Source organism: Vibrio sp. 10N.239.311.G01 (assembly GCF_041465805.1).
In the GTDB taxonomy this organism is placed as follows: Bacteria; Pseudomonadota; Gammaproteobacteria; order Enterobacterales; family Vibrionaceae; genus Vibrio; species Vibrio crassostreae_C.
Genome location: NZ_JBFSRM010000002.1, coordinates 1 through 115,343, shown reverse-complemented (window position 1 = coordinate 115,343; position 115,343 = coordinate 1). Strand labels below are relative to the sequence as shown.

The following is a 115,343-nucleotide window of genomic DNA, read 5'->3' as shown; positions in this document are numbered from 1 at the left end:
GTCTGCCCGGTGGCGACATCAGCTTGGCAGAGAAGCAACAAATCAATAAGGCGTTGCTTAAATCAGGCGCCGCCATTGATGAGATGAATTGTGTTCGCAAACATCTATCTTCGATAAAAGGCGGTCGACTCGCCAAAGCGGCGTATCCTGCAAGGGTAGTGTCACTGGCGATTTCTGATGTGCCGGGTGATGACATTAGTGTGATTGCATCGGGCCCGACCGTACCCGACACCACCACGCGTTTTGATGCGATGGCCATTTTAGAACGTTATCAAATAGAAACACCACGCTCGGCATTTGAATGGCTAAATAATCCAGAGTCAGAGACCATTAAGCCAGATGATGCCTGTTGGAAGAACGCGGAGCACCATATTATCGCCACACCAATGTCGGCATTGGAATCCGCTGCTGCAGAAGCTGAAGGTTTGGGCATTCCTGCTTATGTGTTGAGTGATTGTATAGAGGGAGAAGCGCGAGATGTCGCGAAAGTGCATGCTGCGCTGGCCAAACAAGTGGCTAATAACAAGCACCCATTTGAGACGCCTTGCGTGATACTTTCCGGCGGGGAAACCACGGTAACCGTTAAAGGGAATGGTCGCGGTGGGCGTAACTGTGAGTTCTTGTTGAGCTTGTATAACGAGCTTAAAGGCCAAGACAACATATTTGCATTGGCTGCTGATACCGACGGGATTGATGGTGTTGAAGACAATGCGGGAGCATGGATCGCGCCTCAAACATGGCAACTAGGTTCGAGCCTGTCGCTTAAAGCGCAAGACTATCTCGATGCGAACAACAGCTACGATTTTTTCAAGCAAGTCGATGTGCTTCTAACCACGGGGCCAACGCTGACCAATGTGAATGACTTCCGCGCGATATTGATTCTTTAACTTGAACAGTTCAAAAACACGGTATGGAATGGTCGCTTCTTAACAAATAGAGCGGCCATTTTATTGTTATCAATGCGGTGACCTTGAGTTCTGAGATTATCTTCTGGACTAATGAAGCACGTTGATTACTATGATTTTAGTAACGAGCTGTAAAGGATGCAATATGTCTAGGATCAGACAAAAGAATCAAGATTTAATCATCGGAGTCGCGTGTGAACAATTCGCTACTCATGGTTATGCCGCAACAAAAATGGCTGACATCGCAAAAGCGGCCGACATTCCCAAACCCAACGTCTTCTACTATTTCAGCTCTAAAGATAAGCTCTACAATGCCGTGCTTGAAACCGTCACTCAGCCTTTACTTGAAGCATCTCGTCCAATTGAAGAGCTCAGCGATCCTGTTGAAGCCTTGTCCCAATATATTCAAACCAAACTGATCATTTCTCGCGACCATCCACATGCCTCTAAAGTGTTTGCCAATGAAGTGATGTCTGACGCGAAAGTGCTACCAAAAGAGATTGGTGACGAGCTGTATAAGCAATCCCAGATGATTCTTGATAAGTTCTCAACATGGTCGGCACAAGGTCTAATGGACGATGTTCCTGCACACCACCTGATGTTTACCATATGGGCGGCGACTCAAACCTACGCCGATTTTGGCTGGCAGATTTGCAGCGTGATGCAGAAAGATAAGCTCGATGATAAAGACTATGAAGATGCCGCTGAATTCATCACGCAGCTAGTGATTAAAGGGTGTGGTGTGAAAGGAAAAGCTTAGTTATTTGACCTCAAATTAATACAAAAAAGGACATCATTCGATGTCCTTTTTTGTCTGTGTTGCTTTATGGAAGGGTGACCTTTATGTGTCGCTTCGAGAAAAAATGGCGGTACAACCACAAGTGTCTGGTATTGAGTCTGAATGCGCGTTATCTATCAGTGTTGATGTCCAGCCATAACTGTCTCCGATACGATTGACGATGATTAAACCAAGGCCGTGTTCTGTTTTTTTATCATCACTCAGCCCTGCACCAGTATCAGAAACTGAAATGGTATTAGAGTGGATGATTACCGTGATTTTACCTTGCGTGGTAAATCGAATCGCGTTTTCAATGTAGTTCTTAAGTACCATATTGACGATTGGCAAAGGCATGTTAAGCGTAGTATCTGGCTCAATGTTTAACAGCAGCTCAACACCTGGAGCTAACATCGTGCGGTACTTCGATAAATCGATAGCGGCTTCATCGATAGCCGTTAGTGTCTTTTCGGTGGAAGAGTTCTCTTGTTTAACAATGTTCAGCAGTATTTCAACGGTGGCGCTCATGCCGTTGGCTGCGCCGAGAATACGATTACGTTGTTTGGTTTGAAATGCTAGGTCGCTAGGCTTCATTGCTTGCAGTTCGGCAGCGCCAGTCACAATCGCGATCGGTGTTTTCAATTCATGGCTCGCGTACTTTGCGAACATCATCTCTTGTTTTGCGAGGCGGTCTTTCATCTTTGAGTAGCTATTGAGGTGCGAAGTGAGCATCTGCAGCTCATCAACGGTGTTGGTCGGGACGTGGAAATTATCGGACTCATGTTTGCTGAGTTGGGTGCTGAGGTTTTCAATTGGTGCCATCAGTTGGTCAAACACCCGCTTGAGGGTAATGCGTAACACAATGATCAACCCAAGCATCAGCAAGGTTGAGGTTGCCATCAATACGCCCCAACTGTCGTCCCACAAGTCCATGTCAAAGGAGCTGATGGCGATGTAAGTCGGAATGTTTTTGCCTTGGTCTTCGAAGGAAAAGTGATAGACGACCACGCCGGGAATAAGAAAGTCATTTTCAGAGAGTCTTATTTCAAAACGTTGGCGATCCACTGTATCCAGTGCCATGGGCGGTAGTTTTTTTAGTTGGTCGGTAAAGTCGCCTTCACCATAATAAGCCGTCACGTTGTCTGAGAGCTTTAGGCTACCTTCGGGTGAAAGGCGTTTGTAGAATTGTTCTGCCACACCTTTAAATGATTTCAGGTGGCTCTCGATTTGAGCTTCTTCCTGCCAAACTAAACGAAGCGAGAACACAAAAAATACCACGCATGAAGAAACCAGTGCGATGACAGCAAAGGTACGCATGGTGCGGATCCTGACATCCTCGATGGAGTTGCCTAGCTTGGTTCGAATTTTCATGTTTATTGCGGCTCGCTTGCAGATAAAATCAATTGAAAACCGTGCTTAGGAATCGTCTTCAACATAGGAAACTTGAATGGCTTATCGAGGACGTTTCTTAACAAATAGATATGGCTACGGAGTACATCTTTGTCTGGAATGTCATCGCCCCAAAGCATGTATATCAAGCTTTCACGAGATACGACGCCGCCTTGAGCTTTCACTAACTCTCTTAGAACTTGGAACAAGATTGGTGTTAGGGTGAGGGGTTGTTTGTCTCTGGAGGCGGTGTGGGTTTTCTCATCAATCGTTACCTCGCCATAGCTTAAGATCTTTTGAGCAACCAAGCCTTTATTGCGTTTGATCAGCGCGCAAAGACGAGCTTCCAGTTCTGGAAATTTAAACGGCTTAGTGACAAAGTCATCGGCGCCGGAATCGAAGCTGCTTAATAGGTCTTCTTGGCCATTTAACGCGGTTAGCATCAAAATCGGTGTCGTTATGCCATTTTGGCGCAATTTAGCTGCCACTTGCATGCTGTTAAGCTTGGGCAACATGACATCGAGAACAATCGCGTCGAAGTCATTGTGCATGGCTAGATTAAGACCTTGTTCGCCATCAGAAGCAAAATCTGCGATTGCCTCTTTAACCTCTAAGAAGTCGGCAATAATGCCTTGTAGTTCGATATTGTCTTCAATGACTAGAATACGGCTGCGTTCAAGCATCGACTTGCTCCACTAAAATATCTGCTCTCATTAAAACGTCTGTTCCCATCAAAACAGCGACTCCCAGAAAAAATGTAGCCTACCTAAAATTATGTCGAATTTATGTCTAATTGATAGCGTTGATTAAAAAATGGAGCTTCATCAGATTCTTTTTCAATGTCGAATCGACTTCGACTTTAATTCGACAAAGCCAGTTCAACAATAGTTCACATCAATAGGTGAAGGTTGAATTATGAAAACTAAAATTATCGCGCTGGCAGCACTTCTCGGTGTCTCAACGACTCAAGTACCACTAGCTCAAGCAACAGAGCTGATCGGTCACGTTCAAGGGTTAAACAGACACAGTGTTGTGGCTGAGGTGCCCGGTGTCGTGGAGATGAATAACCTTGAAGTGGGTGACGCCGTAAACCAAGAACAAATACTGGCTCAGATTAAAGCCGATGATTTTAAGTTTAGCGTGGATAAGGCCAAGGCCAAGGCCAATCTTACCCTTGCGCAGGCTGATCTAGCATTACGAAAGGCTACATATAACCGCTATCAAGCTCTCATCAAAAAGAACAGCCTTTCAATGGGGGAGTTAGATACAGCACGTGCCGAGTTTCTCAGTGCTAAAGCTTCAGTTTCCGTCGCTCAAATCGATTACCAACAATCTCTAGTGGATCTCGAAAACACTCAAATTGAATCTCTTATCTCGGGCTACATCTCTAACAAACCCGCGCAATCTGGAGCTTGGGTGAGTGAAGGCGATTTGCTTTATGAAGTGGTCAATATCGATAAAGTCACTCTGTCATTTATGGCGAGTGAGTATGACTTAAAGCACTTCATCGTTGGTCAGGAAGTCGTGGTGTGGTCTGAAACTAACCTAGAGATCAAAATGGAAGCGAATGTGCAGCGTATTGGTGTTGAGATGCAAAATTTAACCTACCCAGTATTGGTCGAGATCACCAACCAAGGGCATCAATTTAAGCCGGGGATGTCGGTTTACGCCTCAACAGATCTTTCGGTGACAAATATAACAACTGCTCAAACTGAATCGAACTCGAACCAAGGTAAAGGGCAGTAGAGATGAACTTTTTATCATACTTCGCGAATCGTCAGTTTTTAGCTCGCATCATTACAGTAATGGTGTTGCTGACGGGGGCTATGTCGTTAATGCAACTCAAGTTGCAAGAGTACCCTGATGTCGCGATGGACACGGCGGAGATCGAAACCATCTATCCCGGCGCGACGGCTCAAGATATTGAACTGAATATCACGAATCCGATAGAGAAAGAACTTCGCTCTGTGGATGGCATTGCCTACTTTTCGTCTGAATCCTCAGAAGGGCGTTCTTTTATTGAGGTCGAATATTTGCCCGGTGAAGACGCGGCGGTGATCTTGCGAGATATTCAACAAGCCATCGATCGAGTCGGAAACTTACCAAAAGATATTGATTCGCCACCGGTTGTGACTCAACAGAAAACCTCCTCTTTGGATGTGTACCATTTTGGTGTGAGTTTATCAGACAGCAACACCGATCTTGAGTCATTACAGCACTACGCGTATCAGCTAGAAAAGAGAATCAACAACCTTGGTGGCGTAGGTTCTATCAAGCTTTCTGGATTTAACGAACGAGAGTTTTGGGTCGAAGTTGACCCTGAGAAAGCACGCCGTTACCAAGTTGCTTTTGATGATGTGAGCACCGCGATAGAGCAGCATAACCTGTCTCAATCGGGTGGCTTTGTAGAGTCATGGAGCCAAGAGCAGAAGATCGTCACGATGACCAAAGTGGCGTCGACCAGTGATGTTTCTGATATCGTAATTAAGGCGTTAGATTCAGGTCAGGTCGTGCGTGTGTCTGATGTAGCAACGGTGATTGATACCTTTGCGCGAGCAACCGAAGATCCCGTTCTGAGTGGGAAACCCGCGGTGATTTTCTCAATCACAAACAGTGGCAGTGCGGATGTCATTACCACCATCGACAGCATTAAGGCCTTGTTGGGCAAAGAAAGCGAACGCATTGGCGATCAATTTATTTTCCAGACCAGCCTCGACCTTGGCAAAGACATGGGTGAGAAATTCGCTATCGTGGCCACCAATGGTGCGATAGGTCTGGTGTTGGTTCTGTTGATTTTGAGTATGATTCTGCAACGACGCGTCGCCTTTTGGGTATCGGTTTCTATCCCGTTTTGTGTGTTCGGTGTGATGATCGTTTTGCCGATTATTGGGCTTAATTTAGACAGCATCACATTGGCTGCATTGTTGTTGGTGATCGGTATTATCGTTGATGATTCAGTGATCATTGCTGAGAGTATTTTCCAAGAGAAGGAAGCGGGTAAAAAAGGTGTTGATGCTGCGGTGTCGGGTACGTTAAAGGTGATTAAGCCGTTGATGGCAAGCCTTGTGACAACGGCTTTGGTATTTATCCCAATGATGTTTATTCCGGGCACCATGGGCAAGGCGGTTGCGGTGATTCCAATTACCGTTATTGCTGCGCTCGTGTTCTCATTCATTGAATGTACCTTAACGCTGCCAGCGCATTTATCGTTGGCGAAAGAGAGCAACTCAAAGACACAAGAAAAGGATCGATTTGAATGGATAGCGAACCACTACCGTTCGCTGCTCAATCTCGCTCTGAACTACAAGAAGTCAGTGATTGTATTGGCGTTGGTTGGCTTCTCTGTTTTTGGCTTTTTGGTGTCTTCGTTGAAAGTGGATATCTTCCCGACAGAAGCGGGTTAATACATTGAGATCTACACCGAAGTGAAGGCAGGCACGCCGCTAAGCAAGGTGCGAGAAGCCCATCAGTCGATAGAGAAAGCGATTGAATCCCTGCCGGAAACGGAACTGGTTAGCTACGAATTGGTTTACTCATCACCGGTATCGCAGGGCATCATCAACCTAACGAACTTTGACCAGCGCAGCCGTTCTGCAGAGCAGATTATCACGGGGCTTAATGAAGAGTTGAAAGTGGTGTCTGATGGCATGTTCATCAAGTTCTCGATTGATGCTGGTGGTCCTCCTCCCGGCGCCCCTGTTGAGGTACGTGTACTTGGCGGAACCGAGAGTGAACGTAATCAAACCGTGGATTTGGTGATGACTTGGCTAGAAGATTACAAAGGCGTGACCAGCATTAATCACAGTGAGGCACTGAAAGATCCTCAGCTGAATATTGTTCCTCAGTATCACTGGTTGGCGAAATACAACTTAACGGTGAGTGACTTATCGAATGCGCTGCGAGTCGGCTTTGACGGTAATAGCGTGACCTCCACTTGGCTTGGTGATCAAGAAGTCGATATCCGTGTTGTTCTGGACGAGCAATTTCGCGACATCGAGAAATTGAAAACGACTAAAATCTACACGGCAGAAGGGCAACAACTACCGCTCAGCCGACTAGCAACGGTTGAACAGATAGAAATCCCTCGTCTGATTAAGCACTATAACGGAGAGCGTGAAGTGACGGTATCAGCGGCTTTATCTGACGAGAGTATTAGTTCAATAGCATTAGCCGATGAGCTAATCACAGAGCTTACAGGTCAATATCCATCGAGCGTGACCATTAGCGTTGGTGGCGAAGCGGAAAGTACCAATGAGACCATGAGTGGCTTTATGGTGGTGTTCCCCGCGGCAATGGTGGCGATCTACTTTGTATTGGCGGTGATGTTCAACTCATTGTTGCAACCGCTGCTGATAATGGCGGTTATCCCATTTGCGATTATGGCCTCATTAATGGCACTCGTGGTTCACATGCAGCCGATGTCTTTGTTTGGTTTGATTGGTGTTCTAGGCATGACAGGCGTGGTGGTCAACAACTCACTAGTGTTGATTAATCGAATCAACGAGCTAAGAATCGAAGGTTTAGATGCGATAGACGCAGTGATGCAAGCTGCGGTCAGTCGCCTTCGCCCGATTGTGATGACATCACTGACCACGGTTGCTGGCTTGCTTCCTCTGGCTTATGGATTAGGTGGAACAGACGTGTTTATGGGGCCAATGTCGCTAACTTTGGGCTATGGTTTGTTGTTCTCTTTGCCCGTTGTGCTCTTGGTGATTCCTGCAATGTATGCGTTGTTCTTTTCTCGAGCTAACAACAGTGAGTCATGACGCGCGGTTTTGTGACCCGTTGTGCAATAACTCATTTATCTTGAATTCTGTTCGATTAGGTATGCCATTTTATTTAAATGACAGGTTATAGTATCGCGAAAATTGGCGGCACTTACTCTTCTGAAAAGCGAAAAGCGAAAAGCGAAAAGCGAAAAGCTGGAAACTTATAGATGAAGCCGCTAACAATATTACACGCACAACATTAAGGTTTAGCAATGACGCTTAAAAGCTTGGCATGCACCATCAGCGCAGTTCTTCTTGCAGGTTGCGGTTCAACGGTCGCGACGCAAACATACAACGCCGATCTGATCATCACTAATGGACAAGTCCTGACTATCAACTCTGAAATGGATGTGATTGAAGACGGTGTGGTAGTGGTGAAAAACGACCAGATCATCGCAGTCGGTAACGAGGATTTAATGACTCAATACCGCGCCGAAAAGGTGATTGATGCTCAAGATGGGATCGTTATGCCAGGCATGGTGAACGCGCACAATCATTTACCTATGATTGCGTTTCGTGGCTTAGGAGAAGAGGGCATCTCGAACCGCTTGTTCGCTTACTTCTTTCCTCTAGAAGCCGAAAAGCTAAGCCGTGAACTGATTTACAACGCAACCAAGCTTGGCTCTATTGAATTGGCACAAAGCGGTGTAACCACTTACGCCGATATGTATTACCACATGGACGAAATGGCAAAAGCGACCAAAGAAGTCGGCTTACGCGCCGTGCTCGGCGAAACCGTGATTAAGTTTCCAGTGGTCGATGCTAAAGAACCTTACGGTGGGATTGAGTATGCCAAAGGCTTTATTGAGCAGTACAAAAACGACGAGTTAATCACACCTGCTTATGCACCACACGCGGTGTACACCGTGAGTAAAGATAAGCTGCAAGAAATCAACAAGCTGTCTACTCAATACGATGTGCCGGTGCTGATTCACGTTGCTGAATTCCCGAATGAAGAAAAGCGCATCAAAGACGAAACCAAAGCGACATCGCCAGTTGAATACATGGATGAAATCGGTGTGCTTGATGAGCGTGTAGTGATTGCTCACGGCATCCACCTTTCAGAAAATGACCAAAAGCTTCTCAAGCAAGCTGACGCGGGTATCTCATACAACCCAATGGCGAACGCCAAAGGGGCGACAGGCATTGCGCCTGCTTGGGAGATGTATCGTGCCGATATGCGCATTGGCTTAGGAACCGACGGGCCAATGAGCTCCAATCAAGTCGATATCATGCGTACTCTAAGTTACGCAGCTAACATGCAGCGCTTAAAGCATTCAGACCGCACCATTATGATCCCTGAGCAAGTGATTGAAATGGCAACATTAGGTGGTGCAAAAGCCCTACACATGGAAGACCAAATTGGTTCTCTGGAAGTGGGTAAAAAAGCGGACATCGTGATTGTAGAAACACAATCAGCGAACATGATGCCAAGTTACGACCCATACGCGACATTGGTTTACCAAGCGAACCCAAGCAACATCGACACCACTATCGTTAACGGCCAAATCGTGATGGAAAACCGCGTAATGCAAACCGTTCAACTGGATGATATCCGCCAAAGCGTCGATGAGTTTGAAGCTGACATTACTGAGTTTGCCAAAGAACTTTCTAAGAAGGCGATTAAATCGAAGAGTTTGATGGATTAGGACGTAAACCTAGTTCTTAAAATCGAAAAGAATGAACAAGGCCGACGTAATGTCGGCCTTTTTGTTGCTGGCTTATCCCCTTAACCTAGGTCCTTTGGATTAAAGCAACGCTTCGGTTAACTAAATAGCACTTAGCTAATTAGAGCAACTGTTGCCGTTAGGAATACCGCTACCTAAGAATTCGACGCGAATCTGTTCGATATCTTTTAGATACTGGTTGTTCGCTTGCTCGGTTTTATCAAAGTTGTTAAGCGTGACATTCCATGAAGTGAATGGGGTGGGCTGGAAGTACGCGTATTCGAACTTATTCGCTACGGCGCCATCTGTAATGATGCTGATGTCGTTGGTGGTTGGATCATCAATGCGATAGTAGAACGCGCGTGACACGGGGTTAGAGCTGAACTGGTAATCTTGATTTTCGTATCGATCGGCATAGTTGCCTGAACTGGAGACACGCAGGTTGAGTTGCTTGCCATAAGGTAAGTTTTCACCCTCTAAGAACACTCGTACCGTGGATAGCCTAACGCGGTCAAACGAACAGAGTTGGACTTGCTCTAATGGAATAGAGAAGTTGATCTGTCCGGTTGTTGCAAAGCTTTCGAGTTGTTCTGGGCTGGAAATGGTGTAGTTATCGATGGTGAAATCTTGTGGCGCGGGTTGGAAAGAAGACAGAGCATTCACATACTCACTTTCGATGGACGCCAAATCAAATTGGTAGTCCAAGTAGCTTTTGTTGAGAGAAGGCGTGATCTCGCTTGGCTTCAATGCCCAATATTCGTATGCCTGAACATAGTTAGATAAAGCAACGTACATCGGACGTTTGAAGTGCATCAATACTCTCGACAGTTCACGTTCAATCGAATCGAAGCTGTCGGTGTCTACCTGGTAACCCCCAATTGCATCATTCAGTCTTTGCTGTTGATTGATGGTTACGTTATTGGTTAACAGTAAGTCGACCAGCTTTGCTTGTTCCTGAGCAAAGTTAAGCTGGGTGATGTTAATTGCCTTACCCAGAAGCACCTGTTTCTCTAGCTCTAGTAAGTACTGTCTTGTCCCTTTAATTCCTAAGCTATCGGCATATCTTAAGTTGCTGCGGATCTCGGTGATCATCAGATCCCACGCTAGATTGCTTTCATTGATGGTTGGGATATTGAAGTTAAAGCCATCCATCGCTTCGGATATCTTCTGGAACTTGATGGTTGATTTAATATCCGCGGTGAGCTGAGAGATACCAGAAATCGTTTTGGTGACGCTATCAATAATGCCCGTGACAGACTTGATATTGGTGACGAGGTTTTTCGCTTTTTCTAATGCTTCTGGGGTTTTAGCCAATTGCTCGGTTAGGTCATTCACCCCAGAAAGGTTGCCTGTGAACACGCCACTTACCGCACTGCCAATCTCGGCGATTGCTTTGAAAATCGCCAAAGCTGCGTTGAGCTGCTGCTGGGTTTTCCAATTCTCTACGCCAACTAGATAAGTCGTTCTCGCATCAAGGGTCACTAACTCCTGAGCTTTGTATTGGCTATCTACTTCGGTCAGGCTATCGCCTATCTTGTCTATGTTGGACTGGGTTTGTGTGATGATTGAAGTTTGTGCTCTAAGAACGTCTTCAATGTTAGCGAGTGCTAACTTAGCGGCTTCTATTTTGTCTTCAATGACGGTGCTTCTGTCTTGAATAATGTCCCACTGAGCTTGATACGCGACCATCGCCTTCAGATACGCTTCGTATTTATCTTGGTACAACACCTTATCGAGATAAGGTACATAGTGGCTCTCTTTGGTACTGAAGCTAATGAATTGTTTGAACGCGACGGTTTGCAAGTAAAGGTCTGAAAGGATTGGATCCTCTTCTACCACTGAACCTGAGTAACGTAAGCTCTGTTCAACCCAGTTGATGAGGTCGAGGCTAAGCTCTGGGTTGGTATCGAACAAGCTAGCAGCCATATCAAAAGAGCGGTTAATAATGTCTGTAAAAGGTTCGGTAGCCAGTTTCATTTGTCCGGTAATGTTTGAGTCGATGGTGGTTCTTCGGTAGTGCTCTCCTGCTAAGACAACGGATTCGCCATCACCGATTTTCCCTGTTAGAGCGTCTCGTGTAATGCTGCCATCGCTTTGGAAAGCGAGCACATTAATCGGTGTCTCTATCTCGCCCGCAATCACAGAAATTGAGGCAGCAGAGCCTTGTTGTCCGAGCACAAATGTCGGCGTGCCTTGACCAACGATTTTGCGTGCAAAAATCAGGATATTTTGATTATTTACGAGCAAGTTGAAGTTCTCTGGAACCTCAATCGTATCTGCAAAAATGACAACTTTTGAAGGCTTAGTGACATAGAGGTTTTGCTCAGCAATCCAGTCACTTAGGTTGATGTGTAAATCGGATGTTGAACGCGATAGGACGCCAACATCGGAATAGGCAGATTGAACCCAGGTTGGGTATTCGGTTGAATTGGGTAAATTGTTCAGTTCAAGCCAGTCGCTAGAAAAAGCCTGTGGAGAAAATGAAAGAGAAATAATAATAGGTAGAAGTCTCATATTTATGTCCTGTCGAAATTAGTAGTCACCAAATTTTGGGTAGCAGAAGCCGCCACCTTAATTTGCTTAAGGTGCGGCTTCTTATTCGGAAGGTAATTTGGCTATCTTGTTATATTTTTAGCAGTTTCGTTGCTGTGTATAGCGTTTCTGTATATAGCGTCGATTTTATCTGTCGCGCTACTTTTCGATAGGTATAGGGACTAATCCATTTTTTGGATATATGCATTGTTTGCGAACGCTTTTGCTTTCTCACTAATATTACTCCAGTTACTTTCTGCAACTGTTGTATTCGCAAGAGCGCCTATCGCACCAAGCATGGTATCGTCTCTCATGATATCGGCATTATCTTGAGCTTGTTCTAGTGCAACGAGCAGTGAAGTGAAGTCGGCATTCATTTTCTGCCAATTCAGTTTCAGCTTATTAATATGTGGAATCGCATTTTCAATTTGCTGAGAAATTATCTCGATACTCTCCGAAGAGCGATGATAAGAGTTATATATTTTTTGCGTGTAAGTTAACTGCTCTTGAAGCTCTTTTACTTCGTTTTGTAATTCGTTACGAAGTTTGCGTGCTTTTTCTGCTTTATCGCCGTAGACGCCCATAATTGGCCCTGCAACCAGAGGGAACCAAGCATAAGTCACTGCGGTAGAGGCGACCGTAACGTAGTGAGTGTAATCTTTGTTGAGCTGAGTGATACGTGCATTGATGTCATTCACTCGTTGCTGAAGCGCACTGCCATCATCGCTTAGATAACCGTTATGGGTACCTTCCAACACATCTAGCTGCAATTTTTGCGTGTCCAGTGTGGCTGAAAATTCCAATAGACTTCCGCCAACGTCAGACACTTCTTGTTGGTATTTCATGGAAAAGTTCTGCAGGCTTTTTAGGTAAGCAATCGCCATTTTTCTGTTGCGTTCTACTGCTTCAATATCTTCCGGCAGGGGCGAGAATGCTTTGGTCAACATTTCATTCAAAGCATCGCTCAAAGGGGTGAGCATGTAGTCTTTAATTTGTGCGTAATTGGCCAAGCTTAATGAAAGGCCAACGATGCTTGGGTAAAGGTCTTTTTTCCAATAAAAGGCAGTATCGTGAATGTTTGAGTATTGCTCGACCAGTGCTTGAAAATTAGAGAAAGGAATGTCGTTAGGAATACTTAAAGTCGACTTCATACTGGCTTCTGTCACAGGCAGTGCTAAAGCACCTTCGACATAGGCTTGGATCTGATACCACTCTTGCTGTTTGAGAATAAAGTTGTCGGTATCTAAATCAATAAAGACGCCATTCTCACCGATTATCGTATCGTAGGTGACTTGAGGTATGTTTTGTTCAGCTGACGCTTGGTTAATTTGAACTGGCGCTGCTTGAGAAGTGAAAGCAAAAGAAGAAAGTAGCCCAATTGAAATCGAAGATAGTACGAGTGTTTTAGTGATTTTTTTCATCGTTTAGCCCTGTTAGATTTGTTATTAGCTTTTTACAAAGACAATAATCCCCCTACCATCCGATGGCATTATTTAAATATTTATGAAGGGTTATTGAATAGTTTTATATTGTTATTTTTGTAATTATTTTTTTGTTTTTAAAATTGACTCCTTTAATGTGTTTTTTGTTTTTATAATATTTGGTCAATCTATAGTAGATTTATAATGAAAAGTTCTATTTAGATCACACATTTGAATTCATATTGATTGATTGTTGATCTATTGAATTTAATGATATTTAAGTCACTACTCTTGTGTCTTTTGTCAGGCTAGGTATGGAAAGGCCTCGAGAGGTTTTTATTCTATTCATAAATGCGATAAGTGATAAAAGTATAATTATCCTCATAATTTCCATTATTACTAAATCTGTTGATTAATTTGATGAATATATAAATAGAACGAGCGTTTTAAATTTGATCTGTGCCAGATAATGTTCAAGTTTTATATTAAGGGAAGTTTCTGTTAGTGGCTTTTTATTAGCGAGTGTTTTATTAGTGGAATTTATATTAGATGAAGTTAAATTAGATTCTCTTTAATTAATAACATTGTTTTGGATTTATTAAGGCTGGAATTATTTAAGGAAATAGATGGATACGTAGGTTGAGAGGACATTATGTTCATGGGGTTTTAGAATGTTTGCGATATTTTCGAATCTTTAGGATGTTCTGGGTGTTTGCCCATCAAAACCACTCACTTCTGCTTGCAGTGTTTGATGGGCAAGTGTCTTAGTTAGTTGTTATTCATCGCCAGCTTACCGAGCTTCATCGCTGCGGCATGGTGGCGGTGCATCAATTGTTCCATGTCTACGCCAATTACAGCCCCATCATTAACTCGCCATTTTCCGGCTACCATCACCTTATCCGCTTGTTGAGCGCCACAAAGTAGTAGTGCAGCCAGTGGATCGTGGCTGCCAGAGAAACGAATATCATCGAGTTTGAACATCGCGATGTCGGCTTGTTTTCCGACTTCTAGTGTACCGATATCCGTTCTACCCATTGCGCGTGCTGAGCCTGACGTTGCCCAGCGCAGTGCGTCAAAGTGTGAAACATTGGCAGAACCATACTGCAGGCGTTGTAGATACATCGCCATACGTACTTCGGCAATCATGTTCGAACCGTCATTGGAGGCCGAACCATCAACACCTAGCCCGACTTTAACGCCAGCGGCTTCAAGGTCGTTGTTCTTACAAATACCAGAAGCCAGCATCATGTTGGAAGTAGGGCAGTGGCTGATGCCAATGCCTGCTTTACCCAATCGTTTGATCTCTTCTGGGTTGAAGTGAATGCCGTGTGCAAGCCAAGTGCGTTCATTCAGCCAGCCCACATCTTCTAGGTAATCGACAGGGCGTAGACCGAACTTCTCGATACAGAAGTCCTCTTCATCGAGCGTTTCGCATAGGTGAGTGTGCATCATCACGTTCTCACGCTCACTGATCTTGGCGGTCTCTTTCATTAGATCGGTGGTGACCGAGAACGGCGAACAAGGCGCGAGTGCGATTTGAATCATCGCCCCTTCATCGCGCTGGTGGTAATCGCGAATCAAGCGTTGGCTGTCATCAATAATGGTCTGTTCGGTTTGAATGGTGTGTCGTGGAGGTAGCCCACCGTCATCTTCCCCTAGGCTCATAGAACCGCGAGTGAATATCGCTCTTACACCTAGTTTCTCTGCGGCCTCAACTTGTAAATCGATGGCGTGTTCTAGTCCGTTTGGCAGCAAGTAATGATGATCTGACGCTGTGGTACAGCCTGACATCATTAATTCAACCAGAGCTAACTCTGTGGCAAGGCTCATCATCTCAGAGTCGAGGTTGGCCCACACAGGGTAGAGGCTTTGTAGCCAATGGAAGAGCTCTTTATTCAGTGCGCCGGGGTAGGCACGCGTTAGGGTTTGATAGAAGTGGTGGTGCGCATTGATAAGCCCTGGTGTTACAACATGACGAGAGGCGTCGACGCTGTAATCTACGGGCAAGGTTGGCTCTTTGTGTTTGCCAACCAGCTCAATGATTGTATTACCTTTAATGACAATTCCGCCTTCTGCATCAGCTAGTGAGCCAGTGTAGATTGCGAGAGGATTCTTAATCCAGATGGTTTCCATTCATAGTAGTCCTTAGCCATCTCAGCCTTTTCAGGGAAGAGGGTCTTTATTGGTATTTGTAGTGAAAGATAAATTAGAATCAGGGCGTTAAAACGTTCAATGTTCTAATCATTCCCTGATTCTGTGAAAATCGGTTTACGTTAGTCAGTGAACCAGTTAGTTCTAGACTCAGTTAATTTGAGACTTAGTTAGTTTCAGACTTAATTAGTTCGAGAGTTAGCTAGTTAGTTCGCTTTGGGCTCAGGGTTTTCTGAAGCCGCTTGAACGTCTGCTTCTGTACTTGCTTGTTGAATCTCTAATTGCTCGTCTGAGTGTCGTTCTTCTTCAGCCTGTTCTTTCATTTCTAGCTCAACTTGCGCTTGGCTTTCGGCCAGTGCTTCTTGCTCTTCTGCTCGTGAAGACTTTGGTAAAACAAGGTTCAATAGCACCGTCATGATAGTACCGGTAGTGATGCCAGAGTGAAGAAAGTTCGCCAAATCGTGCGGCAAGTGTTGCAGTAATCTTGGTTCGAAAGTGACGGCCAAACCAGACGCCAAACCTACACAGATTACCAAGGCATTTCGCTTGGTGTCTGCGGCCTTGATCAACATGCGGATACCCGCGTAGGCAATCATACCGAACATCACAAAACCCACACCACCTAGAACAGGTTTCGGGATCGTGACGGCAATAGCGGCTAATTTCGGGAATAAACCACCTAAAATCAACAAACCACCGGTTGCAGCCACTACATAACGACTCGCTACACCTGTGATACCCACAATACCGACGTTTTGACTGAATGATGCCAGTGGCATTGCCGTTAAAATTGAAGATAAGGTACTGCCAAGGCCATCGCCTAGAAGACCACGTTTTAAGTCTTTACCGCTGACTTGGGTTTGGCAGTTGTTGCCTAATGCCATGAAGTCCCCCGTTGCTTCGGCGATAACCACGATGTACACCAAGCTCATACTGATGATGGCACTCGCAGAAAAGGTAAAGCCATATTTGAAGGGCTCAGGACCACCAACCCAAGCGGCAGAGCTGATTTGCTCAAGGTCGACCATGCCGAGTGATAGCGCCACAATGTAACCGCCCGCTAAACCAATCACGATGGCCGAAGCGGCAACCGCGCCTTTACAGTAAACCGATACGCCAACCACAATCCCCAAAGAGATCAGTGCTAGAAACAGCTTTGGCAGCGTGGCGAATTGTTCTGTGTTGGCAGGAGAGTCTCCGACCCAGTTCATGGCAACCGGTAAAATGGTTAAGCCGATTAAGGTAACCACTACACCACTTACCACGGTTGGGAACAGTTTCCGAACCTTGTCCATATAGAAGCTGGCACCAATCACCACGAACGAGCCGATAAGCGCTGAGCCCATGATCGCGGCGACACCGCCTTCGTTGCCGATTGAAATGGCGACGCCCAAAAAGGCAAAGCTCGAACCCATCACAACGGGCAGCCGAATACCAATAGGACCAAAGCCAAGACATTGAGCGACAGTCACAATACCTGACGCCAGCAGCGCAGCATTGATCAATGAAACTATCTCGGTGTTAGGCAAGCCAATTGACGCGCCGACAATAAGGGGAACAGCGACGATGCCACCAATCGAGGCGAGCATGTGCTGTAATGCGAGTAGGAAGGTTAAGCCGTGAGGCGGTCTTTCATTTAGGGTGTACAGAAGTTTCATTTGATATTCCTCTGCCTGTGTTTCCGTTTACAGGCGATTGGCGGTCAAATAATGACTTCTACAAACTGCGTAGGGTCATAAAAAAGGTGCACTAACCGAGCGGATATTTGTGTGTTCCGCTGATTAGCACAATTAGCTTTTTCTTAAAAATGTTGTTTTAGCATGTGTCTTGATAGCTCGGCCTGCGAACAAGCCAAGCGATAGTTACGTTGGGTGATTAACCGATGAACACGAGCTTCGCGACAAAAATAGCCGCTAAGAAGTACATCGAAATCGAGACGTCTTTTGTTTTACCTGTCGCCAGTTTCAGCACTGTGTAGGTAATGAAACCCAGTGCGATACCATTCGCGATAGAGAAGGTCAGAGGCATCATTAACGCTGTAATGGCTGCGGGAGCACCGTTGGTGAAGTCTTTCCAATCAACGTGCTGCATGCTGCTCATCATCACGAACGCTACGTAAATCAACGCGCCAGAGGTTGCGTAAGCGGGGATCATGCCAGCAAGTGGAGATAGGAAAATTGCCGCTAAGAACAACACACCAACCACAATCGCAGATAGGCCTGTTCGTGCGCCTGCTGCAACGCCCGCTGCACTTTCTACGTAACTGGTTACTGGCGGACAACCCACACACGCACCTGCCACACTTGAGATACTGTCGGCTTTCAGCGCTTTGCTTAGGCCTTCGATCTTGCCTGTTTCAGGATTAGTTAGGTTTGCACGCTCAGCCACGCCCATCAAAGTACCCGCGGTATCGAACATGTTTACAAAAAGGAAAGCCAAGATAACGCTGATCATTGAAACATCGAGAGCGCCCATAATGTCCATTTTTAGGAACGTAGGTGCTAAGCTTGGTGGCGCCGCGAAGAAGCCGTTGTAATGCACTAAGCCAAGCATCATGCCGACGAGCGTTACACTCAAAATACCGATTAACACCGCACCAAATACTTTACGCTCACTAAGAACAGCGATGATAAGGAAAGCGATAGCGGCCAGTAGCGCTTCAGGTTTAGTGAAGTCACCTAGTGATACCAGTGTTGCTGGGTTTTCGACGACGATACCTGCTGTTTTAAGACCAATTAGACCTAAGAACAAACCAACGCCCGCAGTCATGGAGTAACGTAAACTCACAGGGATACTTTCAATGATCCATTGGCGGACTTTGTAGAAACTCATCCCGACAAACAAGATACCTGAGATAAACACCGCACCCAGTGCCACTTCCCAGCTGTAGCCCATTTCGCTTACTACCGTGAACGAGAAGAAGGCATTCAAGCCCATGCCCGGCGCAAGTCCGACAGGCCAGTTCGCAAATAACCCCATTAACAAACAACCGATAGCTGCACCAATACAGGTTGCGACGAATACCGCTCCTGCATCCATACCCGATGCGGCCATGATTTGTGGGTTAACGAAGATGATGTAAGCCATGGTTGCGAAGGTGGTGACACCGCCGACCAACTCATTTTTCACACTGCTTCCGTGTGCCTTAATTTTAAAGAGTTTCTCTAAAATTCCGTTATTCGCATCTTGGTTGAGTATTTCTGTTTTACTCTCACTCATGTCAGCAAGTCCTTTTATGTTGTGATCCATTTATTGAATACAGCGAGATTTCAATATTAAGTTTTAAGGTTTTTTCCTAGCCGCTATTTCTTTAGCTATCAGTTGATTAGTCATCAACTTCTAACTAATAACGTTGTTAGTATTTTTATATGAGCGTGTTTAATGAGCGCGCATCATTTTAGATGCACGCACTAATCTGCTTAATATTTTTCGGTGAGCCTAGTTAGAAGTTCTAGGTCACGAGACTAACTGCCCCGATAGGTTGAGAAACTGTAAGGCGAGACGAGAAGAGGAACGTGATAATGCGCTTCTGGATCATCTAGACCAAAGCGAATAACAACATCGTCTAGGAAAGGCACGCCATCCAATTCCACGCCTTTACTTCTGTAGTAATCGGCTACGTAAAACACCAATTGATATTTCCCCGGTCGGAAATCATTCCCTGCCAGAATCGGCGCATCGGTTCGGCCATCGGAGTTAGTGATTACCGTCGCCAGCTTTTCTGTTGAGTCTTCATTGACCTTATAAAGCTCTACCTTGATCTCTGCACCCGGTAAGCCGTGAGTTGTGTCTAATACGTGTGTTGTTAATCTTCCCATAGTCCTTTAATAGCGCTTTTGGCGCTCCTCTGTTCCGTGGTTTATCTGTCTGTTTCGACCTTGCAAAGAATGCAACTGGTCACTTTGTTATCACTAACTATGTACGAACTGTACACAATTAGTAAAGCTAATTGTTGGAAAAATGTTAACTATTGTGTCGTTTTTTCTGACTTTATAGATCTTGATTATCGTTTTTTGGTGAACTTTGACTTTATTAAGCTGTTGTTTTTAAATGGTAATGGTGCGTAAATTTAACTTGAATAACAAAATCTTTACATTGAGATAAATAATTGTATACAATAAATGTACAGGGGTAAGGTTGCTCTGTTTATCGAGAATCCACTTGGTTGAATCATTTGGTGACTTACTTAAAGAGCGACTAAGCCAACCACTTATGTTAGGAGTACTTGGATGAATAAGGATTATTCAAGAAATTTGATCGGTTACGGAGCTAACCCTCCAAACCCTCAATGGCCAGGTAATGCGCGCGTCGCGGTTTCTTTTGTATTGAACTATGAAGAGGGCGGTGAGCGTTGTTTGTTACATGGAGACGACGAGTCTGAAGCTTTTCTTTCAGAGATCCCGTCAGCACAGCCGATTAAAGGCGAACGTCACATGAGCATGGAATCCATCTATGAATATGGTAGCCGTGCGGGTGTGTGGCGTGTTCTTCGCTTGTTCGATGAATATGAAATCCCACTGACCGTCTTTGCGGTTGCAATGGCGATTGAGCGTCACCCAGACGTTGCCAAAGCCATGGTCGAAGCGGGTCACGAAATCTGTAGCCACGGTTATCGCTGGATAGACTATCAATACATTGATGAGTCTGAAGAGCGCGACCACATGACCAAAGCGATTGAGATCATCCAACAAGTGACGGGTCAACGCCCACAAGGTTGGTACACAGGTCGAACAGGTCCAAATACGCGTCGCTTAGTCGCAGAAGAAGGCGGCTTTCTTTACGACTCAGATGCCTATGATGATGACCTGCCGTATTGGCACACCGAGACTGGTCATCCGCAATTGGTGATCCCTTACACACTTGATGTGAACGACATGCGTTTTTCAACGGCGCAAGGCTTTAACTCTGGTGAGCAGTTCTTCCAATATCTGAAAGACACGTTTGACACCCTTTATATGGAAGGCGAAACCGCACCGAAAATGATGTCGGTTGGGCTGCATTGTCGTCTGATTGGTCGCCCCGGTCGTATTGCTGCATTGAGACGTTTCTTAGATTACGTAAAACAGCACGACAGCGTGTGGTTATGTCGTCGAATCGATATCGCCAACCACTGGCACCAACATCATCCATATCAACCAAATAACGCTAATCATCAACAGCAAAAGTAGCAGTGAAGCAAGGAGGCTTACGTGACTGAATTTCGATCATGCCAACCAACAACCATGGACCGCGATACCTTTGTCGCTCACTTTGCTGATGTCTACGAACACAGCCCATGGGTTGCAGAAGTGGTGTATGACCAAGGTTTGAATGCCGAAGACGATCATATCGAGAATCTTCATCTGAAAATGGCATCGACCTTGTTAAGTGCAGACCAAGGCAAGCAGTTGGCTTTGATCAACGCTCACCCGGATTTAGCCGGTCGAGCAGCAGTAAACGGCGAACTCACCGAGTCGTCGACCAAAGAACAAGCGGGGGCGGGCATCGACCAGTGCAACGCCGAAGAATTTGAAAAATTCACTTCTTACAACAACAGCTACAAAAGTCGCTTCAATTTCCCTTTTATCATGGCGGTGAAGGGAGCCAATCGTTACCAAATTCTTGAGTCGTTCGAGATGCGATTAGGAAATGATAGTGAAACTGAGTTTGCTACGGCGATTCAAGAGATCAACAAGATCGCGATGTTTCGTCTCTGGGATATGTAAGTTAACGGAGTTAACAGCTATCTCAGCCCAGTCTTAGTGCGCTAAGAGCACGCTTTATAAGCGAATAAGCCACTAAGTTCTCATTTTATTATTACTTGATTAATTGGATAGGATTACACGGACATGACCCAAACATTTGAACAATACATAAACCTTGCAGACGAAAAACTCGGCGCAGAAGCTATCTTCGCAACAGACGATTTTTTCGCGGATAAAAGCCGTCTACTCAGCCACGTAGCACCAGAGTGGAAAGACGACTTATACGACGATAACGGCAAGTGGATGGACGGTTGGGAAAGCAGACGTAAACGTGGTGAAGGTTACGACTACTGTGTCGTTCGCCTTGGCCTAGCTGGCACCATTGCTGGCGTTGATATTGATACCTCATTCTTCACAGGTAACTTCCCACCTTCGGCATCAATTGACGCGTGTTATTCACCACAAGGTGAGCCAACTGACTCAACAGAGTGGCAAGAAATTCTGCCTTCAATGGCACTACAAGGTGATCATCATCATCTTGAAGCGATTGAAAGCGACCAAGTATTTACGCACCTACGTTTGAACATCTATCCAGACGGCGGTGTCGCTCGCCTACGTGTTTATGGCCGACCAAGTGTGGATTGGGAAGCAATAGATTCTCAGCAACAAGTTGACCTAGCATCGGTTGAACACGGTGGCCGAGCATTGGCATGTAGCGATGAGCACTACGGCAACAAAGCCAACATCTTAGGCCCTGGCCGCGGTGAAAACATGGGTGACGGTTGGGAAACAGCGCGTCGTCGTACACCGGGTAACGACTGGGTAATTGTGGCATTAGGCCACCCAGGTAACATCGAACGTATCGTTGTTGATACGGCCCACTTCAAAGGTAACTATCCTGACAGCTGCTCAATTCAAGCTGCTTACGTGAAAGGTGGTACCGACGACCAAGTAGAAACACAAAGCCTATTCTGGCGTGAACTGTTGCCTGCACAAAAGCTGCAAGCGCACGAAATTCACGAATTCATTTCTGAGGTAAACGACCTTGGTGCGATTACCCACGTACGTGCAAACATATTCCCAGATGGTGGTATCAGCCGTTTGCGTCTGTTTGGTACGAAAGCGAAATAGGTAAGGAAATCAGATATGAGTAATGGAATACGTCGTTTATCCATCGAACCGTTAACCAAGCAGGCTTTTGCAGAGTTTGGCGATGTTATCGAGTCCGATAATAGTGATTTCTTCATGATCAACAGTGGATCAACACGTCGCTACCACAAGCTAGCGACAACGGATGTGCAAGACCAAGACGGAGAAGCCATCATCAGCATCTTCCAAGCCACACCGTTGAGCTACCCACTGACCATCAAAATGTTAGAGCGTCATCCACTTGGCTCTCAGGCATTCATTCCATTACTTGGTCAACCCTATTTAATTGTTGTTGCGCCAAAAGGCGACGATCCAACATTAGCCAATAGCCGAGCTTTCTTGAGCAACGGCCGTCAAGGAGTGAACTATCACAAAGGGGTGTGGCATCACCCAGTTCTCGCGCTTACTGAGCAAGACCAGTTCTTGATCGTCGATAGAGGCGGCGAAGGGCACAACTGTGATGAAGTTTATTTCGACAACGATCGAGTGGCATTACATTTGGACGATCTGCCAACGGACGACAATAAGGAAGAGCAACGCTTAGCTAAAGCGTTGTGATACAGGAGTTTATTATGGATCCGCATATTACAGAGTGGTTGAACTTAGCAATACGCTGGGCTCACATGATTGTTGGTGTTGCGTGGATAGGCGCATCATTTTACTTTGTTTGGTTAGAGAATAACCTTAACCGAGTTAACCCTAAAACGGGCCTTTCAGGCGACTTATGGGCAATTCACGGCGGTGGTATTTATCACCTAGAGAAGTACAAACTTGCGCCACCAGAGATGCCAGAGCACCTGCACTGGTTCAAATGGGAAGCTTACTTCACGTGGATCACCGGTGTGTGTCTACTGGGTGTGGTTTACTACCTCAACGCTGAGATTTACCTGATTGCACCGGGCTCTGGCCTTGATTCAACAACCGCAATCGCGATTGGTATTGGTTCATTCGTTGCCGGTTGGTTTATTTACGACTTACTGTGTGACTCACCATTAGGTAAAACACCCGTGTTGCTTGGCGTTGTGCTGTTTGTGCTGCTCGTCGCTGCGACGTACGCCCTAACTCAAGTGTTCAGTGGCCGTGGTGCTTATATTCACGTTGGCGCAATCATTGGTACCATCATGGTGGGTAACGTATTCCGCGTTATCATGCCAGCACAGCGTAACTTAGTGAAAGCGATAGAAGAGAAGCGCGAACCGGATCCGGCACTGCCAGCGAAAGGCTTACTGCGTTCTCGTCACAACAACTACATGACACTGCCAGTGCTGTTCATCATGATCAGTAACCACTTCCCAAGTACTTATGGCTCGGAATACAACTGGCTGATTCTTGCTGGGCTAGCGATCTTCAGTATCTTGGTGCGTCACTACTTCAACACACGTCATGGTAGCCAAAAGTTTGCATGGACTGTACCTGTAGCGGCATTAGGTATGATCACGCTTGCGTTTGTTACCTCGCCTTACGCGAAAAAGCAGATGACTCCGGTTGTGCAAGCGCCAGTGGTTCAAGAAGTGCAAGTAAGCGCGACTGAATCGGAGACAAAAGAGCTTGCTGAAAACGGTACTGCTTCAACTACGACTAGTTCTCAGGCAGCACCTGCAGACCACGCAATGCAAACTGCTAGCGCAGGCGTCAGCTTTGAAACCATCAACAAAGTCATTCAAGAGCGCTGTTCTGTGTGTCACTCATCAACCCCAAGCCACGCCGCTTTTGCTGCTGCGCCAGCCGGTGTGATGTTTGATACCCCAGAAGAGATTAAAGCCAATGTACCAAGGATTGTTGCTCAAACCGTAACAACCAAGGTGATGCCACTCGGTAACATGACTCAAATGACCGACGAAGAACGCGCACTCATCGGCACTTGGGTTGAGCAAGGCGCGACGCTTCAATAATGATGTGAATCCTTTACCTGAGAGCATGAGTCTTAGGTGAGGCTTGGGGAGAGTTTGGTTTACGGGCACGCGCCAAACTCATCCCACCCTGTTTCCCCGGTTCTTATAACCGGGGCTTTTTGTTTTTGGACAAAGGTAATGCTGAATTATCATTTAGTTAGTGACTCTAGGTGCATATGTGAATTAAAGTGTGCTGTTGGTTGTTCCTGTCTAGTCGGGCAGAGTGTTGATGTTCAAGATCAGTTGAGAGAGTTATGAAAAATATCGTTGTATTTAATACTGAAACAGCAGAGCACCGAGTTTTTGACGTATCAGATTCTGATGCGGAGAATTATCAAGAGATACGTTCTTTGCTAGTCAAAGCTTTAGATCTAGAAATTATTTATGACCAAATAATTGAAGCATATTGGGACTTCAAAAATAAAGTTAATTATTGGAATTTAAGGTCTATTTCAACCCCGTTTGCTGACTATGTACTAAACCATGAAATTCGTAGCTCTTTGAATAGTTTGGCTTTTAACTTATTCAACTTAAGTAAGTTATATCTTGATTGGCATTTTAATGAACGGAAGAAGCGATGTTTTGCATTTGAGATTACGAATGACGAAGCTGCTAGAGTTGCTGTCGAATCACAACGTCAGGATATTTACGACTCAAATATTCATTACGTAGTTGGCTGCGACTTGAGAGGACATAGCCAACATAGCGCTTTACCTGTAAGAACTTTTACTACTGGTGTTCGCTACGATCACGAAACATCAAGTCGCACTGCTCATTTCAGTATTTTTTACGATTACGATGACCTAGTTAAAGCTGGTGTCCCAAAGAAAAAATTATCACATGATATTAAGCTAGAACTCTCAGAAATTATCGACGGTTTCGTATACGCGATTTCTCAAAAGCACATGTTGAATCGTGAGTTATCCGATTCAATTGTTCGTGATGGCCGTGAAAGATATTTGACTAAGTGGCAAAGTTTGGTCAATGACACGAGTTTTGAACGGTATCGTTGCGAACTACATTTGGAAGGTGGTGAAAAGCATGTGTTATCTCTTGAGTGGTTTGAGGTGTACGGTCATCTCCAATTAAAGCATCGTAGGTCAATAGATTACTCAGCGATTCGGTTCGAAAAGTGAGTTAGATATAATCAAAAATGAGTTGTATGTAGTTTTAATCACAGTGTCTGAGCTATTAAATAGGGTTTAAGGAAAAGACAAATATGGATATTGCCGTACTAACATTTGATGGATTTAACGAGCTAGATTCTTTCATCGCATCGGGTATTTTGAATCGAATGAAAGAGTTTGGTTGGAATGTGCAGATTACTAGCCCTACAGAATCAGTGACTTCAATGAATGGAGTCACAATTAAATCTCAACAGCCTTTAGAGTTCGCGAATACTGCTGATGCGGTGTTGTTTGGTAGTGGCATGTTGACCCGCGATATTGCCCAAGATGATAAATTACTCTCAAGATTAAACCTTAATCCACAAACACAATTGATTGGCGGTCAATGCTCAGGGACTCTGTTAATGTCGGTATTGGGGGTGTTGAATCAAGTTCCAGCCTGTACTGATTTAACAACGAAGCCATGGGTAATTGAATCCGGTGTGACCGTGTTGGACCAGCCGTTTTATGCGGAAGGTAACATTGCTACAGCGGGTGGCTGCTTGTCGTCCAAATACTTAGCTGCATGGGTTATCTGTAAGCTCGCAGACCAAGAACATGCCGAAGCTGCAATTCACTATGTTGCGCCTGTTGGTGAGAAAGAAGACTCTGTGAATCATTGTATGTCGATAGTAAGTACTTACGTTTAAATTGATTCATTGCGTACGCAGTCCTGTATAAGGTTCTTGATATGAACATCTACCCATGGCATTTTTAGTCCAAATTGACTTTAGTTAGGACAAAAAATGGAAGACTTAATTGTCGCGTATTTTAGGGCATTGAGCTCATTCTTTAGGTATCTGTTTCAGTCGATCTTGATTGAGTTCATTGGTTACGGAGCTGGCTGGATAGTCTGTAAAGTATTCACATTAGGGCGCTTCCCCCCATTGATTCCAACTGAAAAAGAGCGAACCAGAATCTCTTATATCGGAGCTATTAGTCTCGCACTCCTTCTTTTGGCAATTGGTGTATTTAATAGTTTTTAGGCAGCGGAATAGAGTGTGACCATGGATAGTATTCAAAATAATACGGACAAAAAAGACATGCTTGAGAAAGTTCAGGATATTGCTTCGATTAACGGGCTGGAATATGAAGTGAGCGGGAATGTTCTTAATCTTAAACTAGGCAGAGCCGCTGGAAAGGTTAAGATTAAATACGATTACGTTACGCGTTCATACGTCTACAACTGCAATGAATATGCTGCTGGTTTTTCCAGCCTCATTTTCTTCGCTCTTTCGTTCAATACTCTGTATCAGGCAGACCAACAAGTATGGTCTGGCTACGTCGCAGGTTTGATGTTTGCGGTGGCAGTATTTAATTTGATCCAATTAGTGTTGTCTCACGTGCAAATGCTAGATATTAAAGCGCAGCTAAGAGAAGTCGGTATCTATCTAAAGTCTGCCGCATAAGAGCCTTTAGCTCCTTGTGTATCGTGAACAACTCAGCAATCGCTGAGTAACGATTGGTTAAGTCCTGCCATCGGTAGCTATGTGCTCAAATAAACAGCGCCAACGCCAATTGTTGGTGCTGTTTTTACTTTCCTCTTACACTCTTTTCAAATATCGAACCTAGTATCAAATTTCTCTTTGTTACACAGGCAAGTCTCTCATTATGAAGAACTTCTTTGATAGCGAACTCATGCTCTCTAGCTCCTTGAATTTCGTTTTGCTATCGCTTGGGCTAACGCTCCTTTTTCATCTTCCGATTTGGTGTGGGTTCAACTTGAGCCGACGAAAATGGAAGCTTATGGATTATTTATGGCCGTTCTTGGCGGGTATCGGGATGCTGGGTGCAGTGTCTGAGATTCGTGCGAAAGTAGCGGGTGACTGGGTTGAAACCGAACAAACCAGAGCGGTGGCGATTTTAGAATCGGTTCAGCAGTTTTCTTTGGATAAGCTGCGAAGTGATACCTGCACCGGTCAACCATCTTTAGATAATCACGCTCAGCACCACGAAGCGTGTTTGTGGTATTTGAATACGGCGATCACGTTCAAAGATGTCGATTTCACCTTGTTACCCAACGCATCGGATTTTACGGTTCCTGCGCCTAGCGTGTCGCTGGTTGAAAGCGATGCAGTGTGGGTGGATGGTATGCTGAGTCAGTATGAGAAGCAGAAAAACCAATACATAAAAACCAGAGAAGCGCAGGTGAAACAGCCACTAGAAAGTATCTTTTGGTACGTGAGTCCTTACTTAGTGTGTTTCGCGATTGCGTTGCGTTTGACGAAAGTCACCGCAGAGCTCAAATTAGATAAGTGCGCATAGTTTGAGTTCCTATACCCAGATAGAAAAGGTGAAGTAATGAATGTGAGTGAGTTTTCTCAGTTGGTGGGTTTGTCGGCTCACACGCTTCGCTACTATGAAAAAATCGGCTTGTTGAAAAATGTTCAGCGGAACAGTAGCGGTCATCGAGTCTATACATCGAAGGACGTTACCTGGATTGAGTTCGTGAAGCGCTTAAAAGACACCGCAATGCCACTGGATGAGATTCTAGAATACGCAAAGCTAAGGGAGTTAGGGCCAGAATCGACTTCGCAGCGCCAAGTGTTGCTCGAACAACATCAACAGAATTTGCGTTCCCATATCGAAGAACAACAAAAGCACATGGCAGCATTGGAAGAAAAAATTAGTTTGTATCGAGATGGAAAAGTCCGTTGACTTAGAGTCGACTCTAACTTGTAAGGTGTTCCTGTAAATCATAAAAAGGAACAAACCTATGAATCAATCACGTTTCGACATCGGCTTAGAAAGACTTAATCATATCGACGGAGAAGCAGGGCAACAGGTTATTGAAAGCCTGCAAGACATCTGCCCTGATCTTGCCAAATATACTATCGAGTATCCCTTTGGTGACATCTATTCACGCCCCGGTTTGGATTTGAAATCGCGAGAGATCGCGACCGTCGCTGCCCTTACCGCACTCGGCAATTGTGCCCCTCAGCTTAAGGTGCATTTGAATGCGGCACTCAATGTTGGATGTAGCGAGGAAGAGATCAAAGAAGTGATATTGCAGATGTCGGTGTATGCGGGATTCCCAGCGGCGTTAAATGGCATGTTCGCATTTAAAGAGGTGCTTGCGGAGAGAGGCACAGCTTGAGATAAATAGAAAATATAGTCTGAAAAGGGAGCGTCAACTTTGCTAAGTTGCGCTCCCTTTTTATTGATTGGCTAAGTTTTAAAGGTCGTAAACCTGAAGGTTCGCGGTTCTTTAAGATGACATAGACAGCGCGAATGACAACAAGATCGGCAAGGTGACCACGCTCAGGAAGTTGCCGAACAACACCATAGACGCGACCTTGGGTGGCTCGACATTGAAACGTTCTGCAAACAGGTAGTTCATCACGGCAGGTGGCAGCATGGTGAACAGCACCATCATTTGTAGGTGCAGCGTTGGCAGCGGGATAAAGAAGTAGATGATGGCGAAGGCGATGGCACCAGTAAACAGAGATTGAGCCGTACACAGCAAGCCAACTTTGAGTCCGCTGAGCTTCAAGTTGACCATTTGCGAACCCAACGACAACAGCATGATGGGCACGGCTGCTTGGCCGAGTAGCGATGTGGCTTCGTAGATTGGATTCCATACTGCAATGCCAGACAGGTTGAGCGTCATCGCTAATGCTGCGGCTAAGAATATCGGCATCTTGAGGATCTGCTTGATCGGATTACCTTCACTCAACAGCGCCAAGCCAACACTAATGTGCACGCAAGCCGATACCACAAACAGCAGTACCGCAGGGGCTAACGCGCTTTCGCCAAAGGTATACGTGAATAGAGGAATCGCAAGGTTGCCACTGTTGCGGAACATGTGTGGCGGAGCCCAAGCTTTGAAGTTGAGCTTAAAGATCTTACAGATTGGTATCATCAATAAAGCAGGCACCAACACCGCGACCAAAGAGGCGGTGATGAGTGGCAATTGCTCGGTGTCGAGGGGCATGGTGGTCAGCGAGGCAAACACTAGCGCAGGAATACACACATCCATGTTGATCCGATTGATCGGTTTGAAATCGGGCTTGAGCCAACGACCAACCGCAAAGCCAGCACTGGCTAAAGCAAAAACGGGAAACAGAATGCTGACGACCTGTTCGAACATAGAATTCCTTTCTAGATTGGGTGCTTCCATTTAGCTGAGAAACGAATGTTTTAGAGAGACGCCAAACGAAGCATAAAGTCGAGATGTATAAACATTAACCTATCAATATAATGACTTGGCGTCACCGAAGATCGTTGTCTGTGAGCGGTTAATTTATATTTCTTTGAATGAAGCACAAAAAAGACCAGTGGCATCAGCAACTGGTCTTTAAAGGCTAGATAAATCTGGACGGATTTTTAATTAACGACGGCTTGTCGCTGTCTAGCGATTGTTACTCGGTTTTAAGCCTAACTAACGAGCTTTTTGTAATCTTTGAAATTCACGTCATAAGCTTTTTCGCCGTAGATGTAAGTCTCGCTAACGGTTCTGTCGTCACCTAAGCTCATCAATACAAAAAGTTTTTCTTCAAGCTTGGTGGTTTGTTCCATTCTAAAGCGCATCAGCTGAGTTGCGTGTAGATCCAACACCACGAAATCCGCTTCTTTGCCTACTTCTAAGTTACCGATTTTATCTTCTAAATGCAGAGAACGTGCGCCACCTAAAGTTGCCAAGAACAGCGATTTAGCAGGGTGAAGTTTCTCTTGTTGAAGTTGCATGATTTTGTACGCTTCGCTCATGGTTTGCAGAATCGAGAAGCTGGTGCCTGCGCCGACATCAGTCCCCATACCAACACGAATGCCGTGTTCTTCCATCTCTGGTAATCGGAATAGGCCAGAGCCTAAGAATAAGTTCGAAGTTGGGCAAAAGGCGATGGCAGATTCAGTATCAGCAAGGCGTTTACATTCGCAATCAGACAAGTGAATGCCATGGGCGAAAACCGAACGTTTGTGCAGTAGGCCATAGTGGTCATACACATCCAAATAGCTGTCGCGCTCTGGGAACAGTTCTTTTACCCATTCAATCTCTTTCTCGTTTTCAGAAAGGTGCGTGTGCATATACACATCTGGGTACTCTTCTAGCAATTTACCAACGGTAGCCAATTGTTCTGGTGTACTGGTTGGCGCGAAACGAGGTGTCACGGCATAAAGCAAACGGCTGCGGTTGTGCCATTTCTCAATCAGTTCTTTGGAGTCGGCGTAGCCAGATTCTGGCGTGTCGGTGAGGTAATCAGGCGCATTGCGATCCATCAAAACCTTACCCGCAATCATACGTAGGTTGCGCTTCTCAGCTTCTTCAAAGAAAACGTTAACCGACTCTTTGTGTACCGTGCCGAACACGAGTGCCGTGGTTGTGCCGTTGCTTGCTAGTTCGTCTAGGAATAGCTTCGCCACTTTGTGTGCGTAGACTGGGTTTTTGAAGCGCTTTTCTTCTGGGAAGGTGTAGTTCTCTAACCAATCAAGAAGTTGCTCACCGTAAGACGCGATCATCCCTGTTTGAGGGTAGTGGATGTGCGTATCAATAAAGCCAGAGGTGATCAGCTTGTCTTTGTATTCTTTGACTTCGAGTGTTTTAGGTTGGCGAGCCAATACCTCGTCGACATGGCCCAAGTCGACGACATGGCCGTTCTCAACCACTAAAACACCGTCTTCAAAATAGTCGTAAGACTCATCGATGCCGACGTCTTTTGGGTCGGCGACGCTGTGTAAAATACTGGCGCGATAAGCTTTGCGTTGCGTTGTCATGTTTACTTCCTTTTAATGACTTCAGCGACGTTATGGCCACTGAAGCTTTGCGACTTGTGTTAGGCGATCTTCTCTTCCAATGGTGGTTCGCCTACGTCGCTTGGTTGACTGTGTTGATCGGTCAAACCCTGATTTCGATATTGTTTGGTTGGGCGCTTTTGTTCAAGCGCTTGGCCTTGATAGTGTGCGATCAGTTCACCCGCAACCGATACCGCAATTTCGGCAGGATGTTTGCCATTCACGGCGCTAATGCCAATCGGGCAAAGCATGGTTTCGATTTGTTCTTGGCTGTAGCCGCGCTGCTCTAAGCGGAAGTCGAACTTCTTACGCTTGGTAAGCGAGCCGATCATGCCAAAGTAACGGCTGTCTTCACGGTCAATAATGGCTTTGGTTAGGTCAAAATCGAGCTGGTGGTTGTGGGTCATCACAAGGTAATAACTGTTTGGTTGCATGTGTTTCACTTCACCAACCGGATCATCTGAAACAAGCTTCTTCACACTATGTGGCAGCGTTTCAGGGAACACTTCTTCACGTTCGTCAATCCAGGTCACGCGGAAAGGCAGGGTTGCGACAATATGCAGCAGCGCTTTGGCAACGTGGCCTGCGCCAAACAGCACAAGATGATTCTGTTGAGTGCCAATCGGCTCAAAGCTTAACGTTGCCATTCCGCCACAACATTGGCCTAAGCGAGCGCCTAGGTTGAAGCGTTCCACTTTGAGTGACTTTTCACTGGCAATCAGCATCTCTCGAGCCATTTTAGTGGCCACATGTTCAAGGTGACCACCACCAATCGTAGCGATGATTCGGTCACGAGTGACAAGCATCTTGGTGCCCGCATCACGTGGCACTGAGCCTCTGTCTTCAAGCACTGTCACCATGACACATGGTTCGTAGCTCTCTTCCAGCTTTGCCAGTTCGTGAATCCATTTATCCTTAAACATATGTCCTCCTAAATCCCTTCTGTGCTTCCTAAGCTGTTTATTACGCCCTATGCCATATCTGTCAGCTCTAAGCCGTTTCTGATTGAGCATCGACCGAAGTCGGGGCTGTTTCAGAGACTTCCTGAATCGCCATCAAAATACGCTCTGGCGTTGCTGGTGTGTTGAGCTTAGGAATCGCTCCATCAACGGCCACGTAGCTAATCGCATCTTTCAATGCACTCCATACCGACATACCCAACATGAAAGGTGGCTCACCCACGGCTTTCGAGTTGAATACTGTGTCTTCTGGGTTGCTGCGGTTTTCCAAAAGGTGCGTTCTGAAATCAATTGGCATATCAGCAATCGCAGGGATTTTGTAGCTTGCAGGGCCGTTGGTCATTAAGCGGCCTTGCTGGTTCCACACCAACTCTTCCGTTGTTAACCAACCGACACCTTGTACAAAGCCACCTTCGACTTGGCCGATATCAATCGCCGGGTTCAATGAAGCGCCTACGTCATGCAGAATATCGACACGCAGAATCTTGTTCTCGCCAGTCAGGGTATCGATGATGACTTCTGAACAAGAAGCACCATAGGCGTAGTAGTAGAACGGACGACCACGCGCCTTCTCGTGATCGTAATAGATCTTCGGAGTGCGATAGAAGCCAGTGCTTGATAGCGAGATTTGGTTGAACCAAGCCAGTTCAACAAATGAGTTGAAGGTCATGATCTCATCGCGGATCTGCACCATGCCGTTTTTAAACACCACTTCTTCAGGCCACACTTTGAAGTGCGAAGAAGCGAAGTCGATCAGGCGCTGCTTAATGGTTATTGCGGCGTTTTGCGCGGCCTTACCGTTGAGGTCGGCGCCCGATGAGGCTGCGGTTGGTGATGTGTTCGGAACTTTGTCTGTGTTTGTAGCGGTGATCTGGATACGTTCGACATCGACTTGGAACTCCTGTGCAACGATTTGTGCCACTTTGATGTTCAAGCCTTGCCCCATTTCCGTACCACCGTGATTCAAATGAATACTGCCATCGGTGTAGATATGGATGAGTGCACCTGCTTGGTTCAAGAAAGTCGCAGTAAACGAGATGCCGAATTTCACTGGTGTGATAGCAAGGCCTTTCTTCAAGATAGGGCTTTGCCTGTTGAACTCAGCGATTTCTTTACGACGTGCGTGATAGTCACTGCTGCGTTCAAGCTGTTCGGTTATCTCAGGTAAAAAGTTGTCTTCAACGGTTTGGTAGTAATGGGTCACATTACGGCCTTCTTCGCCGTAGTAGTTCGCCTTACGTACTTCCAAAGGATCTTTTTTCAGGTAACGCGCAATCTCGTCCATGATGTGCTCGATGGTCATCATGCCTTGCGGGCCACCAAAGCCACGGTAAGCGGTGTTCGATGCGGTATTGGTTTTGCATCGATGACCAACCACAGTTGCATCACCTAGGTAGTAGGCGTTGTCTGAGTGGAACATCGCTCGGTCGACGATAGAACTTGATAAGTCTGGCGAGTAACCACAGTTACCTGCAACGGTAATATCGGCACCTTGAATCACACCATTGTCGTCAAAACCGACCGTATATTGATTGTAGAACGGGTGGCGTTTACCGGTTTGCTGCATGTCTTCATTACGCAGCAGACGCATTTTGGTCGGTCGGCCTGTAAGGTGGGCAATCACCGCAGCCATACAGGCTGGAGAGGCTGCTTGAGTCTCTTTACCACCGAAACCACCACCCATACGACGCATATCAATCACGACTTTGTGCATCGGCACGCCAATCACTTCCGCAACCAGCTTTTGAACTTCGGTCGGGTTCTGTGTAGAGGTGTAGACGATCATGCCGCCGTCTTCGGTTGGCATTACACTACTGATTTGAGTTTCTAGATAGAAGTGCTCTTGGCCGCCGATCTCTAGGTCACCAGAGATCACGTGTTTCGCTTTTGCCAGTGCGGCTTTCGAGTCACCACGTTGTTGAGTGTGGCTTTCTGTTACGAAGTGTTCTTTCTCTAGCGCTTCTTTTACATCAAGAATCGCAGGCAGTTCTTCATATTCAATGATTGCAGCGTGTGCGGCTTTACGTGCAGTTTCTAAATCGTTAGCTGCCACGGCAATCACAGGTTGACCGTAGTATTCTACTTTGCCATCAGCAAGCAGTGGGTCACCCGGTAGGATGGCGCCGATATCCAGTTCACCCGGTACGTCTTTCGCTTGAATAGCAATTGCCACACCTTCGAATTCGTAACATGGAGACAGGTCTATTTTGGTGATGTTAGCGTGCGCTTGCGTGCTCAGGCGTGCGTATACATGCAGCTGATTTGGGAACTCTAGGCGGTCATCAATGTATACCGCTTCGCCCGTGACTTGCTTGGCTGCACTGTCGTGTTTAACGCTTTTACCTACGCCAGTTTTTAGGTCTTGTTTTGCAATGGTAACCATCTCTTCGTGGGTCATCGCATTGCTCTTGTGAACAGAGGAATTTGATTTAGACATAAGACGTTACCCTTGTTTCGATTTGGTTGTTTTTGTTCTGCTGTTCAATGAAGTAACGACGCAACATATTTGCTGCCGACAATGAACGGTATTCTTGGCTGGCACGGAAATCAGATAGTGGCTCAAAGTCGTTATACAGTTCCTGCATTGCTAACTTAATATTAGCGTCTGTCCACGGTTTGCCTAATAACGTATTTTCACAACGCGCCGCGCGCTTAGGTGTTGCAGCCATACCACCGAAAGCGATACGAGCGTAAGAAACCTTGCCGTCTTCGATTTGAATATCAAACGCACCACATACCGCAGAGATATCATCGTCTAAACGTTTAGACAGTTTGTAAGCTCGGAAGCTGTCGTTAGTTGGCTTAGGAATGATGATCTGTTCAATGAACTCACTCTCTTTTTGCGCCGTCACTTTGTAGCTGATGAAGTAATCTTCAATCGGCATGGTGCGTGACTCGTCACCGCAACGAAGTTTGATCTTTGCGTTAAGGGCAATCAGCAGAGGAGGGGTGTCACCGATAGGCGAAGCATTCGCTACATTACCGCCGATGGTGCCTTGGTTACGCACTTGCAGTGAAGCAAAGCGATGCAGCAGTTCACCAAAATCTGGGTAGTGTTTTTTCAATAGTGAGTAAGAATCACTGATAGGCAGGTTGGCACCAATGATTAGATCGGTGTCGGTCTCTTCACATACCTTCATGTCTTCAACAAGGTTCACGCTGATCAGTGTTTCAATCTCACGATGGAATTGCGTCACTTCCAGCGCTAAATCCGTACCGCCAGCAACCAGCTTAGCGTTCGGGTGGGCTTGAAAAAGCTTGGCCAACTCATCGGTGCTTTTTGGGGAAAAAGCGGTGAGGTGACCAAGGCGTAAGTTGGCCTCAGTGTCTTGAATGCTTTCTAGCTTCTTGATGGTGTTGCGTTCAAGTTCAGCAAATTGGTCGATCAAAGGTTGGTCTGTTGAAAGTGACATCGCAGCATCAACAATTGGTCGGTAGCCTGTACAACGACATAGGTTACCCGCCAGTGATTCCATGACGTCTTCTTTGCTCGCATCGGGTTTGTTTTTGCCTAGCGCAAACATCGACATGATGAAGCCCGGCGTGCAGTAACCACACTGTGAACCGTGAAAATCAACCACCGCTTTTTGCACTGGGTGCAATGAGCGATCTCGATTTTGCAGATCTTCTACTGTGATCAGTTGCTTGCCATGCAGCGCTGAAACGAACGTAAGGCAAGAGTTCACCGAGCGGTATTGCAGCTGTCCATCAACCACCTCACCCAGAACTACCGTACATGCACCACAGTCACCCGACCCACAACCTTCTTTGGTACCGGTTTTATTAACCTTGGTACGAAGGTAGTTGAGCACTGTCATATTTGGCGACAGATTATCTTCGCGTCTTATTTCCTGATTGAGCAAAAAAGTAATCAAGAGACCTCCTTGTAAATCGACATATTTCCATGTGTATTCTTTTTGACTTCTAGGTCAATAATTATCCATCCTGACCCTGCGGTCAACTATTTATTTACAAAAATGTAACAAAGATGGCTTGTAGTGAATTGTATACAATTTAATTTTGGTCATAGTCGTCTGTTTTATAAGGGTTTGGATTGAGATTGAACAGTTTTATGGTGTGAATGAATGGATAGCTATGTATACAAGATAAAGACAAGATTTATGGCACTGTTGGGAGTGATTCTGTAGAGGCTAAGATCGTTGTTGAGGCTAGAATAGACAGTGTTTTAGATGGATGTGAGCCGATCGTCGTCTTTATTTTTAGGTGAGAGGGCATAAAAAAGAGAAGCAAACGCAGGGGCTTACTTCTCTCCAATTTTGTTAACGAAAAGCTGTTAACAAAAAGTTGTTAACAGATGGTTATCAATCGTTTGTTGAATCGTCTATGACTTACTCTTAAGCAGATCTGAGAACACGACATGCAGATCACTAGAAGCTGTGCTGCTGTCTAGGTTGAGCTTCGAACGAATATGGCTTAGGTGTTCTTGCATCAACTCTACGGCTTGTTGTTCATTGCCTGACTCTATCGCATCCAGTAAGCCTGAGTGTTCGTCTAGAGAACAGTTCGAGTGGTTGCCCGTTTCGTACTGAGCGATCAGCAGTGAAGTTTGCGATACCAAGCTGCGTTGGAAAGCCAGCAGTGGCGCGTTCTCTGCCATTTCAGCCAATTTGATGTGGAACTCACCAGACAAACGTAGGCCAGAGCCGTAATCGCCTTGGTCGAAGGCACAGTTCTCTTTCGCGACTAATTTTCTGCATTCTTCTATTTGAGCTTTGGTTGCGTTTTTCACCGCCAGCTCAGTGATAGCAATTTCCATCACTTCACGTGCTTTAAAGATTTGTTTGGCTTCGTCAACCGTTGGCGCAGCAATCACGGCTCCTCGGTTAGGACGGATCACCACAACTTGTTCTAAAGAAAGACGCAGTAAGGCACGGCGGATAATGGTGCGGCTAACGCTAAAGATTTCTGCTAACGCTTCTTCGCTTAATTTGGTGGCTGGTGGCAGCCTTTGTTCTAGTATCGCGTCGAAGATGTGGCAGTAAACAACATCGTCTTGAGTCTGGCCTGTTACTTTCGTTTTTACACCTTTGGAGACAGAGTTTTTGAGAGCTGTCATAGAGATAAGGGCCCTTGTTTAGTCGAGTTGGGTTGGTCGAGAATAATTCATGAGTATTACTCTATATTGTATACATTTATCTATACAATGCCACTGGATGAAAGTGCGATGCACGCTTATTTGTTAATGACTTATAACATTTAGTTTGCAGGGAACTGTGTGCAATCTTGAGCTTTAAGTCATTCGCCCTAAAACTAGACGCGATTATCGCCGCAGCTGTACGCCACGATCTGGCTGATTTCGCTCAGGCTACGACCTGACTGTTGCTGCCATTCGTTGAAGGCTTTACCCGCTGCCAGTTGTGCTCGCTTGGTGTTACGACCGCTATCAATCACATCTGTGCTGCGCAGGTGCGCTTCAACGTCAGAAGATAAGATAAACGTGTCTTTTCCCATTTGGCGCAAGGTGTAAGCACCTGTGTTACCACCTAATCGCTTACCGTGTTTCTTCAGATAATCCCAAAGTTCTGTAATTCGTTCTGATGGCCAGTCGGCAACCATTTGTGAGAAGGAATCCGCTTCACGCTTGGCGTTGTGAATCATGGTGGCATTGGCAGGGATAGTCATTACCTTAGTCAGGTGACGAATAATGCGTGGGTCTTGCGCTTTCTGTTCCCACATCTCGTTCGGCAGCATTAGCATTTTTTCGATGTCGAATTCAAAGAACACTTCTTCGAATTGCGGCCATTTTTTTCTCACCACATTCCATGAAATGCCACATTGGAATACCTTTTCGGTAAAGGCGGCTAGCCAACGATCGTCGGTGATTTGTGATAGCTCGGCTTGTGAAAGGGGCGCTCGAACAATTTTTTCGAGTTCGGCCGCTCCGCCTTTGCGGTGAGCTGCACGTTGGTAAATGGTGTCGAATTTCTCTTGGGTCATTGGAGGTTCCAAACTAAAGCGATTCTTTATGATATGGGGACTAATTTCTATATGAAAAGGAGCTTAAGCCATTGTCTTCAAATCAAATGAAAGCCAATTAAGAGAGTTTCAATTCCATTTGATACAAGGGCCATGTTTTACCATTGAACTCTTTCACGCTCGGCTCTTTGTCGACCACCTGAAAGCCTGCTTTGTCGTAGCAGCGTTTTGCGCCGTGGTTTTGCTTAAATACCGCTAAGGTGATGGTGGTGACATCTGGCATTTCTTTCGCCGCTTCTAATGCACTTTCTATCATGGATTGCCCAAGCCCTTTACCACGTTGGCTTGGGTGAATCGCGACTCGGCAGAAGCGAAGTTCATTGTCTGACATACGCTGAAATTCCATAAAGCCAAGTAAGTCATTACTTTTGGTGTCTGAGTTCGGTTCAGGTAATGAATGAGTTTCAGAGAAGGTATATAACTCGACATGTGGCTCTTGAGAGCGTTCGATGATGGAGGCGGCTTCTAACGGCCAACCAAAGGTTCGTCCGCCCCACAGTACATAGTCTTCGAGTGATGTGAACCAAGTGACGATCTCATTGGCATCGGAGGCTTTAAAGCGGTTTATTTCCATATCCTTCTCTCTCCCTTATCGCGTGTCTCTTTTTTAATCCGTTAAACTTCTGCGCCCAACTGTTCTAGAAAACCGCGCATGTAGTCGGTGCGCTTGTTGGCTTCTAACTTGGCGGATTCTGTATTCATGGTTTCAGCGAGCTTGAACAGCTTCACGTAGAAATGGTCGACGCTGTAGTGCTTGTCATCCAACTCACGTTGCTTCGCGAACGGATCTTGGTGGTTATAGAGTTCAGCGTTAAAGCTTTGGCCGACGTATAGGCAACGAGCAATACCAATTGCACCGAGAGAATCTAGGCGATCAGCATCTTGGACGATTTGAGCTTCCAAGGTTTCTGGTGTGATGTTAGCGCTGTAACTATGCGTGACAATCGCATGATGGATCTCATCAAGATAGGACGCGGGATACTCGATAGATTTGAGGAAAGAGATCGCCTTGTCTGCTGCCATTTGCGAGCTTTTGGCTCTGTCTGGGTGATTCTTGGGAAAGGTGAAACAATCATGAAGGTAAGCAGCAGGCAGAACGACCTCAAGCTTAGCTTTTTCTTGAGTACATAAAGCCTTAGCAGTTTTGACTACTCGCTTGATGTGGCTGATATCATGCGCCGCATCTTGTATCATTTCTTGTTGTGCAAAATCAAGCAGTTGGCTTTCAAGTTTTTCAATCACGCGTCTCTTTCTCCATTTTTAGACGTTATCAATGTTGCTTATCGATCAGTGTCGTTTCATATCGACTTTAACAGTTTCTAGCGCGATTTTTTATCTTTTATAAAAGGAATACCCACAAAAAAAACCGACTCAGTGAGTCGGCTTAATAGAAAGGTTATTCTGTGTTGATTAAAGCGCTATTAACGGTAATCAGAGCTTATGCAGTGGCTTGTTGAAGCTGCGCCAATACATGATGCAGTGACGGGCTGATCGTGTGACCAAGCGCTTTCACTTCGTCACATGGCTCTACTAAATCAGGGATCTGGAAGCTGATCATGTTGGCTGCCACAGAAGCGCGAATTCCGTTGTTCGAATCTTCGAACGCTAGGCAGGTTTCAGGCGCAACACCTAGGCGTTCAGCCGCCAGCAAGTAAATCTCTGGGTGAGGCTTGCCGTGAGTCACTTCGCAGCCTGTGCTTAATGAAGTGAAGTAAGAATCTAGGCCAGCCAGCTCAAGCTTCTTCTTCGCGATATCAAGCTGAGTGGAGGTCGCCACCGCGATTGGAATGTCATTCGATTTTAGCCATTCAAGTAGTTCAATCACGCCATCTTTTACTGGGATTGCTTGGTTTTTAACAATTGCACTGTAGCGGGTGCGCCATTCATTATTCAGCGCTGGGTAATCTAACCCTTCACCGTAACCATTTCGAAAAATCTGTTCGATGGTTTTTGCGTTACAACCAATGATGCCTAGGTAGACATCTTGCAAAAACGGAACACCTTGCGCGTGACATGCTTCTTCAAAAACCTGCATACAAAGTCGCTCGGTGTCGAGCAGCAGCCCATCCATATCAAAAATAGCAGCTTGAAAATTCATATCCGTGGTTCTTAATGTGTTGTCATCGTGAGGGCGGGTATTTTGACATAGTGTCTAGTGATAGGCGAGTCAACGTTCAGTAAGAATATATCCAATCGGCTCGGCAATATGCTTCTGCATGACCTTAAATGTGATTGGTTGTGGTTGAAATAATATCGTTCAGTTATGAGCCTTGTGTTTTATAGGCCATCCAGATCTAACAGAAACAATTATGATTATTCCACATAACAAATCTAGCTTGTGCGTCTGGCTTCTTATTACATTTCATAAACTTACAGGTCTGTTTACGTGACCATAATCTTATAAAAAACAATTACCGGGAGCCTGCAATCATAGTGTGACCAAGCAATAAGTAAATGGCTGAGCTTAGGGAGAAAATAACATTAGTCCACATTTTTAGCAGGGTTGCTTATGTTGTATTTTGAGTTTCTATTTTTATTAGTCGTCCTTTATATCGGATCTCGGTATGGCGGTATTGGCTTAGGTGTTGTTTCTGGTATTGGTTTGGTTATTGAGGTGTTTGTCTTCAAGATGCCACCAACGTCTCCACCTGTCACCGTGATGCTGATCATCCTCGCCGTTGTTACTTGTGCTTCGATTCTCGAAGCGGCAGGTGGTTTGAAATACATGCTGCAAGTGGCGGAAAGGGTGCTTAGAAAGAACCCGAAACGCGTTACCCTGATAGCTCCGTTCGTGACTTACTCGATGACTTTCTTATTGGGTACTGGCCACGCGGTTTACTCCATCATGCCGATCATTGGCGATGTTGCACTGAAGAACGGTATTCGTCCTGAGCGTCCAATGGCGGCAGCGTCAGTTGCGTCTCAACTAGCTATTACCGCATCTCCAATTTCAGCCGCTGTGGTGTACTACCTCGCGCAGCTTTCTGATATTCAACATTCTATTACTCTGCTTTCCATTTTGATGGTGACGGTACCTGCAACCTTATTTGGTACGTTTTTGCTTTCTTTGTACAGCTTGAAACGCGGCAAAGAACTGAATGACGATCCTGAATATCAAGCGCGCCTAAAAGATCCTGAGTGGAAAAAGCGTATCGAAAGCACCACGGCGACGTCTTTGGATGAAGTGCTTCCAACTTCGGCTCGTAATGCGGTATTGATTTTCCTACTTTCAATTGTCGTGATTGTTATCGTGGCGATGGTGCCTGAAATCAGAACCATCGTTGACGGAGACAAGCCAATCAAGATGTCGGTGATCATCCAAATGATGATGCTCTGCTTCGGCGGTATCATCTTGCTGGCGACCAAAACTGACCCACGTGATGTGCCAAACGGCGTGGTATTCAAATCGGGTATGGTGGCGGCGATTGCTATCTTCGGTATCGCTTGGATGTCGGATACCTACTTCCAATACGCAATGCCTCAGTTCAAGTCTGGCATCGTGGAAATGGTGACCAACTACCCATGGACGTTTGCACTAGCGCTATTCATTGTATCGGTTGTGGTGAACTCGCAAGCCGCTACTGCACGTATGATGCTGCCTGTTGGGCTTGGATTAGGACTAGACCCAGCCCTGCTTATCGGCTTGATGCCAGCGGTTTACGGCTACTTCTTCATCCCGAACTACCCATCAGATATCGCAACGGTGAACTTCGATGTCTCTGGCACCACCAAGATTGGTAAGTGGTACTTCAACCATTCATTCATGTCGGTTGGTTTAATCGGTGTAGTAGGCGCATGTTGCTTAGGCTACGCACTGGCACAGATTTTTATCGCTTAATGTATTAGCTTTCTTTGAGATAGCTAAGACAACAACGAAAAACAGCGCCTGAATTGGCGCTGTTTTTGTTTAATCTGTCTTGGGAATTAGCTTTGATACGAGCTCTTAAGCAGTATTAGCGAGGCTCAAAAGCCAAAGACTGAATCGCTTCTTCGATCGTTAGGAAGTGGATCTTCATCAGGCACACTTCTGCTTTTTGGAACTCGTGATTTCGAATCAGTTTGGTCACGCTTTCAACCGAATACTGGTTGGCTCGTTTAGCTAGAGACAGTTGGTTAGAACTCGATTGAAGCGAATAGCTGTCGCCAACTGAATCGATGAGGTAATCCTCTTCGCCCAAGATCATGTCTGAGCATTCTGCCTGAAAATCGTTCTCGGACGCGACGTAAATAAGCTCATCATCACCGTCGAGCTTTACCAAAGATGGCCAACTGATCATTACTGCCCTTTCTATGTGCTGCTTACTGCTTTTAATAGTGGTGACGACAAGCAATTATGTAAAAGTTATCGTCATCTGCTTTATACACTAATCGATTCTTGTCATCGATTCGTCTTGACCAAAAGCTAGACAGGTTGCCGACTAGTGGCTCCGGCTTTCCAATCCCTTCAAAGGGCGTTCTTTTGGCGGCTTCAATCAACTTATTTAGTTTCTTGAGCGTTTTCTTGTCTTGGGTTTGCCAGTATAGGTAATCTTCCCAAGCATTATCTGTAAATACAATCTTTCGATCATTCGTCATTATTCAATTCTCGAACGGTTGTATTTCCGGCTTCGAGTTGAGCAATAGATTCAGCCAATCTTTCAGCGTTTTTAGGCGAGCTCATAAGGTACAAGGTTTCTTGCATTGAATTAAAATGATCAAGAGACATGACCACTGCATCTTCTGAATCTCGTCTGGTTATTACCGTAACATCAGAATCGTCTACCACTCTATCGAGCACAGACTTAAGGCTATTTCTTGCCTCAGTAAAAGAAACAATATTCATCACTTATTTACCCTGTTGTTTTTGGATATGTTTAATCTTTCAATATACACAGAATAGTTAATCATTCATGAATTAACTATTGTACATGTTCCGCTTGTTGTACATGTTATCTCAGAGATTATACATGATCAACTTATGGTACATGTCACTCATTGTAAATCTGCAGAGTGTTACTGACTCAAAATGCTATTTACTTAAAGATCGGCCCAACGGCGCGAAGTAACCTTGCAGCGCTTGATAAATCTCTTTGCGATGCGTGAGGTCTGGATAGAGAGGGAACATATCCGGTTTGGTCGTGCCATCGACTAAGTAAGAATTCTCGATATCTGAGCAGGACTCAATCGTAGCTTCAAAGGCACGCGCCATCATTTCTGTGGGTAGTGAGAAGTAGCGGGTAGACGTCGCTTTGTCGGCAATAACACTGCGTGCAACGTAGTCGTGTTTATCTAGGTTGTTGTCGCTGAGTAGTGTGGCATCGAACACAGACATCAAACTCTCGTTTAATGGGTGAGGTCGCACCTTTCTATCGTGTAACCAACAGTCACTGGCGAACAAGATTTGCTTACGAGGGCCGGAGGTATCGCCAATCTCAAATGCTTTCTCTGCGATGTAGTGGTCAAATGCATGCCAGAACTCGTGGGCGAGCGCACCAGCTCCTGCATTCTTAGCAAGGGCTAACTCTCTTTGATTTGGTGCGTAGTGTGCTTGTACGCCTTTTCTTCCGCCACTTCCGAAAGCTAAGCCTAATGTGCCGCGAAGGCCAATTGCTTCTGGTGGCAAAGCCAGGATGTAAGCCAAGTCGGCTAACGAGTCGAATATCAGATTCGCGGCTAGCTCTTTCTCTTCTTTCGTTACCCAAGCGCCCACACGAATGCTGCCCATACCGAAGGTCTGTTTGATGTCCATGAATGACACCTGATCGCCATGTCGGTAGTCTGGGCCTTTGCGCGTTTTGTATTTAAAGTGGGTTAACTTCAAAGGGGTCCTTGGAGAAAGAGGTTAGGTGGAAATAAAGGTGTTCGGTGGAAATAAAGATGTTAGATGAGAATTAAGTGGAGCATTCTTATCGGATGCTGACCATTGAACTTTATTCTTTAAACCACACCGTTATGAATAGTATTTATGAACGAAAGTTAGCACCTTTGTGAGTAAATTACCGAACAAAATGAGTTAGATTGTGTTCGAAAGCTTCCCATGAGGTTGGGCTACCTTCGTGGGTCAGTGGAAACAGCGGCTTATTTGGCTTGGCATAGCTTAAACGATGTAGCCTCTGCGTGACATGATAGCTGTCTAGCCCAGAAATAGTGACTAAATCTAACGCTTCTAAATCTAGGTAGCCGTCCGGCATCACGGCACGTTTTGGCGCGTGAATTGTAACAACTTCACCAATCAACATTTGAGTTTGGTTACTTTCAATTGTGATTTGTTCTTTGAAAGCCAAGCCTATTTTCAGAGGACTTTCCAAGACAAACGGAGCAGGGAACACATCATCGTAATAGGACGTGAGACCGACCGCGTTAAACTCTGAGATTGATTTAGGATAACGAGCGGAAGTTTGATGGGCTTTTTGAACAAAGCCCGCACCGATGCTGTTGATGGTGAAATGTTTAGTTTCCAGGATGTTCTCTAATGTATGACGGCGACTTTCTGCAGGTCGGACGATGAAGCCAAACAAGGGGGGATTTGACCCTAGGTGAACCACAGAGCTCACCACAGCAAGATTTTCTAGCCCTTGTTTATCGCAAGTGCCAATAAGGTTAGCGCTTTTGAACCCCGATAAGGAATTAATTAAACGAGCGCGCTCACGTTGATCCATTGCTTGGATATCTTGTCTTGAAAGGGTCATTTCCTTCATATTTTCTCTTCTTCTCACTTTTATTTCGACGACTTGTTCACTAACCAACTCATATTTACGCAGAAGCATCCTTTATCGATCAGCAGAGTGGTTGGTTTGGGCGTGGGCAGCCTGTCTCTTTTATCTCTGCTACTGCACAACGGGCGAGATCCTTTGCATAGATTTACCTATGTTGACGTCGCTTTACATCACGCAAGCTAAAGTAATGATGTCGTCTTTATGAGTGTTAAAAAATGAAATCAGTCCGCAATATCATCTGGGCAATGATTGCCACAATGTCAGCCTTTTGGTTTGCGATGGAACCGCAACTCTTCGCTTCAAACAACGTATTTGAATGGCGCTCTGCCATGATTCAGTACTCGGGTATTTTGTCTCTGATGTTAATGTCCATCACCATGATCTTGGCGATGCGTTTGCCTATGGTTGAGAATTGGCTCAACGGTATGGATAAAGCGTATCGAGTCCACAAATGGTTAGGTATAGGCGGCGTTGCAATGGGTGTGACACACTGGTTGTGGTACCAGATTCCCAAGTGGCTAGTGATGTCTGAAGTGTTGGCTAAGCCTGTTCGACACGATGGTTCAGGCCCTGCAAGAACATTGTCTGGTTGGGAAGCATGGGTCAATGGACTCCACGGCTTTGCTGAAAACATTGGAGAGTGGGGCTTTTACTTATTACTTGTTTTACTGGTGGCGTCGTTGTGGGCGGCAGTGAAATACAAACCGTTTAAACTGTCACATCGTTTTATGTCGGTCGCGTACCTATTGATCGCTTTTCACTCAGTATTACTGCTCAAACATGCCTATTGGGGCGAACCAATTTACTACCTAACAGTGGCATTTGCTTTGGTTGGGTCTGTTGCGGCGATTTACAGTTTATTGGGCTTTGTAGGGCGTCGTAATCGTCACTCTGCTTCTGTCGTTTCCACTCGCTACTTTCCCAAAGCTGAAGTGATGGAGTTAGTGCTAAAGCCAAGTACATCATGGCGAGGACACAAAGCAGGGCAGTTTGCGTACTTACGCTTTGGTAATGAAGATCCTCATCCGTTTACTATTGTGTCAGGTAGCGAAGATTCAGAAGTACGTTTCTTGATTAAAGAGTTGGGTGATTTTACTAATGGGTTAGTTGAGCGAGTAAAGGCGGGCGATGCGGTTACGGTGGAAGGGCCTTATGGTCGACTTGAGTTTGGCCTAAATAAGCCACAAATTTGGATTGCTGGTGGTGTCGGAATAGCGTCGTTTTTTGCAACGCTTGAAGCGCTCAAAACAGAGAAAACTCATCCTCGAATTGAACTGTTTTACTGTACCCGTGGTGTCGATGAGCATTTAGTCGATGAATTATGGCACCTTGCACATCAAGTCGGAGTGAAGCTGAACGTAATAGATACCTTGCACTCTCCGCGATTAAATGCAGAGAGAATCGCGAGTCAATGTGGTGATCTAAACGTTTATGAGTTGTATTTTTGTGGGCCAGAGTTGTTCTCAACCTCGCTTAAAAAAGAACTCGATACGTACAAGTTCAATGTTGACCAAAATTATCACGAAGAGCTGTTTGTGATGCGTTAAAAAGGCCGAATGAGGTATCAATAGCGTCAAGTTTGGCTCTTCGTTGCGGGGCTAAGGCAGCGGTTCGATTTGGTGTTATTGATACTTAACGACAAGCTCTAATTAAAAAGGCAAAAGTTACTCAATTTTTTATTGCAGCGGTTTGCTATTGAGCGATACCATGTACGGCTGTTTTATTGGTAAAGATTGCAAAATGTCAGATGAAAAGCTCGCGCTAGAGTGGATGCGTCAACAAGCGCACAAAATTGATCCGTATGTTATAAATCCATCATTTGATGAATGCGTTGAGTTGCTTGAGCCTGCCTTTAAGAAGGGCAAGAGTGTCGCGCAGCTAAAATATCTATTATCAGAAGCGGATCGCCGAGCTGGCGCTGCCGAGCGTAAACACGCCGCTTTAAAGTTCGCCAAAGAAAAAAGCCCAAAGGCAGGCCAAAACCTTCGCCTTCAAAGCAAGCTTCAACAAGTTCAGTTGGCATTAAAGTTAGCGACGGGCGATAACAACATGACCATATCGCAGTTCTGTTCTGAGTATGATGTCAGTAAGCGAGACGGCAACGAAGCGTGGAATGAAAAGCTGGTTGAGCAGAATAATAAGAAGTAACGCATTCAATACTTCATCGACCTTAGTCTCTCTTCAGCTGAGCTTTAGATCTTGATGGCTGACTGTTGAATTCATACTTTCACTCCAAATATTGATATTCCAAGTGTAGTGCCAGAGCTAGCGACACAAGCTTCAACGACCAGTTATATAAACAGTAATGCTCCGTCTTACATTCAGTTCCATGGAACACTGGATAAGCGAGTGCCTTTAGCGCAAAGCCAGATCCTCAAACAGACTTTGGACAAGTACGGCATTGAGAATCAGCTGTTTATCGAGGAAGGTGTTGGTCATAGTGCTCCAATTTTTGATACCGAGAAGTATGTACCGCATGTGATTGCTTTTTAAAGCGACATTATCCAATCAAATAATCTCTAGTTTTGTGGCGTGAAAACGCGCTAGAAAGCATTCATTGAGCCATTTAAAGCTAAGTTGATCACTAAGGTTCAACTTGGCTTTTTTTAATTGGACGCTTTCATAAGTATCTGGATTCATTTCTAACTTCCACTTTTATGATTCGATCGTCATTTATTAGATCGAAAAAAACCGTGTTCACTTTCGATAATCGAGTTATTCATCAGTTAAAGGTGACGGTTATTGTATGATTCATCACGCTTTGTGCGTAATTGACTCTAGCTTATCGACGACCTTGATAAAGGCTTCAATGTGCGCGAGACACAGTTTTTCGATCATTAATCAATTCCACTTGTGACAAAGTTATCAGAATTATGCACTTTCGGTAACGTTCCCGAAAGTATCGATCTATCATCCAACCAGATACAAAGTATGAAGAGATCAATACAAGTGATTTCTATTTCTTCTTCGATATTAAGCTTGTACATCAAAGTATAAGCTTGAAATGCGCTTACGAATTATTTTGGGAACGTTTGCAGTTTATCCAAAACAATTAACGTGAGAACATCAGAATGAAACTACACACTTTAGCGGTTGCTGTAATAATGGGGCTAATGACTACATCGGTATTAGCAAGTGAAGACGTTGCAGCATTAGAGCAACGCATTAATGAATTAGAACAAAGAGTTGCACAAACGGAGCAGGTCTCCACCGAGGCCAATGAAAAGGCTTCTTCGTTTGAGTTTCACGGCTATGCTCGCTCTGGGTTATTGATCAACGACGATCTCAATGGCGCGACAGGCACTGGACCTTACATGACGGCAGCTGGTGCCATTGGAGCTCCAATTGGACGTCTTGGTGTTGAAGATGATCATTACGTTGAAGCGAACTTGATTCATAAGCGCTTTGCGGATGATGGCTCTAGTGCCTTGTTTCGTATCATGTTAGCCGACAGTACTGAAACAAATAACGAATGGACAGCCAGTGAAAGCCAGTTGAATGTACGACAAGTGTATTCAGAACTGAACCGCCTGAGCATGTTCTCTGAATCTGAAGCGTTTTCTGAAGCAACGTTTTGGGCGGGTAAACGATTCGATCGCGACAACTTTGATATTCACTTTTTCGATTCGGATATTGTCTTCCTGTCAGGCACTGGTGCGGGCGTTTATGACGTTCAGATGAGCGACAACTGGAAAGCGAATTTCTCTATTTATGGCCGAGATTTTGGTGAGATTGATAGCTCATCAACCGATGTAGAAAACTACATTGCAACCATGAATAACCGTATTGGCCAGTGGCAGGTGATGTTGAGCGGCATGACCTCAGCAGACAACGATAGTCGTTTAACTGGCGCAGCTGAAAGCGGTGTACACGCAATGTTTGCGTACCATGGAGACAACTTCTTTGGTGTAAGCGAAGGCTTCTCTAAAACGGGTATGTTAGTGGGTAGCGGCCTTGGTGCAGAGCTAAAAGGCATCGGCTCAAATGGTGATCTGCTGGATGACGCAAAAGCTGTTCGACTGTTTAGCTACGGTGTGACTCGCATTGGCGACAACTGGCGTTTAGCACCTGCATTAATGGCAGAGCATAGCCAAGACCGTCTGAAGAAGAATGACGAGTTCACATGGGCTTCTTTAAACGTTCGATTAGCTCAAGAGTTCACAGAGAACTTTGAGATGGTTTACGAAGGTTCATTGCAGTACATGGATTTGGACAACGCGACCGAGCAAGCGAACGGCGGTTTCTACAAAGCGACAGTTGCACCAACACTAAAGCTTTCAACCAGTACTGGCTTTTTTGACCGACCAGAACTGCGTTTCGCTGTGAGCTATGTGGATTGGAGTGAAGACTTGAATGGTTACTCGATCAGCACTGACGCAGATGCAGCGACAATGGGAGAGGGTGGTGAGGTTCTATTTGCACTGCAGATGGAAACTTGGTTCTAATTGCTTGATATATCGTTTAGATAGAGAGTGTTAATAATGATGTGAAATTCACATCATTAAATGCCAACCTTATCGTTTCAACTCGAAGGTTGGCATTTTTTTATCTTGAGAGCACTTGAACTCTGAAGTAAATCGTTAGCAAGACTCTCGGTCAATGGTGGTGAAGGTCAACACCATCTTACTCATTTCAAAGCCTTTTTTCTCAATACGGTCGAGTAGCAGCTTGGCTCCATTTTCTCCCGCTTTATCAAACGCATAGTTAAACGTAGAAAGCGTTGGCGTACATACTGAAGCGAGCTCATCGTCACCCACACCCAACACCAATATATCCTTTCCTGGAACGAGCCCCGCTTCCTGAATCGCTCTGATCACACCGATTGCAATACGGTCAGTGGCACAGAACAGGCCGTCGAGCTTGGTGTGTTCCTTGAGATACTGTTTCGCCAGCTTGTAGCCAGAATCGATGGTAAAGTCGCCACGGGCGTGAAACTGCAGTGTGAGATCGTTGAATTGAAGTGATTGAGCAAAGCCTTCCGATCTCATCTTATCAACCGCAATATCATCGCCTTGTACGCCAATGAACCCCATGTATTTACAACCCTTCGAGATAAGGCGGTTGCCTGCTTCAAACCCTACACGAGTATCGTCGTGCACAATGCTTGGGATGTTAAACATTGAACCGTCTTGACCAACCAATACCACGGGCACGGCAGAGCTTTGAATCGCTTTGACCAATTGGTTGTCGAGGTGGGTCGCGTACAGGATGATGCCTTCAACACGCTTTTGGTTAAATATCTGAATATATTCAAGTTCTTTGTGGTGTGTTTGGTGCGTGCTCGCTAATAAAACATGCTTGCCCGCTTGCTCTAATACTGCGGTTAAACCGTCGACGCCTTGAGAGGTAGCATGGGAAGAAACCCTAGGAACAATCACGCCAACCAGGTTGGTTTTCTGAGATTTTAGATCTTTAGCGACTTGGTTTGGGAGATAGCCACACTCTTCAACCGCTTTGCGAACTTTAATCTTGGTCGCGTCTTTTACGCCATACTCATCATTGATTACTCTTGAAACCGTCGACTTGGAAACTCCAGCGAGACGAGCGACATCATGAAGACTAGCCATTATAAATCATCCATTATCATTTTAGTTTTGGGATTGTTTGCAAACTGGTCATCAAATTCCCCTGTTTATTAGGAGATTTTAACCCTCTCTTCTCATCCTAGGGAGATAATTTAAAGATCATTCTCACACTATTGAGCAGTTATCTTTGATCATTTGTTATTTCTAGGCAAAAATTTGTTTTGCAAACGTTCCCGAAAATTCAAAGGCTCAAATGATAATCCAATGGGGTATGTAATGAATTATCCAAAAATAGCAAAAGAGCTGCTCACTCTATTAGGTGGTAAAAGCAATATCACTGCACTCGCACATTGTGCGACTCGTCTGCGTCTTGCTGTCGCAGACCAAGATAAAATTGATGAACAGGCGATTGATAACCTAGAAGGGGTCAAAGGCCAGTTTAAAGTAGCCGGTCAATATCAAATCATCTTTGGTTCAGGCATCGTCAATCAAGTTTATGCAGAGATGGCAAAGCTGACTGAGATGACTGAGATGTCGACTAACGATGTGGCGTCTGCAGGAGCTGAAAACCAAAACATCATACAGCGCGCGGTTAAAGGCCTGTCTGATATTTTTGTACCAATCATTCCTGCGATTGTAGCTGGTGGTTTGTTGATGGGTATCTACAACCTGTTGACGGCTCAAGGTTTGTTCATTGATGGTAAATCTTTAATTGACGCTAACCCGGGTTTGACCGACCTAGCAAACATGATCAACACATTTGCTAATGCACCTTTTGTGTACTTACCTATTTTATTAGCATTCTCAGCGAGCAAGAAATTTGGTGGTAACCCATACCTTGGCGCGGCTTTAGGTATGTTGATGGTTCACCCAGACCTTCTTAACGGTTGGGGCTTCGGTGGCGCATCGGTGGCAGGCAATATTCCGGTTTGGAACATTCTAGGCTTCGAGATAGAGAAGGTTGGCTATCAAGGTTCTGTACTGCCAGTTCTCGTTTCTGCGTTTATTCTCGCGAAAATCGAACTTGGCCTGCGTAAAGTCGTGCCTTCAGTTCTGGATAACTTGCTAACGCCGCTACTGGCTATCTTTGTGACAGGCTTACTCACATTCACAGTTGTTGGTCCATTGACTCGTGATATCGGCTTCTTGTTGGGTGACGGTCTGAACTGGCTATACAACAGTGCGGGCTTTATTGGTGGTGCGGTATTTGGCTTGATTTATGCGCCATTCGTTATCACAGGCATGCACCATAGCTTTATCGCTATAGAAACCCAATTATTAGCGGACATTGCAGTAACGGGTGGTACGTTTATTTTCCCTATCGCGGCTATGTCTAACGTGTCACAAGGGGCGGCGGCACTGGCTGTTGGTTTCATGACTCGCGATACAAAAATGAAGAGTATCGCTATTCCTTCTGGTGTGACGGGACTACTTGGTATTACAGAGCCTGCAATGTTCGGTGTGAACTTGAAGCTTCGCTATCCATTCATTGCTGCGGTTTGTGCCGCTGCGGTTTCAAGCGCATTCATCACCATGTTTAATGTGAAAGCACAAGCGCTCGGTGCTGCTGGTATTCCAGGTATCATCTCAATATCACCAGAAAAAATCGGTTACTACGTGGTCGGCATGATTATCGCGTTCGTGACTGCCTTTGCATTGACCGTTGTTTTAGGCCTGCGCGAGCGTAATAAACAAAACATTAAAGCAACGGCTTAACGTTTCTCCCTAGAAGTGAAGTCCCCCTTTTCACTTCATTTCCTAAGCTTTGGGGTGCTAGCTAGGTGATTTGGCTTAGCTAGCCTTTTTATATTTTTACATGACAGCGTGAAGTGTCACCTTGCTTTCGGTTGTCATGATTTTCAGTTTTAAGGTAAGAAAGATGAATCAAGTTTGGGTAACTGGAGACGCTGTTGTCGACCTCATTCCGGAGACAGATAAGACATTGTTGAAATGTCCGGGTGGTGCTCCTGCTAATGTCGCGGTAGCGATTTCTCGTCTTTTAGGCAAAAGCGCCTTTTTCGGCCGAGTGGGTAACGACCCGTTTGGCACATTTATGGAAGTGACTTTGCAAAACGAAGGTGTGAATGCCGAACGTTTGGTGAAAGATCCTGAGCAGCGTACGTCAACTGTGGTGGTGGACCTTGATGACCAAGGCGAACGCAGTTTTACGTTTATGGTGAAGCCAAGTGCAGACCAGTTTATGTCTGTGGATGACATTCCTGAATTTAAGAAAAACGAATGGCTACACGTCTGTTCAATCTCTCTGGCTAATGAGCCAAGTCGAAGCAGTACCTTTGAAGCCATCCGACGCATGAAAGCAGCTGGTGGTTACATCAGCTTCGATCCAAACCTTCGCGATGAAGTGTGGCAAGATCCATCTGAAATCAAGCCTGTGGTAATGAAAGCGGTTGAGTTGGCGGATGTGGTTAAATTCTCTGAAGAAGAGTTGGATTTCTTAACCGGTTCAACTTCGATGGAGCAAGGTTTGGCTCATATTGCAGATCTTAACAACACGCTTGTTCTGGTTACACAGGGTGCGAAAGGTGTTTGGCGAGTATTTGAAAAGCAAGGTGTGTTGATGTCAGGTAGTTCAGTGACGCCAGTGGATACTACAGGGGCAGGCGATGCTTTTGTTGGCGGCTTGCTTGCAAAGCTTTCTCAACATGATGAGTGGAACAATCAACAAGTCGTCGACTCTGCAATTCAGTGGGCGAATGGTTGTGGTGCACTGGCGACAACGCAAAAAGGCGCAATGACCGCACTTCCAACGCAAGAAGCTCTAACTCAGTTTATTCAAAAAAACTCTTCAAATACGAATGCCGTAGAGGAGAGTGTATGAGTTTGAACTCGAACTGGACAGTAGAGCAAAGATATCGTCGTATAGAAGATATTTCTCAAGAGAGTATTGATGCGATGGTAGAGCTTCGCAAACAAGACTCTGGCTATCCAAGCTACCATGTTGCGCCTAAGTTTGGCCTGCTCAATGACCCAAATGGCTTGTGTTTCTTTAATGGAGAGCACCACTTATTTTATCAGTGGACGCCGGTTGGTCCTGTCCATGGCATGAAGTATTGGTACCACCTTTCAACCAAAGACTTCGTTCATTTCGAAGACCACGGCATAGGCCTACACCCGGACCAAGATTACGATTCTCACGGTGTTTATTCTGGTGGCGCATTGGTTGAAAACGGCAATGCATTGTTGTTTTTTACAGGTAACAAGCGCGATGGAAATTGGTTGCGAGTGCCAACTCAATGTTTTGCCAAGATGTCTGCTGACGGCAAAATAGAAAAGCACGGCGTGGTTATCGAAAACGATCACTACACCGAACATTTCCGAGACCCAAAAGTGTGGAAACAGGGCGGCGATTATCTGATGGTTGTGGGTGCTCAAACGCCTCAAAATACTGGCTCTATGGCGCTATATTGCAGCCGAGACCTGATGAATTGGCAGCACAAAGGTCCAATTCAAACTCGTTACAACAACCTTGGCTATATGTGGGAATGCCCAGATTTCTTTGAAATAGAGAATCAGTCGGTGATGCTGTTTTCTCCACAAGGTGTGTCTAGCGAAAATCCATACGATTTCAAAAATATCTACTCGGTGGCTTATATCGTCGGTGACCGCCTAAATCTCGATTCGGTAGAACTGGAAAACCACCAAGATATTGCGCAGCCAGATTATGGCTTCGATTTCTATGCACCACAGACTTATTTAGATGATACAGGCCGCCGTATTCTGATTGCTTGGATTGGTCTACCTGAGATTAATACACCATCTAATGAGTATCAGTGGGCGGGCATGTTGTCGTTACCACGCGAACTTCAAATCCAAGATGGCTATCTTGTTCAGTCTGCTTTACCTGAATTGAAAGCGCTACAGGGTGAAGCTGTGGTGGTTGAAAATGCTCTTGAATTGGATACAACCAGCTTCATGGTTGAGCTCGAAACTGATACTGACGAGTTTGAGTTTACACTTGCTAACGTTGCGGGTGATAACATCGTGTTCAGTGCTACAGAAAAGGAGTTCATGCTTGATCGCAGTAAGATGTCTCAGCTCTACGCGGAAGAGTTTGGCTCAGTGAGAAAAGCACCGAGGTTGAGCACCAAGCAAATCATCGAGGTTTATGTTGATAAGTCAGTGATCGAAATCTTTATCAATGGCGGTAAGCACACAATGACCAGCCGTTTCTTCATTGATGACTTGAGTTCATTGTCGATGACTGGTGACGTGAACACCGTTTATCACTCGATGAACCCAATTAAAGGGTTGGACAACTAACCTCCGCTTATCTCCATCAAGAAAGCCGCTGATCAACAGCGGCTTTTGTTTGGTCTGCGACATCACTATTGTGCTAACTCTTTGACCTTGTCCATTCCCCGTAGCCCTGAATCTCAAGTCCATTTAGAACAAACAACCAACGCTAAGGTCGAATGTTATTGAAACTGACCTTCTGCGTTCCGTCATCTTTATTCAATAGCTCCACCACATCGCCTTGATAGTAATACGGTTCCATTGGCATCTCGCTGTTGGTCGGCCTTGCGTAATGCAATACTGCTGGCTTCGCGTCAACTTGCTGTGCGTATAGATAGCCAATCAGCGCATGTTCAAACTGGTGATAACCGTTGCCCCAATGGAAAGCTTTGGTGCGTTTTGGGTCAAGCCCGACACCACCGTATTTATGGTCGACCCATACATCATGAAAGGTCGGTAGGGTGTATTGCAGGACGTCTTTCATTGAACCATCGACAAGCGAAACCGTCATGGCTGCTTGATCAAGCTCCGCCCACTCCCATGATGACGCCCAATTTGTGTTTGGTCTGCTTTGCCAGCCAGTTATCTCTTGTCCTTTCCACGCTTTCTGAAGTTCTTCGCCATAATATTGGGATACACTCACGAAATTTTTCTGATATTGCGCATGAACGAGAGTGTGTTTCATCCCTTTGATGCCAAACTCTTTCCATTCAGAGTTATTCAATGTTTGGCCTGTAAGGTAAGTCATCCAATACGCTTTGATGGTGTGCCCAAAATCGTTGTGATTAGCATTCGGCATCTTGGCGGCTTTGCTGTGAATGGCCCCGTAGAAGCGTTGTTCATCTTCAGAGTGGTAGTGCTCGACCATGGTTTGTGTCAGCCAACTTAGATCATCAAGCCATCTTGTCTTGGTGGGCTCTTTTAGCAGGGGAGCGACTAACAGCATGTAACCGTTAATCTGATCAAGTTGCGCGACCAGTTCACGCTGTGTGGCTTTGCCATCTTCACCATCCGCAAGTACCCAAGCAAGACCGCTGTTGTCGCTAAGTCGATATTTATCAAAGATAAAAGCTTGTTGTGCGATGAGTGCTTCTTCTACCTTTTTGTCTTGAGTCAGGTAGTAGTACATGGCAAGGCCAACTAATGCATACGCTTGATCTTGAGAAGTACGCTGCTGCCAATTTTGGCCTACTTTTCCCTCTTTTGTGTAGCCGATAAAGCCGCCGTTTTGCTTATCTTCTAGCTGATCAATGATGTAGTAGGCTCCTTGCTTGGCAAGCGCTAAAGCCTGCTTATCGCCACTAAGGTGGTAGAGCACGCCATAGGCATAAGTTTGACGTGACTTCATCCGCGTAAACTCTTTGCCAAAGTGTGGCGTGATCCAGCCTTTGTTTAGTTCATGGCACACATCAGAAACATCGAGCAAGGTACCGTCATCACAGCGGAAAGTAGGGAAGTTTCCTACCGGTTCTCCTTGAGCGCTAGGCATTAACCAATAAGGTGCAAGCCCTTCAGTCGCATGGTTGAGCCACTCTTCTCCAGAAGGAAGATGGACGTAGGCAGATACGGCGAAGCTAGTAACACTGAGTAATGCGATCGTTGCTCGTAACATGATGTTTATCTTAACTATTTGAATTTCGTTGAATATAAACAATCACACCTGCACATTGTGATTAGGCGATCACAATCGACCAAATTAATAAGGTTTAGATAAAAGCTCACAGACTAGTGAGCTTTGGAAGGGTGTCTTGTATTTTATACTGGCTTGCCCGCCTCATCTTCTTCAACCACATCGGTTTCTAAGCTTGCCTCTGCCAGCCATTTTTGTATTGATGGACTGTTAAGCACACGTTGTTGATACTGCGATGCCTTTTCGGAAAGTTGTATTCCATAGGTTTCTACGCGCAATGCGACGGGTGCAAACATCGCATCGGCAATCGACCATTCACCAAATAACCATCCCTCTGGGTATTGTTCCATTTGTGCAGACCATATTGCATCAATACGAGCGATGTCTTTCAGTGCGTCTTCACTCAGTGTGAGCTTTCGTTGTGCGCGGCAGTTCATCGGCATTTCATTTCTGACGGCAAAGAACCCAGAGTGCATCTCGGCGGAAATTGCTCGGGCATGGGCGCGTTCTTTCACTGAGCTAGGCCACGCTGCATCGTCCAAATAGGCATCGTTAACGTATTCGAGAATCGCCAATGAATCCCACACCGCAACATTACCATCAACTAGGGTTGGAACCTTGGCCGTTGGCGTCACTTTCGCCAGAGTGTCGTAAAAATCAGAGGTGAACAGCTTGAGCTTGATGACTTCTGCATTCAGGTTGTAGTTGTCGAATATTAGCCATGCGCGCAGTGACCAAGTTGAGTAGTTCTGGTTTCCAATATAAAGCTGCATCGTTGCTTCCTTGCGTTTGGTGGGCATGCATTTGAGATTAGGGGATTGTATTGCGGCGCACTAACGGATAATTTTGATGCAATACATTAACAAAAACGATGGGTGGTGATTTCAATATGGATATTGATGCTTTGCGAGGCTTTCTCGCGTTTGTAGAAACCAGTAGTTTCACTCGTGCAGCGAAACAGATAAATCGCACCCAATCGGCATTCAGTGCTCAGATGCGTAAGTTGGAAGAAGAACTCAACGTCACTCTTTTCCAGAAAGAAGGACGTAATTTAATACTGACTGAAGCTGGCTTAGCGCTGCGATCTCATGCCGAACAGTTGGTCGCCCTTCACAATACCGCACTTAAGCAAGTAAAGCGTTACGAAGACAAACAACCTCTGCGACTCGGCTGCCCTGAAGACTACAATGACACCATTCTGCCGAAAGTGATTCGCCTGTTGCAGAAAGCAGAACCCACCTGTTCAATCCAAATATTCAGCCTGCCCAGCATTACGCTGAGAGAGTGGTTGGATGACGGCAGGCTTGATGCGGCGATTGTCACCCGAGCGCCCGATAGTGAAGAGGGTTACTGGCTCACTCATGATATCGGAGTATGGATAAGCAGCCCTGATTATGTGTTCGATGAGTCTAAACCAGTCCCACTAGCCTTGTTTCAGACCGATTGTAAGTACCACGCAGCGGCAGTGAATGGCTTAACCAAGCAGGGCACGCCTTATCAGTTATTGGCGTGTAGCAATACTGCTTCAGCGCAGCGAGCGATCGTTAAAGCTGGATTAGCCATTGGCGCGATGGGTAAGCTGAGCGTGACTTCAGATTTGAGAATCCTCGATGATATGCCACCGTTGCCTTCGGTCGATATTGTGCTGATCCTAGCGACCAAGCATCACCCGGTATTGGATAAAGAAGTGCTCAATCAACTTGTGGAGTTGGATTCTGAGTAGCTTAGATTCCTTTTCCTACTATAGAATCCCCAAGCTCTTTAGCTTTCGGTAAATGGTATTGCGGCTGATACCGAGTATTCTCGAAGTCTTACTTATGTTGCCTTGGTTGGCTTGATAGGTTTGCAGCAAGGTTTCTTCAACGGTACTTCTTAAATCGTTACTCGCTGTACCTTTGGTGGTATTAGGAGGCGTGAGTTGATGCTGATTATCGTGTGCTAATGACGTGAGATGTTGAGCAAGGTGGCTGGGCACATGCTCGAGTGTGAGTTGGGGTTCATCACTTGCTAATAGAGCAGCAACCTTAAGTAAGTTGTCTAATTCGCGGATATTACCCGGCCAAGAATAGGCGCACAGTAAGCTCATCAAGTGCGGGCAGATTGTCTGTTCGTCTTCGGCGTATTTACGATGAATGTGCTCGATTAAAGCGTGCTTGTCTTGTCGGTGTTGTAGGCTTGGCAAGGTGAAGGCTAAGCCATTGAGTCTGTAATACAGGTCTTGCCTAAACTCACCTGTTGCGACTAACTGCTCGAGGTTTTTGTGAGTTGCAGCGATGATCTGACAATCGACTTGATAGCTTTGATTAGAACCAACTGGCACCACGGATTTGTCTTGCAGAACATGCAGTAGTCGGCACTGAGCTTCTAAAGGCATGTCGGCGATCTCATCTAGAAATAGAATCCCTTTATCTGCTTGACGGATCTTACCTTGGAAGCCCTTGTGGCTTGCTCCCGTAAAGGCGCCCGGCGCGTAACCAAACAGTTCAGATTCGATAAGGTCTTTAGGCAGCGCGCCACAATTTACCGCTACCAAGGGCGAAGACTTACGCTGGCTTTGCTTGTGCAGCGCTTTAACAAACTCGCCTTTGCCAACTCCTGTTTCTCCTAAGATCAACAAACTGATCCCTTTATCGATTACCTTGTTGGCTTGCTGCCAAGCGTGTTCGATTTGTTGCTCGCCATGGTGCAAATCACACGATGCTGAAATGGAGCGCGTGCGTTTGGTGGTTGGTTGGTTGTTTGAGGTGTTGTTTCTCAAATACAAAAGGCGTGTCTAATGAGGTTCGGTTGAAGAGGGTATCGATACTCTCACCGACGATCGAGGTTTGATCCAATAGTTGAGAGGCGACCTGATTGTGTGCCACCACCTCCCCAGCTTCATTGGCTATTACAATCCCTTGCCAACCACTGTGTAATAACGATTTCTCACATGCGAGGTCGATGCGAGTGGTGCCTTGTGGGATGTGGCTCAGTAGCTGCACCGAACTGTCGTGCTGTTGCTGCTCACTGGTAATGTCCAATACGCCAACCATGTTCCCTTGGTGATCAAACACAGGGCTTGCTGAACAGCTGATAAATCGATGCTGGTGGATGAAGTGCTGCTCACCAATGATGGTCACGGGTTTAGCTTCAACAATCGCGGTGCCAATCGCGTTGGTGCCCTTAAGTTGTTCCTGCCAACACGCTCCTGAGCTGAGTGCAATTGATGTCAGCTTCTCCTTAAACCGCTCCTGTCCCCAACTCGCCAGAATCACCCCTTCAATATCGGTCAGAATCAAACGACTGTCGGTACGAGCAAACATCTGATTAAACAAAGGCAGCGCATTGCGTTCGACGATGTGGATCAAGTCAGCCGATTGATGACGTCGCTGCTTAAGAATCGATTGTGGTAGGCGAATGTCTTCAGGAAGTCGTCTCTGTTTTAGACCCGCTTCTGTGCTGCGGTGCCAAGAGGACGAAAGCCAATCTGAGGTGTTTGCTTGTTGAAGGTGCATGACTGTTCCATGTCGTAACAGTGAGGGTGTACCAATTTGGAACAGTTGAACACTGGAGTGGTTTCCATACGTCCGTTCAATGCCAACTCACTTTGGGTTGTAAACGTTTGGTAATCATAGTTTTACAATTTATTAACAACAAGTTTTGAAGTTCTGGCGTGTGATTTGCGTTGTTACTGTTGTGAAGAAAACACGAAGTATCAGTGTTTTAAACAGAAAGCATAAACATGGGCGTCTCGCCATGAGTTCTTTTCTCAAGGGGAGCCGCCACAAAAATAAGACAGCTCTAGCTCAATAACGAATATCAAATCGAAGAAGGATCTAACTATGATTTACGCACAGCCGGGTAGTGACAACGCAGTGGTGAACTTTAAAGCTCAATACGATAACTTTATCGGTGGCGAGTGGGTGAAGCCTGTCAGCGGCGAGTATTTTGATAACACTTCCCCAGTGAATGGTCAGGTGTATTGCCAAGTGGCACGTTCAACAGAGGCAGACATTAGCTTGGCACTCGATGCGGCGCATGCGGCTCGTGCTAGTTGGGCTGCGACCAGTGTGACAGAACGTTCCAATATCCTACTTAAAATTTCCGATCGCATTGAAGCGCACCTAGAAGAAATCGCGGTGGCGGAGACGTGGGAAAACGGCAAGCCTGTGCGTGAAACTCTAGCGGCAGACATCCCGTTAGTTGTTGACCACTTCCGTTACTTTGCAGGCTGTATTCGGGCGCAAGAAGGCAGCGCAGCCGAGCTAGATTCAAACACCGCGAGCTACCACTTCCCAGAACCCATCGGTGTGGTGGGGCAGATCATTCCTTGGAACTTCCCGATTTTAATGGCGGCTTGGAAATTGGCGCCAGCACTGGCTGCGGGTTGCTGTGTTGTGATGAAGCCAGCGGAGCAAACACCGACATCGATCTTAGTGATGATGGAGAAGATCGCTGATCTTCTACCTGCAGGCGTAGTCAACATCGTCAATGGTTTTGGTAACGAAGCGGGTCAAGCGTTAGCAACCAGCGATCGTTTAGCGAAATTGGCCTTTACCGGTTCGACAGAAGTCGGTCACCACATCTTGAAATGTGCGGCTGAAAGCTTGATTCCATCAACGGTTGAGCTTGGCGGTAAGTCTCCAAATATCTATTTCCCAGACATCTTTAACCATGAAGACGAATACCTTGATAAGTGTGTCGAAGGCATGTTGCTGGCGTTCTTCAACCAAGGTGAAGTGTGTACCTGTCCATCACGTGTGCTGATCCATGAATCGGTGTACGACAAGTTCATCGCCAAGGTGGTCGAGCGTGCTCAAACTATTAAACAAGGTAACCCGCTAGATACTGATACTCAGGTTGGCGCACAAGCTTCAAAAGAGCAGTTCGATAAGATTCTGAGCTACCTAGAAATCGGTCGCCAAGAAGGCGCTAAAGTGCTGACAGGTGGCGAAGTTGCGCAGCAATCTGATGATCTCGGTAATGGTTATTACATCCAGCCAACCATGCTGGAAGGGCACAACAAGATGCGTGTATTCCAAGAGGAGATCTTCGGCCCTGTTATCGCGGTGACGACGTTTAAAGACGAAGCTGAAGCGCTAGAGATTGCCAACGATACCGAATATGGCTTGGGTGCAGGTGTATGGACGCGTGATGCAAACCTAGCGTATCGCATGGGTCGCAACATTGAAGCTGGACGTATTTGGGTGAACTGCTACCACGCTTATCCAGCTCATGCCGCGTTTGGTGGTTACAAGAAGTCGGGCATCGGCCGTGAGACACATAAGATGATGCTCGATCACTACCAAAATACTAAGAACCTGTTGATCAGCTACGATACTAACCCACTAGGATTTTTCTAAAATAGATAGGTTCTAGAACAGTCTATTAGGAAGTCACTAGCAACGAGATGGCTTAAACAATACAAGTAAAATGAAAAGCAAAACGCCAAGTTCTTATGAGCTTGGCGTTTTTATATTTGAATCGCTCTAGTTTTGCGAAAAGAAGATCTCGGGCTTGTGGACTGGGCCATAGTTGCCTTCTAACTGAGTGAGTTCTAATCCTTGTTTGCCTATCAAAGAGCCGACTAACTGGCGGTTGAACGGGTAGCTGTCGGGGTTGTTAATGTACTCTTCAACATCAATCCATTTAGCTTCTGCAATTTCATCTGTGTCTTGAATCGCAATCTCTTGAGTTTGAGCGATAAGGTGACAAACAAAGTAGAGGTTAGACTTTCCGAATTGATACGGGTGTCTCGTCGCCATGCCAACCACAGAAACGAACGTTGCCTCGATACCGGTTTCTTCCAAGGTTTCACGAACCACCGATTCTTCAATGCCTTCACCCAACTCAATATGACCGCCCGGTAATTTGTAACCCGTCATGCCGTGCTCTTTGATCATCAGAACTTGATTGTGTTCGTTAGTGATTAACGCACCAGCACCCAAGGTGTGGGTCGGAATGAAAGGCACAAACTCTACAATCTCGGATTTGTGGATCAGCGTAATCTCGTCTTCTAAGCAGTTGTGAAACACAAAGCCAAGCTCAGTCGCCACCGGAATAAGGTGCGAGAGTGAAATAGGTAAGCTAATCCAAATAATGCCTTTGCTATTCTGCTTTGAAAATTCGGTGATCTCGCTGAGTTCGGCATTGAATGAGTCAACATCGTGAGGGGCTGTTGCTGGGTCAATGATGATGCCGTTAAATTTGTCGAGCGTAAATTCCACGGGTGATCCTTTATTATTTTGATTTATTGGGCGTCGAGCATGGTCTGAGCTTATCGTATCTAAAGAGCTTATAACACCTTGAGAGCAAGGGCAGCAGTGAATCAAAAGTAGGCAATGCAGTTTATGTCGAACGGGTCGGGATAAGTGGAGGGTGTTGCTAGAAACAAAAACTGCGCTTGGAAGCCAAAGCGCAGTTTTAAAATGAGGTTTATTGCAGTTCGATTTTAACGAATATAGTTCGCGTTAATACTCACGTACCAGTGTTGAAGCTTGCCATCAGATTTCTTGATCCACAAATCGTTGGTGTAGCTATCAATCTTGCCGTTAACCGTAAGGTTGAATGTGTTCTCGTCGAATTCGCCAAGCTTCACGAACTGGTCCGTGGTAATCAGGAATGGGTCCATGTCGTCTACACCAACCACATCTGAAATCACATAGTAGTGGTAAGTCAGCGGCTTGCTCGCATCATTCGGGTTGCTGCGATACGCAACAAGCTTGAATGGTTCCGTTAATGGAACGTCGAGCGTTTGCTTGTCCATGGTCGCTGGAATTGGAATAAACAGCCAAGCGGTAAACAGACCGCTCAATAAAACCATCAGGAAGAAAAGAGTCTTAATTGCTTTCATAGCAACCTTCAAAATATGGGGGATGTTAATGGGGCTATGGTAACTAGGGAGAGTAAAGATGCAAGCTCTGTTATTACCCTATCTTATCTCAGCTTAATCTAGCGCAAAGAAAGCGGTTCGGTTAACTCGAAATGTAAACACGAGTGCTTAACTCTTGATTATGGCTTAAGAGAATTCGTTATTTGAACCAATCTTGGTTTTTAACCAGTCTCTCGAAACAAGGCGAAGAACTGTCGCGAAATGACCTATATAGATAAAATTCAGTACGATAAGAATAGCGCATGAATATTTTTTGAGCGTTTTCTTATGCATTTAAATCCACGGTTAAGTGGCGAATACCATTCTTATGTCGATCACTCATTTCGTATCGATTGTTCACTTGGCTCCAATCCATTTGGCGCACCAGAAATTCCTGAACATGTGATCAAAGATATTATCTACGGTATTGATAAGTACTATTGCCACAGGGAGCTTTCGGAGCTGACTTATCTGACTCGCCAGTTTATTGGGATTGAAGATTGTCGTATTACGTACACCACGGGCTCTCTTGGGGCGCTAGAACTTATCTTCAATAAACTTATCGATCACAACAATCGCACCATGATAGGCATTGGCCCTCAGTTTGTTGAAGCAGTATCAGAGTTCACTTTGGTGGGCGGGAAGTACCAGTCCATCAACATGTTTGATTATCAAAACGAGTCGGATCTGTTCGGTGTGTTGGCATCAAAAATAAGCAGTCAAAATCCTGCCTTGGTGTATATCGATAATCCCAACAACCCAACGGGTCGAATATACGACAGAGCTTATCTGGTCGAGATAGCGAGAGTATGTGAGCGTTCTGGCGCTATTTTGATTGTCGACGAGGCATATGGTGAATACCTGACCCCTGAGCAGTCTATGCTCGATCAGACCTTAGTCTTGGACAACTTAATAGTTTTACGAACCTTTTCTAAAGGTTTAGGGCTCGCTGGGATTCGACTCGGTTACTTAGCCAGCAGTGAAAACCTGACTTCTGCAATCGAAGCTGCGGTGAGTGTGTTTACGCCGACTTACCCCTCAATAAAAATCGCATCGGCGACCTTACCCAATGCAAAACACTTCTTAGAAATGAACCGCAGCAAAACTGAATACTTTAAGCAGCAAATGATCGGCTTGTTGTCTGAGAACAATATTGAGGTGGTTGGCACGTCAATATCGACGCCCATTATGTTGTTGAAAAAGAGAGGAACTCACCTTTCAAAGCTATTTGAGAGTATCGGTATTAAGACATGTTCGGGTGTCGATTTTGCTATTACGTGCGACGCGATGACTGAAGAGTATGTTCGATTACGAATTGTTGGCAATGATATAGATTTAGAAGCGTTAAAGCAGCGTATTAAGCAGTTATAAAAGCAACCGTTATAAAATCAGTAGGCATAAAAAAGCCCGCACCTTGCGTTTACAAAGTGCGGGCTAAATTCATCTGGCTACTTGTTTAAGTAAGCAGCGTGGAACTCAATGTGTTCATCAATAAAGCTAGAGATGAAGTAGTAGCTGTGGTCGTAACCAGGCTGCATACGTAGATCTAAATCGGCATTGGTTACCTTAGCGGCTTCGACTAATTGCTCAGGTTTAAGCTGTTCAATCAGGAAGTTATCGGCTTCACCTTGGTCGACCAACATTGGCAGTTTAGTGCCTTTGGTTTTTAGAAGCTCAGAGGCATCGTAGTGTTTCCACTCTTCAATATCCAAGCCTAGGTATTGGTTGAAGGCTTTTTGTCCCCAAGGGCATTGCATTGGGTTGGTGATTGGGCTGAATGCAGAGATAGAACGGTAGCTATCTTCGTTTTTAATGCCAATCGTTAGGGCACCATGTCCGCCCATGCTGTGACCAGAAATCGATTTTACGGATGTAACAGGGAAGAACGACTCAATTAATGCAGGGAGCTCTGTTACCACGTAATCGTACATGTGGTAATGGCTGTCCCATGGCGCTTGAGTGGCATTCACATAGAAGCCTGCACCTTGGCCGAGATCGTAATTTTCATCGTCGGCAACACCTTCGCCACGTGGGCTAGTGTCTGGTGCAACAATCGCGATGCCTTGCTCAGCCGCGGCTTTGAAAGCGCCGGCTTTTTGCATGAAGTTTTCATCGGTACAGGTTAAGCCTGACAACCAATACAAAACAGGAACTGGGTTTTCTTTGCTTGCGTTAGGTGGCAAGAAAATCGCAAAACGCATGTTGCAGTCAAGCGTTGCAGAAAAGTGGGTGTATTGTTTGTGCCAACCACCAGCAACCTTTGCTTGGCTAATGTTTTCGATTGTCATCTATTGTGCTCCGTTAGGTTGATGGTTTGGGAGTAAATTTGTCTATATTACATAAAGTTTCACCACCCACCGGGCAGGAGGTGGTGAAGACAGTTTGTTGCTATTCATTTGTAGCTGTGGCCTCGATGCTCGAAAGAATCGAGGCCAAGATGTGTTACTTATCCATGTGTAGAACAGTACGGATAGATTCACCTTTGTGCATTAGGTCGAATGCTTCGTTTACGTCTTGCAGACCCATTGTGTGAGTGATGAACTCTTGAAGGCCAAACTCACCCGCCATGTAACGGTTTACGATTTCTGGAAGCTCAGAGCGGCCTTTAACACCACCGAAAGCAGAGCCACGCCATACACGACCAGTCACTAGTTGGAATGGACGAGTTGCGATCTCTTGGCCTGCACCCGCAACACCAATGATGACAGATTCGCCCCAACCTTTGTGACAGCACTCAAGTGCTTGACGCATCACGTTTACGTTACCGATACACTCGAAAGAGTACTCAACACCACCGTCTGTCATCTCAACGATAACGTCTTGGATTGGCTTGTCGAATTTAGTTGGGTTGATGCAGTCAGTCGCGCCAAGCTGTTTTGCTAGCTCGAATTTGCTCTCGTTGATATCAACACCGATGATGCGGTCAGCACCAGCCATGCGAGCACCAATGATTGCAGAAAGACCGATACCACCTAGGCCGAATACAGCAACGTTGTCGCCTTTTTCAACTTTAGCTGTGTTAAGTACCGCGCCCATACCCGTAGTTACACCACAACCTAGAAGACAAACTTCTTCAAGTGGTGCTTCTTTGCTTACTTTCGCTAGAGATATTTCTGGAAGTACTGTGTACTCAGAGAAAGTAGAGCAACCCATGTAATGGAAAATTGTTTCGCCATTGATAGAGAAGCGGCTTGTACCGTCTGGCATTAGGCCTTTACCTTGCGTTTCACGAACCGCTTGGCATAGGTTAGTTTTACCAGATTTACAGAACTTACATTCGCCACATTCAGCTGTGTAAAGTGGGATAACGTGGTCGCCAATCTCAACACTTGTAACGCCTTCGCCGATCATCTCAACGATACCACCACCTTCGTGACCAAGAATTGAAGGGAAGATACCTTCTGGATCGTCACCTGATAATGTGAATGCGTCAGTGTGACAAACACCAGTAGCAACGATGCGAACTAGAACCTCACCAGCTTTAGGAAGTTGTACATCAACTTCTTCCATTTTTAGTGGCTCGCCAGCTGCCCATGCAACCATTGCTTTTGATTTGATATGCGTTTGACCAGGTTTAATTTCGATTGTCATTGGATGTTTCCTATATATGTCAGTACAGCGGATAACCGTGCAATTAGCTTCAACCCGTTAAGCGTAGTTGAGCTTAATTGTTTCCGCTCTCTCGTTTTGTTGGAGCTAGTATAGGTGTGAGTGCATGTTTTGATAATCCCCTTAAATAGAAAATGATTATTACTTATTTGTAATAATAGAGCATTTAGGTTCCTCGTGTTAACCGAAAGTCACACTTAAGAATTTTTAAGGTACGTCATAATATTTGCTTACTGAAAATCACATGAATTGGAAATAAAACTACAATATTCTGAGCGCCGTATTTAATGTTGTGGACTCATACATGCTTTTATCTCTTCCGCCTCCAGTGATGCTGTCACTTGCCATCGTGCTTGAAGTTGTCGCGACTTCTTTATTGCCTAAAACGCAGCAATTTACTTCCCTTCCTGCGACCGCCGCAGTACTCGTCGGTTATGGCTTTGCTTTTTATCTGTTGTCTCTCACGGTTCAAACCATGTCTTTGGGTGTGGCGTATGCGATTTGGTGTGGCGCAGGGATAGTGTTGGTCGCGGCGTTGTCTTGGTTGGTCTACGGGCAAAAGCTAGACATCTACGCGATCATTGGCATCGCTTTGATTCTGTCTGGTGTGGTGGTCATTAACCTGTTTTCAACGTCGGTGAGTCACTAAGAGTCTATTTCCTACTTCTGAAGGAACAAACTAATTGGAATCTAGAGTAGTTAGCCTTCAACTTAAGGTATTGAATATAATATAGTAATTCCAATAAATGCATTTTGTGCATGTATTTTATGAAAACAGCTCACTTTACTCATAGATTGGTCGGTTTAGTATAGCCAGCAGAAACCAATGATTATAAATAATCATAGATATTATCTGTTTATCAATAACTTAGGGGGTCATTATGACTATTCCGACAACCGATATGATGGAAGCTTGGACGGGATTTCAAGCTGGCGACTGGCAAACATCCGTTAATGCACGTGATTTTATTCAGCGAAACTACACCCCTTATGAAGGCGATGAGTCTTTTCTTGCGGACGTGTCGGAGTCGACGACACAGCTATGGGAGTCGGTGCTAGAAGGTATTAAAGAAGAAAGCCGCACTCATGCCCCTGTCGATTTTGATACTGATATCGTTTCCACTATCACCTCACACGATGCCGGTTACATTGTAAAAAACCTCGAAAAAATCGTGGGTCTACAAACCGATAAACCACTGAAACGCGGCATCATCGCCAATGGTGGTATTCGAATGGTGAAAACGTCGTGCGAAGTGTACGGTCGTGAATTAGAGCCACAAATCGAAAAGATCTTCACTGAGTACCGCAAAACGCATAACCAAGTAGCGTTCGATCTTTATACCGACGAAATTAAAGCATGTCGCCGTTCTGGTATTATTACTGGTCTGCCGGATGCTTATGGTCGTGGACGCATTATCGGCGACTACCGTCGTCTTGCTTTGTACGGTATCGACTTCCTAAAATTAGACAAAAATGAGCAATTCAAATCGACTCAGAAGATGCTTGAAACGGGTGGTGATTTAGATAAGACATTGCGTCTACGTGAAGAGCTTACTGATCAAATTCGTGCCCTTGATGAAATGCGAGAAATGGGTTTGAAGTACGGCATTGATATGTCTTCTCCTGCTCGTACTGCGCAAGAAGCAATCCAATTTACCTATTTTGGCTACTTAGCTGCGGTTAAGTCTCAAAATGGTGCTGCGATGTCGCTAGGCCGCACATCAACCTTCCTAGATGTTTACATCGAACGTGACCTTAAACTTGGTCTGATTGATGAAAAACAAGCGCAAGAGTTGATTGACCATTTCATCATGAAGCTTCGTATGGTTCGTTTCCTTCGCACTCCTGAATATGATTCATTGTTCTCTGGCGACCCAATTTGGGCAACAGAAGCAATGGCTGGTATGGGCGTTGATGGTCGTACTCTTGTTAGCAAAACGACTTTCCGCTACTTGCACACATTGCACACGATGGGCCCAGCACCAGAGCCGAACATGACGGTTCTATGGTCTGAACAACTGCCTATCGCGTTTAAACAATACGCGGCTAAAGTGTCTATCGAAACCTCATCACTTCAGTATGAGAACGACGATCTAATGCGTGCGGATTTTGATAATGACGATTACGCGATTGCGTGTTGTGTAAGCCCGCAGGTGGTTGGCCAACATATGCAGTTCTTTGGCGCTCGCGCAAACCTTGCTAAAGCGCTACTTTACACCATTAACGGTGGTGTTGATGAAAAATCTAACATGCAGGTTGGTCCTCAAGTTGCTCGTATCGAAGATGAAGTTCTCGATTTTGACCGCTTAATGCCACGCTTTGATGACATGATGGATTGGCTTGCAACGCAATACGTCACTGCGCTGAACGTGATCCATTACTCGCATGACCGTTACAGCTATGAAGCATCGTTAATGGCATTGATGGATCGCGATGTTCATCGCACAATGGCTTGTGGTATTGCAGGGCTGTCGGTTGTTGCTGACTCGTTAGCGGCTATCAAATACGCGAAGGTAACACCAGTACGTAACGAAGATGGCATCGCTGTCGACTTTGATATTGAAGGCGAATATCCAAAATTCGGCAACAACGATTCACGTGTCGATGATATTGCTTGTGATTTGGTTGAACGTTTTATGAAGAAAATTCAGAAAAGGAACACCTACCGTGAAGCGGTTCCAACTCAATCTATCCTTACGATTACTTCAAACGTTGTATATGGTAAAAAAACCGGTAACACGCCTGATGGTCGCCGCGCTGGTATGCCATTTGGCCCGGGCGCAAACCCAATGCACGGTCGTGATGAGAAAGGGGCGGTGGCTTCACTTTCTTCAGTTGCCAAACTGCCGTTCGAGTACGCTAAAGATGGTATTTCTTACACCTTCTCAATCGTACCAAATGCACTAGGTAAAGATGATCTAAGCCAAAAAGTGAACCTAGCAGCACTAATGGATGGTTACTTCCACCATGAAGAAAGTGCAGGATCGATTCGTGTTGAGGGTGGGCAACATCTTAACGTGAACGTGCTTAACCGTGACATGTTGTTGGATGCCGTCGAACATCCAGAAAAATACCCACAGTTAACCATCCGAGTCTCGGGTTACGCTGTGAGGTTCAACTCGTTAACACGTGAGCAGCAACAGGATGTAATTAGCCGTACGTTTACTGCTAAGATTTAACCGTAAACTTCAAGATATACGGTTCTAAAAAAGCGCGAGAATGACATCCGTTTCTCGCGCTTTTTTGTGCGTGGAGTATGGCGCTAATGATGTCGTTGGGCGTCGCGTTGTCTTGGCTAGTATATGGGCAAAACCGATATTTACGCGGTGATTGGAATTACTTTGATGCTTTTTTTGGGGGGATTCGCTTGTTTTTTATGTCAGAGATCACTAGGAGCTCTAACTTATCTTTGCCCCAAAACCGCTTAGAACATTTACTCTACACATTTTACTACTACCAATCGAAGTAAGTTTTTCTAATGTGTAGGAATAGCTATGTCAGTCTTATGACCTGACTGTTTGTACAGTTTATTGGGTTTATCTGACTGCAAAGTATAAAAATGGCTTGTTTTGTCGAGGATTCAGTCTCGTTTTGTCGATAGAAAAATCAATAAGCCATTGTTAATTATAGGCTTATTGTTTGTCCTATCTGAGATAACGAGCATTGTTAAAAAGAGATAACACGCACGCTCGTTTTTATGTAAAGACAAAATGCTGAATGTGATGCATATGCTTTATATTTCAGTGGTTTATGTTAGCCTGAATGAAAGTTAGGCAAGCAGAAAAACGAGCAGGCCTGTTATTAAGAATGTTATATGATTTAAGGAGAAATCTTTGAGTAATTGGGATGATGTTGCTGGTAAAGTTGAGTTTAATCTTCAATTAATCAGCGAGTTACTTATTAATACAGTTCCTTATTCTAGCCAAGTTCTCGATTTTGGTTGTGGGTATGGAAGAGTAACTAATGAGCTTTATGACTTAGGTTATAAAAGTATTTGTGGTGTTGATTCTTCATTGGAAATGATTAATCGTGGGAACAATGAATTCCCGCATCTAGAGCTGAACTACTCAAAAGGTTCACAACTTCCTTTTTCTGATTCTTCCTTTGATGCCCTTGTTACGTGTGCTGTTTTTACATGCATTCCAGAGGCGCAAGTTAGGGTAAATGTTGTTTCTGAACTACTAAGAATTTTAAAGCCAAATGGAGTCATTTATTTAGCTGAATTTTGTTCTGATGAAAGTCTTTTTTTTACGTCTGGTGTTGGGGTTCCAATGTGGCACGGAACTCAAGTTGAAATTGAAAACATAGTTGATGGGTTTGTACTAGAAAAGTCTATCGTTGTTAATAATCAAACGATGACAGGGCATAATAGTAAGGCTTGTCACGTAGTGGCTAGAAAAATCATATAACAAAGCAATCAACACGATTTATTACATTCGGCGTTGTAGGTTTGTCTTTGGCTTTGGTGTTTAAGGCAGTAAAATTCAGCTAAGCCGTCGTAGTAATAAACGTGTTATTGCGGCGCTGACGGATCCCCTCATAATTTCCCTAGTCCTGCGTTGTGTGTGAGCCTTTGATATTCGAACATTCCCCATTGATATTGGGATTCATTAATTTGATATCGCCGATGATTTCGAACTTCTCTCCCTAGACGAGGTATGGAGAGAACTCGGCGGTGTTTAATGCTGTTGGCTTGGAAGTCAAAATGCCATTTGGCCTGTACTGCAATGAGGCCATTCCACCACATCAAGATTTCAGCGAGCAACGCAATAAGAAGCAGGATATCTAATCGCTTAGTACAACGAGTTCTGTTGTGACGAAGTGCGATTCCATAGGCGGTACTCTTTAGATCGCGGAAGGCCTCTTCTATCTGCATACGCTTGGCGTACAGATTGGTAATTTGTACTTCATTTAAGATATGTCTAGGGACATTCGTCGCGAGTAGCCACGGCTCCTTCGCACTGCGCTGGTAGAGATGTGTAGCGGAGTGTTTTTGGCTGGTTCTACTATGGCGCTGGGCTTTTCGGCCTTTTTCTAATCCCTTATAAACATAGGCTTCACAAGATATCGGTGATCTCTTTGCTAGTAAGCAGTGGCCAAGATATTTGGGTTTATGGACAGCGGTTGGATAAAAGGTTTTATTTGAGACCCAAGGTTTATGAGGTTGTTTGACTGATACTTCACCTCGGACACGACCTAACCAAAACCAGCCTTTCTCTTGAACTTGTCGGAACCAAGTATTTCTAAAACCCGCATCAGAAACGATGATTGGACTGGTTTTACTGGGTAAAATACTTTGCAATTTATCGAGGAATGTTTGGTGACTTTTCGGTGAATTATATTGGCCATACTCAAAAACTTGTTCAAAGATTGTGATGGCTCGACCATCAAGTGCAACGGATGCTCTTAACGTCATATAACGAAGTTGTTCACGAACATCAGACCAATCCACAAGGATCACAGGGCATGAGTTGGCGCCCGTTATTAAGTAGGCATGCCATTTATAAATTAGGTCTTTTTCACGATGTAGTTGGCGATTTCCAAGCAGTCTATCAACGCGTTTGATCGCATGTTTTACCGTGGTATTAGTTTCCAGTTTGCGACCTAGTTTAGTCAGCGTTAAGTCTGAGCCGTCAAGTACACTTTTTGTAGCAAGTATCAGAGAACTAACGCGTTTTTTGTGAATGGAGGGGCATTGGTTTTGTATGGTTTGTTGTAGAATCTGAATGTCGCGCATTGTTAACCCACTTGTTCGAAATGTGTGTTCAGCGATATTCATTAGATCAAAGACGGCGATGCGCGTCTACCTCATTGTTTTTACGCCTGATTATGAGGGGATTCGTAAGATTGCGGCGTTATGTGTTCAGACTAAGCTTTGAGGAAAGTGTATTGAACTTAAAGAAAAAACTTCAGTATCAACTACTGCCTAAATTCGTAGATAAGTACATCGAGGCAAAAAATCGATGTATAGAGAAAAACATACGCCAACGAGGAATAACTTCTCTTTTAGTGGATAACACAGTTTTGTTTCATGGAGTAACACACGAAACTGCATGGATATCTAATGGAGTAAAAAAGTGGGGTGATACCGAGATAGAAACAGGTCTCCTTTCTAGGATTCCTGTCCATGAAAGGGGGTTTAAAGGGAGGGAGTACGCTTCAATTAAATTCTTACCAAGTATTATCGATTTGGCAAAAAGAGGGGTACTTGAACTGTGTCTTTCTGATGAGCTAAAAGATGAACAGTGGACGCAGCCAATGGGTAGGTTCCAAGGTTACGGAATGTTTGATAATTCGCTGTTTAAGGGAGTAGACATGCGTATTATCCATGATCCTGATTATGCTTTTGTTATTAGCGCACATTCAAGGAGCCTAGAGGAGCAAAGGAAAGATAGGTTAGCGTCAAAATCTGACCCTCTTTATCATGATCTTATTCGTGTATTAGGAAAGAAAAATTCACAAGATATTTGGCATATTGTTACCGCAGAAAGAAATGGTTGTTATTGTTTCTTAACTATGGACTTTAAACTTGTTAAAAATGTAGAAGCTCAGAAGAATAATCCGGTAGTTAAGTCTCTAACTACTAAAGTATTAACACCAGAGCAGTTAGGCTTGGAGTTAAATTTGCCTTCCATTTCCCCTTGGCTTTACTCGTACCATCAGGCTGATTGCCCAGTAAATTCAGAGCTCAATTGGTCTAACTCCAAACGGCAGAAACCGAAAAGAAACACATAATAAATTACTCAAGTCGACAGCTAACGTTCGGCATTTTTGGTTTGGTTTAGTTCAGTGATTACGGTGGCTTTGCTTGAGTACGGTGGTGGTTAGCTGCAACTTAGCAAGGCGTTACTTTTCAATACCTCAGCTAATCCGAAATCTAACAAGCTCCTAATCTCGCTAACTCGCTTTTGTCCAGAACCTTCATAAGCTGAATTTTCGCCCGTGGCATTTTCTAGTTCAAAAGTCCTCCTTTCCGACTCAGAACCGAACTCTATATGAGTTGTCGGGAGATTTTCTTTTACCCTCCCTACATCAAACGGATCCATAGCTGATCTTCCTAGCGACTTACAACGTAAGAGGTTAGCTAAAAGGGAGAAAACAATATGTCCACCGTCTATGTCAGCATCGGAAGCAACATTAACCGCGAACATCACATCACAGAATCTCTCAAAGCGTTGAATAGTCACTTTGCACCTCTGAACATTTCTAATTTCTACGATTGTGAGCCTGTTGGTTTTGAAGGGGACAACTTCCTAAACCTAGTCGCAGGGTTTGAATGTGACCTTTCTATCGCTGAACTGGCTAAGGTTCTGCATCAAATCGAATTAGAAAATGACCGCAAGCGAGAAACTAAAGAATATGCCTCGCGCACGATGGATATCGATATCCTTCTTTACGGTAACGAAGTAGGCATTATTGATGGAGTAGAGCTGCCTCGAGGTGAAATCACCGAGTACGCTTTTGTGCTTCGACCGTTAGTTGATGTTGCCGCGCAAGAACTTCATCCCACTCTAGATATCTCTTTTCAGCATCTCTGGAACAACTTCGATCAGCTGAGTCAGAAAACCGAACTTATACCGTTCGAGGTCAGCTTCACTTAGTCCCTGTAACTGCTTTAAACAGAACGCTTGAGCTTTATTGATCTTTTCCTCTAATAGGCACGTAACTCACTCTACCTTCTAAGGATCGGAAACTGTTATGAATCACAATGCGATTATCACCATCACAAATCTCAGATTAAGAACCTTCATCGGCTTCAACGAAGAAGAAAAAACCAAGCAGCAAGACATCGTCATAAATGCGGAGATCCATTATCCCGCGAACAACCTTTGCCTCTCTGATGATGTGGAGAACGCACTTAACTACAAAAATATCTGCAAAAAAATTATTGAACATGTTGAATCTGGACGGTTTCTGCTTTTAGAAAAGTTAACCAGCGACGTACTCGGTATTTGTATCGACCATTCATGGGTTCGATACGCTCAGGTGAGAATTGACAAGCCTCATGCTCTACGTTTCGCCGATTCCGTCTCGCTCACCCTGAGCTATGAAGCAGAACTTGAAGATTAACTCATAAGGAGCGACTCAATGCTAACCACAGAAGCTGAAAAAGTAAGAGAAGCTTTGCTCGAAAAGGGACTAGAAACCCCGATGACATCGAGCGAAATGAACCCCGACCAGAAGTACAACCGCATCAAAGGGCTTTTGACGGAAGTTGTCAGTACGCTCGGGCTGGATTTAACCGATGACAGTCTCGCTGAAACACCTCATCGCATTGCAAAGATGTACGTTCACGAGATATTTTCAGGGCTCAACTACAATAACTTCCCAAAAATTAGTGTTATCGACAACAAAATGTCAGTTGATGAAATGGTTAAGGTATCGGATATAGATTTAACTTCGACGTGCGAACATCACTTCATCACCATCGATGGTTTAGCACAAGTGGCTTATATCCCAGAATCCAAGATTCTTGGGCTATCTAAAATAAACCGTATTGTTCGATTCTTTGCTCAGCGTCCGCAGGTTCAAGAACGCCTTACACAGCAAATCCTGGTCGCGATACAGACTCTAGTCGAAACAGAAAATGTGGCTGTGACGATTAAAGCAACTCACTACTGCGTTAAATCGAGAGGCGTTATGGACGCTAACTCTGAAACCACCACAACCGCGCTTGGTGGCAGTTTCAAAACTAACCCTCAAACTAGAGCTGAGTTTTTACGATGAGTGAAACGATTCTAATAACTGGAGTGGGGAAGCGTTTAGGATTCGCTCTGGCGCAGCAACTTATATCTGACGGATACAAAGTCGTTGGCACTTACCGAAGCGACTATCCCCAGCTGAAAATACTGCGCGACAGTGGAGCCGACTTACAACAGGTAGACTTTTATCAACAAAGCAGCCTAGAGGGCTTTCTTCATTACGTTGGTCAAGAATATAAGACACTTCGTGCCATCATACATAACGCTTCCGACTGGAAGCCTGAGAACAAGACAAACCCCAGTGAAAATGCATCACAAATCATGCACCAGATGATGACGGTTCACGCTACCGTGCCTTATCTGGTTAACTTAACGCTCAAAGACCAATTAATGTCTGGCGATAAAACGTCGGACATCATCCACATCAGTGATTACGTTGCGGAAAAAGGCAGTAAAAAACACATCGCTTACGCGGCCAGTAAAGCTGCACTCAACAACCTGACGCTGTCGTTCTCAGCGATGTTGGCTCCCAAGGTGAAAGTCAATACTGTCTCTCCTGCCATGATAAAATTCAATGAACATGATGACGAGGCGTACAAAACCAAAGCTCTGAAAAAAGCACTGATTCCCGCAGAGGCAGGCTTTGAAGAAGTGATAGATGGCATTAAGTTTGTTTTGGCTAGTCACTATATGACAGGAAGGACTTTGCACCTTGATGGCGGCAGGCACTTGAAGTGAAGTTCATGCGTTGTGATCTTGAGGCAGGATAGTCAACTAATCTATTCGTCTTTCATATCGTCTAACTACATTTTTTTAAGTTGTCCCTCGACACTTTTTGGGTTTTAGACATTAGAACGTGTTTGCATGGGCGACTCACCAAACAACTGCTTGTAGCTTTGGCAAAAATATCCCAGATGAAAAAAACCAAAGTCAAAGGCGATTTCATTGATGCACCGTTGTTCGCTCGGATTTTGCAGAATGCGCCGTACCTGGTTGAGACGTACATTTTGTATAAATTGTTTTGGTGATATGTCACAACAGGACTCAAAGGTGTATTGCAGCGTACGGCGACTGACATAAACCGCATCGCACAGTTCAGACACGGTGACGGGTTTACGGTACTGCGAGTTATCTAGGTACTGCCTAATTCGACGCATTGTGTTCTCACGCTGTGAGGCATTGGTTTTTTGCATATTTTGATTAGACGATTGAGCGAACAATTCGACCAACATATCTTGAACAATGGATTGATGAGTTTGAAAAGACCAGCGAGATTGACTCGGGGAGAGTAGTAAGCTCAAGTAAGCTTTTATTTGTTGGGTGTAGTGTTGAGAGCAACCAAGAAAGTGGCTCTTGCTGTTTAATGATTCAATCTCTAGCTGTTGCTGAATCATTTCAACCAGTGAAGGGCTTATGACTAACCCATAAATAGAAAAGGTTTCTGGCGTAAGTAGCTCAAAATCCGCCCCAGCCTCACGGATCAAAATACTATCAGGATTACCTTGTGCGTAATTGATGTGTAAAGGTCTATCGTTAGCACTGATCCCTAACCAAATCCCTTCATTAATACGACATTGCTGCTTGAGTTTTCGGTTGCTGTCTTCTCGAAATAGGTGCACGTGAGAAAATTTTCGTTCACGGATCTGACCTAGAAAACTTCCTTGACTCAGTTGGTCATATTCTTGCTGCCAGTTAAAGAGGCTGGCTGCCTGCTGATTTGCATCAAATGTGTTGAATGTGCACAAATTAGGTGCATAACGCATCAATTCTTCATCCTTTCTCATCATTCCATGACCTACCCATGTGACCCATATTAGTACAGTGTGTCTTTAAGTTTATGTTTATTAATGCTTTTTTATGTTTGCCGATTCTTGATATTCATTCGGTTCAAAAATCGCTTAATTACTCATATATACAAAAGGTTATTGAGCAAGAACTGAACCAGTTTATGAAGAGGGAATTTATGACAGCAGCTTATCGCCGACAACAAGGGCACCTGGTTTTTAACTTTGAGTCGTTAGCAGATCTGATGGCAAAGGCTACGCCAGAGCGTTCAGGGGATGTTTTGGCTGGTGTATCTGCGACTTCTGCTGCAGAGCGTGTTGTAGCTCAGATGACACTGGCAGACTTGCCCCTAAAGACGTTTTTAAATGAAGCGGTGATCCCTTATGAAAGTGATGAAGTTACTCGTTTAATCATTGATAGCCATGATAGAGAGGCGTTTAAAGCGATTGATCACCTTACAGTGGGAGACTTTCGGAACTGGCTGCTAAGTGATGAAGCCGATAGTCTCACGCTTGCAAAGCTGCGTCCTGGTTTAACTCCAGAAATGGTGGCTGCAGTGAGTAAGATCATGCGTAATCAGGATTTGATCCAAGTCGCCAAAAAATGTCGGGTAGTGACTGCGTTTCGTAACACCATTGGCTTGCCTAGTCGTTTATCCACCCGTTTACAGCCCAATCATCCAACCGATTCTCTCAATGGCATTGCCGCCAGTATTTTTGATGGTTTGATGTATGGCAATGGTGATGCTGTGATCGGCATTAATCCCGCAACAGATAATGTACCACAGGCAATTAAGTTGATGAATCTGATGGAAGAGGTCATTCAACACTACCAGATCCCGACCCAATCTTGCGTATTAACCCATGTTACCAACACGATTGAAGCGATTGAGATGGGCGCTCCGGTGGATCTCGTCTTTCAATCTATTGGTGGCACTCAAGGTACGAACGACACCTTTGGTATTAACCTTTCGATCCTTAAAGAAGCAAACGAAGCGGCGCTTTCGCTGAACCGAGGCACCGTTGGAAGTAACGTCATGTACTTTGAGACAGGGCAAGGAACATCTCTCTCTGCCAATGCTTTTCATGGTGTGGACCAACAAACTTGTGAGACACGGGCTTATGCCGTAGCGCGTCATTTTAATCCATTGTTGGTTAATACCGTGGTCGGCTTTATCGGCCCTGAATATCTCTTTGATGGAAAACAGATTATTCGAGCAGGGCTTGAGGACCATTTTTGTGGCAAATTGCTTGGCCTGCCGATGGGGTGTGATATCTGCTATACCAACCATGCCTATGCCGATCAAAATGATATGGATAACTTACTGACATTGCTCGGTGTCGCTGAGTGCTCGTTCATTATGGGGATTCCGGGTTCCGATGACATCATGCTCAATTATCAAACAACCTCGTTTCATGATGCACTTTATGCACGCAAGGTGTTGGGTTTAAAACCTGCGCCGGAGTTTGAGGAGTGGCTAACTCAGATGCAGATTTTTGATGATGTAAAAGATGTGCGCCTAAATGAACGACTCTCCGGCTCATTTGCTGGCGCTCTAGCACAACTTAATGGAGGCCCCGCACATGGGTAAGGTGGTCTCTATGGCAAAACATTCTGCTTCTAAGTTGGTAACTCAAAACCCTTGGCACGAGCTTAAAGGTTTTACATCGGCACGTATTGCACTGGGTCGAAGTGGAAATAGCGTTCCAACTAAAGAGTTGCTTTCATTTCAACTCGACCATGCACAGGCGATGGATGCCGTTCATTGTGCTTTAGATGTGGATTCATTGGTTGAGCTCATCGCTCAATCAAACTCGGTCATTCAACACACTTCTCAGGCACCAATTAAGGCGCACAGCAAAGCGACAGACAGATTCATGTATTTGCAAAGGCCGGATCTTGGTCGTGAGCTTGATGACGTCTGTTGGAATCAGTTGCAAGCCGTTCTTCATTCAGAGTCTCCCCCGTTTGATCTCGCGATAGTAGTGGCTGATGGCTTGTCTTCAATTGCCATTCAAAATCATGCAAATCCAGTCATTGAGCATCTGCTTTCTTTATTAGGGGAAGACGAAGTGCCGTGGCATGTTGCTCCTATTACTGTTGTGAGGCAGGGCCGAGTGGCAATAGGAGATGATGTTTGCGAGTGCTTACAAGCCAAGATGGTGGTGGTTTTGATTGGTGAGCGCCCGGGACTGACCTCTCCAGATAGCATGGGTATGTACCTGACTTGGCAGGCGAGAAGAGGAACAAAAGACTCTGATAGGAACTGCATTTCTAATATTCGCCCACAGGGGTTGGCTTATGAAGATGCGTGTAAGCGAGCGGTATACCTATTGAAGGAAGCTCGTCGGCTAGAGCTTTCAGGAGTCAACCTTAAAGACCGTTCGAGTATCGAGGAAGAAGGTGGTGAGCAGTAGAAGACAAGCACACAGGCAATTTTTTAATTGGATAAAAGACAAAAATAGAGGGATTTACAATGTCAGAACATCAGGAATATTTGGCGCAAAGACAACTTAAAAGGGGCACTGCTGGGTGGATTTTGCTAGCAGGGTTAGGCGTTTCATACGTGATCTCTGGTGACTTTGCAGGCTGGAACTTTGGTATCGGTCAAGCTGGCTGGGGAGGCTTTCTTATTGCTGCAATTGCTATGGCGGTGATGTACTTTACCCTTGTCCTTTCTTTGGCGGAGATGTCTGCGGCTATTCCCGCTGCAGGAGGTGGCTATAGTTTTGCTCGACAAGCCATGGGACCAACGGGGGGATTTTTTACCGGCTTATCCGTCTTAATTGAGTATGCCCTTGCACCTGCCGCGATTGTCATTTTTATTGGCTCAGCGGTGAATGAACTAATGGGTATCGATGGTCCTCTTGTTTACGCGATCTTTTATGCCATCTTTATCGGTATTCATATGGCAGGGGTGGGAGAAGCTCTGAAAGTCATGATGGTCATCAGTGGGTTAGCCGTACTAGCAATTCTTATGACAGCAGGCGTATTGGTTAGTGAGTTTGATGCTAATAATCTGTTTGATATCGCTCCGGCAACCGCACAAGCCACAGAACTACTTCCTTTTGGTTGGTATGGTGTATGGGCGGCACTACCGTTTGCAATGTGGCTTTTTCTTGCGGTAGAAGGGGTTCCATTGGCTGCTGAAGAGGCGAAAAACCCGGCCAAGGATGTACCCAAAGGCATTATCGGCGCAATGCTATTCTTACTGGTCACCGCTACCTTAGTCGTTCTGCTGCTTGCGGGCGCTGTGGGTTCTGAAGCGATTGCGAATAGCGCCGTTCCTCTAGTCGATGCCTTGAAGTTGACCGGTAATCCAACCGTTGCAACGGCTGTTAATATACTAGGACTTGCAGGACTTATTGCTTCATTCTTCTCGATTATCTACGGTTATAGCCGCTTGGTGTTTGCATTGTCTCGTGCGGGTTACTTGCCTCAAAGCTTGTCGCTTACAAACCAAAACAAAGTGCCTGCTCGTGCTTTAGTGGTGCCGGGTGTGTTTGGTTTTGCTGTGTCATTGACCGGAGAAGGCGACCTGATCTTGGCGATGGCGGTAGTGGGGGCGACAGTGTCTTATGCATTAATGTCGCTTAGTCATATATTGTTGCGTATCAAGCAACCAGAGCTTCACCGTCCATACAAAACACCGGGTGGCATGCTGACTTCCGGCACTTCACTAGTGCTGTCGCTTATTGCAATGACGGGTGTTTATGCTTTTGACCCATCTGCATTCTTTATGACTATGGGACTCTTTGTGATTGGTGGTGCTTATTATGGCCTATATAGCCGTAATAAATTGGTCGCATCGACCGCTGAGGAAGAGTTTGAGATGCTGTCGGTTGCAGAGAAAGAGCTTGAGGCTACTAATTAGATTCAATTTCTAATGGTATTTAAGGCTCTAGTGCTTTGCTGGAGCCTTTATTACACTACTTGTAGTAACTTGCGTGTAAACCCCAATCGTCATCACCTCTAACGATAAATATTAATTTAGAAATAGTGCTGTTTTAGGATCATTTTCTTGGAACGTTTTTGTCCAGACACTTGTCATGATTTTTTATAACGAGTTAGATTCATAGCGACGAGCCCCGAAGTTCATTGATAGTGAAGTTTTCATCGCGCTAATCATGTCGATTGCCTTTCTCTAAAGATAAGTTGAAATGATGCAAAGGAAGAATTCGGCATAGATTATGAATGGGATTGATTCAGTAGACGGAATATATGATTCACTAGTAATTAGGATGAATTACTGTTCGCATGTGTATATGTAGCCTACTCCAGACTAACTTCCCTCACACCCCAACACTGCCACAAACGCATCCAAATACTTCTCTATAGTTAAATCCGCAGAAACTGGCGGAAGTTCTACGGTAATGCATGGCAGGTTTCTTTCCTGACACCATGTGCCGAATGAGCCTGGGGTTTCGTAATCCACGTCTTCCACGAGTGGTAGGTTGAACTGCTTGCCTAGCCAAGTGGCGAGTTCCGATTGGGTTGGGTCGTCGACCATAGCGAGTGGTTCGTGGAAAGAGATGACGAACTTGGGTTGGCGTTGCTCAATGAGGTTAATGAGCGACTGCACTTCCGGTTCAAGCAGATCGGCTTGTCCCGTTTTTACTTTTACATCTCTGACTGGTGTGTGAGAACTCCAGCGATAGACGGTCCCGTTTTCTGTCCAGTTCTGAGTCGGAAAGGCGCGGTTTAGATCGACTTGGTTAGCGTTGGCACGAGTACCCAATTGATTGCCGTCCGGGTTCATCGACAGGATTACATCGTGTCGTAAGTTGGCGGCAGGCAAACATCTTAGCGCGCAAGATAAACCTGCGATAGAAGCCGTTTCATCACCGTGTGTGCCTGCTAAAATCAGCCCGCGAGACTCGCTTTCTACTTGCGCGGGGAAATAGAGCAAGGGTGCGCCCAATACCGAATTTCCATATGACAGCGGCTTTATTGAAAATGCAGCTCTTTCCGTTCTTGGAATTAAACTCACCTTAATCTCCTGATTGATCAAGTACTATCAAATAGTCACTACTATTTAGATGACCTCTATTAAATAAACCATAGCGTCAAAACTCGTCAACCGTCGCATTGTTAATTTTATTACTTTGCTTCAAAGATAGGCTAGGAGAGCAAAAAAACATGGATTTTAAGAAACATTCAACGGCTTTAATCATTTCATCTTTATTGACCCCTTTTATATCAGTGACTGCCGTTGCTGAAACCTTACCTGCGGGAACTTCTCTGGCGAAAGAGCAACACTTGGTGCGCGCTAATGATGCAGAAGCGGCGACGCTTGACCCTGCGAAAGCAGAAGGCCTGCCAGAAATGCACATTCTACGTGACCTATTTGAAGGTTTAGTGATTCAAGATCGCGATGGCAATATCACCCCAGGTGTTGCACAGTCTTGGGAAACCGAAGACAACCAGACGTTTGTATTCCACCTACGTAAAGACGCGAAATGGTCGAATGGCGATCCGGTGACGGCCGATGATTTCGTGTATGCGATAAGACGCGCGGTAGACCCTAAAACGGCATCGCCAAATGTGTGGTACCTAAAGCTTACTCAAATCAACAATATCGCTGACGTAGCCGAAGGCAAAAAGCCAGTTGAAGAGTTAGGTATCTCTGCAGTCGATAAACACACGGTGAAATTCGAACTCGATAGTAAAGTGCCTTACTTTGTGGCGATGACAGGCCACACATCCATGATGCCAGTGCACAAAGCAACCCTAGAAAGTAGTGACAAGCCGTGGAGCGATCCTAAGCAATTTGTTGGGAATGGTGCATTTGTGCTAGAGGAGTGGGTGGTGAACGAGCGCATTGAACTGAAGAAGAACCCAAAATACTGGGACAGTTCAGATACTCACTTAACCGAAGTAACTTATATTCCGTTTGAGAATCAGAATGCCTCGATTAACCGTTATGCAGTGGGCGAGGTCGATATTACTTCGGACGTGCCTACACACATGGCGCAGCAGCTTAAAAGCAAATACCAAGATGCGTTTACCACAGTGCCTCTGCTGTGTACTTACTACTACGCATTCAATACTACGCGACCACCATTCGATGACGCACGAGTCCGTAAGGCTGTCTCTTATTCCATGATGCGTGACGTTATCACCAATGGTGTTACTCAGGTCGGCAACTTACCGGCTTATACCTTTGCTCATGAGTACACGGCTGGTTTTGATGCGACACAACCTGAATACAGTACTTGGACTCAGAAGGAGCGTGATCAAAAAGCAAAAGAGCTACTGAAAGAAGCGGGCTACGATGCGTCTAATCCGTTGGACTTCAAACTGCTTTACAACACCAGTGAATCGAACAAGTCCATAGCAGTGGCGATTGCATCAATGCTGAAAGGCAACTTAGGTGCACAAGTTGAGCTTGAAAACCAAGAGTGGAAGTCTTACTTGGTGTCACGTCGCCAAGGTGATTTCGATGTAATGCGCGCCTCTTGGTGTGGTGACTATAACGAAGCATCAACCTTCTTGAGCCTATTGCGCTCTGGTTCTTCGGGTAACTTTGCTCGTTACAATAACGACAAGTACGACGCAGCAATGGACAGCGCCTTAGCTGCAACCAGTGAACAAGATCGCCAAGGTTTCTATGATCAAGCAGAACAGTTGTTGGCAGAAGATATGCCGATCGCACCAATTTACTACTACATGCAGGCTCGCCTAGTGCGACCAAGTGTCGGTGGTTTTGCGAAAAACAATGTGGAAGGGCGTATCTACTCTAAGGATCTCTACATCAAAGAGTAATTGCGTTTGATTCACGCGGCGACACACCGCTAAGAACATGAAATAAAGAAAAGGGACGTTGATCATAAATATCTGATCAACGTCCCTTCGTCATTAATCTGTAACGGTAAGAGCAAAAAACTGAAACCTGATTGAAGTATTTTTCACTTTTATTTCAATCAGGTGAAGCCATGTTACCCCCTCTACGTGCCCTTGTTGCGTTCGAAGCTGTTGCCCGCCTCGGTTCTATTGGCGCTGCTGCGCGCGAGCTTTGTGTTACCCAAGCTGCGGTGAGTCAGCAGCTTAAAAGTTTAGAAACCTTTCTCGATACCACATTGTTTGAGCGCAGCTCCAAAGGCGTAAAGCTGACGTCAGCTGCCCAGCACTATCAACCGATTGTTGCGGGTTCATTAGCACACCTGAAATTACAGACTCAAATCCTCTTCGGGGAAAAAGAAACCGACGTGTTGAGCCTGCGCGTTAATCACACTTTTTGCCATAACTGGCTGTTACCTCGCCTGCCATCTTTTTATCAAAAATACCCTTTTATCAGGCTCGATATTCAGCTGGTGGACTGGCCATCAACCAATCCTTGTCAGAATGTCGATATCGAGCTGACCAACGGCAAGGTAGAAAGCGAAGACACTCATAGTGAGCGACTGTTTCAAGAACATTGGCAGTTGGTGTGTAGCCCAGACTTTAAAAACCAATATCAAGATGCCTTGGCTAAGCATGATTTTTCTGCTCTGCCGACAGTGCAAGTAAAAGGCTACCGAGAGAACTGGCTGCAATGGTTGAGTCACAACCAATTCGAGATGACCTTACCGAAGGTGCTACTTGAAGTGAGTAACTCTCTGCATGCATTAGAGGCGGTCAAACATGGCATTGGCGTGTTGTTGGTGCGTTCGCTAGCGGTGTCTGAGCTGTTAGAGAAAAACGATCTGGTTCTGGCGACTGAATCCTCAATGCCTGCCGAATCTGCCCACTATTTGATTAGCAAACACAGACGCAGTGCCAAGGTGAATTTCTTTTGTGATTGGCTTTATCACCAGATGGAAGACGGTGAACTGGAAGAAAGGTTTTCTAATGAGTAGCCATAAAAAAAATGAAGGGCGCTCTTACTAACCTGTCACACAAACCCCTTAATTTAACCGCATACAAATAAGGACGAGGTCACCATGAGTGCTTTCTCAGAACCAATGAAAAACCGCTTAAAGGTACTGCTATTTACTGCACCGTTGTTGGTGCCACTGTTTACTTTTTGGCTCGTACCATTTGGTTATTCGATTTACATCAGCTTCACCGATTGGGATTACATCTCGCCAGATTATTCGTTCATCGGCTTAGAAAATTACGAGTACATGGTTGAGGATTACGAGTTCATCCAAGCGATGCTCAACACGTTTTGGTTCTCTGTGGGTGTGGTGATTCCCACCATTATTCTTGGCCTTGTGTTTGCCATGTTGCTGCACAAAAACTTCAAGGGTAGCCAGTTTTATCGTGCGGTGATCTTCTCGCCTTGGATTACACCCACAGTCGCGGTGTCGATTGTGTGGTCTTGGGTATTTGAGACCAAATCAGGCTTGGCAAACCACTTACTGGAGTCGGCAGGGTTTAGCGCGATTCCATGGTTAGAAAACGGTAACACAGCCTTAATTGCGGTAATTATCGTGACGGTGTGGCAGGCGATTGGTTGGACGATGCTGTTCTACATCAGTGCGCTTAACAAGATTCCAGAGTCGCTGTATGAAGCCTCTTTGATTGATGGTTGCAGCAGCTTAACGCGCTTTTTGAAGATAACGCTGCCACTGATTTCACCAACCACATTCTTCTTAGTGGTGGTCAACATTATTACGGCAATGCAGGCGTTCGATCAGTTCCAGATCTTAACGCAGGGCGGGCCGGGTGGTGAGACACGTACCTTGTTGTACTTGTTCTACCAACAAGCGTTCGAACGTTACGAAATGGGGCCCGCGGCCGCGACATCGTTAGTGATATTCCTGATTACTGGATTGTTGGCACTTATTAATACCTACATCGGCAAGCGCTGGGTGTACTACTAGTCGATTTTTGAAAGGACAGAATTATGACCACGCAAGTATTGGATGCCAATCAAGTATTGAATCAGAGTGCAGCGAAAACCAAAGTTAGAGCTCAAGCCAAAGTGGCGAAGTCAGAGGTTGCGTCAAAGAAAACCTCAGTGGATCGCCGTTCGTTTATCGCACTTGCGAAGCACCTGTTTTTGGCAACCTGCGGAACCATCATGGTGTTCCCGTTCTTATGGATGCTGTCTGGTTCGCTGAAAACCAATGATGAGATCTTTGCTAACCCTCTGGATTTGATTCCAGAGCAGTTTCGCTGGGAAACCTTTGTCGAAACCTTCCACAGCGCGCCGTTTGGCTTGTACATCTTCAACAGCTTTAGCGTGGCTTTGTTCACGACTCTGTTGGTGATTGTGAATTCCGCGATGTTTGCATACGCGCTGACTCAGCTGAAGTTTCGCTCGAAGACCGTGCTCTATTTCATCGTGATGGGCTGTTACATGCTGCCGGGTGCAGTGACTTACATTCCGTCTTACATCACTTTGGCAAAACTGGGTTTGTTGGATTCACACATGGGCTTAGTTGCGTCGAACGCGGCGTCGGTTTTCGGTGTGTTTTATCTACGCCAAGTGTTTATCAAGGTGCATCCGTCGCTGATTGAAGCGGCACGAATTGATGGTGCAGGTGAGCTCAAGATCTTATGGGCAATCATCTTACCGCAATGCCGAGCAGCAGTCGCAACACTGTTCCTCATCACTTTTATTACCAATTACAACAGCTACATGTGGCCAAGCCTGGTGATTACGACTCAGGATTTAAATCTGATCGCTACTGGTATTCGTCACTACTTTATTGCCGAAGGTAACTATGGGTTGAACTGGTCGCAAATTATGGCGGCGAGCACCATTGCAGTATTGCCTTTGTTAATTCTATTCGTCATTTGTCAAAAGACGATTCTTTCAGGTATCGCCGATAACGGCGTAAAAGAGTAAACGGAAATGAAACTAAAAACTCTCGCACTAGTGTGTGCTGGCGCAGCAAGCGCGTCTATGTTCTCTAGCAGTGTTCTTGCGGCAACCGAAGTTAACTTTTGGTATTCCGGTGGTACTAAGCCACAGCAAATGATGACTAAGCTCATCGAAGAGTTCAACGCCAGCCAAGATGAGTATGTGGTGAAGCCAGCATTGCAAGGCAACTACACGGAAACATACCAGAAGCTACAAGCTGGTTTAGCGTCGAAAACAGCGCCTGAACTTGTGTTGTTAGATTCAGGTCGTGCGGAAGCGATGCACGGGCGTGGTTTGAGCCGTGACCTAACGGCTTTCATGGATGAAGAGTTTAACTTCTCTGATTTCATTGGTGCGTTTAAAGACCAGGTGACCGCAGACGATGGCACCATCATTGGTCTGCCTGCTTACGGCACAACTCAAGTGTTTTACTACAACAAGCAGGTATTGGCAGACAACGGCTTTACCGAGCAAGACCTAAACACATGGCAAGGCGTGGCTAAGGTCGCTGAAAAAGTCACACAGCGTGATGAGAAAGGCAAAGTGACGTTCTATGGCTGGGAGCCGATGTGGGGCCAAGACAACATGATTGACGCGGCTTTCTCTAACGGCGCGAAGATCATCAGTGATGACGGCAAAACAGTGCTAATTGATTCTGCTGAATGGGTTGAGGTGTGGGACAGCTTCCGTAAGTGGATCCACGATGATCAAATCATGCGTATTCACTACGGTGGCCAAGGCTGGGAATACTGGTACAAAACCATTGATGACGTGATGAAAGATAACGCACTTGGTTACACCGGTTCATCGGGCGACCAAGGCGACTTGGACTTCACTAAGCTTTCAGCAACCACACAGCCTGGTTGGGGTTCAAACCCTTCTGCGCCACAGGCGGGTGCGTTGGTTTACGTAATGCCAAAAGGCACAGACGAAGTGGCAGCAAAAGGTGCATTCGAGTTTGTTGAGTTTTACACCAACGCGAAAAACACCGCAGCATGGTCAATGTTTACGGGTTATATCCCAGTGCGTAACAGCGTTTCTGAAGTACCAGAATACCAAGCATTCACTAAAGAGAATCCGCAAGCTCTGATTCCTTTGAAGCAAGCAAACACGGCGACCAAAGACTTCCTAGATCCTACTAACGGTAAGATCATGGATGCGCTGAAGGTGGCTGCAGACCAGATTCAAATCCAAAATGTGCCTGCTGACAAAGCGCTAAAACAAGCGGCTAAAAAAGCACAACGCGCACTAGACCGAGCGAATCGTTCTTAATCTGTAAAGTGGTTAAAACTATCTTTGCATGCATAAAGGCCCATCTATTCGGGTGGGCCTCTTTTGACCCAGTCCTTCAATTAGGACGAATTTGGTGAAGACAATGACCCAATTTCAAGGTGAGCTGCCGTTTGGCAGAGTACGTATCCCCTTTGATGTGCCAGCAGGTTCTCACTGCGTAACCATTACTGGTACGACGGTGAAAAAAGGATTCTTGTACGCAGCGGCGTATGATGCCAACCAAGCATTTCGTGGCAAAGTGCTATTTGAAAAGGCGCACAAGTCACTCTCTATCCAACCGAAAAACTCTGGTTTAGGTGCGATTGATGGTGCGATTCCATCGGGCGAATGGTTCTTAGAACTTTACAATCTCGAAGGTGAGTTCCGTACAGAGCGTGCGATGCAGTATCAAGTCGATGTGCTTTGCTCTGATGAGTTAGTTCATCATTCTAATAAGCTAGGTACTGACGGAATTGAGAGTGAGCTAGAACTGAACCCAACAGTCACAACGGATCTCGATATCGAGTTCGACTACAGCCATATGTTGAGCTCTGATTCTCGCTGGTATCGTGGCGATTTACACGCTCACACTCAGCTTTCTGATGGTCACAATACCTTGGCCGCGGCGAAAGATATTGTTGAATCACAAGGGCTCGATTTCTTCTTCTTCACTGAGCACAACATCTGCCAGCCTAAGCTGCCTGTATCAAACCAATGTTTGTTTTTACCAGCGTTAGAAGTCACAACCGATCTCGGGCATTTCAATGTGCATGGCCCAGTTAAGTCTTTGGACCTTAGAGACGTTGAACACAGCAGCCAAGCGACCATGGAAGCCGGATTGAGCTTAGCTAGAAGTGGACACAATGGTGGACACAGTTCCCTTGGCATTAATCACCCGATGATGAAGCCGTGGCATTGGCATTACGATCAAGTGGATCTCAGCCAAGTGTCTACGTTTGAAGTGTGTTGTGACCCAACGTGGTCGACCTCGCCAAAAGCGACCGAAGAGGCGTTATTGGTTCTCAATGAAATGTGGAATTGCGGCCAGCGCATTACGGCGATTGGCGGCAGTGATTCACACCTTGAACCCCATGAACGCAATCCAAAATCGGATGAACCTTCTATCTACGGTGACCCATCAACTTTCGTTTACAGCCATGGTTTGAGCGGCGAAGGCATCTTGTCTGGTTTGCGTAACGGGCAGGTTTACCTAGAGCGCCGTTGTGGCTTGAAATTTGATATCAACTTAGGTGATTTGCTGCCGGGCAACGACTCTCAAGGGCAGGCTCTCACTTATCGTATCGCTGTCACTGATTCAAAAAACCTTTACTACGCTGAGTGCGTGGTCGATGGCGAGATTATTGACCGAATCGCTCTGAATGATGAGCTGCAAAGTATCCATATTGATGAAGGCTACCGTTGGTGTCGAGTGGATATCCGTCGTGGAGAATTTTCTTCTGCATTAATCAACAGCCCTCAACCCGTATCTGAAGAACGTGAGTTTGAAGGCTGCATCAACGCCGTATTCGACGGCAAACAACCAGAATTTAACCAACCCCTAGTGCGTACTTGGGGAGAACTAATGGAGCGAATGAGCCGTGATGAAGTTTAAGGCGATGTTATTTGATAAAGACGGCACATTGTTAGAGTTCCACAAGATGTGGCTTAACGTTTCTCGTGGTGCTTGTGAGCGTGTGAAATCTTACAGTGACCAACACCAAGGTAATCAAACTGTCACACCTGTTGAGTTACTCTTGGCCATCGGTGTTGAAGGTGATGTGGTTGATAACTATGGACTATTAGCCTCAAATCCAGTGGAAGATACCGCAACAGCGTGGTTCAACATGCTGCAACCGAATGTCTCGCTCACTGAATTCACTAAGGTGACCAAAGCCGCTTTCAATGATGAAGTGGAAGAGAACCCAAGCTGGATTGAAGCCCTGCCGGGTGTGGCTGAAAAGCTTGACCTGTTTAAGCAGCAAGGCATGATTTTAGGTATCGCGACCGCAGACACCAAAGACTCGACCATCTACACACTGGAGCAATCGGGTTTGAGCGAGATGTTCGATTATGTTGGTTATTCTGATGGCGATATCGAACCTAAACCAGCGCCCGCACTACTCAATGCCTTCTGTGAGCAATGCGGTATTGAGCCACATGAAGTGATCATGTTTGGTGACACGGTTTCAGATATGGAATTTGGCCGCAATGCAGGCGCAAGCAATGTCGGTGTTCTGACGGGGACTGCACAACACAGCGAGTTAGAGCCAGTGGCGGATCTGGTTATCGCATCAGTCGCCCATTTTGAGCTCAACCAACTGCAAGAACGTGGCTAAAACGTCCACGACAGATTGCAAAGATAGTATTTAACGAATTGATTTAAGGACAGGTTATGGCTGAAGTCACACTGAGAGGGGTAGAAAAAACCTACCCAAATGGTTTTAAGGCTGTGCACGGTGTCGATCTGAATATTCGCGAAGGTGAGTTCATGGTGTTTGTTGGGCCGTCTGGCTGCGCAAAATCTACGACACTTCGCATGATCGCAGGCCTTGAAGATATCTCAGAAGGCGATGTCTACATTGGCGATAAGCGTGTAAACGAATTGCCACCTAAAGATCGTGGTATCTCGATGGTGTTTCAGAACTACGCGCTTTATCCGCACATGTCGGTGTACGAAAACATGGCTTTTGGCCTGAAGCAACAGAAGCTGCCAAAGCATGAAATCAATGAGCGAATTGAAGATGCAGCCAAGACTCTCGATATCGAACACCTGCTAAATAATAAGCCGGGTGAAATGTCGGGTGGTCAAAGGCAGCGTGTGGCGCTTGGCCGTGCGATGGTGCGTAAGCCAGATGTGTTTTTGTTTGACGAGCCCTTGTCTAACTTGGATGCCAAGCTGCGTGTTTCGACTCGTGTCAGCATTGCACAGCTGCACAATAACCTGAAGCAAGAAGGGCAGAACGCCACCATGATCTATGTGACACACGATCAGGTGGAAGCCATGACCCTTGGCGATCGCATCTGTGTGTTGAATCAAGGTGAGATTATGCAAGTCGATACGCCAATGAACCTTTATCAGTACCCAGCAAACAAGTTTGTCGCAGGCTTTATTGGTTCGCCAGCGATGAATCTTCTCAAGGTGAGATTGGATGAGATTGATGGCGTGATGAACGTGGTCTCTGAAAGTGGGACTCGTTGGACACTGCCACAAGACAAGCAAGCTATCGCTCGAGAGAAACTCGGAGAGTGGTTGTGGTTTGGTGTTCGCCCTGAGCACATTCAACTGGCTAATCACGATGCGCCGTTGTCGGAAGTGAATACTCAAACGCACAAGCTTGATGTGGTCGAGTCGATGGGTAATGAGTTGTATCTCTACTTCAAACTCGGTGCTGACAAGTTGGTGGCACGTGTCCCTTTCGATGCGGATCGCACGGCAAATAGTGGTGAAGAAACGGTGCTGCATTTCAACACAAGCCAATGTCACTTGTTTGATTTGGAAACCGAAGAGACCCTTGTTCCTCAAGGCTAATCAAACTGACGTTACAGATCTCAAGTTTGTGACCAAATCGTTTAGATAAACAAATCCCCATTCGCTGACAAAACGAATGGGGATTTTAGTTACTAGGGGGGTAGTAATTTTATCTTCTAACTTGTTTCAGGTTTTAGATAGCCACCATAGTCGTGGCTTTCTTCATTGCTTCCTTGGTTGAACACTCAATCACGTTCGCATTGGCAAAGCGGTGTGCGTCTTTCACTTGAATATCGTGAGCCAAGATAACCAGTCTTGCGTTCGCTACGTCTAGGTCGCTGATGCGGTTCTGAATACCGTTTTGACCTTGAGTTTCTACCTTAATCTTAAGGCCAGCTGCTAAGCCTGCTTTCTCTAGTGCTTTCGCTGCCATGAAGGTGTGTGCAACACCTGAAGGGCAACATGTTACTGCTACGATGTCGTACTCGCCTTCGCCTGCTACAGGCGCCACTTGAGCTTGTACTGGTGCTTCAACCATGTCTTCTTCTGTTTCTACCGCTACCGGTTTCCAGAAGCCTACGATAACGGCTGTGGTTAGCGAGCCAAGCGCAATACCGACGACGTACATTGGAATGTTGCTTGATACTGGCGCCGTGATTAGACCGCCCCACGGTGCGTGCAGTAGAACGTCTGTCATGAAGCCGAATACACAGCCCACGATACCACCGGCAACGATTGAAGGAAGTACGCGCATTGGGTCATTCGCTGCAAATGGGATAGCCCCTTCAGAGATACCGATAGAGCCCATGATTGCTGCTGCTTTACCTGCTTCTTGCTCTTGTTTAGAGAACTTGTTTTTGAATAGGAAAGTTGCCAACGCCATGCCTAGAGGTGGAGTACAAATCGCGATGCCAACGCCGCCCATTAGCCAAGGTTGTGTGTCTACTTGAGTTTGAGCAAATAGGGTCGCGACTTTGTTGATAGGGCCGCCCATATCAAACGCCGTCATACCGCCAAGGATTGTGCCCAGAACCATCTTAGATGCACCAGCCATTGAAGCTAGGAACTCGTTCATTGAATACATGAACAGTTTGATTGGCTCACCGATGCCCCACAGTACGATACCTGCAGAGATTAACGTACCTAGAAGCGGGTAGATGAAGTACGCACCTAGAGCCGTCATGTTCGCAGAAAGTGGGATCTTCTTAAGTTGGAACACCACGCCACCGGCGATAAAGCCTGCCACGATACAGCCAAGGAAGCCGCCGCCCATGTCAGCCATGATGCCAGAAGAGATCATCGCAGGTGCCAGTGCTGGTTTGTCTGCAATTGAGTAACCAATAAAGCCGCCAAGAATGATTGGGAAAAGAACAAGGCCCTTGATACCGATGTTAGAGATATCTGCTAGTAAGCCGTCTGCTGGAACCGCACCTTTGCCTGATGCCATGACCGCTAAAGCCAGCAGAACACCACCGGCTACGATAAAAGGCAGCATGTGTGAGGTTCCGAAAAGCAGGTGACCTTTCATGGTACTAAGGATTTTTTTATAGTCGCTACTACTATTCTTATTATTAGAATTGCTACTGGTATTCGTAGCTTGATTTGCTAGGGTGCTCATAATTTTCTACGCCTTATGAATTAATTAAAATATTAAGGATTTGATGTTCATCTTTTGCGTTATGGATATTTTGAATAAATTCATCACTGAATTTTCCAAATAGTTCTTGTAGTACATAAATATGATGGTCAGCACCGTTGTCGGGTGAGGCAATCATAAAAAATACGGTTGGATTGATGTCGTCTTCATCGCCATAATCAATACCTTTACGCTTAACACCGACAGCGATTGCTGGCTCAGTTACCGCCTTGCTTTTTGAGTGTGGGTAAGCGATGCCGTCCATTGAGGTAATGCTTTGAGATTCACGAATTTCAATGTCTGCCAAGAAGGCTTCTTTATTACTGATTCGGTTGTTTTCAAATAACATGCTTGCCAATTCTTCAAACAGTTCTTTTTTATTATTCGCTTGAAGGTTGTTATTAATTAAGTTGACGTTAGTTAGCTGTGTGACCATTTATTAACTCATTCACTATTGAAGTTCTTGAATTAAAATTAATGGATTAACGGCATTCGCGAAATAGCAAATAAAAGCCCTTCACTGTACATTTGTACCAAGCAAAATTAAGTGTGATTTGCATCATTCATCCAGTGTGAGATGGGTCATATTTGATTATGTTTTTGATTATGTTTTTGACACGCCGAGCGGCCTCATCAGAAACAAAAATGCCCCGCATGAGCAGGGCAGTAAGACTTTGTACTGAGTTCTAAGGGAGCTAGCTGTAAGCACGCGCTACTCGGCCAACGCAGTCCAGTTTGTAGCTCTCAGCATAAGCAGGAATGAATACCGATTGGCCTTTCTCTATCACGCAGGTTTCGCCGCACTGGTGAGTAAGCACCATAGATTCGTCGAGAGGTAGTAGGATCTCGGCACCTTCGGTAGTGATCCGTCGCTGATGTGAGTTTTGCACGATAGAGAACTTAAAATCCTCGACTGGAATTTGGTATTCCATCACATCACCTTGCTCTATCGGGCTGAGCAGTAACCTATCCGCAGGCTTTTCCTTAAATCGAGTACAAGAAACCAGTTCATTCACGTCCATGTATTTAGGCGTTAACCCAGCGCGCAATACATTGTCTGAGTTCGCCATGATCTCTAAGCCCGTGCCTTTGATGTAAGCGTGGGGCGTCTCGGCATCCAGATACATGGCTTGCCCCGGCTTTAGCGTGATAACGTTCAATAGCAGCGGAGCAAACAGGCCGACATCCCCCGGATACTGTTGTTCCAACTCTGAAATCAACTGGAACACAGGGGCATCTGAAAGTTTCGCCTTCATCAACAACATGGTCAGCGCCATGCCTTTTTGTTCACCTTGCAAAGACAATAAACTCGCGAAGAAGCTCGCTAATCCATTAGGCGTTTGATCGCCCGCGAGGTCGTTAACCATCGAGTGCAGCTCAGGAATATCGAGGTAATGGAAGTGCTCAAGGATCTCGCTGATCGACCTAAAGCCATTCATCGCCGTGTAGTCCGTTAGGGCATACACCAGTTCTGGCTTATGATTAGGATCCTTGTAGTTACGATTGCCAGCTGTCATTGGAATGCCTTGCTGCTCTTCAAGAGCATAGCCAGATTCCGCTTGCTGTTTGTTTGGATGTACTTGAACAGACAGCGCTTTCTCAGCCGCTAATACCTTGAAAAGATAAGGTAACTCGCCAAAGCGACTCGCCACTTTCTCGCTTAGAAACAAGTTTAGGTTCTTAGAAATCAAGCTCGACAATGTGGTCTGTTGCCCGTTATCAGTCACCATTGAGCAACCATTGGGGTGTGCGCCCATCCAAATCTCCGCTTGTGGCTCACCAGATTGGTTATCAATACCAAACAGTTGGCTAAACGAAGACGGGCTACCCCATGCGTAGTTTTGAATCACGTTGGTCATAGGGTAGAAAAAGCGTTGTACGAACGAGTCGTTCGCTAAAGAAAAATCAGACATCGAGATCACCATGAAGGGAAACATGGCTTGAGCTCTACTCGATTTACTAAAATACGAGAGTAGAGGGACTCAAGCCATTGGAGTTGAAATGGCTTAAGCCGCTGCTGTTGCTAGCTTGGCTTTGCGTAGATTTTTAAGCGCGATACAAGTAACCGCAGTCACACCTGCACCTGATGCCATGCACAGCAGTGCCAGCATTGGGTAGTTCATTGCGCCGAGCAGAGCCACAACAGGGCCACCGTGAGCAACGCTGTTGGTGATACCAAATGAGAACGCCATAACAGCTGCAGTCATTGAGCCAAGCACGTTGGCAGGGATAACCGACATTGGATCTTGCGCTGCGAAAGGAATCGCACCCTCAGAGATACCTACTAAGCCCATCGCACCTGCTGCTTTGCCTGCTTCAATTTCAGAAGATTCAAACAGGTCGAACTTGCGGCCCAATCTGGTTGCGATAGCCATGCCTAATGGAGCGACAGGGATTGCGCACGCCATCGCACCCATGAATTGAGTTTGACCGCTGGCAATCATGCCGACCGAGAAAAGGAACGCTACTTTGTTGAACGGACCGCCCATATCGAAACCGGCCATGCCACCAAGGACGATGCCAAGCAGAACCACGTTGCCTGTGCTCATGCTCGTTAGTAGTGCAGTAAGAGCATCCATCAGCCCAGCGATAGGTGCGCCGATAACAAAAATGAACAGACCTGCGATGAACAAAGAGCCAGTGATCGGAGCGATCATGATAGGCACAAGCGGTTGAACGAATTTGTGGTAGTTAAACGAGGTGATCCATTTAACGAAGTAACCCACTAATAAGCCTGCGATGATTGCGCCAATGAAGCCAGTACCAGCGTCAGCGCCATAGAAAGAGCCGTTGTTAGCAATCCAACCACCGATAAGGCCAGGGGTTAGGGCAGGGCGGTCAGCAATCGCGTAAGCAATGTAGCCAGCCAAGATTGGGATCATCAATGTGAAGGCAACCACACCGACTTCTAGGATTTGGTTCCACATGCTGCCAGCAGGAATCGCCATGCCAGATTCACTTGGCTCGCCGCCAATCGCCAGTGCAAGGGCAATCAATAGGCCGCCAGTCACCACGAATGGGATCATGTGAGATACGCCATTCATCAAGTAACGATAAAGGTCTGAACGCGCTTGTGAGGCTTTTTCTACAACGGATTGGTTGGTCGGTGTTTGTTCAGCTTGGTAACTAGGTGCATTGAGAGCTTGCTTAATCAAGCCTTGTGCGTCTTTGATTGGTGCTTTTACGTTGGTGCTGATGACGCGTTTTCCGGCAAAGCGAGCCATGTCGACCTGTTTATCACAAGCCACGACAATCGCGTCGGCGCGTTCGATCTCTTCTTGAGTCGGGCTGTTTTTAACACCAATAGAACCGTTAGTTTCGACCTTGATGTCATAGCCAAGAGCCGCCGCGCCTTTTTCTAGTGCTTCGGCTGCTAAATATGTGTGTGCGACGCCAGCTGGGCAGCCTGTCACACCAATGATGAAGCCTTGTTTCTCAACGTTGGTTTCGGTTGCTGAAGGCTCAGGTTTGCTAAGCAGTAGTTCTAATGCTTCTTGTTCAGATTGAGCATTCATGAAGCTTTCGATAAAGCCTTCTTCAATCAGTTTTGAAGAAAGCTCTGCCAGTACTTCGATGTGGTGATCATCGCCGCCATCAGGAGAGGCAATCATGAAGAACAGTTTTGATGGCTGACCGTCATCGGCGCCGTATTCGATACCCTGCTTGTGGACGCCGATAACAACCGCGGGTTTGATCACCGCAGCGCTTTTTGCGTGTGGCAGTGCGATGCCCTCTTCAAACCCAGTATTACCTTGTTCTTCACGAGCCTTAATGTCGGCAAGAAACTGTGCTTTGTCTGAAATACGGCCTTGTGCGTACAGCACGTCTATCAGCTCTTTAAATACGTCTTCTTTTGAATTAGCGCTAAGCGAAAGCTTAATCAAATCTTGATTGATCAATGTCGTGATCATAATGAACCCCTACTCTGTTTTTATTTTGTTAGGGGTATTCTGGAATCTACGGCTTACCTTCTGTAGTGAAGAAAAAATGCATTTACTGGATGATTGTTGCGTTATAAGTGGAGTGTGATTTTGATCGGTCTAACGGGCGTTTTTAGCCCTGTGTTGACAAGATTTGTCGTGCTTTAAAGCTTTTATTTATAAGGGCTACAGCGTGTTTTGTTATCTGGGAAATTACGTGCCTAATCGATTTATCCACTGGATATTTATTTCTAAGACTGGATTTTTGTAACCTAGATCTCAAATTGTGATTTTGCTCAATAGCGCTATGTTTCAGTTACAGGTATATCTATTCCGGTAGCCTTATTGCTGCTTATAAGAGTTCGAATAATGATATTTCATGACTTAATCTCGTCGGTGTTAAATGAGCGAGAACCGTTTCATAACATCTGGTTTGCTGGAGATTTTCATACACCTTCAGCGTGCAGTTATCAGGTGAACTTTCCGCGCTTAGAGCTGGTGCTAGACGGAGAGTATATTAATGAAATGGAGAGTCATGATCGTAAGATCACTAACGTTATTGCCAAAGCCGGAGACGCGATTTTCATCCCACCTAACTGCTGGAATAAACCTAACTGGGATACTGACTGCTCAGTGTTGAGTATGTTGTTTGGTCGTCGTCAGCTGGGTTTAAGTTTGGTGAGTAAGCGCAAAGGGGAAGAGAGCTTTTACGATATTCAAAAGCACAGTATTCAGACTCGATCAGGGTTTGCGATTGATAATATCTTGGAGGCGCTTAGCTCGCTAGCGAGGGAGAGCAACAAGCAGCCGATGGATGAGTTATTGCTGCAAGCTCTACTGCAATACAGTAAAATCATGCTGGAAGCGCCCGTAGAAAAATCTCATAGCCGAGTACAGGATGTGTATCAGGGGATTTGTATCTACATTCAAGAGAACTTCCACCGCCAAATCACCCGAGACAGCATTGCCTCACGCTTTAGCATTTCATCCAATCACTTGTCGCGAATGTTCCGTCAGCAAGGCCACATGACGCTAGCAGAGTACATTACCCGCGTGCGGGTCGATCGCGCTAAGTTTATGCTTAAGAAGTACAACTTCAAACTCAATGAAGTGGCACTACGTTGTGGCTTTAAAGATGTGAACTACTTCTGCCGCGTGTTTAAGAATCGCACTGGTAGAACGCCGACCGAATATCGTGGCTCTATCTAATATCCCTTCAAATGACCTTTTCTGACCAGAGCTTATACGACCGAAATTTGTATGACTAGATCACCACAGTGGACTCTGTGGTGTGGTGATCAATTTGCTTTGTGTTCTCCTCTGCCGTTTATTTCTACACCTTATTTCCCAACCTTATCTTTAGGCACGATTTCTATTTATCCCGTTTCACTAAAATAACCCCAATTAATAACATTACGGGTTCGCTTTGCGAGTTGCTTATTATTTTTCGTTGCCTATTTATTGAATTAAACGTGTGAGAGTTGATGTATTAATACGATGCATTTAATGAATGCTAAGTAAATTAAAAACCACTTATCGAGACGATAAAATCTTGTTATTGTTATCCAGATTACTGATTGAAATGTTTTTAAGTTATTGATTTTAAATGTTTACTTTTCGTCAGCTTGTTCTTTGTTTACTAACGTGTAATTCATGCCTCGAAATCAAATATTCAGGTTTATACGCCCCATCACAACCTTGACTTATAATACTACAAATTAAAAATTCAATAGATAATATGCTCTTCAGATATTCATCATAAAGAAGACTTATACATGGAACTCAATACTCTGATCGTAGGAATTTATTTCCTTTTCCTTATCGCAATAGGTTGGATGTTTAGAACGTTCACCAGTACAACCAGTGACTATTTCCGCGGGGGCGGTAACATGCTTTGGTGGATGGTTGGCGCAACTGCGTTTATGACTCAGTTCAGTGCTTGGACCTTCACTGGCGCAGCGGGTAAAGCGTATGCCGATGGTATGGCTGTCGCGGTTATCTTCCTAGCGAACGCATTTGGTTACCTGATGAACTACCTGTACTTCGCTCCGAAATTCCGTCAACTACGCGTGGTAACGCCAATTGACGCGATTCGTATGCGTTTTGGTAGCTTCAACGAGCAAGTGTTTACTTGGTCTGGCATGCCGAACAGTATTGTTTCTGCGGGTATCTGGCTGAACGGTTTGGCGATTATCGCATCGGGCATATTTGGCTTCGATATGACAACCACCATCGTTCTAACCGGCCTTGTTGTACTAGTGATGTCGGTAACGGGCGGTTCATGGGCGGTTATCGCGTCTGACTTCATGCAGATGGTTATCATCATGGCAGTAACCGTAACATGTGCTGCTGTGGCTATCGTGCAAGGTGGCGGCGTTACTGAAATCATCAACGATTTCCCTGTAGCAGAAGGCGCATCGTTTGTTTCTGGTAACAACCTGAACTACGTAAGCATCTTCGGTATCTGGGCATTCTTCATCTTCTTCAAGCAGTTCAGTATCACCAACAATATGTTGAACTCTTACCGTTACCTAGCGGCAAAAGACTCTAAGAACGCGAAGAAAGCGGCGCTGTTGGCGTGTATTCTGATGACAATTGGTCCAATCATTTGGTTCATGCCACCTTGGTTTGTAGCAGGACAAGGCGTTGACCTTGCAGCACATTACCCAGACGCAGGTTCTAAAGCAGGCGACTTCGCTTACCTTTACTTCGTAGAGCAATACATGCCTGCGGGTATGGTGGGGCTTCTAATCGCAGCGATGTTTGCGGCAACCATGTCTTCTATGGACTCAGGCTTAAACCGTAACTCAGGTATCTTTGTAATCAACTTCTACCAACCGATTCTTCGTCCAAACGCGACAGAGAAAGAGTTGATGGTTGTGTCTAAGTTGATGTCTTCGGTTTTCGGTGTCGCTATCATCCTTATCGCACTGTTTATCAATTCACTGAAAGGCTTGAGCTTGTTCGACACGATGATGTACGTCGGTGCATTAATCGGTTTCCCAATGACGATTCCAGCATTCTGTGGCTTCTTCATTAAGAAGACTCCGGACTGGGCAGGTTGGGGCACGTTAGTGGTTGGCGCGATTGTGTCTTACATCGTAGGCTTCGTGATTACCGCTGAAATGCTACAAAATTGGTTCAACCTAGAGCCGCTAACAGGTCGTGAATGGTCTGATTTGAAAGTAGCGGTAGGCCTGATTGCTCACTTAACGTTTACAGGCGGCTTCTTTATTCTTTCGACTTTGTTCTACAAACCACTGGAAGCGTCTCGTCAGAAAGATGTTGATACCTTCTTCACTAACCTTGCGACGCCTTTGGTCTCTGAATCAACCGCGCAGAAGAAACTGGATAACAAACAACGTCACATGCTGGGTTCATTGATCGCAGTGTCTGGTGTAGCTGTGATGGCGATGTTTGCTCTACCAAACCCATTCTGGGGAAGAATGATGTTCGTACTGTGTGGCGGTATCGTGTTTATCGTTGGTCTACTGTTAGTGAAAGCTGTAGACGACTCGGTTGAGGATGCGAAACAAGCGAAAAAAACAGCTTAAGTTAGCTAACCAGTTAAACAAGTAATTATACATAAAACGGCTGAGCTCTAATGCTCAGCCGTTTTTTATTGTGTGAGCAAATGAGCATAGAAGGGTTGGATAGGTGTCATAACAGGAGATAAATGGATTCGCTGAACTTGACCAGAACAGTTGAATTAGATGGGGATGAATTAGATGGGGTGAATTAGAAGAAAAATTAGACAAGACGAGATGATATGTACATCAACAGAGCTTGCAGATCGACACTGCTTCGGGTCTTTTGCAGACGTTCATTGACCTGATCGTGAAGGAGGTTTCGAGTTAGGTTGGTCGCCGCCACAATATGCTCTCGTTGTGGCTTGGTTGGTAAAACAAGAGCAATGGCTACATGCACTTCGCCAATACGTGATGCCCAGTCAATCGGGTCGTCACTGACAATAACGGCAATTGAGAGATCTTGAGTCGATTCAAACATCACATGCGGCAGTGCGATACCCGGTGACACGCAGGTTGAAGAGCGTTCCTCCCGCTTAATAAATGCCAGAATCAACTCATCCGGATCTTCCGGATACACTAGGTGAGCGAGCCCTTTTAAGCACTCAAATTTGGTCAGTTGGGTTTGCGCCTTAGCGTGGTGCCATTTGATGTCACAAGGCGGGCATATTTGTGGCATTCGCTGGATTAAATCTTTAGAGAATTCATGGTTCACTTGTGACCCAACCATGTCGTAATGCTCAGCAATTACATCTTTGAGAACGAAACAGACCAGCTCCGCATCAATCCCAACCGCGGTTATCTGACACAAGTCACCACGAAGTAAACCTACTTGCAGCATCGCGACGGATTTGGATAGATCAGCGGTTCGATTTTGAGTGATGTTGATAATGCGGATGTTGCTTTTGAACTTCTTCGCTAAGCGAGTCAGCGGCTGCGCGACATGTGAGTTTGCGGCAGGATCGTTAACGAAGAAGGTAATCTGATATTCGTTCATGAAAAGTTTAAGTTCGACAATGCTTAATAAAGACTTTATCGACACTCAACAACACCTCTTCCATGGGAATGAATAAGGTTTTAGCTGGGTCGAACCGGCTTGGTTGTTCAATATCGATATCAGATACGATTAATACTTTGTCTGCGAGAGTAATATCTTGGGCGGTCAGTAAGTTTTCAATACCCATAGCGCCTTGCGTCTCAACCTTGATTGAAACGTTGAACTTAGGGGCTGTTTTATTTAGAGCATCAGCTGCCATGTAGGTGTGCGCAATGCCTGTAGGGCACGCAGTTACCGCTACAATTCTCATTATTATTCTCGGCTTAATCTCGTCCCTGTTACGTTACATAAGCTACCTTTCAGAAGTTACCTTGGAAAAGCTATCTTGCATGGGAACTCCAGTATGGAAAGCTCGCATGGCGGAGGGACGATATTGTTATGGGTTCTGTGGATTTTATGGATTGGCGTTTTTTATTCCAAGGTGAAAGTCACACTCTGAGTTCTTGGTTACAATAATCCAGTTAATGCACCTTTCGTCCTATATATTGAGTGCCTTCACACCGTTAATCTTTTCATCTTATTAACCTTATCACTTACGTAATTACTTCAGTCTGAAATCAGGCGAGGCAGAGCAGCATATGGATATCACCAACATTATCGAGCCCGAGATCATCTGCTTAGATTTACAAGCAGACTCAAAACAGGCGGTATTTGAAGAGCTTGTTGAACTGCTCGACCGTGCCGGTAAGCTCTCCAATAAACGTGAATTCCTTGATGATATCTGGAAGCGTGAAGCCATCGGTAATACAGGTTTTGACGATGGTATTGCGATTCCACACGCGAAAAGTACTGCCGTAGCTAAACCTGCTGTGGCGGTAGGTATCAGCCGTTCTGGCATCGATTATGGCGCAGACGGCGGCGAGCTGTCGGATGTGTTCTTTATGCTCGCTTCTCCCGATAACCACGACGACCACCATATCGAGGTACTAGCTCAGATTTCGACCAGACTTATCGAAGATGGCTTTGTTACAAAATTAAAGGCGGTGGAGTCGGTCGAGGAAGCTCAAGAGCTATTTCTCGAAGCCAATTTAGAATCGTTCGATAGTTACGCCTCTAGCCATCATGAAGTGTATGTCGAGCCACTCAGCCCTTGGGCACAATCTCTTAATCGCCTTAAAGAACACTTGTTATACGGCACCTCACACATGATTCCATTCGTGGTCGCGGGTGGTGTGCTTTTGTCTTTGTCGGTAATGATGTCGGGTCATGGCGCTGTGCCTGAGAGCGGCGTTCTGGCTGACATCGCGCAAATGGGCATCGCGGGGCTAACCCTGTTTACTGCGGTACTCGGTGGTTACATCGCGTATTCGATGGCTGACAAACCGGGTTTAGCGCCCGGAATGATCGGCTCTTGGGTCGCGGTCAATCAATACAACACCGGATTCCTCGGTGCGATAGTGGTCGGCTTTTTTGCGGGCTTTGTGGTTAATCTACTTAAGAAGATCAAGCTGCCAGACAGCATGATCTCGCTGAGCTCTATCTTCATCTATCCGCTTGTCGGCACGTTTGTTACCTGTGGGGCTGTGATGTGGGTGATTGGTGCCCCCATTGCGCAGGTGATGCTTGAGATGAACCAAATGCTGACTGGCATGGCAGGCTCAGGAAAAATGGTGCTCGGCAGTATTTTAGGCGCGATGACGGCCTTTGATATGGGCGGCCCGATCAACAAGGTCGCTACACTGTTTGCTCAAACGCAGGTGAATACTCAGCCATGGTTGATGGGCGGCGTCGGGATAGCAATTTGTACACCGCCACTTGGCATGGCATTGGCGACTTTCATATCGCCGAAGAAGTTTAAACGAGACGAACGCGAAGCCGGAAAAGCAGCGGGAATCATGGGAATGATCGGCATCAGTGAAGGTGCGATTCCATTTGCAGCCGCTGATCCTGCGCGCGTTCTGCCTGCGGTTGTTGCTGGTGGTATTGTCGGGAACGTGGTCGGCTTTATGTTCCATGTAGTGAACCATGCACCATGGGGCGGCTGGATTGTATTGCCAGTGGTTGATGGCAAGATTGGCTATATCGTCGGCACACTAGCAGGTGCTCTAACGACAGCCCTGATCGTGATTCTTCTGAAGAAGAACGTGGTCGAAGGTGAAGTGAATTCTAATCAGTTGACCGGTGGTTCGGTAACGGAAGAAGGGCAAGCAGATGTATTGGCGATCACTTCTTGTCCATCTGGTGTTGCCCACACTTTCTTAGCGGCGAAGTCTTTAGAAAAGGCGGCGCATCATCTTGGGGTTCGGATTAAAGTCGAAACCCAAGGTGCCAACGGAATAGGTAATCGCATTACCCAGAAAGACATTGAAAGGGCGAGGTTGGTGATCTTTGCTCACGATGTGGCGATTAAAGAAGTTGAACGCTTTGCGAACGTGAAAACCTTGGATGTCAGTACTAAGGAAGCAATGCTTAATGCTCAGGCGTTGATCATGAGAAAGGTGTAACTCTTTAAACCGCAAAGTTTATCATCTATAAAGTTAACTAGATCAAAACTAAAAAGACTCCGCTCAGACCTGTTAAGGCGAAAGTGGAGTCTTTTTGTATTGTGCCCAATCAGTCAGGTCAGACGCTAAAAAGGGTGGTACTTAAATACGTCTTCAACCATTGAGTTGAGTAAATCGATATCGTCACAGGTTTTGGCGTAGGTACGGAGGCCTGCGATTTGGACCTGAACATGACGAGCAAGTTGAGTCGGATCGCGCTCTTTGCTGATCTCACCCAATTCTTGTGATTCTGCAATCAGCTTGGCGAACTCACCTTCCATTATCTTGAGTGACTTCTTCGCTTCTGCTAACAATTCTGCGTGTTCATCAGTCAGTTCTGCGACCGTTTTAGCCAACATACACATGCCGTTTGGTGCGCTCTGTTTCGATTCGACAACCGCACGTTTTACGAAGTTTTCCAACGCTTTGATAGGCGATTCGGTTTCACTGCGGAAGCGGTTCAGATTCAGGATGCCAAGTTCGGTATAGCGAGCAAGCGTCTCTTTAAACAGACCTTCTTTGCTGCCGAACGTCGCGTAGATGCTGCCCGGACGCATATCAATCACGTCTTGCAGGTTGCGCATAGAAGTCGCATGAAAGCCCTTTTCCCAATACAGGTTCGTTGCTTTATCTACTACGTCTTGTCTATCGAACTTAGCGGTCTTAGCCATAACATCTACTTCATTAATCTGAACATATGTTCAATATTTTATGCTGAACGCCCGTTCTAGTAAAGGTGTGTTTAGCTGCTTTGCGCAGGCTTAGAACATCAAAGAGTTAATAAAACATCCAGATCATCAGGAAATAATCTTAATCATCAATAACTTCTACGGTCTTGTGCTGAGCGCCGTAGTAGGTGCCTTCATCGATGGTGTACATCAATGTTGCTTCGCACTCTGGACAATCGAATTCCTCATTGGGTTCAATAGCCGCTTCTTCTACCCATTCCCAACCGATATGTTCTTCGCAAGCGGGACAGTCCATAAAATATCTCTCAGTTATTGTCGCATATTTATTGCGAATCTCTACTTTAATAATTCGGCATTATACATATTTAGTTAACGAGGAATAGACAGTTAATCAGCGCAGAATAGGGAGTTGATTAGTTGTGAATCAATCGCTGGTGAGCGTTGAATCTATAGTTAGTTCTGAATAGATTGTTTTCTCTGAGCACATAATTGGTGCAGGCCTACCCCTTTTGGGTAGTTAAAGTGTGTCAGATTTCAGTCGCTTACGTCAATAAAATGTTGTCGCATGTGTTTTGGGTATCGTTAGGTCGCTTAGCTAACAGTTTTATCGGTAAATCAATGAATTTTGTAAGGTTAAATGTTACCTTCATCGCATCGCGATCTGTGTAGCACGGTAATTGATGCACATTGATCAAGTTGAATAATTATACAGTCACAATTGAGGCGCATCTTATTAAGGGTGTGCGAGTTAGATGACTGAAAAGATTTGTTAGCTGCTAGGGAAATGATAATGAAATTAACCGATATGTCTTTTAAGCAAAAAATCATCGCTTTGCTTATTTTACCGATCTTGGGATTTCTATGGCTTAGCGTTTCTGCGATTTCAAAAGGCGTAGAAACCACCAGTGAATTGTCTTCATTAAACCAACTTACCCGTTTGTCGGTTGTGTACAGTGAACTTGTGCATGAGTTACAAAAAGAGCGTGGAATGACGGCTGGGTTTATCGGCTCACAGGGCACTAAGTTTGTCAGTGAACTACGTGCACAAAGAGCCAGTGCAGATAATAGACGTAATCTGAAAACCGAATACTGGCAATCTGCTGAAATCGATTTACCGCAGATCACTCGGCTGAACACTGAAATAAGCCAAAGCCTAAATCAAATTACTTCTATTCGTAATCGGGTCGATTCTCAATCGATTCCGCTGTCTGAGGCTTTGGGTTATTACACCCAACTTAATGCAAAGCTGCTGAGCGTATCGGCGTTAATTGCTGAGCTTAGCTCTGATGCTGCCATCACCACTGAAACCATCGCTTACTACAACTTTTTACAAGGTAAAGAGCGAGCGGGTATCGAGCGTGCTGTCCTAAATAATACCTTCTCTAAAAATGAATTTGGCCCAGGCATGTTGGTTAAATTCATCTCTTTGGTGACTGAGCAAAATACCTATTTCTCAAACTTTGAGGTATTGAGTAACCCAGCTAACGTTCGTTTCTTTGAACAGCAATTGAATGATCGTTCGGTGGCAGAAGTAGAAAAGCTTCGTGGTTTGGCTGAATCTAAGATGAGCGGTTTTGATGTTGATCCTGTGTACTGGTTCTCGCAATCTACCGCTCGTATTGTTCAGCTAAAGAAAACAGAAAACCGCCTAGCAGAGTCGCTTATCGCACTGACAGAGAAAAAAATGTCAGAGGCGCAGTCTGCGATGATGATGAGTATTGGTCTGTTTGCTTTGATAACCTTGTTCGCGACCTTCGTGAGCTATAAGGCGATCAGCGACCTGACGATGAGAGTAAAAGATCTTACAGTGATGTTGTCTAAGGTTCGTAATGACAACGACTTAACAGTTCGCGCTAAGTTCGTTGGCAACAGCGAGCTTGGACAGATCTCTTCGGCACTCAACGAAACGCTAGAGAAGTTTTCAAACGTTATCGACAACCTGTCTCAGTCGAGTCTGACCTTAGCTTCAGCCGCTGAAGAAACCTCACAAACCTGTCACTACAATTCGAACACGCTAGTGCAACAACAAGACCAAATTGGCTTGGTTGCGACGGCGACAGAAGAGTTATCAGCAACGGTAAATGAGGTGGCGACTAAAACTCAGCAGACAGCAAGTTCCGCTAAACTGGTCGATGAGCAGTCTCAAGAAGGTTTGAGTACGGTTCAAAACTCTTACCACTCTATCGAAAAACTGGCATCTGAAATTAATGATCTAGCGGAAAAGATCACGCACTTACACGAGAGCAGTAATAACATCAACAGTGTGATTGATGTGATTAAGTCCGTCGCTGAACAGACTAACTTGTTAGCATTGAACGCGGCAATTGAAGCGGCAAGAGCGGGTGAGCAAGGTCGTGGATTTGCGGTAGTGGCTGATGAAGTTCGCACGTTAGCACAGCGTACTCAGCAGTCGACAGCTGAAATTGAAGGTTTCATCAACTCGTTACAGTCTGATGTGCAAACCGCGTTTAATGTAATTGATAACAGTCAGAAGATGTCGTCTAAAGCGGTTGAGGATTCAAAAGAGGTGGAACACACCTTACAAGGTATCTCAGCATCGGTGAGCGAGATCTTTAGCATGACTGAGCAGATCGCAACCGCTACCGAAGAGCAAGCGGTAGTGACTCAAGATATTGCTCAAAACGTCATGGCAGTAGAGCAGAAGTCGACAGAATCTACGACAGGTGCAACGCAAATAGCTGCAACAGCCAAAGAACAAGCTCAGTTAGCAGCTTCATTGAAAGATATTGCGAGTACGTTTAAGAGCTAACTAGCAAGCACTCCAATAAGAAGTAAAATGCCCGTTAGTCTCTACTTTTAATAGCAGGACTAACGGGCTATTTGTATCTGCTGTCTTCTAAATGGCAACAGATAGTCCATTCAATGGGGATCTACCCCATAAACCAAGACACGAAAATCAACGCACCAAAACCAAATGTCGCCATTAATGCCGTGTCGCCACCGGCTGCTGTGTAGCTGCCTTCGGTTTGTAGGTGAGGGAAGTCAGGTCTGCGAACCTTAACTACCATTGCGAGTGGGCCCCAGATAGCTAGGAACACCAGGACCATGCCTGCATAGTCCAGCATGCTTACAAACTGGCTAGCGAACAGCTCAGCTAATACCAAAGGTAAGATGAAGGTTAGCGCATAAGCCAACGCTTTGTTGTTGGTCACCGCATCTTTGTTTTGGTCGTAAAGCGCCATCGACACGCCGAGGAAAGAAGTCACCAAGGCCAGAGCAGAGAACAGAGCGATCACCACTTTCAACCAAGCAGATTGGCCGCTGAACGCAGAGATCAACTCAGAGATATTGTGGAACTGGCTTATCGCGTCTGTGCCAAGGTTGCCGATAATCGCGAATAACCAAGTTAGGTAGCAAATTAATGGAATCACTGAGCCTAGCAGAATCATATTGCGGATCTGCTTTTGAGTTGCTTCACGGTTGTAGATAACCAGTGACGGGATCACCACCATAGAGGCAAAGCTAGTAAAGATAACTGCGCTGTATTGCACCACGTCGTTGGCCGTGTATTGGCTGGTTTGAGTTAGGTAATCAAGGCGAATGTTGCTAAATAATGACGCGATAACGATAAACAGCATCACGACCATCAAGATGAATAGCCCGCGATTCAGTTTGTCGATATAAGACTTGCCCGAGACGACGATAGCACCCATCAATAGGCTGAAAATGGTATACGCAACGGATGCTGATACATCGACACCAACGTCGAGCAGTAGCTTATGAATGATGTCACCGACACCCAAGATATAAGCGATCAACATGCATACTAGCAACAGGTAAAAGAGTGCATTGATAAAGTGTTTACCTTTGCTGCCCAGAGTGAGGTAAGCAACACTGCTCATGCCACTGTTGTCTTTAGTTTTAGTGCATGCTTCTGCCAGGAGGAGTGCAGAGTATGTGGTGCCGATAAAGATAAGTAGCATCAGCACTGAGCTGATCATGAAGCCAAATTGGGCCAACACCATGGGAATAGCGAGCATGCCAGCCCCTAATGCAGTTCCTGACAGAATCAAAGAACTGCCGAATAATTTCATATTCAAGAAAAACAACCTCAAGCGATCCAATTAAATTTTGTTTGGATTGTAAATAATTGTTTCCAAGACTAACAAAATACTCAGTAAAGTTAGGGGTTAATTTCTAATAAATTTTGAATTTTTCTAAAAAATTTAAGCAGGAATTTCTGGTGTATATGTGTGGTTGATTTAAGTATTCACTCGGTGAGTTTATTTATCGTTTAGTTAACGTTCGTCCATTGTTGAATAATTTAGAAGTTAGCAAAATTCGGTTAGAAAGAAGTATGTTTATGAGCCAATTGTTTTCAATTCATCAAGTTTAATCCTCTCCTTTTCCTGAATCCCGTGCAGGCAATGTCGATGACTAACCGTTCTATGGTTAAAACCACACTCAGTTCGTTTTATCAGTTTGAAGGTAAATAGGTAAAGAACGAGAAAAGTGTCTAAAATTCTGTTGACCTGACTACAGCTTCATAGTTTATCTTTGCTACCGAAATGAGAGGGGAAGTGCATGTATCGTATCTCTGAACTGGCCGATTTGGTTGGGCTGAGCCGCTCCACATTGTTGTATTACGGCAAGCTAGGTTTGATTGAGGCTCAACGCCAGAGCAATGGTTATCGTCTTTATTCTGAAAAGGATCTACAACGTGTTCGCTTGTTACAGCAATTGCAAGCGGGTGGGCTGACGCTCAAAGAGTGCCAAGCTTGTTTAGATGCAAAGATAGATCGCGGTTTACTGGAAAATCGCCTCAAGCAGTTGGACGAAGAGCTCGTTCAAAAGCAACGATCACGCGACCTACTAGCAGCAATGCTAGGTGAAGGTGGTCTAGACGAGTGGCATGAGTCGATGGACAAGGTGGCGCCTGATGCGCATCTCGATTGGCTCATTAAGCAAGGCTTTGATGAGAAGCAAGCACTGCGACTGAAATGGCTTTCAAAAGACATGAACGATCATGACCAGTACATGGCGGATTTTGAGGTGATCTTTGAGGGTTTACAGCGTTTAGGGCCAGGAACGGTTGAAGATACCTTAGCAGCATTGGCACAGGTTCCGGTTACACCTAAGCGCGTACTTGAGATTGGTTGTGGCAAAGGCATCGCGACCAAGGTGTTAGCGAAAGCCTTAGTTGAACATCAAACGGACGTGCAAATAACAGCGTTAGATAATGATCAACCGAGTTTAGATGTTCTGACTCAGCAAGCACAGGTTCTTGGCTTAGAAAGCAACGTCAAAACCGTATGCGCGAGCATGATGGATCTGCCGTTTGAAGCTAAGTCGTTTGACCTAATTTGGTCGGAAGGCAGCGCTTACATCATGGGTGTTGAAAAGGCGCTAAAGCAGTGGCGAAATTTACTCAGTGATGACGGCATATTGGTCGTTAATGATTTGGTGTGGAATACCGAACAACCTAACGAATCGAGCAAAGCGTTCTGGCAGAAAGAGTACCCGGACATGACGACGGTTTCCGAGCGTATTAAACAGGCAAAAGCAGCGGGTTATGAAGTTTTGGATCACTTTGCAATGAGTGACGCTGGTTGGCTTGCGTATTACCAGCCCTTTCAAAAGCGAATAGAAGCGCTTAAAGCAACGATGCCGAACTCAAAAGCGCTCGTCGATTGCGACAATGAAGTTAAACAATTTTTCGATAGCAGCACATCAAAGAACGGTTTGGGTCAAGAGCCTTCGAAAGGTTCTGAACAACGTAATTTTGATTATCAGTTCTTTGTGCTCAAGAAATTAAAGTAAATGAGTAACACCATGAAATTTAGGCAATATAATTCAAATGAAATCGAAACGATCACTCAAGTTTTCACTCAAACCTTTACGGATTCAGAAGGTGAGAACGAAGGTAAAACTTTGGGTGAGCTTGCCAACGATCTTTTAACGACCACAGCTCCGACAGAGCTATTTTGCTTTGTTGTTGAAGATGATTCTAGTGAGTCGGATGCGGATAGTACGATTGTAGGCTCGATTATCTTTACGTCGCTTTCATTTGACGATGAAACCAAGGCATATTTGCTTTCGCCAGTCGCGGTGAGCACTCAGGTGCAAAAGCGTGGTATTGGTCAGCGCCTGATTAACTCCGGTTTGCAGCTCCTAAAAGAGCAGGGTATTGAGCTTGCAGTGACGTACGGTGATCCTAACTACTATTCAAAAGTGGGCTTTGAGCAAATTACCGTTGAGCAAGTCCCTGCGCCCTTTGAATTGAGTTTCTCTCACGGTTGGTTGGCTCAATCGTTGACTGGTGGTGAAATTAAAGTAACAAGTGGCAAGTCGAGCTGTGTTAAAGGCTTGGCCCACGCAGAATATTGGTAGCCGCTTGCAAAAAAATTGAGAAAAAGAGAAAGCCCATCAGGTGTTGCCTGTTGGGCTTTCTTGTTATGAACGAAGACATTCTTCTGGCTTCAATGTATAAATTGAACAACTGTTCAAAATAACACTTGAACGATCGTTCTTGTTTGATCTATATTGTTTTTACACCAACGGAGAACATTCATTAATTGCTCCGTGATTGAATAACTTTAGAACCGAAAATTGATAGGGATAGAGCAATGAGCAACTTCAAAATTCACTCAGTAGAATCCGCGCCAGAGCAAAGCCAACCTATTCTTGAGGGCGCTAAAAAGCAGATGGGCAGAGTGCCGGGCTTGTTTGGTGTGTTGGCTGAATCTCCAAACACACTTAAGGCTTACACTCAGCTTCATCAGGCGTTTAGTGACTCATCTTTCGATGCTGAAGAGCTAACGGTTGTTTGGCAAACCATCAACGTTGAACACGAATGCCACTACTGCGTTCCTGCACACACTGGCATTGCACATTCAATGAAGGTTGCTCCTGCAATCACCGAAGCACTGCGTAATCGCACAGCTTTACCCACTGAAAAGCTGCAAGCCCTGCATGATTTTACGCTGAGCATGGTACGTAACCGCGGCAATGTGCCTGAAAGTGAAATGGCAGCATTTTTCGAAGCGGGCTACGGTCAGCAACAAGTGCTAGAAGTGATTCTTGGCCTGTCTCAGAAAGTGATCAGTAATTACGTAAACCACGTTGCTAAAACGCCAGTCGACAAAGTTTTTGAACAGTTCGCTTGGCAAGGGTAATCGTATTTAACTAACCATCGTATTTAAGCAACTCAAGATATGATAGTGATGAAAGCCCCACTCAGTTGAATGGGGCTTTGTTGTTTTGGTCTAAATGGTAATTAGAAAGGTAACCTAACGCACGTGCTTAGCGATTATTTTCGCTAGTGTCACAACCCCTTCTTTCCACTCTTTGCTCTCTTCAATGTTGGCAACAGTAAAGCGCAAGCAGTGTTTATATTGGTCGTTGGTGCCAAATACTGTTCCGGGTAAAATCCCCAACTTATGCTTTAAACAGTCTTGATAGACCGCGTAGCTATCGACCGATTCAGGCAGTGTTATCCAGTTTAAAAAAGAGCCTTCCGGTTTTGATAGGTGGTATTGCCCGACAAGGTGTGGGTGGCTATCTAGTGCTTGTATTAACAGGCTTTGGAATTGCTTTTGGTTGGTTTGGTAGAGCCGTTTCATTTTGGATAAGTGGCTGCGATATTTACCGGTAGTGAGGAATTGCCCTACCGCGGATTGCATCAGGTTTGAGCTGCCCATGTTGTCGCATAAAAGGTACTTTTCGACTAAAGGTTGGTAGCGCCCCGACAATAACCAACCGATTCGCAAGCGTGAGTCTAAGGTTTTAGACAGTGAGTTGACGTAGATGACTCTATCTTGGTCATCAAGCTCTTTGAGGCTAGCGATTGGTGTATCGAACGCCAAGCTACCGAACACATCGTCTTCGATAATTGGTAAAGATCCGGTGATCTCCAGTAATGCTTTTCGATTCGCCAATGGCATTCTTGAGCCGGTTGGGTTAGTAAAGTTTGGCGTTAGCAGTAAGGTTTTTACTTCCCATTTGTCCAACGCGCTCTGCAGTGATGGAATGTCAATGCCATGGCTAACACTGCTCGGGATTTCTAAAGCTTGCAAGCCAAGTGATTCGAGCAACAATAAATTACCGAAGTAACAAGGTGACTCGACTGCCACGATGTCACCCGGTTTGGTGAGCGCACGTAGTGCCAAACTGATCGCCTGTTGAGCACCATGAGTAATCGCAATCTCTTTGGATCCCGCAGGTACGCCTAGATCATGGGTGATCTTTAACAATTGCTTTACTAATTGCTCGTCGCCGGGGGGTAATTGGTAATAACCGGGAAGCTGAGTTTGTAATCGACTGTGACGGCCAATCTCGGCATACAAGCTACGAATCGCAGGATTGTTGATGTTCGGGTGCGCGGAGCCTGCCAACAGTTTCAGGCGACCTTTTGGACGAGAGAGTACCGATTTGGTGACAGACAACAGATCGACTTTTTGAGGTTGGCTTGATGCATCCCAGCTGGTGGTGTTCGGTGCTTTCACGCGATAGCCAGATTTAGGTACTGAATAAACCCAGCCTGTGGCTTCCAGTTCTTGATAGGCGCGAATTACGGTATTTTTGCTTACGCCAAGCTGTTCGCTTAACTGGCGGATCGAGGGAAGACGATCGTCTGGATGAAAGAGTCCCTTATCGATCTGAGCCTTAATATGTTGTTCGGTAGCAAGGTATTTATTGCCGCTGAGTTCTGCTTCCACGTGTTTCTCCCTCGTTGCACACTCTCAATCTGTAACCATTTAAAGTGTTATATCTGTATCTTTATTAGTTATCTGTACCCAACTAAGGTAACAGCATTGATGAAGCGTTGACCAGAGGTTTGTAATGCTGATTAAAATGATTCCGTTTGTGTTTGTAATATTGTGGTCGTCAGGTTTTGTCGGCGCACGTCTTGGTGTTGAATATGCCGAACCCGCAACATTACTTTCATTGAGGATGGTAGCCAACGTGGCGCTGTTCTTGGTTTTGATTGCAATCCTTAAGCGTCGTATTCCTCGTGGTCGAGCATTCTTCCACGCAAGTGTGGTTGGCATCTTGATTCATGGTTTCTACCTTGGTGGCACCTATCTGGCGATTGATATAGGTATGCCCGCCGGGTTGAGTTCTCTACTTGTTGGCTTACAACCGATTCTTACCGCATTGATTATGATCAGCTGTACTTCGCAGCGTTTTAATTTTGCACAGTGGTTGGGGTTAGCGCTTGGTTTTGCGGGTATTAGTTTGGTGTTGATGGGCAATATTGAATGGCAGTCAGACGACCAAAAAGGCTTGGCAACGTTATTGTGTTTGGTTTCTTTGGTGGGTATTACCTGCGGCACTTTGTATCAGAAGCGCTTCTGTCAGGGGACAGATATGGTCGGCGGTGCGATGGTGCAATATTTGGCTTCTGCCGCATTGTTTCTGCCGTTCGCAATGCGTTACGAAACTATGCAAGTAAACTGGACGATAGAATTCACGTTGACTCTAATTTGGCTGGTGGTCGTTCTGTCTTGTGTTGCCATCCTATTGTTGCTTTACATGGTAGAGCACGGTGCATCTTCAAGTGTGGCTTCGGTCTTTTACTTGGTGCCACCGACGACAGCAATCCAAGCGTGGCTTATTTTCGGTGAATCATTCGATATCTATGGTGCAATGGGCTTTGCGTTGTCGGCAGCTGCAGTTTATTTGGTGGTGAGGAAGCCAGAATGGATTAAGGCTCGCAGTCGAACAGTGTTAGAGCGGTAGTTTGTATACCAAAACTCATCCTACTAAAAATCGATGACTAGAAACAAAAAAGAGCCTGAATATGAACTGACCCCCAATAGTTGGACACCAATTATTGGGGGTCTTTTTATGTCCAAATATAGCCGAGAGCTAAAATGTATCATTGCTAAGCAATACTTAGATGGCACGTCATCTCTCTACTTAGCAAAACAATATTCAATTTCTTCAAGGCAGATACGGTATTGGACTCAAGTCTTTGCCATCCATGGTACTGATTCATTTTTACCAACTAAGCATGCCGCGACTGCTCAAACAAAACGAAAAGCATTGAATTTAATGTGGACGAATGAATGGTCTCTCACGCACACTAGCGCTGTATTAAACCTCTCATCCCCTGGAATACTCTCTGTCTGGCTCAAACGATTTAATGAGCTCGGTATCAAGGGGCTCGAAATGCGCCAGAAAGGAAGACCCTCAATGAAACAGCAACCTCAACGTACCACTAAGCCTGATAATGAAATGACGCTTGAGGAGCTAAAAGAGGAGTTGGTCTACTTACGAACCGAGAATGCCGTTCTAA

At 45.4% G+C, this 115,343-nt stretch carries 98 protein-coding genes and 3 pseudogenes (1 of these 101 running past the window's edge); 56 read left to right on the top strand and 45 right to left on the bottom strand.

Annotation, left to right across the window (positions count from 1 at the left end):
• Together AB6D06_RS01940 and AB6D06_RS01935 are read left to right on the top strand one after the other, a co-directional pair.
• On the top strand, positions 1-887 hold the 3' portion of the coding sequence (locus tag AB6D06_RS01940; protein WP_372109875.1) for a glycerate kinase. It extends 424 nt beyond the left edge of the window; 887 of the gene's 1,311 nt are visible here — the last part of the coding sequence; the start codon falls outside the window, past its left edge; its stop codon occupies positions 885-887.
• 163 nt (positions 888-1,050) lie between these two features.
• Positions 1,051-1,665 (top strand): TetR/AcrR family transcriptional regulator, encoded by a 615-nt coding sequence (locus AB6D06_RS01935; RefSeq protein ID WP_372109874.1) that lies wholly within the window; start codon positions 1,051-1,053, stop codon positions 1,663-1,665.
• 81 nt (positions 1,666-1,746) lie between these two features.
• Here AB6D06_RS01935 and AB6D06_RS01930 read toward each other — a convergent pair whose 3' ends face one another.
• Both AB6D06_RS01930 and AB6D06_RS01925 read right to left on the bottom strand, forming a co-directional pair.
• A complete protein-coding gene (locus AB6D06_RS01930) occupies positions 1,747-2,997 on the bottom strand; it encodes a sensor histidine kinase (protein ID WP_372109918.1) in 1,251 nt (416 codons plus the stop codon).
• Positions 2,998-3,053: 56 nt separating this feature from the next.
• Positions 3,054-3,752 carry a response regulator transcription factor gene (locus tag AB6D06_RS01925; protein ID WP_372109873.1) on the bottom strand — a complete coding sequence of 233 codons (699 nt, stop codon included), beginning with the start codon at positions 3,750-3,752 and terminating at the stop codon, positions 3,054-3,056.
• 232 nt (positions 3,753-3,984) lie between these two features.
• Here AB6D06_RS01925 and AB6D06_RS01920 point away from each other — a divergent pair, with 232 nt between their 5' ends.
• The 3 genes and pseudogenes from AB6D06_RS01920 to AB6D06_RS01910 all read left to right on the top strand — a co-directional run bounded on the left by AB6D06_RS01920 (position 3,985) and on the right by AB6D06_RS01910 (position 9,487).
• Positions 3,985-4,815, top strand: coding sequence for an efflux RND transporter periplasmic adaptor subunit (locus AB6D06_RS01920; RefSeq protein ID WP_372109872.1), 831 nt, complete (start codon positions 3,985-3,987; stop codon positions 4,813-4,815).
• A 2-nt stretch (positions 4,816-4,817) separates the two neighbouring features.
• Positions 4,818-7,835: pseudogene (locus AB6D06_RS01915) on the top strand (efflux RND transporter permease subunit).
• Between the two features lie 215 nt (positions 7,836-8,050).
• Positions 8,051-9,487 carry an amidohydrolase gene (locus AB6D06_RS01910; protein ID WP_372109871.1) on the top strand — a complete coding sequence of 479 codons (1,437 nt, stop codon included), beginning with the start codon at positions 8,051-8,053 and terminating at the stop codon, positions 9,485-9,487.
• Positions 9,488-9,622: 135 nt separating this feature from the next.
• On the opposite strand, the gene AB6D06_RS01905 is transcribed toward AB6D06_RS01910, so the two are convergent.
• The 6 genes from AB6D06_RS01905 to uraH all read right to left on the bottom strand — a co-directional run bounded on the left by AB6D06_RS01905 (position 9,623) and on the right by uraH (position 19,427).
• A complete protein-coding gene (locus AB6D06_RS01905) occupies positions 9,623-12,019 on the bottom strand; it encodes a hypothetical protein (RefSeq protein WP_102450559.1) in 2,397 nt (798 codons plus the stop codon).
• A 200-nt stretch (positions 12,020-12,219) separates the two neighbouring features.
• Positions 12,220-13,458: an alpha-xenorhabdolysin family binary toxin subunit A gene (locus AB6D06_RS01900; RefSeq protein WP_102450560.1), complete on the bottom strand. Its 1,239-nt coding sequence runs from the start codon at positions 13,456-13,458 to the stop codon at positions 12,220-12,222.
• Between the two features lie 768 nt (positions 13,459-14,226).
• Positions 14,227-15,591 carry an 8-oxoguanine deaminase gene (locus AB6D06_RS01895; RefSeq protein ID WP_102450561.1) on the bottom strand — a complete coding sequence of 455 codons (1,365 nt, stop codon included), beginning with the start codon at positions 15,589-15,591 and terminating at the stop codon, positions 14,227-14,229.
• Between the two features lie 224 nt (positions 15,592-15,815).
• Entirely contained in the window at positions 15,816-17,267 is a 1,452-nt protein-coding gene (locus tag AB6D06_RS01890; RefSeq protein WP_102503268.1) for a nucleobase:cation symporter-2 family protein, read from the bottom strand.
• 217 nt (positions 17,268-17,484) lie between these two features.
• Positions 17,485-18,828 carry an NCS2 family permease gene (locus AB6D06_RS01885; protein ID WP_017061593.1) on the bottom strand — a complete coding sequence of 448 codons (1,344 nt, stop codon included), beginning with the start codon at positions 18,826-18,828 and terminating at the stop codon, positions 17,485-17,487.
• A 245-nt stretch (positions 18,829-19,073) separates the two neighbouring features.
• A complete protein-coding gene (uraH, locus tag AB6D06_RS01880; RefSeq protein ID WP_017083063.1) occupies positions 19,074-19,427 on the bottom strand; it encodes a hydroxyisourate hydrolase in 354 nt (117 codons plus the stop codon).
• Between the two features lie 411 nt (positions 19,428-19,838).
• Between uraH and puuE the strand changes: the two genes are divergently transcribed.
• From puuE to AB6D06_RS01820, 12 genes are all read left to right on the top strand, one after another.
• Positions 19,839-20,777, top strand: coding sequence for an allantoinase PuuE (gene puuE, locus AB6D06_RS01875; RefSeq protein ID WP_017083064.1), 939 nt, complete (start codon positions 19,839-19,841; stop codon positions 20,775-20,777).
• Positions 20,778-20,798: 21 nt separating this feature from the next.
• The gene (gene uraD, locus AB6D06_RS01870) at positions 20,799-21,314 is read left to right on the top strand and encodes a 2-oxo-4-hydroxy-4-carboxy-5-ureidoimidazoline decarboxylase (RefSeq protein WP_017067791.1); all 516 of its coding nucleotides are present in this window, start codon (positions 20,799-20,801) and stop codon (positions 21,312-21,314) included.
• A gap of 123 nt (positions 21,315-21,437) precedes the next feature.
• Positions 21,438-22,424 carry an allantoicase gene (alc, locus tag AB6D06_RS01865; protein WP_372109870.1) on the top strand — a complete coding sequence of 329 codons (987 nt, stop codon included), beginning with the start codon at positions 21,438-21,440 and terminating at the stop codon, positions 22,422-22,424.
• A 15-nt stretch (positions 22,425-22,439) separates the two neighbouring features.
• Complete coding sequence (locus tag AB6D06_RS01860) at positions 22,440-23,000, top strand: ureidoglycolate lyase (RefSeq protein WP_108116938.1); 561 nt, start codon at positions 22,440-22,442, stop codon at positions 22,998-23,000.
• 14 nt (positions 23,001-23,014) lie between these two features.
• Positions 23,015-24,334 carry a urate hydroxylase PuuD gene (locus AB6D06_RS01855; RefSeq protein ID WP_372109869.1) on the top strand — a complete coding sequence of 440 codons (1,320 nt, stop codon included), beginning with the start codon at positions 23,015-23,017 and terminating at the stop codon, positions 24,332-24,334.
• A gap of 254 nt (positions 24,335-24,588) precedes the next feature.
• Entirely contained in the window at positions 24,589-25,470 is an 882-nt protein-coding gene (locus AB6D06_RS01850; protein WP_372109868.1) for a hypothetical protein, read from the top strand.
• A gap of 83 nt (positions 25,471-25,553) precedes the next feature.
• The gene (locus AB6D06_RS01845; protein ID WP_372109867.1) at positions 25,554-26,150 is read left to right on the top strand and encodes a DJ-1/PfpI family protein; all 597 of its coding nucleotides are present in this window, start codon (positions 25,554-25,556) and stop codon (positions 26,148-26,150) included.
• Between the two features lie 96 nt (positions 26,151-26,246).
• Positions 26,247-26,486 (top strand): hypothetical protein, encoded by a 240-nt coding sequence (locus AB6D06_RS01840; protein WP_017076958.1) that lies wholly within the window; start codon positions 26,247-26,249, stop codon positions 26,484-26,486.
• Positions 26,487-26,507: 21 nt separating this feature from the next.
• Positions 26,508-26,909 (top strand): hypothetical protein, encoded by a 402-nt coding sequence (locus tag AB6D06_RS01835; RefSeq protein WP_017076957.1) that lies wholly within the window; start codon positions 26,508-26,510, stop codon positions 26,907-26,909.
• A 337-nt stretch (positions 26,910-27,246) separates the two neighbouring features.
• The gene (locus AB6D06_RS01830; protein ID WP_048669456.1) at positions 27,247-27,765 is read left to right on the top strand and encodes a hypothetical protein; all 519 of its coding nucleotides are present in this window, start codon (positions 27,247-27,249) and stop codon (positions 27,763-27,765) included.
• A gap of 36 nt (positions 27,766-27,801) precedes the next feature.
• On the top strand, positions 27,802-28,158 hold the full coding sequence (locus tag AB6D06_RS01825; RefSeq protein WP_054541470.1) for a MerR family transcriptional regulator: 357 nt from the start codon (positions 27,802-27,804) through the stop codon (positions 28,156-28,158).
• A 58-nt stretch (positions 28,159-28,216) separates the two neighbouring features.
• The gene (locus AB6D06_RS01820; protein ID WP_017083073.1) at positions 28,217-28,597 is read left to right on the top strand and encodes a carboxymuconolactone decarboxylase family protein; all 381 of its coding nucleotides are present in this window, start codon (positions 28,217-28,219) and stop codon (positions 28,595-28,597) included.
• Between the two features lie 111 nt (positions 28,598-28,708).
• Here AB6D06_RS01820 and AB6D06_RS01815 read toward each other — a convergent pair whose 3' ends face one another.
• The 10 genes from AB6D06_RS01815 to AB6D06_RS01770 all read right to left on the bottom strand — a co-directional run bounded on the left by AB6D06_RS01815 (position 28,709) and on the right by AB6D06_RS01770 (position 40,284).
• Complete coding sequence (locus AB6D06_RS01815; protein ID WP_004732869.1) at positions 28,709-29,590, bottom strand: AEC family transporter; 882 nt, start codon at positions 29,588-29,590, stop codon at positions 28,709-28,711.
• Positions 29,591-29,877: 287 nt separating this feature from the next.
• The gene (guaD, locus tag AB6D06_RS01810) at positions 29,878-31,212 is read right to left on the bottom strand and encodes a guanine deaminase (RefSeq protein ID WP_372109866.1); all 1,335 of its coding nucleotides are present in this window, start codon (positions 31,210-31,212) and stop codon (positions 29,878-29,880) included.
• 59 nt (positions 31,213-31,271) lie between these two features.
• Positions 31,272-32,153: a xanthine dehydrogenase accessory protein XdhC gene (gene xdhC, locus AB6D06_RS01805; RefSeq protein ID WP_372109865.1), complete on the bottom strand. Its 882-nt coding sequence runs from the start codon at positions 32,151-32,153 to the stop codon at positions 31,272-31,274.
• 67 nt (positions 32,154-32,220) lie between these two features.
• Positions 32,221-34,626, bottom strand: coding sequence for a xanthine dehydrogenase molybdopterin binding subunit (gene xdhB, locus AB6D06_RS01800; RefSeq protein ID WP_372109864.1), 2,406 nt, complete (start codon positions 34,624-34,626; stop codon positions 32,221-32,223).
• Complete coding sequence (gene xdhA, locus AB6D06_RS01795; RefSeq protein WP_050632513.1) at positions 34,619-36,064, bottom strand: xanthine dehydrogenase small subunit; 1,446 nt, start codon at positions 36,062-36,064, stop codon at positions 34,619-34,621. Before xdhA ends, xdhB begins: the two co-directional genes overlap by 8 nt.
• Positions 36,065-36,531: 467 nt before the next feature.
• Positions 36,532-37,266, bottom strand: a complete 735-nt coding sequence (locus AB6D06_RS01790) for a GntR family transcriptional regulator (RefSeq protein WP_017071662.1) — start codon at positions 37,264-37,266, stop codon at positions 36,532-36,534.
• Positions 37,267-37,460: 194 nt separating this feature from the next.
• Entirely contained in the window at positions 37,461-38,147 is a 687-nt protein-coding gene (locus AB6D06_RS01785) for a DNA-3-methyladenine glycosylase I (protein ID WP_372109863.1), read from the bottom strand.
• 97 nt (positions 38,148-38,244) lie between these two features.
• On the bottom strand, positions 38,245-38,760 hold the full coding sequence (locus AB6D06_RS01780; protein WP_372109862.1) for a GNAT family N-acetyltransferase: 516 nt from the start codon (positions 38,758-38,760) through the stop codon (positions 38,245-38,247).
• A gap of 41 nt (positions 38,761-38,801) precedes the next feature.
• Entirely contained in the window at positions 38,802-39,428 is a 627-nt protein-coding gene (locus AB6D06_RS01775) for an HD domain-containing protein (protein ID WP_372109861.1), read from the bottom strand.
• Between the two features lie 196 nt (positions 39,429-39,624).
• Positions 39,625-40,284, bottom strand: a complete 660-nt coding sequence (locus AB6D06_RS01770; protein ID WP_372109860.1) for an HAD family hydrolase — start codon at positions 40,282-40,284, stop codon at positions 39,625-39,627.
• A gap of 411 nt (positions 40,285-40,695) precedes the next feature.
• On the opposite strand from AB6D06_RS01770, the gene AB6D06_RS01765 reads away from it, so the two are divergent.
• Positions 40,696-42,024, top strand: a complete 1,329-nt coding sequence (locus tag AB6D06_RS01765; RefSeq protein ID WP_010432780.1) for an anaerobic C4-dicarboxylate transporter — start codon at positions 40,696-40,698, stop codon at positions 42,022-42,024.
• A 115-nt stretch (positions 42,025-42,139) separates the two neighbouring features.
• On the opposite strand, the gene AB6D06_RS01760 is transcribed toward AB6D06_RS01765, so the two are convergent.
• The 5 genes from AB6D06_RS01760 to AB6D06_RS01740 all read right to left on the bottom strand — a co-directional run bounded on the left by AB6D06_RS01760 (position 42,140) and on the right by AB6D06_RS01740 (position 44,863).
• Positions 42,140-42,463: a DUF4144 domain-containing protein gene (locus tag AB6D06_RS01760; protein WP_004732884.1), complete on the bottom strand. Its 324-nt coding sequence runs from the start codon at positions 42,461-42,463 to the stop codon at positions 42,140-42,142.
• A 31-nt stretch (positions 42,464-42,494) separates the two neighbouring features.
• On the bottom strand, positions 42,495-42,761 hold the full coding sequence (locus AB6D06_RS01755) for a Txe/YoeB family addiction module toxin (protein ID WP_017061615.1): 267 nt from the start codon (positions 42,759-42,761) through the stop codon (positions 42,495-42,497).
• Entirely contained in the window at positions 42,751-43,008 is a 258-nt protein-coding gene (locus AB6D06_RS01750; RefSeq protein WP_017061616.1) for a type II toxin-antitoxin system Phd/YefM family antitoxin, read from the bottom strand. Before AB6D06_RS01750 ends, AB6D06_RS01755 begins: the two co-directional genes overlap by 11 nt.
• A gap of 186 nt (positions 43,009-43,194) precedes the next feature.
• Complete coding sequence (locus AB6D06_RS01745) at positions 43,195-43,986, bottom strand: CLCA_X family protein (RefSeq protein ID WP_102445681.1); 792 nt, start codon at positions 43,984-43,986, stop codon at positions 43,195-43,197.
• Positions 43,987-44,161: 175 nt separating this feature from the next.
• A complete protein-coding gene (locus tag AB6D06_RS01740) occupies positions 44,162-44,863 on the bottom strand; it encodes a flavin reductase family protein (protein WP_102463091.1) in 702 nt (233 codons plus the stop codon).
• A gap of 233 nt (positions 44,864-45,096) precedes the next feature.
• Here AB6D06_RS01740 and AB6D06_RS01735 point away from each other — a divergent pair, with 233 nt between their 5' ends.
• The 4 genes from AB6D06_RS01735 to AB6D06_RS01720 all read left to right on the top strand — a co-directional run bounded on the left by AB6D06_RS01735 (position 45,097) and on the right by AB6D06_RS01720 (position 49,326).
• The gene (locus tag AB6D06_RS01735; RefSeq protein WP_372109859.1) at positions 45,097-46,428 is read left to right on the top strand and encodes a ferric reductase-like transmembrane domain-containing protein; all 1,332 of its coding nucleotides are present in this window, start codon (positions 45,097-45,099) and stop codon (positions 46,426-46,428) included.
• 193 nt (positions 46,429-46,621) lie between these two features.
• Positions 46,622-47,029, top strand: a complete 408-nt coding sequence (locus AB6D06_RS01730; protein ID WP_102456263.1) for a hypothetical protein — start codon at positions 46,622-46,624, stop codon at positions 47,027-47,029.
• 108 nt (positions 47,030-47,137) lie between these two features.
• A complete protein-coding gene (locus AB6D06_RS01725) occupies positions 47,138-47,374 on the top strand; it encodes a prolyl oligopeptidase family serine peptidase (RefSeq protein ID WP_372109858.1) in 237 nt (78 codons plus the stop codon).
• Positions 47,375-47,952: 578 nt separating this feature from the next.
• The gene (locus AB6D06_RS01720; protein ID WP_017076939.1) at positions 47,953-49,326 is read left to right on the top strand and encodes a carbohydrate porin; all 1,374 of its coding nucleotides are present in this window, start codon (positions 47,953-47,955) and stop codon (positions 49,324-49,326) included.
• 135 nt (positions 49,327-49,461) lie between these two features.
• On the opposite strand, the gene AB6D06_RS01715 is transcribed toward AB6D06_RS01720, so the two are convergent.
• Positions 49,462-50,448 carry a LacI family DNA-binding transcriptional regulator gene (locus AB6D06_RS01715; protein ID WP_108093605.1) on the bottom strand — a complete coding sequence of 329 codons (987 nt, stop codon included), beginning with the start codon at positions 50,446-50,448 and terminating at the stop codon, positions 49,462-49,464.
• A 234-nt stretch (positions 50,449-50,682) separates the two neighbouring features.
• Here AB6D06_RS01715 and AB6D06_RS01710 point away from each other — a divergent pair, with 234 nt between their 5' ends.
• From AB6D06_RS01710 to AB6D06_RS01700, 3 genes are all read left to right on the top strand, one after another.
• Entirely contained in the window at positions 50,683-52,122 is a 1,440-nt protein-coding gene (locus AB6D06_RS01710; RefSeq protein WP_017076937.1) for a sucrose-specific PTS transporter subunit IIBC, read from the top strand.
• Positions 52,123-52,285: 163 nt separating this feature from the next.
• Positions 52,286-53,245, top strand: coding sequence for an aminoimidazole riboside kinase (locus AB6D06_RS01705; protein ID WP_017076936.1), 960 nt, complete (start codon positions 52,286-52,288; stop codon positions 53,243-53,245).
• Positions 53,242-54,687, top strand: a complete 1,446-nt coding sequence (locus tag AB6D06_RS01700) for a sucrose-6-phosphate hydrolase (protein ID WP_372109857.1) — start codon at positions 53,242-53,244, stop codon at positions 54,685-54,687. The genes AB6D06_RS01705 and AB6D06_RS01700 overlap by 4 nt, the downstream gene beginning before the upstream one ends.
• Positions 54,688-54,829: 142 nt before the next feature.
• On the opposite strand, the gene AB6D06_RS01695 is transcribed toward AB6D06_RS01700, so the two are convergent.
• Both AB6D06_RS01695 and AB6D06_RS01690 read right to left on the bottom strand, forming a co-directional pair.
• Positions 54,830-56,272, bottom strand: a complete 1,443-nt coding sequence (locus tag AB6D06_RS01695) for an N-acylglucosamine 2-epimerase (RefSeq protein ID WP_372109856.1) — start codon at positions 56,270-56,272, stop codon at positions 54,830-54,832.
• Positions 56,273-56,415: 143 nt separating this feature from the next.
• The gene (locus AB6D06_RS01690; protein ID WP_372109855.1) at positions 56,416-57,063 is read right to left on the bottom strand and encodes a glutathione S-transferase family protein; all 648 of its coding nucleotides are present in this window, start codon (positions 57,061-57,063) and stop codon (positions 56,416-56,418) included.
• A gap of 98 nt (positions 57,064-57,161) precedes the next feature.
• On the opposite strand from AB6D06_RS01690, the gene AB6D06_RS01685 reads away from it, so the two are divergent.
• Positions 57,162-58,013, top strand: coding sequence for a LysR family transcriptional regulator (locus tag AB6D06_RS01685; RefSeq protein WP_371724915.1), 852 nt, complete (start codon positions 57,162-57,164; stop codon positions 58,011-58,013).
• An 18-nt stretch (positions 58,014-58,031) separates the two neighbouring features.
• Here AB6D06_RS01685 and AB6D06_RS01680 read toward each other — a convergent pair.
• A pseudogene (locus AB6D06_RS01680) lies at positions 58,032-59,784 on the bottom strand (sigma-54-dependent Fis family transcriptional regulator).
• A 327-nt stretch (positions 59,785-60,111) separates the two neighbouring features.
• Between AB6D06_RS01680 and AB6D06_RS01675 the strand changes: the two are divergent.
• On the top strand, positions 60,112-61,632 hold the full coding sequence (locus AB6D06_RS01675) for an aldehyde dehydrogenase family protein (RefSeq protein WP_137002175.1): 1,521 nt from the start codon (positions 60,112-60,114) through the stop codon (positions 61,630-61,632).
• Positions 61,633-61,758: 126 nt separating this feature from the next.
• Here AB6D06_RS01675 and AB6D06_RS01670 read toward each other — a convergent pair whose 3' ends face one another.
• A complete protein-coding gene (locus AB6D06_RS01670) occupies positions 61,759-62,496 on the bottom strand; it encodes an NUDIX domain-containing protein (protein ID WP_102398053.1) in 738 nt (245 codons plus the stop codon).
• 224 nt (positions 62,497-62,720) lie between these two features.
• The gene (locus tag AB6D06_RS01665; RefSeq protein ID WP_017061631.1) at positions 62,721-63,122 is read right to left on the bottom strand and encodes a hypothetical protein; all 402 of its coding nucleotides are present in this window, start codon (positions 63,120-63,122) and stop codon (positions 62,721-62,723) included.
• A gap of 306 nt (positions 63,123-63,428) precedes the next feature.
• On the opposite strand from AB6D06_RS01665, the gene AB6D06_RS01660 reads away from it, so the two are divergent.
• Positions 63,429-64,511: a pyridoxal phosphate-dependent aminotransferase gene (locus tag AB6D06_RS01660; protein WP_017061632.1), complete on the top strand. Its 1,083-nt coding sequence runs from the start codon at positions 63,429-63,431 to the stop codon at positions 64,509-64,511.
• A 77-nt stretch (positions 64,512-64,588) separates the two neighbouring features.
• Here the strand turns inward: AB6D06_RS01660 and fghA are convergent, their stop codons facing one another.
• Together fghA and AB6D06_RS01650 are read right to left on the bottom strand one after the other, a co-directional pair.
• Positions 64,589-65,428: an S-formylglutathione hydrolase gene (gene fghA / locus AB6D06_RS01655; RefSeq protein WP_017061633.1), complete on the bottom strand. Its 840-nt coding sequence runs from the start codon at positions 65,426-65,428 to the stop codon at positions 64,589-64,591.
• 154 nt (positions 65,429-65,582) lie between these two features.
• Positions 65,583-66,731: an S-(hydroxymethyl)glutathione dehydrogenase/class III alcohol dehydrogenase gene (locus AB6D06_RS01650; protein ID WP_017064961.1), complete on the bottom strand. Its 1,149-nt coding sequence runs from the start codon at positions 66,729-66,731 to the stop codon at positions 65,583-65,585.
• Between the two features lie 322 nt (positions 66,732-67,053).
• On the opposite strand from AB6D06_RS01650, the gene AB6D06_RS01645 reads away from it, so the two are divergent.
• The 3 genes from AB6D06_RS01645 (at position 67,054) to AB6D06_RS01635 (ending at position 71,158) form a co-directional block, all read left to right on the top strand.
• Positions 67,054-67,398 carry a multidrug efflux SMR transporter gene (locus tag AB6D06_RS01645; protein ID WP_017061635.1) on the top strand — a complete coding sequence of 115 codons (345 nt, stop codon included), beginning with the start codon at positions 67,054-67,056 and terminating at the stop codon, positions 67,396-67,398.
• Positions 67,399-67,630: 232 nt separating this feature from the next.
• Entirely contained in the window at positions 67,631-69,928 is a 2,298-nt protein-coding gene (gene pflB, locus AB6D06_RS01640) for a formate C-acetyltransferase (protein ID WP_372109854.1), read from the top strand.
• A 654-nt stretch (positions 69,929-70,582) separates the two neighbouring features.
• Positions 70,583-71,158 (top strand): class I SAM-dependent methyltransferase, encoded by a 576-nt coding sequence (locus tag AB6D06_RS01635; protein ID WP_372109853.1) that lies wholly within the window; start codon positions 70,583-70,585, stop codon positions 71,156-71,158.
• 128 nt (positions 71,159-71,286) lie between these two features.
• On the opposite strand, the gene AB6D06_RS01630 is transcribed toward AB6D06_RS01635, so the two are convergent.
• Positions 71,287-72,486, bottom strand: a complete 1,200-nt coding sequence (locus AB6D06_RS01630) for an IS4 family transposase (protein WP_107899425.1) — start codon at positions 72,484-72,486, stop codon at positions 71,287-71,289.
• A gap of 152 nt (positions 72,487-72,638) precedes the next feature.
• Between AB6D06_RS01630 and AB6D06_RS01625 the strand changes: the two genes are divergently transcribed.
• Positions 72,639-73,484, top strand: coding sequence for a hypothetical protein (locus tag AB6D06_RS01625; RefSeq protein ID WP_372109852.1), 846 nt, complete (start codon positions 72,639-72,641; stop codon positions 73,482-73,484).
• A gap of 89 nt (positions 73,485-73,573) precedes the next feature.
• On the opposite strand, the gene AB6D06_RS01620 is transcribed toward AB6D06_RS01625, so the two are convergent.
• Positions 73,574-73,795, bottom strand: a complete 222-nt coding sequence (locus AB6D06_RS01620; RefSeq protein ID WP_372109851.1) for a hypothetical protein — start codon at positions 73,793-73,795, stop codon at positions 73,574-73,576.
• Between the two features lie 57 nt (positions 73,796-73,852).
• On the opposite strand from AB6D06_RS01620, the gene folK reads away from it, so the two are divergent.
• The 4 genes from folK (at position 73,853) to folM (ending at position 76,189) form a co-directional block, all read left to right on the top strand.
• Entirely contained in the window at positions 73,853-74,350 is a 498-nt protein-coding gene (gene folK, locus AB6D06_RS01615) for a 2-amino-4-hydroxy-6-hydroxymethyldihydropteridine diphosphokinase (RefSeq protein ID WP_102320872.1), read from the top strand.
• Between the two features lie 97 nt (positions 74,351-74,447).
• Complete coding sequence (gene folX, locus AB6D06_RS01610; protein ID WP_017067658.1) at positions 74,448-74,819, top strand: dihydroneopterin triphosphate 2'-epimerase; 372 nt, start codon at positions 74,448-74,450, stop codon at positions 74,817-74,819.
• Positions 74,820-74,837: 18 nt separating this feature from the next.
• Positions 74,838-75,476, top strand: coding sequence for a GTP cyclohydrolase I FolE (gene folE, locus AB6D06_RS01605; protein WP_372109850.1), 639 nt, complete (start codon positions 74,838-74,840; stop codon positions 75,474-75,476).
• Entirely contained in the window at positions 75,473-76,189 is a 717-nt protein-coding gene (gene folM, locus AB6D06_RS01600; protein ID WP_372109849.1) for a dihydromonapterin reductase, read from the top strand. The genes folE and folM overlap by 4 nt, the downstream gene beginning before the upstream one ends.
• A 104-nt stretch (positions 76,190-76,293) precedes the next feature.
• Here folM and AB6D06_RS01595 read toward each other — a convergent pair whose 3' ends face one another.
• Positions 76,294-77,214: a helix-turn-helix domain-containing protein gene (locus tag AB6D06_RS01595; protein ID WP_017067657.1), complete on the bottom strand. Its 921-nt coding sequence runs from the start codon at positions 77,212-77,214 to the stop codon at positions 76,294-76,296.
• A gap of 200 nt (positions 77,215-77,414) precedes the next feature.
• On the opposite strand from AB6D06_RS01595, the gene AB6D06_RS01590 reads away from it, so the two are divergent.
• The 3 genes and pseudogenes from AB6D06_RS01590 to eat all read left to right on the top strand — a co-directional run bounded on the left by AB6D06_RS01590 (position 77,415) and on the right by eat (position 81,110).
• Positions 77,415-78,827, top strand: a complete 1,413-nt coding sequence (locus AB6D06_RS01590) for an ethanolamine ammonia-lyase subunit EutB (RefSeq protein ID WP_017061645.1) — start codon at positions 77,415-77,417, stop codon at positions 78,825-78,827.
• Positions 78,820-79,688 (top strand): annotated as a pseudogene (gene eutC / locus AB6D06_RS01585) (ethanolamine ammonia-lyase subunit EutC). The gene AB6D06_RS01590 and the pseudogene eutC overlap by 8 nt, the downstream one beginning before the upstream one ends.
• 24 nt (positions 79,689-79,712) lie before the next feature.
• Positions 79,713-81,110, top strand: coding sequence for an ethanolamine permease (eat, locus tag AB6D06_RS01580; RefSeq protein WP_102320877.1), 1,398 nt, complete (start codon positions 79,713-79,715; stop codon positions 81,108-81,110).
• A gap of 408 nt (positions 81,111-81,518) precedes the next feature.
• Here the strand turns inward: eat and mpaA are convergent, their stop codons facing one another.
• Positions 81,519-82,226 carry a murein tripeptide amidase MpaA gene (mpaA, locus tag AB6D06_RS01575; protein WP_372109848.1) on the bottom strand — a complete coding sequence of 236 codons (708 nt, stop codon included), beginning with the start codon at positions 82,224-82,226 and terminating at the stop codon, positions 81,519-81,521.
• A gap of 149 nt (positions 82,227-82,375) precedes the next feature.
• Between mpaA and AB6D06_RS01570 the strand changes: the two genes are divergently transcribed.
• The 8 genes from AB6D06_RS01570 to AB6D06_RS01535 all read left to right on the top strand — a co-directional run bounded on the left by AB6D06_RS01570 (position 82,376) and on the right by AB6D06_RS01535 (position 91,830).
• Positions 82,376-84,001, top strand: a complete 1,626-nt coding sequence (locus AB6D06_RS01570) for an ABC transporter substrate-binding protein (protein ID WP_372109847.1) — start codon at positions 82,376-82,378, stop codon at positions 83,999-84,001.
• Positions 84,002-84,171: 170 nt separating this feature from the next.
• Complete coding sequence (locus AB6D06_RS01565; protein WP_372059063.1) at positions 84,172-85,074, top strand: LysR substrate-binding domain-containing protein; 903 nt, start codon at positions 84,172-84,174, stop codon at positions 85,072-85,074.
• Positions 85,075-85,158: 84 nt separating this feature from the next.
• Positions 85,159-86,043, top strand: coding sequence for a carbohydrate ABC transporter permease (locus tag AB6D06_RS01560; protein ID WP_017064953.1), 885 nt, complete (start codon positions 85,159-85,161; stop codon positions 86,041-86,043).
• A gap of 23 nt (positions 86,044-86,066) precedes the next feature.
• Positions 86,067-87,014, top strand: coding sequence for a carbohydrate ABC transporter permease (locus tag AB6D06_RS01555; protein ID WP_102332229.1), 948 nt, complete (start codon positions 86,067-86,069; stop codon positions 87,012-87,014).
• Between the two features lie 6 nt (positions 87,015-87,020).
• Positions 87,021-88,301: an extracellular solute-binding protein gene (locus AB6D06_RS01550; RefSeq protein WP_372109846.1), complete on the top strand. Its 1,281-nt coding sequence runs from the start codon at positions 87,021-87,023 to the stop codon at positions 88,299-88,301.
• A 103-nt stretch (positions 88,302-88,404) separates the two neighbouring features.
• Positions 88,405-89,913 (top strand): CehA/McbA family metallohydrolase, encoded by a 1,509-nt coding sequence (locus AB6D06_RS01545; protein ID WP_372109845.1) that lies wholly within the window; start codon positions 88,405-88,407, stop codon positions 89,911-89,913.
• On the top strand, positions 89,903-90,637 hold the full coding sequence (locus AB6D06_RS01540; RefSeq protein ID WP_102332227.1) for an HAD family hydrolase: 735 nt from the start codon (positions 89,903-89,905) through the stop codon (positions 90,635-90,637). The genes AB6D06_RS01545 and AB6D06_RS01540 overlap by 11 nt, the downstream gene beginning before the upstream one ends.
• A 56-nt stretch (positions 90,638-90,693) precedes the next feature.
• Positions 90,694-91,830: an ABC transporter ATP-binding protein gene (locus AB6D06_RS01535; protein ID WP_372109844.1), complete on the top strand. Its 1,137-nt coding sequence runs from the start codon at positions 90,694-90,696 to the stop codon at positions 91,828-91,830.
• 133 nt (positions 91,831-91,963) lie between these two features.
• On the opposite strand, the gene AB6D06_RS01530 is transcribed toward AB6D06_RS01535, so the two are convergent.
• From AB6D06_RS01530 to AB6D06_RS01515, 4 genes are all read right to left on the bottom strand, one after another.
• Positions 91,964-93,388, bottom strand: coding sequence for a fructose-specific PTS transporter subunit EIIC (locus AB6D06_RS01530; RefSeq protein WP_372109843.1), 1,425 nt, complete (start codon positions 93,386-93,388; stop codon positions 91,964-91,966).
• 13 nt (positions 93,389-93,401) lie between these two features.
• The gene (locus tag AB6D06_RS01525; RefSeq protein ID WP_102421523.1) at positions 93,402-93,842 is read right to left on the bottom strand and encodes a PTS sugar transporter subunit IIA; all 441 of its coding nucleotides are present in this window, start codon (positions 93,840-93,842) and stop codon (positions 93,402-93,404) included.
• 259 nt (positions 93,843-94,101) lie between these two features.
• On the bottom strand, positions 94,102-95,319 hold the full coding sequence (gene manA, locus AB6D06_RS01520; protein ID WP_016785547.1) for a mannose-6-phosphate isomerase, class I: 1,218 nt from the start codon (positions 95,317-95,319) through the stop codon (positions 94,102-94,104).
• Positions 95,320-95,412: 93 nt separating this feature from the next.
• Positions 95,413-97,317, bottom strand: coding sequence for a fructose-specific PTS transporter subunit EIIC (locus AB6D06_RS01515; RefSeq protein WP_372056333.1), 1,905 nt, complete (start codon positions 97,315-97,317; stop codon positions 95,413-95,415).
• A gap of 378 nt (positions 97,318-97,695) precedes the next feature.
• Here AB6D06_RS01515 and AB6D06_RS01510 point away from each other — a divergent pair, with 378 nt between their 5' ends.
• On the top strand, positions 97,696-98,535 hold the full coding sequence (locus AB6D06_RS01510) for a helix-turn-helix transcriptional regulator (protein ID WP_029222326.1): 840 nt from the start codon (positions 97,696-97,698) through the stop codon (positions 98,533-98,535).
• 566 nt (positions 98,536-99,101) lie between these two features.
• Complete coding sequence (locus AB6D06_RS01505) at positions 99,102-100,880, top strand: sodium:solute symporter family transporter (protein WP_017090435.1); 1,779 nt, start codon at positions 99,102-99,104, stop codon at positions 100,878-100,880.
• Between the two features lie 196 nt (positions 100,881-101,076).
• On the opposite strand, the gene AB6D06_RS01500 is transcribed toward AB6D06_RS01505, so the two are convergent.
• Positions 101,077-101,850 carry a PTS sugar transporter subunit IIA gene (locus AB6D06_RS01500; RefSeq protein WP_372109917.1) on the bottom strand — a complete coding sequence of 258 codons (774 nt, stop codon included), beginning with the start codon at positions 101,848-101,850 and terminating at the stop codon, positions 101,077-101,079.
• A gap of 7 nt (positions 101,851-101,857) precedes the next feature.
• The gene (locus AB6D06_RS01495; RefSeq protein WP_017069788.1) at positions 101,858-102,160 is read right to left on the bottom strand and encodes a PTS fructose transporter subunit IIB; all 303 of its coding nucleotides are present in this window, start codon (positions 102,158-102,160) and stop codon (positions 101,858-101,860) included.
• Positions 102,161-102,488: 328 nt separating this feature from the next.
• On the opposite strand from AB6D06_RS01495, the gene AB6D06_RS01490 reads away from it, so the two are divergent.
• The gene (locus tag AB6D06_RS01490; RefSeq protein WP_372109842.1) at positions 102,489-104,354 is read left to right on the top strand and encodes a fructose-specific PTS transporter subunit EIIC; all 1,866 of its coding nucleotides are present in this window, start codon (positions 102,489-102,491) and stop codon (positions 104,352-104,354) included.
• Between the two features lie 125 nt (positions 104,355-104,479).
• On the opposite strand, the gene AB6D06_RS01485 is transcribed toward AB6D06_RS01490, so the two are convergent.
• Together AB6D06_RS01485 and AB6D06_RS01480 are read right to left on the bottom strand one after the other, a co-directional pair.
• The gene (locus tag AB6D06_RS01485) at positions 104,480-105,064 is read right to left on the bottom strand and encodes a TetR/AcrR family transcriptional regulator (RefSeq protein ID WP_372100894.1); all 585 of its coding nucleotides are present in this window, start codon (positions 105,062-105,064) and stop codon (positions 104,480-104,482) included.
• A 139-nt stretch (positions 105,065-105,203) separates the two neighbouring features.
• Positions 105,204-105,377: a hypothetical protein gene (locus AB6D06_RS01480; RefSeq protein WP_017061661.1), complete on the bottom strand. Its 174-nt coding sequence runs from the start codon at positions 105,375-105,377 to the stop codon at positions 105,204-105,206.
• A gap of 495 nt (positions 105,378-105,872) precedes the next feature.
• Between AB6D06_RS01480 and AB6D06_RS01475 the strand changes: the two genes are divergently transcribed.
• Positions 105,873-107,852 carry a methyl-accepting chemotaxis protein gene (locus tag AB6D06_RS01475; protein ID WP_372100896.1) on the top strand — a complete coding sequence of 660 codons (1,980 nt, stop codon included), beginning with the start codon at positions 105,873-105,875 and terminating at the stop codon, positions 107,850-107,852.
• A gap of 121 nt (positions 107,853-107,973) precedes the next feature.
• Here the strand turns inward: AB6D06_RS01475 and AB6D06_RS01470 are convergent, their stop codons facing one another.
• Positions 107,974-109,137: an amino acid permease gene (locus AB6D06_RS01470; RefSeq protein ID WP_017061663.1), complete on the bottom strand. Its 1,164-nt coding sequence runs from the start codon at positions 109,135-109,137 to the stop codon at positions 107,974-107,976.
• A gap of 490 nt (positions 109,138-109,627) precedes the next feature.
• Between AB6D06_RS01470 and AB6D06_RS01465 the strand changes: the two genes are divergently transcribed.
• The 3 genes from AB6D06_RS01465 (at position 109,628) to AB6D06_RS01455 (ending at position 112,218) form a co-directional block, all read left to right on the top strand.
• Positions 109,628-110,863 carry a MerR family transcriptional regulator gene (locus AB6D06_RS01465; RefSeq protein ID WP_372109841.1) on the top strand — a complete coding sequence of 412 codons (1,236 nt, stop codon included), beginning with the start codon at positions 109,628-109,630 and terminating at the stop codon, positions 110,861-110,863.
• Complete coding sequence (locus AB6D06_RS01460) at positions 110,864-111,433, top strand: GNAT family N-acetyltransferase (protein WP_017064937.1); 570 nt, start codon at positions 110,864-110,866, stop codon at positions 111,431-111,433. It begins immediately after the preceding gene.
• A gap of 236 nt (positions 111,434-111,669) precedes the next feature.
• On the top strand, positions 111,670-112,218 hold the full coding sequence (locus tag AB6D06_RS01455; protein ID WP_102332216.1) for a carboxymuconolactone decarboxylase family protein: 549 nt from the start codon (positions 111,670-111,672) through the stop codon (positions 112,216-112,218).
• A gap of 114 nt (positions 112,219-112,332) precedes the next feature.
• On the opposite strand, the gene AB6D06_RS01450 is transcribed toward AB6D06_RS01455, so the two are convergent.
• Positions 112,333-113,760 carry an aminotransferase class I/II-fold pyridoxal phosphate-dependent enzyme gene (locus AB6D06_RS01450; protein WP_171732861.1) on the bottom strand — a complete coding sequence of 476 codons (1,428 nt, stop codon included), beginning with the start codon at positions 113,758-113,760 and terminating at the stop codon, positions 112,333-112,335.
• A 124-nt stretch (positions 113,761-113,884) separates the two neighbouring features.
• Between AB6D06_RS01450 and AB6D06_RS01445 the strand changes: the two genes are divergently transcribed.
• Together AB6D06_RS01445 and AB6D06_RS01440 are read left to right on the top strand one after the other, a co-directional pair.
• On the top strand, positions 113,885-114,784 hold the full coding sequence (locus AB6D06_RS01445; protein ID WP_371725250.1) for a DMT family transporter: 900 nt from the start codon (positions 113,885-113,887) through the stop codon (positions 114,782-114,784).
• Positions 114,785-114,892: 108 nt separating this feature from the next.
• Positions 114,893-115,343 (top strand): helix-turn-helix domain-containing protein (locus AB6D06_RS01440; RefSeq protein WP_372109916.1); only part of this gene is annotated, 451 nt, incomplete at its 3' end.

Bases quoted from the DNA above. Each gene is read 5' to 3' on its own strand.
- AB6D06_RS01935 (WP_372109874.1), top strand. From the start codon at position 1,051: ATGTCTAGGATCAGACAAAAGAATCAAGATTTAATCATCGGAGTCGCG.
- AB6D06_RS01930 (WP_372109918.1), bottom strand. From the start codon at position 2,997: ATGCGTACCTTTGCTGTCATCGCACTGGTTTCTTCATGCGTGGTATTT.
- AB6D06_RS01925 (WP_372109873.1), bottom strand. From the start codon at position 3,752: ATGCTTGAACGCAGCCGTATTCTAGTCATTGAAGACAATATCGAACTA.
- AB6D06_RS01920 (WP_372109872.1), top strand. From the start codon at position 3,985: ATGAAAACTAAAATTATCGCGCTGGCAGCACTTCTCGGTGTCTCAACG.
- AB6D06_RS01910 (WP_372109871.1), top strand. From the start codon at position 8,051: ATGACGCTTAAAAGCTTGGCATGCACCATCAGCGCAGTTCTTCTTGCA.
- AB6D06_RS01905 (WP_102450559.1), bottom strand. From the start codon at position 12,019: ATGAGACTTCTACCTATTATTATTTCTCTTTCATTTTCTCCACAGGCT.
- AB6D06_RS01900 (WP_102450560.1), bottom strand. From the start codon at position 13,458: ATGAAAAAAATCACTAAAACACTCGTACTATCTTCGATTTCAATTGGG.
- AB6D06_RS01895 (WP_102450561.1), bottom strand. From the start codon at position 15,591: ATGGAAACCATCTGGATTAAGAATCCTCTCGCAATCTACACTGGCTCA.
- AB6D06_RS01890 (WP_102503268.1), bottom strand. From the start codon at position 17,267: ATGAAACTTCTGTACACCCTAAATGAAAGACCGCCTCACGGCTTAACC.
- AB6D06_RS01885 (WP_017061593.1), bottom strand. From the start codon at position 18,828: ATGAGTGAGAGTAAAACAGAAATACTCAACCAAGATGCGAATAACGGA.
- uraH (WP_017083063.1), bottom strand. From the start codon at position 19,427: ATGGGAAGATTAACAACACACGTATTAGACACAACTCACGGCTTACCG.
- puuE (WP_017083064.1), top strand. From the start codon at position 19,839: ATGAATAAGGATTATTCAAGAAATTTGATCGGTTACGGAGCTAACCCT.
- alc (WP_372109870.1), top strand. From the start codon at position 21,438: ATGACCCAAACATTTGAACAATACATAAACCTTGCAGACGAAAAACTC.
- AB6D06_RS01860 (WP_108116938.1), top strand. From the start codon at position 22,440: ATGAGTAATGGAATACGTCGTTTATCCATCGAACCGTTAACCAAGCAG.
- AB6D06_RS01855 (WP_372109869.1), top strand. From the start codon at position 23,015: ATGGATCCGCATATTACAGAGTGGTTGAACTTAGCAATACGCTGGGCT.
- AB6D06_RS01850 (WP_372109868.1), top strand. From the start codon at position 24,589: ATGAAAAATATCGTTGTATTTAATACTGAAACAGCAGAGCACCGAGTT.
- AB6D06_RS01845 (WP_372109867.1), top strand. From the start codon at position 25,554: ATGGATATTGCCGTACTAACATTTGATGGATTTAACGAGCTAGATTCT.
- AB6D06_RS01840 (WP_017076958.1), top strand. From the start codon at position 26,247: ATGGAAGACTTAATTGTCGCGTATTTTAGGGCATTGAGCTCATTCTTT.
- AB6D06_RS01835 (WP_017076957.1), top strand. From the start codon at position 26,508: ATGGATAGTATTCAAAATAATACGGACAAAAAAGACATGCTTGAGAAA.
- AB6D06_RS01830 (WP_048669456.1), top strand. From the start codon at position 27,247: ATGGATTATTTATGGCCGTTCTTGGCGGGTATCGGGATGCTGGGTGCA.
- AB6D06_RS01825 (WP_054541470.1), top strand. From the start codon at position 27,802: ATGAATGTGAGTGAGTTTTCTCAGTTGGTGGGTTTGTCGGCTCACACG.
- AB6D06_RS01820 (WP_017083073.1), top strand. From the start codon at position 28,217: ATGAATCAATCACGTTTCGACATCGGCTTAGAAAGACTTAATCATATC.
- AB6D06_RS01815 (WP_004732869.1), bottom strand. From the start codon at position 29,590: ATGTTCGAACAGGTCGTCAGCATTCTGTTTCCCGTTTTTGCTTTAGCC.
- guaD (WP_372109866.1), bottom strand. From the start codon at position 31,212: ATGACAACGCAACGCAAAGCTTATCGCGCCAGTATTTTACACAGCGTC.
- xdhC (WP_372109865.1), bottom strand. From the start codon at position 32,153: ATGTTTAAGGATAAATGGATTCACGAACTGGCAAAGCTGGAAGAGAGC.
- xdhB (WP_372109864.1), bottom strand. From the start codon at position 34,626: ATGTCTAAATCAAATTCCTCTGTTCACAAGAGCAATGCGATGACCCAC.
- AB6D06_RS01790 (WP_017071662.1), bottom strand. From the start codon at position 37,266: ATGACAGCTCTCAAAAACTCTGTCTCCAAAGGTGTAAAAACGAAAGTA.
- AB6D06_RS01785 (WP_372109863.1), bottom strand. From the start codon at position 38,147: ATGACCCAAGAGAAATTCGACACCATTTACCAACGTGCAGCTCACCGC.
- AB6D06_RS01780 (WP_372109862.1), bottom strand. From the start codon at position 38,760: ATGGAAATAAACCGCTTTAAAGCCTCCGATGCCAATGAGATCGTCACT.
- AB6D06_RS01770 (WP_372109860.1), bottom strand. From the start codon at position 40,284: ATGAATTTTCAAGCTGCTATTTTTGATATGGATGGGCTGCTGCTCGAC.
- AB6D06_RS01765 (WP_010432780.1), top strand. From the start codon at position 40,696: ATGTTGTATTTTGAGTTTCTATTTTTATTAGTCGTCCTTTATATCGGA.
- AB6D06_RS01760 (WP_004732884.1), bottom strand. From the start codon at position 42,463: ATGATCAGTTGGCCATCTTTGGTAAAGCTCGACGGTGATGATGAGCTT.
- AB6D06_RS01755 (WP_017061615.1), bottom strand. From the start codon at position 42,761: ATGACGAATGATCGAAAGATTGTATTTACAGATAATGCTTGGGAAGAT.
- AB6D06_RS01750 (WP_017061616.1), bottom strand. From the start codon at position 43,008: ATGAATATTGTTTCTTTTACTGAGGCAAGAAATAGCCTTAAGTCTGTG.
- AB6D06_RS01740 (WP_102463091.1), bottom strand. From the start codon at position 44,863: ATGAAGGAAATGACCCTTTCAAGACAAGATATCCAAGCAATGGATCAA.
- AB6D06_RS01735 (WP_372109859.1), top strand. From the start codon at position 45,097: ATGAAATCAGTCCGCAATATCATCTGGGCAATGATTGCCACAATGTCA.
- AB6D06_RS01730 (WP_102456263.1), top strand. From the start codon at position 46,622: ATGTCAGATGAAAAGCTCGCGCTAGAGTGGATGCGTCAACAAGCGCAC.
- AB6D06_RS01720 (WP_017076939.1), top strand. From the start codon at position 47,953: ATGAAACTACACACTTTAGCGGTTGCTGTAATAATGGGGCTAATGACT.
- AB6D06_RS01715 (WP_108093605.1), bottom strand. From the start codon at position 50,448: ATGGCTAGTCTTCATGATGTCGCTCGTCTCGCTGGAGTTTCCAAGTCG.
- AB6D06_RS01710 (WP_017076937.1), top strand. From the start codon at position 50,683: ATGAATTATCCAAAAATAGCAAAAGAGCTGCTCACTCTATTAGGTGGT.
- AB6D06_RS01705 (WP_017076936.1), top strand. From the start codon at position 52,286: ATGAATCAAGTTTGGGTAACTGGAGACGCTGTTGTCGACCTCATTCCG.
- AB6D06_RS01700 (WP_372109857.1), top strand. From the start codon at position 53,242: ATGAGTTTGAACTCGAACTGGACAGTAGAGCAAAGATATCGTCGTATA.
- AB6D06_RS01695 (WP_372109856.1), bottom strand. From the start codon at position 56,272: ATGTTACGAGCAACGATCGCATTACTCAGTGTTACTAGCTTCGCCGTA.
- AB6D06_RS01690 (WP_372109855.1), bottom strand. From the start codon at position 57,063: ATGCAGCTTTATATTGGAAACCAGAACTACTCAACTTGGTCACTGCGC.
- AB6D06_RS01685 (WP_371724915.1), top strand. From the start codon at position 57,162: ATGGGTGGTGATTTCAATATGGATATTGATGCTTTGCGAGGCTTTCTC.
- AB6D06_RS01675 (WP_137002175.1), top strand. From the start codon at position 60,112: ATGATTTACGCACAGCCGGGTAGTGACAACGCAGTGGTGAACTTTAAA.
- AB6D06_RS01665 (WP_017061631.1), bottom strand. From the start codon at position 63,122: ATGAAAGCAATTAAGACTCTTTTCTTCCTGATGGTTTTATTGAGCGGT.
- AB6D06_RS01660 (WP_017061632.1), top strand. From the start codon at position 63,429: ATGCATTTAAATCCACGGTTAAGTGGCGAATACCATTCTTATGTCGAT.
- fghA (WP_017061633.1), bottom strand. From the start codon at position 65,428: ATGACAATCGAAAACATTAGCCAAGCAAAGGTTGCTGGTGGTTGGCAC.
- AB6D06_RS01650 (WP_017064961.1), bottom strand. From the start codon at position 66,731: ATGACAATCGAAATTAAACCTGGTCAAACGCATATCAAATCAAAAGCA.
- AB6D06_RS01645 (WP_017061635.1), top strand. From the start codon at position 67,054: ATGCTTTTATCTCTTCCGCCTCCAGTGATGCTGTCACTTGCCATCGTG.
- pflB (WP_372109854.1), top strand. From the start codon at position 67,631: ATGACTATTCCGACAACCGATATGATGGAAGCTTGGACGGGATTTCAA.
- AB6D06_RS01630 (WP_107899425.1), bottom strand. From the start codon at position 72,486: ATGCGCGACATTCAGATTCTACAACAAACCATACAAAACCAATGCCCC.
- AB6D06_RS01620 (WP_372109851.1), bottom strand. From the start codon at position 73,795: ATGGATCCGTTTGATGTAGGGAGGGTAAAAGAAAATCTCCCGACAACT.
- folK (WP_102320872.1), top strand. From the start codon at position 73,853: ATGTCCACCGTCTATGTCAGCATCGGAAGCAACATTAACCGCGAACAT.
- folX (WP_017067658.1), top strand. From the start codon at position 74,448: ATGAATCACAATGCGATTATCACCATCACAAATCTCAGATTAAGAACC.
- folE (WP_372109850.1), top strand. From the start codon at position 74,838: ATGCTAACCACAGAAGCTGAAAAAGTAAGAGAAGCTTTGCTCGAAAAG.
- folM (WP_372109849.1), top strand. From the start codon at position 75,473: ATGAGTGAAACGATTCTAATAACTGGAGTGGGGAAGCGTTTAGGATTC.
- AB6D06_RS01595 (WP_017067657.1), bottom strand. From the start codon at position 77,214: ATGCGTTATGCACCTAATTTGTGCACATTCAACACATTTGATGCAAAT.
- AB6D06_RS01590 (WP_017061645.1), top strand. From the start codon at position 77,415: ATGACAGCAGCTTATCGCCGACAACAAGGGCACCTGGTTTTTAACTTT.
- eat (WP_102320877.1), top strand. From the start codon at position 79,713: ATGTCAGAACATCAGGAATATTTGGCGCAAAGACAACTTAAAAGGGGC.
- AB6D06_RS01570 (WP_372109847.1), top strand. From the start codon at position 82,376: ATGGATTTTAAGAAACATTCAACGGCTTTAATCATTTCATCTTTATTG.
- AB6D06_RS01565 (WP_372059063.1), top strand. From the start codon at position 84,172: ATGTTACCCCCTCTACGTGCCCTTGTTGCGTTCGAAGCTGTTGCCCGC.
- AB6D06_RS01560 (WP_017064953.1), top strand. From the start codon at position 85,159: ATGAGTGCTTTCTCAGAACCAATGAAAAACCGCTTAAAGGTACTGCTA.
- AB6D06_RS01555 (WP_102332229.1), top strand. From the start codon at position 86,067: ATGACCACGCAAGTATTGGATGCCAATCAAGTATTGAATCAGAGTGCA.
- AB6D06_RS01550 (WP_372109846.1), top strand. From the start codon at position 87,021: ATGAAACTAAAAACTCTCGCACTAGTGTGTGCTGGCGCAGCAAGCGCG.
- AB6D06_RS01545 (WP_372109845.1), top strand. From the start codon at position 88,405: ATGACCCAATTTCAAGGTGAGCTGCCGTTTGGCAGAGTACGTATCCCC.
- AB6D06_RS01540 (WP_102332227.1), top strand. From the start codon at position 89,903: ATGAAGTTTAAGGCGATGTTATTTGATAAAGACGGCACATTGTTAGAG.
- AB6D06_RS01535 (WP_372109844.1), top strand. From the start codon at position 90,694: ATGGCTGAAGTCACACTGAGAGGGGTAGAAAAAACCTACCCAAATGGT.
- AB6D06_RS01530 (WP_372109843.1), bottom strand. From the start codon at position 93,388: ATGAGCACCCTAGCAAATCAAGCTACGAATACCAGTAGCAATTCTAAT.
- AB6D06_RS01525 (WP_102421523.1), bottom strand. From the start codon at position 93,842: ATGGTCACACAGCTAACTAACGTCAACTTAATTAATAACAACCTTCAA.
- manA (WP_016785547.1), bottom strand. From the start codon at position 95,319: ATGTCTGATTTTTCTTTAGCGAACGACTCGTTCGTACAACGCTTTTTC.
- AB6D06_RS01515 (WP_372056333.1), bottom strand. From the start codon at position 97,317: ATGATCACGACATTGATCAATCAAGATTTGATTAAGCTTTCGCTTAGC.
- AB6D06_RS01510 (WP_029222326.1), top strand. From the start codon at position 97,696: ATGATATTTCATGACTTAATCTCGTCGGTGTTAAATGAGCGAGAACCG.
- AB6D06_RS01505 (WP_017090435.1), top strand. From the start codon at position 99,102: ATGGAACTCAATACTCTGATCGTAGGAATTTATTTCCTTTTCCTTATC.
- AB6D06_RS01500 (WP_372109917.1), bottom strand. From the start codon at position 101,850: ATGAACGAATATCAGATTACCTTCTTCGTTAACGATCCTGCCGCAAAC.
- AB6D06_RS01495 (WP_017069788.1), bottom strand. From the start codon at position 102,160: ATGAGAATTGTAGCGGTAACTGCGTGCCCTACAGGCATTGCGCACACC.
- AB6D06_RS01490 (WP_372109842.1), top strand. From the start codon at position 102,489: ATGGATATCACCAACATTATCGAGCCCGAGATCATCTGCTTAGATTTA.
- AB6D06_RS01485 (WP_372100894.1), bottom strand. From the start codon at position 105,064: ATGGCTAAGACCGCTAAGTTCGATAGACAAGACGTAGTAGATAAAGCA.
- AB6D06_RS01480 (WP_017061661.1), bottom strand. From the start codon at position 105,377: ATGGACTGTCCCGCTTGCGAAGAACATATCGGTTGGGAATGGGTAGAA.
- AB6D06_RS01475 (WP_372100896.1), top strand. From the start codon at position 105,873: ATGAAATTAACCGATATGTCTTTTAAGCAAAAAATCATCGCTTTGCTT.
- AB6D06_RS01470 (WP_017061663.1), bottom strand. From the start codon at position 109,137: ATGAAATTATTCGGCAGTTCTTTGATTCTGTCAGGAACTGCATTAGGG.
- AB6D06_RS01465 (WP_372109841.1), top strand. From the start codon at position 109,628: ATGTATCGTATCTCTGAACTGGCCGATTTGGTTGGGCTGAGCCGCTCC.
- AB6D06_RS01460 (WP_017064937.1), top strand. From the start codon at position 110,864: ATGAGTAACACCATGAAATTTAGGCAATATAATTCAAATGAAATCGAA.
- AB6D06_RS01455 (WP_102332216.1), top strand. From the start codon at position 111,670: ATGAGCAACTTCAAAATTCACTCAGTAGAATCCGCGCCAGAGCAAAGC.
- AB6D06_RS01445 (WP_371725250.1), top strand. From the start codon at position 113,885: ATGCTGATTAAAATGATTCCGTTTGTGTTTGTAATATTGTGGTCGTCA.